Source organism: Roseomonas sp. HF4, assembly GCF_005222755.1.
Classification (GTDB): domain Bacteria; phylum Pseudomonadota; class Alphaproteobacteria; order Acetobacterales; family Acetobacteraceae; genus Neoroseomonas.
In genome coordinates this window covers 1-111896 of the sequence record NZ_STGD01000010.1, presented here as the reverse complement: position 1 = coordinate 111896, position 111896 = coordinate 1, and the positions used below count along the sequence as shown (strand labels likewise).

Annotated in this window: 111 protein-coding genes and 1 tRNA gene (1 of these 112 running past the window's edge); 72 read left to right on the top strand and 40 right to left on the bottom strand. The window is 69.6% G+C overall.

Going from position 1 to position 111896, the window contains the following annotated elements:
• The 7 genes from trpB to E8M80_RS15960 form a co-directional block, all read right to left on the bottom strand.
• A protein-coding gene (gene trpB / locus E8M80_RS15990) for a tryptophan synthase subunit beta (protein WP_137126707.1) crosses the window boundary here: on the bottom strand, positions 1-944 show its 5' portion. It extends 295 nt beyond the left edge of the window; the window shows 944 of its 1239 coding nt (coding positions 1-944); its start codon is at positions 942-944; its stop codon lies beyond the left edge, outside the window.
• A gap of 395 nt (positions 945-1339) precedes the next feature.
• Positions 1340-2308 carry a dienelactone hydrolase family protein gene (locus tag E8M80_RS15985; RefSeq protein WP_137126706.1) on the bottom strand — a complete coding sequence of 323 codons (969 nt, stop codon included), beginning with the start codon at positions 2306-2308 and terminating at the stop codon, positions 1340-1342.
• Between the two features lie 242 nt (positions 2309-2550).
• Entirely contained in the window at positions 2551-3591 is a 1041-nt protein-coding gene (locus E8M80_RS15980; RefSeq protein WP_137126705.1) for a 5-methyltetrahydropteroyltriglutamate--homocysteine methyltransferase, read from the bottom strand.
• A gap of 26 nt (positions 3592-3617) precedes the next feature.
• Positions 3618-4253: a TetR family transcriptional regulator gene (locus E8M80_RS15975; protein WP_137126704.1), complete on the bottom strand. Its 636-nt coding sequence runs from the start codon at positions 4251-4253 to the stop codon at positions 3618-3620.
• Complete coding sequence (locus tag E8M80_RS15970) at positions 4253-5278, bottom strand: NAD(P)-dependent oxidoreductase (protein WP_206035647.1); 1026 nt, start codon at positions 5276-5278, stop codon at positions 4253-4255. Before E8M80_RS15970 ends, E8M80_RS15975 begins: the two co-directional genes overlap by 1 nt.
• A gap of 58 nt (positions 5279-5336) precedes the next feature.
• Positions 5337-6662, bottom strand: coding sequence for a murein transglycosylase A (locus tag E8M80_RS15965; protein WP_240790069.1), 1326 nt, complete (start codon positions 6660-6662; stop codon positions 5337-5339).
• A gap of 81 nt (positions 6663-6743) precedes the next feature.
• Positions 6744-7409 carry a Tim44/TimA family putative adaptor protein gene (locus tag E8M80_RS15960; protein ID WP_137126703.1) on the bottom strand — a complete coding sequence of 222 codons (666 nt, stop codon included), beginning with the start codon at positions 7407-7409 and terminating at the stop codon, positions 6744-6746.
• A gap of 122 nt (positions 7410-7531) precedes the next feature.
• On the opposite strand from E8M80_RS15960, the gene E8M80_RS15955 reads away from it, so the two are divergent.
• The gene (locus E8M80_RS15955) at positions 7532-8089 is read left to right on the top strand and encodes a histidine phosphatase family protein (protein ID WP_137126702.1); all 558 of its coding nucleotides are present in this window, start codon (positions 7532-7534) and stop codon (positions 8087-8089) included.
• Between the two features lie 101 nt (positions 8090-8190).
• Here E8M80_RS15955 and E8M80_RS15950 read toward each other — a convergent pair whose 3' ends face one another.
• The 4 genes from E8M80_RS15950 to E8M80_RS15940 all read right to left on the bottom strand — a co-directional run bounded on the left by E8M80_RS15950 (position 8191) and on the right by E8M80_RS15940 (position 11913).
• A complete protein-coding gene (locus tag E8M80_RS15950; RefSeq protein WP_170979451.1) occupies positions 8191-9708 on the bottom strand; it encodes a glycosyltransferase family 39 protein in 1518 nt (505 codons plus the stop codon).
• Positions 9709-9859: 151 nt separating this feature from the next.
• Positions 9860-11254, bottom strand: a complete 1395-nt coding sequence (locus E8M80_RS15945; protein WP_170979450.1) for an amidase — start codon at positions 11252-11254, stop codon at positions 9860-9862.
• The gene (locus E8M80_RS26025) at positions 11251-11439 is read right to left on the bottom strand and encodes a hypothetical protein (RefSeq protein WP_170979449.1); all 189 of its coding nucleotides are present in this window, start codon (positions 11437-11439) and stop codon (positions 11251-11253) included. Before E8M80_RS26025 ends, E8M80_RS15945 begins: the two co-directional genes overlap by 4 nt.
• Positions 11440-11517: 78 nt before the next feature.
• Complete coding sequence (locus E8M80_RS15940; protein ID WP_137126699.1) at positions 11518-11913, bottom strand: hypothetical protein; 396 nt, start codon at positions 11911-11913, stop codon at positions 11518-11520.
• A 331-nt stretch (positions 11914-12244) separates the two neighbouring features.
• On the opposite strand from E8M80_RS15940, the gene E8M80_RS15935 reads away from it, so the two are divergent.
• Both E8M80_RS15935 and E8M80_RS15930 read left to right on the top strand, forming a co-directional pair.
• Positions 12245-13444, top strand: coding sequence for a CaiB/BaiF CoA-transferase family protein (locus E8M80_RS15935; RefSeq protein WP_240790068.1), 1200 nt, complete (start codon positions 12245-12247; stop codon positions 13442-13444).
• A gap of 17 nt (positions 13445-13461) precedes the next feature.
• Positions 13462-13989, top strand: a complete 528-nt coding sequence (locus tag E8M80_RS15930) for a biotin transporter BioY (RefSeq protein ID WP_137126697.1) — start codon at positions 13462-13464, stop codon at positions 13987-13989.
• Positions 13990-14046: 57 nt separating this feature from the next.
• On the opposite strand, the gene E8M80_RS15925 is transcribed toward E8M80_RS15930, so the two are convergent.
• Complete coding sequence (locus tag E8M80_RS15925; RefSeq protein WP_137126696.1) at positions 14047-15024, bottom strand: tripartite tricarboxylate transporter substrate binding protein; 978 nt, start codon at positions 15022-15024, stop codon at positions 14047-14049.
• Between the two features lie 132 nt (positions 15025-15156).
• Here E8M80_RS15925 and E8M80_RS15920 point away from each other — a divergent pair, with 132 nt between their 5' ends.
• Positions 15157-16398: an amidohydrolase family protein gene (locus E8M80_RS15920; RefSeq protein ID WP_137126695.1), complete on the top strand. Its 1242-nt coding sequence runs from the start codon at positions 15157-15159 to the stop codon at positions 16396-16398.
• A gap of 143 nt (positions 16399-16541) precedes the next feature.
• On the opposite strand, the gene E8M80_RS15915 is transcribed toward E8M80_RS15920, so the two are convergent.
• A complete protein-coding gene (locus tag E8M80_RS15915) occupies positions 16542-17396 on the bottom strand; it encodes a branched-chain amino acid aminotransferase (RefSeq protein ID WP_137126694.1) in 855 nt (284 codons plus the stop codon).
• A gap of 39 nt (positions 17397-17435) precedes the next feature.
• Entirely contained in the window at positions 17436-18155 is a 720-nt protein-coding gene (locus E8M80_RS15910) for a GntR family transcriptional regulator (RefSeq protein ID WP_170979448.1), read from the bottom strand.
• Positions 18156-18263: 108 nt separating this feature from the next.
• Here E8M80_RS15910 and E8M80_RS15905 point away from each other — a divergent pair, with 108 nt between their 5' ends.
• Positions 18264-18548 carry a UxaA family hydrolase gene (locus tag E8M80_RS15905; protein WP_137126692.1) on the top strand — a complete coding sequence of 95 codons (285 nt, stop codon included), beginning with the start codon at positions 18264-18266 and terminating at the stop codon, positions 18546-18548.
• A gap of 13 nt (positions 18549-18561) precedes the next feature.
• Complete coding sequence (locus E8M80_RS15900) at positions 18562-19737, top strand: UxaA family hydrolase (RefSeq protein WP_137126691.1); 1176 nt, start codon at positions 18562-18564, stop codon at positions 19735-19737.
• Positions 19738-19776: 39 nt separating this feature from the next.
• On the opposite strand, the gene E8M80_RS15895 is transcribed toward E8M80_RS15900, so the two are convergent.
• Positions 19777-20079, bottom strand: a complete 303-nt coding sequence (locus E8M80_RS15895; protein ID WP_137126690.1) for an antibiotic biosynthesis monooxygenase — start codon at positions 20077-20079, stop codon at positions 19777-19779.
• A gap of 142 nt (positions 20080-20221) precedes the next feature.
• On the opposite strand from E8M80_RS15895, the gene E8M80_RS15890 reads away from it, so the two are divergent.
• From E8M80_RS15890 to E8M80_RS15835, 12 genes are all read left to right on the top strand, one after another.
• A complete protein-coding gene (locus E8M80_RS15890) occupies positions 20222-21199 on the top strand; it encodes a tripartite tricarboxylate transporter substrate binding protein (RefSeq protein WP_170979447.1) in 978 nt (325 codons plus the stop codon).
• Positions 21199-22200 (top strand): Ldh family oxidoreductase, encoded by a 1002-nt coding sequence (locus E8M80_RS15885; RefSeq protein ID WP_137126688.1) that lies wholly within the window; start codon positions 21199-21201, stop codon positions 22198-22200. The genes E8M80_RS15890 and E8M80_RS15885 overlap by 1 nt, the downstream gene beginning before the upstream one ends.
• Entirely contained in the window at positions 22197-22931 is a 735-nt protein-coding gene (locus tag E8M80_RS15880) for an RNA methyltransferase (protein ID WP_137126687.1), read from the top strand. Before E8M80_RS15885 ends, E8M80_RS15880 begins: the two co-directional genes overlap by 4 nt.
• Positions 22932-23007: 76 nt before the next feature.
• Positions 23008-24102 carry an ABC transporter permease gene (locus E8M80_RS15875; RefSeq protein ID WP_137126686.1) on the top strand — a complete coding sequence of 365 codons (1095 nt, stop codon included), beginning with the start codon at positions 23008-23010 and terminating at the stop codon, positions 24100-24102.
• Positions 24102-24899 (top strand): ABC transporter ATP-binding protein, encoded by a 798-nt coding sequence (locus tag E8M80_RS15870; protein WP_137126685.1) that lies wholly within the window; start codon positions 24102-24104, stop codon positions 24897-24899. Before E8M80_RS15875 ends, E8M80_RS15870 begins: the two co-directional genes overlap by 1 nt.
• A gap of 1 nt (position 24900) precedes the next feature.
• On the top strand, positions 24901-25917 hold the full coding sequence (locus E8M80_RS15865) for an MlaD family protein (RefSeq protein WP_137126684.1): 1017 nt from the start codon (positions 24901-24903) through the stop codon (positions 25915-25917).
• Position 25918: 1 nt separating this feature from the next.
• Entirely contained in the window at positions 25919-26521 is a 603-nt protein-coding gene (locus E8M80_RS15860) for an ABC-type transport auxiliary lipoprotein family protein (protein ID WP_137126683.1), read from the top strand.
• A gap of 141 nt (positions 26522-26662) precedes the next feature.
• Complete coding sequence (locus E8M80_RS15855) at positions 26663-27337, top strand: hypothetical protein (protein WP_137126682.1); 675 nt, start codon at positions 26663-26665, stop codon at positions 27335-27337.
• Positions 27338-27441: 104 nt separating this feature from the next.
• Positions 27442-28359, top strand: coding sequence for an ABC transporter permease (locus tag E8M80_RS15850; RefSeq protein WP_137126681.1), 918 nt, complete (start codon positions 27442-27444; stop codon positions 28357-28359).
• Positions 28356-29225: an ABC transporter permease gene (locus E8M80_RS15845; protein ID WP_137126680.1), complete on the top strand. Its 870-nt coding sequence runs from the start codon at positions 28356-28358 to the stop codon at positions 29223-29225. Before E8M80_RS15850 ends, E8M80_RS15845 begins: the two co-directional genes overlap by 4 nt.
• The gene (locus E8M80_RS15840; RefSeq protein WP_137126679.1) at positions 29222-30199 is read left to right on the top strand and encodes an ABC transporter ATP-binding protein; all 978 of its coding nucleotides are present in this window, start codon (positions 29222-29224) and stop codon (positions 30197-30199) included. The genes E8M80_RS15845 and E8M80_RS15840 overlap by 4 nt, the downstream gene beginning before the upstream one ends.
• Entirely contained in the window at positions 30196-31161 is a 966-nt protein-coding gene (locus tag E8M80_RS15835; RefSeq protein WP_137126678.1) for an ABC transporter ATP-binding protein, read from the top strand. The genes E8M80_RS15840 and E8M80_RS15835 overlap by 4 nt, the downstream gene beginning before the upstream one ends.
• Positions 31162-31314: 153 nt before the next feature.
• Here E8M80_RS15835 and E8M80_RS15830 read toward each other — a convergent pair whose 3' ends face one another.
• From E8M80_RS15830 to E8M80_RS15820, 3 genes are all read right to left on the bottom strand, one after another.
• Positions 31315-32862, bottom strand: coding sequence for an ABC transporter substrate-binding protein (locus E8M80_RS15830; RefSeq protein WP_137126677.1), 1548 nt, complete (start codon positions 32860-32862; stop codon positions 31315-31317).
• A gap of 68 nt (positions 32863-32930) precedes the next feature.
• Positions 32931-35666, bottom strand: coding sequence for a formate dehydrogenase subunit alpha (gene fdhF, locus E8M80_RS15825; protein ID WP_137126676.1), 2736 nt, complete (start codon positions 35664-35666; stop codon positions 32931-32933).
• The gene (locus E8M80_RS15820) at positions 35663-37345 is read right to left on the bottom strand and encodes an NADH-ubiquinone oxidoreductase-F iron-sulfur binding region domain-containing protein (protein ID WP_206035646.1); all 1683 of its coding nucleotides are present in this window, start codon (positions 37343-37345) and stop codon (positions 35663-35665) included. The genes fdhF and E8M80_RS15820 overlap by 4 nt, the downstream gene beginning before the upstream one ends.
• Before the next feature lie 106 nt (positions 37346-37451).
• Here E8M80_RS15820 and E8M80_RS15815 point away from each other — a divergent pair.
• Positions 37452-37542, top strand: a tRNA-Ser gene (locus tag E8M80_RS15815).
• A 327-nt stretch (positions 37543-37869) separates the two neighbouring features.
• On the opposite strand, the gene E8M80_RS15810 is transcribed toward E8M80_RS15815, so the two are convergent.
• From E8M80_RS15810 to E8M80_RS15745, 13 genes are all read right to left on the bottom strand, one after another.
• The gene (locus tag E8M80_RS15810; RefSeq protein WP_137126674.1) at positions 37870-39933 is read right to left on the bottom strand and encodes a UvrD-helicase domain-containing protein; all 2064 of its coding nucleotides are present in this window, start codon (positions 39931-39933) and stop codon (positions 37870-37872) included.
• Positions 39934-39936: 3 nt separating this feature from the next.
• Positions 39937-41013 carry a hypothetical protein gene (locus E8M80_RS15805; protein WP_137126673.1) on the bottom strand — a complete coding sequence of 359 codons (1077 nt, stop codon included), beginning with the start codon at positions 41011-41013 and terminating at the stop codon, positions 39937-39939.
• The gene (locus E8M80_RS15800; RefSeq protein ID WP_370287455.1) at positions 41013-43535 is read right to left on the bottom strand and encodes a site-specific DNA-methyltransferase; all 2523 of its coding nucleotides are present in this window, start codon (positions 43533-43535) and stop codon (positions 41013-41015) included. The genes E8M80_RS15805 and E8M80_RS15800 overlap by 1 nt, the downstream gene beginning before the upstream one ends.
• A 418-nt stretch (positions 43536-43953) precedes the next feature.
• A complete protein-coding gene (gene dinD / locus E8M80_RS15795) occupies positions 43954-44796 on the bottom strand; it encodes a DNA damage-inducible protein D (protein ID WP_137126671.1) in 843 nt (280 codons plus the stop codon).
• 36 nt (positions 44797-44832) lie between these two features.
• Positions 44833-47874: a BPTD_3080 family restriction endonuclease gene (locus E8M80_RS15790; protein WP_137126670.1), complete on the bottom strand. Its 3042-nt coding sequence runs from the start codon at positions 47872-47874 to the stop codon at positions 44833-44835.
• Between the two features lie 213 nt (positions 47875-48087).
• Positions 48088-49506: a hypothetical protein gene (locus tag E8M80_RS15785; RefSeq protein WP_137126669.1), complete on the bottom strand. Its 1419-nt coding sequence runs from the start codon at positions 49504-49506 to the stop codon at positions 48088-48090.
• 415 nt (positions 49507-49921) lie between these two features.
• Positions 49922-53095 carry a helicase-related protein gene (locus E8M80_RS15780; protein WP_137126668.1) on the bottom strand — a complete coding sequence of 1058 codons (3174 nt, stop codon included), beginning with the start codon at positions 53093-53095 and terminating at the stop codon, positions 49922-49924.
• A gap of 106 nt (positions 53096-53201) precedes the next feature.
• Positions 53202-53507 (bottom strand): hypothetical protein, encoded by a 306-nt coding sequence (locus tag E8M80_RS15775; protein WP_370287453.1) that lies wholly within the window; start codon positions 53505-53507, stop codon positions 53202-53204.
• A gap of 68 nt (positions 53508-53575) precedes the next feature.
• Positions 53576-54928 (bottom strand): recombinase family protein, encoded by a 1353-nt coding sequence (locus E8M80_RS15770; protein ID WP_137126666.1) that lies wholly within the window; start codon positions 54926-54928, stop codon positions 53576-53578.
• A complete protein-coding gene (locus E8M80_RS15765; protein WP_137126665.1) occupies positions 54925-55431 on the bottom strand; it encodes a DUF2924 domain-containing protein in 507 nt (168 codons plus the stop codon). Before E8M80_RS15765 ends, E8M80_RS15770 begins: the two co-directional genes overlap by 4 nt.
• A 283-nt stretch (positions 55432-55714) precedes the next feature.
• Positions 55715-56386: a hypothetical protein gene (locus tag E8M80_RS15755; protein WP_137126663.1), complete on the bottom strand. Its 672-nt coding sequence runs from the start codon at positions 56384-56386 to the stop codon at positions 55715-55717.
• Between the two features lie 11 nt (positions 56387-56397).
• The gene (locus tag E8M80_RS15750; RefSeq protein WP_137126662.1) at positions 56398-56679 is read right to left on the bottom strand and encodes a helix-turn-helix domain-containing protein; all 282 of its coding nucleotides are present in this window, start codon (positions 56677-56679) and stop codon (positions 56398-56400) included.
• Positions 56679-57407, bottom strand: a complete 729-nt coding sequence (locus tag E8M80_RS15745) for an ImmA/IrrE family metallo-endopeptidase (protein ID WP_137126661.1) — start codon at positions 57405-57407, stop codon at positions 56679-56681. Before E8M80_RS15745 ends, E8M80_RS15750 begins: the two co-directional genes overlap by 1 nt.
• 294 nt (positions 57408-57701) lie before the next feature.
• On the opposite strand from E8M80_RS15745, the gene E8M80_RS15740 reads away from it, so the two are divergent.
• The 19 genes from E8M80_RS15740 (at position 57702) to E8M80_RS15655 (ending at position 72177) form a co-directional block, all read left to right on the top strand.
• Positions 57702-58286, top strand: a complete 585-nt coding sequence (locus E8M80_RS15740) for a sigma factor (protein WP_137126660.1) — start codon at positions 57702-57704, stop codon at positions 58284-58286.
• 65 nt (positions 58287-58351) lie between these two features.
• Positions 58352-58735 (top strand): hypothetical protein, encoded by a 384-nt coding sequence (locus E8M80_RS15735; protein WP_137126659.1) that lies wholly within the window; start codon positions 58352-58354, stop codon positions 58733-58735.
• A 26-nt stretch (positions 58736-58761) separates the two neighbouring features.
• Positions 58762-59160 (top strand): hypothetical protein, encoded by a 399-nt coding sequence (locus tag E8M80_RS15730; RefSeq protein ID WP_137126658.1) that lies wholly within the window; start codon positions 58762-58764, stop codon positions 59158-59160.
• Positions 59157-59285 carry a hypothetical protein gene (locus E8M80_RS26860; RefSeq protein WP_255467533.1) on the top strand — a complete coding sequence of 43 codons (129 nt, stop codon included), beginning with the start codon at positions 59157-59159 and terminating at the stop codon, positions 59283-59285. The genes E8M80_RS15730 and E8M80_RS26860 overlap by 4 nt, the downstream gene beginning before the upstream one ends.
• Positions 59286-59314: 29 nt before the next feature.
• The gene (locus E8M80_RS15725; RefSeq protein ID WP_137126657.1) at positions 59315-59791 is read left to right on the top strand and encodes a hypothetical protein; all 477 of its coding nucleotides are present in this window, start codon (positions 59315-59317) and stop codon (positions 59789-59791) included.
• On the top strand, positions 59791-59979 hold the full coding sequence (locus tag E8M80_RS15720; protein WP_137126656.1) for a hypothetical protein: 189 nt from the start codon (positions 59791-59793) through the stop codon (positions 59977-59979). The genes E8M80_RS15725 and E8M80_RS15720 overlap by 1 nt, the downstream gene beginning before the upstream one ends.
• On the top strand, positions 59979-60770 hold the full coding sequence (locus tag E8M80_RS15715) for an ATP-binding protein (RefSeq protein WP_137126655.1): 792 nt from the start codon (positions 59979-59981) through the stop codon (positions 60768-60770). The genes E8M80_RS15720 and E8M80_RS15715 overlap by 1 nt, the downstream gene beginning before the upstream one ends.
• A 3-nt stretch (positions 60771-60773) precedes the next feature.
• A complete protein-coding gene (locus tag E8M80_RS15710) occupies positions 60774-61313 on the top strand; it encodes a DUF669 domain-containing protein (protein WP_137126654.1) in 540 nt (179 codons plus the stop codon).
• 57 nt (positions 61314-61370) lie between these two features.
• On the top strand, positions 61371-62471 hold the full coding sequence (locus E8M80_RS15705; protein WP_137126653.1) for a PD-(D/E)XK nuclease family protein: 1101 nt from the start codon (positions 61371-61373) through the stop codon (positions 62469-62471).
• Positions 62468-64051, top strand: coding sequence for a DEAD/DEAH box helicase (locus E8M80_RS15700; RefSeq protein ID WP_137126652.1), 1584 nt, complete (start codon positions 62468-62470; stop codon positions 64049-64051). The genes E8M80_RS15705 and E8M80_RS15700 overlap by 4 nt, the downstream gene beginning before the upstream one ends.
• 125 nt (positions 64052-64176) lie before the next feature.
• Positions 64177-64401 carry a DUF6511 domain-containing protein gene (locus E8M80_RS15695; RefSeq protein WP_137126651.1) on the top strand — a complete coding sequence of 75 codons (225 nt, stop codon included), beginning with the start codon at positions 64177-64179 and terminating at the stop codon, positions 64399-64401.
• Positions 64398-64799 carry a hypothetical protein gene (locus E8M80_RS15690; protein ID WP_137126650.1) on the top strand — a complete coding sequence of 134 codons (402 nt, stop codon included), beginning with the start codon at positions 64398-64400 and terminating at the stop codon, positions 64797-64799. The genes E8M80_RS15695 and E8M80_RS15690 overlap by 4 nt, the downstream gene beginning before the upstream one ends.
• Entirely contained in the window at positions 64796-67114 is a 2319-nt protein-coding gene (locus E8M80_RS15685; protein WP_137126649.1) for a bifunctional DNA primase/polymerase, read from the top strand. The genes E8M80_RS15690 and E8M80_RS15685 overlap by 4 nt, the downstream gene beginning before the upstream one ends.
• A 210-nt stretch (positions 67115-67324) precedes the next feature.
• Complete coding sequence (locus E8M80_RS15680; protein ID WP_137126799.1) at positions 67325-67549, top strand: hypothetical protein; 225 nt, start codon at positions 67325-67327, stop codon at positions 67547-67549.
• A complete protein-coding gene (locus E8M80_RS15675) occupies positions 67539-68087 on the top strand; it encodes a DUF6456 domain-containing protein (RefSeq protein WP_137126648.1) in 549 nt (182 codons plus the stop codon). The genes E8M80_RS15680 and E8M80_RS15675 overlap by 11 nt, the downstream gene beginning before the upstream one ends.
• 287 nt (positions 68088-68374) lie before the next feature.
• Positions 68375-68719, top strand: a complete 345-nt coding sequence (locus E8M80_RS15670) for a hypothetical protein (RefSeq protein WP_137126647.1) — start codon at positions 68375-68377, stop codon at positions 68717-68719.
• Between the two features lie 82 nt (positions 68720-68801).
• Positions 68802-69113 (top strand): HU family DNA-binding protein, encoded by a 312-nt coding sequence (locus E8M80_RS15665; protein WP_137126646.1) that lies wholly within the window; start codon positions 68802-68804, stop codon positions 69111-69113.
• Between the two features lie 336 nt (positions 69114-69449).
• A complete protein-coding gene (locus tag E8M80_RS15660) occupies positions 69450-70919 on the top strand; it encodes a site-specific DNA-methyltransferase (protein ID WP_137126645.1) in 1470 nt (489 codons plus the stop codon).
• Positions 70909-72177, top strand: coding sequence for a site-specific DNA-methyltransferase (locus E8M80_RS15655; protein WP_137126644.1), 1269 nt, complete (start codon positions 70909-70911; stop codon positions 72175-72177). The genes E8M80_RS15660 and E8M80_RS15655 overlap by 11 nt, the downstream gene beginning before the upstream one ends.
• A gap of 8 nt (positions 72178-72185) precedes the next feature.
• Here E8M80_RS15655 and E8M80_RS15650 read toward each other — a convergent pair whose 3' ends face one another.
• Positions 72186-72515, bottom strand: coding sequence for a type II toxin-antitoxin system RelE/ParE family toxin (locus tag E8M80_RS15650; protein ID WP_137126643.1), 330 nt, complete (start codon positions 72513-72515; stop codon positions 72186-72188).
• On the bottom strand, positions 72512-72751 hold the full coding sequence (locus tag E8M80_RS15645; RefSeq protein ID WP_137126642.1) for a type II toxin-antitoxin system ParD family antitoxin: 240 nt from the start codon (positions 72749-72751) through the stop codon (positions 72512-72514). Before E8M80_RS15645 ends, E8M80_RS15650 begins: the two co-directional genes overlap by 4 nt.
• A 210-nt stretch (positions 72752-72961) precedes the next feature.
• On the opposite strand from E8M80_RS15645, the gene E8M80_RS15640 reads away from it, so the two are divergent.
• The 7 genes from E8M80_RS15640 to E8M80_RS15610 all read left to right on the top strand — a co-directional run bounded on the left by E8M80_RS15640 (position 72962) and on the right by E8M80_RS15610 (position 77845).
• The gene (locus E8M80_RS15640; protein ID WP_137126641.1) at positions 72962-73198 is read left to right on the top strand and encodes a hypothetical protein; all 237 of its coding nucleotides are present in this window, start codon (positions 72962-72964) and stop codon (positions 73196-73198) included.
• A gap of 95 nt (positions 73199-73293) precedes the next feature.
• The gene (locus E8M80_RS15635; RefSeq protein ID WP_240790067.1) at positions 73294-74106 is read left to right on the top strand and encodes a DUF3489 domain-containing protein; all 813 of its coding nucleotides are present in this window, start codon (positions 73294-73296) and stop codon (positions 74104-74106) included.
• Between the two features lie 90 nt (positions 74107-74196).
• A complete protein-coding gene (locus E8M80_RS15630) occupies positions 74197-74712 on the top strand; it encodes a hypothetical protein (protein ID WP_137126640.1) in 516 nt (171 codons plus the stop codon).
• Positions 74713-74737: 25 nt separating this feature from the next.
• A complete protein-coding gene (locus tag E8M80_RS15625) occupies positions 74738-76636 on the top strand; it encodes a phage terminase large subunit family protein (RefSeq protein WP_137126639.1) in 1899 nt (632 codons plus the stop codon).
• Between the two features lie 14 nt (positions 76637-76650).
• The gene (locus E8M80_RS15620) at positions 76651-77004 is read left to right on the top strand and encodes a hypothetical protein (protein ID WP_137126638.1); all 354 of its coding nucleotides are present in this window, start codon (positions 76651-76653) and stop codon (positions 77002-77004) included.
• Complete coding sequence (locus E8M80_RS15615; RefSeq protein ID WP_137126637.1) at positions 77001-77609, top strand: hypothetical protein; 609 nt, start codon at positions 77001-77003, stop codon at positions 77607-77609. The genes E8M80_RS15620 and E8M80_RS15615 overlap by 4 nt, the downstream gene beginning before the upstream one ends.
• Complete coding sequence (locus E8M80_RS15610; protein ID WP_137126636.1) at positions 77609-77845, top strand: phage head-tail joining protein; 237 nt, start codon at positions 77609-77611, stop codon at positions 77843-77845. Before E8M80_RS15615 ends, E8M80_RS15610 begins: the two co-directional genes overlap by 1 nt.
• Positions 77846-77883: 38 nt before the next feature.
• On the opposite strand, the gene E8M80_RS15605 is transcribed toward E8M80_RS15610, so the two are convergent.
• Complete coding sequence (locus tag E8M80_RS15605; protein ID WP_137126635.1) at positions 77884-78129, bottom strand: AbrB/MazE/SpoVT family DNA-binding domain-containing protein; 246 nt, start codon at positions 78127-78129, stop codon at positions 77884-77886.
• 80 nt (positions 78130-78209) lie between these two features.
• Here E8M80_RS15605 and E8M80_RS15600 point away from each other — a divergent pair, with 80 nt between their 5' ends.
• The 21 genes from E8M80_RS15600 (at position 78210) to E8M80_RS15505 (ending at position 101385) form a co-directional block, all read left to right on the top strand.
• Positions 78210-79685 carry a phage portal protein gene (locus tag E8M80_RS15600; RefSeq protein WP_240790066.1) on the top strand — a complete coding sequence of 492 codons (1476 nt, stop codon included), beginning with the start codon at positions 78210-78212 and terminating at the stop codon, positions 79683-79685.
• A gap of 2 nt (positions 79686-79687) precedes the next feature.
• On the top strand, positions 79688-81778 hold the full coding sequence (locus E8M80_RS15595) for a prohead protease/major capsid protein fusion protein (RefSeq protein WP_137126634.1): 2091 nt from the start codon (positions 79688-79690) through the stop codon (positions 81776-81778).
• A 72-nt stretch (positions 81779-81850) separates the two neighbouring features.
• A complete protein-coding gene (locus E8M80_RS15590) occupies positions 81851-82201 on the top strand; it encodes a DUF2190 family protein (RefSeq protein WP_109873289.1) in 351 nt (116 codons plus the stop codon).
• Positions 82201-82599, top strand: coding sequence for a M15 family metallopeptidase (locus E8M80_RS15585; RefSeq protein WP_137126633.1), 399 nt, complete (start codon positions 82201-82203; stop codon positions 82597-82599). Before E8M80_RS15590 ends, E8M80_RS15585 begins: the two co-directional genes overlap by 1 nt.
• Before the next feature lie 279 nt (positions 82600-82878).
• Positions 82879-83154 (top strand): hypothetical protein, encoded by a 276-nt coding sequence (locus E8M80_RS15580; RefSeq protein WP_137126632.1) that lies wholly within the window; start codon positions 82879-82881, stop codon positions 83152-83154.
• Complete coding sequence (locus tag E8M80_RS15575) at positions 83151-83459, top strand: hypothetical protein (protein WP_137126631.1); 309 nt, start codon at positions 83151-83153, stop codon at positions 83457-83459. The genes E8M80_RS15580 and E8M80_RS15575 overlap by 4 nt, the downstream gene beginning before the upstream one ends.
• 11 nt (positions 83460-83470) lie before the next feature.
• The gene (locus E8M80_RS15570; RefSeq protein WP_137126630.1) at positions 83471-83791 is read left to right on the top strand and encodes a phage holin family protein; all 321 of its coding nucleotides are present in this window, start codon (positions 83471-83473) and stop codon (positions 83789-83791) included.
• Complete coding sequence (locus E8M80_RS15565) at positions 83788-84516, top strand: DUF6441 family protein (protein ID WP_137126629.1); 729 nt, start codon at positions 83788-83790, stop codon at positions 84514-84516. Before E8M80_RS15570 ends, E8M80_RS15565 begins: the two co-directional genes overlap by 4 nt.
• A 2-nt stretch (positions 84517-84518) precedes the next feature.
• Positions 84519-84959, top strand: coding sequence for a hypothetical protein (locus E8M80_RS15560; protein WP_240790076.1), 441 nt, complete (start codon positions 84519-84521; stop codon positions 84957-84959).
• A gap of 34 nt (positions 84960-84993) precedes the next feature.
• The gene (locus E8M80_RS15555; protein WP_137126627.1) at positions 84994-85950 is read left to right on the top strand and encodes a phage tail tube protein; all 957 of its coding nucleotides are present in this window, start codon (positions 84994-84996) and stop codon (positions 85948-85950) included.
• A gap of 514 nt (positions 85951-86464) precedes the next feature.
• On the top strand, positions 86465-88963 hold the full coding sequence (locus E8M80_RS15550) for an ABC-three component system protein (protein ID WP_137126626.1): 2499 nt from the start codon (positions 86465-86467) through the stop codon (positions 88961-88963).
• Positions 88963-89664 carry an ABC-three component system middle component 1 gene (locus E8M80_RS15545; RefSeq protein WP_137126625.1) on the top strand — a complete coding sequence of 234 codons (702 nt, stop codon included), beginning with the start codon at positions 88963-88965 and terminating at the stop codon, positions 89662-89664. The genes E8M80_RS15550 and E8M80_RS15545 overlap by 1 nt, the downstream gene beginning before the upstream one ends.
• Positions 89661-92750: an AAA family ATPase gene (locus E8M80_RS15540; RefSeq protein ID WP_170979445.1), complete on the top strand. Its 3090-nt coding sequence runs from the start codon at positions 89661-89663 to the stop codon at positions 92748-92750. The genes E8M80_RS15545 and E8M80_RS15540 overlap by 4 nt, the downstream gene beginning before the upstream one ends.
• A 287-nt stretch (positions 92751-93037) precedes the next feature.
• Positions 93038-93415 (top strand): hypothetical protein, encoded by a 378-nt coding sequence (locus tag E8M80_RS15535; RefSeq protein ID WP_137126623.1) that lies wholly within the window; start codon positions 93038-93040, stop codon positions 93413-93415.
• A 164-nt stretch (positions 93416-93579) separates the two neighbouring features.
• Complete coding sequence (locus E8M80_RS26020; protein WP_170979444.1) at positions 93580-93729, top strand: hypothetical protein; 150 nt, start codon at positions 93580-93582, stop codon at positions 93727-93729.
• Between the two features lies 1 nt (position 93730).
• The gene (locus tag E8M80_RS15530; protein WP_137126622.1) at positions 93731-95905 is read left to right on the top strand and encodes a tape measure protein; all 2175 of its coding nucleotides are present in this window, start codon (positions 93731-93733) and stop codon (positions 95903-95905) included.
• A 15-nt stretch (positions 95906-95920) separates the two neighbouring features.
• Positions 95921-96610 (top strand): hypothetical protein, encoded by a 690-nt coding sequence (locus tag E8M80_RS15525; RefSeq protein ID WP_137126621.1) that lies wholly within the window; start codon positions 95921-95923, stop codon positions 96608-96610.
• The gene (locus E8M80_RS15520) at positions 96607-97185 is read left to right on the top strand and encodes a hypothetical protein (protein WP_137126620.1); all 579 of its coding nucleotides are present in this window, start codon (positions 96607-96609) and stop codon (positions 97183-97185) included. The genes E8M80_RS15525 and E8M80_RS15520 overlap by 4 nt, the downstream gene beginning before the upstream one ends.
• Positions 97185-97538 (top strand): DUF6950 family protein, encoded by a 354-nt coding sequence (locus tag E8M80_RS15515; protein ID WP_137126619.1) that lies wholly within the window; start codon positions 97185-97187, stop codon positions 97536-97538. Before E8M80_RS15520 ends, E8M80_RS15515 begins: the two co-directional genes overlap by 1 nt.
• Positions 97538-99544, top strand: coding sequence for a phage tail protein (locus tag E8M80_RS15510; RefSeq protein ID WP_137126618.1), 2007 nt, complete (start codon positions 97538-97540; stop codon positions 99542-99544). Before E8M80_RS15515 ends, E8M80_RS15510 begins: the two co-directional genes overlap by 1 nt.
• Positions 99545-99555: 11 nt before the next feature.
• Complete coding sequence (locus E8M80_RS15505) at positions 99556-101385, top strand: hypothetical protein (protein WP_137126617.1); 1830 nt, start codon at positions 99556-99558, stop codon at positions 101383-101385.
• 211 nt (positions 101386-101596) lie between these two features.
• Here E8M80_RS15505 and E8M80_RS15500 read toward each other — a convergent pair whose 3' ends face one another.
• Genes E8M80_RS15500 through E8M80_RS15490 form a run of 3 tightly spaced genes read right to left on the bottom strand, consistent with a single transcriptional unit; the run spans position 101597 to position 104950 of the window.
• Positions 101597-102496, bottom strand: coding sequence for a plasmid partitioning protein RepB C-terminal domain-containing protein (locus E8M80_RS15500; protein ID WP_137126616.1), 900 nt, complete (start codon positions 102494-102496; stop codon positions 101597-101599).
• 1 nt (position 102497) lies between these two features.
• Positions 102498-103388: a plasmid partitioning protein RepB C-terminal domain-containing protein gene (locus tag E8M80_RS15495; RefSeq protein ID WP_137126615.1), complete on the bottom strand. Its 891-nt coding sequence runs from the start codon at positions 103386-103388 to the stop codon at positions 102498-102500.
• Positions 103388-104950, bottom strand: a complete 1563-nt coding sequence (locus E8M80_RS15490; protein WP_255467534.1) for a recombinase family protein — start codon at positions 104948-104950, stop codon at positions 103388-103390. Before E8M80_RS15490 ends, E8M80_RS15495 begins: the two co-directional genes overlap by 1 nt.
• A 218-nt stretch (positions 104951-105168) precedes the next feature.
• Between E8M80_RS15490 and E8M80_RS15485 the strand changes: the two genes are divergently transcribed.
• From E8M80_RS15485 to E8M80_RS15460, 6 genes are all read left to right on the top strand, one after another.
• A complete protein-coding gene (locus E8M80_RS15485; RefSeq protein ID WP_137126613.1) occupies positions 105169-105459 on the top strand; it encodes a hypothetical protein in 291 nt (96 codons plus the stop codon).
• A 41-nt stretch (positions 105460-105500) separates the two neighbouring features.
• Entirely contained in the window at positions 105501-105872 is a 372-nt protein-coding gene (locus E8M80_RS15480; protein WP_137126612.1) for a type II toxin-antitoxin system RelE/ParE family toxin, read from the top strand.
• Positions 105873-105874: 2 nt separating this feature from the next.
• Positions 105875-106285, top strand: a complete 411-nt coding sequence (locus tag E8M80_RS15475; RefSeq protein ID WP_137126611.1) for a helix-turn-helix domain-containing protein — start codon at positions 105875-105877, stop codon at positions 106283-106285.
• Positions 106286-106737: 452 nt separating this feature from the next.
• Entirely contained in the window at positions 106738-107040 is a 303-nt protein-coding gene (locus E8M80_RS15470; protein ID WP_137126610.1) for a hypothetical protein, read from the top strand.
• A gap of 163 nt (positions 107041-107203) precedes the next feature.
• Positions 107204-107725, top strand: coding sequence for a very short patch repair endonuclease (locus E8M80_RS15465; protein ID WP_370287452.1), 522 nt, complete (start codon positions 107204-107206; stop codon positions 107723-107725).
• Positions 107718-108980 (top strand): DNA cytosine methyltransferase, encoded by a 1263-nt coding sequence (locus E8M80_RS15460; RefSeq protein WP_137126608.1) that lies wholly within the window; start codon positions 107718-107720, stop codon positions 108978-108980. Before E8M80_RS15465 ends, E8M80_RS15460 begins: the two co-directional genes overlap by 8 nt.
• Positions 108981-108982: 2 nt before the next feature.
• Here the strand turns inward: E8M80_RS15460 and E8M80_RS15455 are convergent, their stop codons facing one another.
• Genes E8M80_RS15455 through E8M80_RS15445 form a run of 3 tightly spaced genes read right to left on the bottom strand, consistent with a single transcriptional unit; the run spans position 108983 to position 111292 of the window.
• Entirely contained in the window at positions 108983-109576 is a 594-nt protein-coding gene (locus E8M80_RS15455; protein WP_137126607.1) for a hypothetical protein, read from the bottom strand.
• Positions 109509-110282, bottom strand: a complete 774-nt coding sequence (locus E8M80_RS15450; protein ID WP_137126606.1) for an Hsp70 family protein — start codon at positions 110280-110282, stop codon at positions 109509-109511. The genes E8M80_RS15455 and E8M80_RS15450 overlap by 68 nt, the downstream gene beginning before the upstream one ends.
• Positions 110258-111292, bottom strand: a complete 1035-nt coding sequence (locus E8M80_RS15445; RefSeq protein WP_137126605.1) for a hypothetical protein — start codon at positions 111290-111292, stop codon at positions 110258-110260. The genes E8M80_RS15450 and E8M80_RS15445 overlap by 25 nt, the downstream gene beginning before the upstream one ends.
• Positions 111293-111896: the final 604 nt, after the last annotated feature.

The window sequence follows — 111896 nt, the reverse complement described above, 5'->3', positions numbered from 1 at the left end:
GCCTCCAGGATCTGCCCGGCCTCGTCCTGCAGCAGGTAGGTGCGGTTGCCGTGCAGCACGCCGGGACGACCCTTGGTGAGGGACGCCGCGTGTTCATGGGTCTCGACGCCCTTTCCCGCGGCCTCGACGCCGTACATCGCGACCTGTTCGTCGTCGAGGAACGGATAGAACAGCCCCATCGCGTTGGACCCGCCGCCGATCGCGGCCACCAGCGCATCGGGCAGGCGGCCCTCGGCGGCCATCATCTGCCCGCGCGTCTCCTCCCCGATCACGGACTGGAAGTCGCGCACCATGGCCGGATAGGGGTGCGGGCCGGCCACCGTGCCGATGCAGTAGTAGGTGTCCTCGACATTCGCGACCCAATGGCGCAGCGCCTCGTTCATCGCGTCCTTCAGCGTGGCGGCGCCGGAGGTCACCGGCACCACCTCGGCGCCCAGCAGCTTCATGCGGAAGACATTGGGCTGCTGGCGCTCGACATCCGTCGCGCCCATGAAGACCGTGCAGGGCAGGTCGAACAGCGCGCAGGCGGTGGCGGTGGCGACACCGTGCTGGCCGGCGCCGGTCTCGGCGATGATGCGCGTCTTGCCCATCTTCTTCGCGAGCAGGATCTGCCCGAGCACCGCGTTGATCTTGTGCGCGCCGGTGTGGTTCAGCTCGTCGCGCTTGAAATAGACCTTGGCGCCCATGCCGGGCGCCGCGCCCTTGCGCAGGTGGGTGGTCAGGCGATCCGCATACCAGAGCGGGCTTGGCCGGCCGACGTAATGCGTCAGCAGGCGGCGCCACTCGGCCTGGAAGGCGGTGTCCGTCTTCGACGCCTCGTAGGCCTGCTCGACCTCGAGGATCAGCGGCATCAGCGTCTCGGCAACGAAACGTCCGCCGAACTGGCCGAAACGGCCGCGGGCATCGGGGCCCTGGCGGAAGGAATTGGGCAGGGGCTTGTTCAAAGGGGGTGCCTCGGCGTTCCCGGAAAGGGCGGGGTGTAACGGATATGCGGCAGGCGGGCCATAGCGCCAGGGGGAGGTAGGGTACATCGCGCGGAGGGGCGCCGCCCCTCCGGAGCACCCCGCCACGGGTTCCCATCGACGTTGCGCAGCAACGCCGATGGGAACCCGCGAAGGCCGAAGGGCTTTCGGAAACCGATACCGGGGCGACGGCATGGCGCGGTCACCGCAGGCGCCAGCAGAGGGGCTGGCGGCCGGCCGGGTACAACAGGTCGCGTAAGGGCCGGAAGACCGTGGCCGGCTGCGTCGCGACGGAATTCAGCGCCGCCCGCAGCAGCCGGTGGGCGGTTTCGGACAAATCCAGGTCGGGCCGATGGCGCGGCTCGGCCGGCCCGCCCTCACCGAACCCGCGCGTCGATCACATGCGTCTTCATGTGCCCCGCGACCTCGCCGACTGCGCGCCCGCGCAGCGCCGCATCCCCCTGGGTTTCCGTCCCGAGCGTCCGGCATGCCTGGCGCGACTGCAGATAGGCCTGCTGCGACGCCTCGGTCTGGTTGATGCGGAACAGCGAGGCGCCGGTCACCCCCGAGGCCCGTTCGCGCCACAGCCCGTCCGGCCCCTGCTGCCAGACGCAGCGGGTGATGTTCTCCCCCTGCGGGTCGGCGCGCACCGGCCCGGCCGGGTCGTCGAAGCCGTGCCGGGCGCCGCGGTACAGGTTGACCGTGACGTTGCCCCCCGCGGCGCGGAGGTAGGAGGCGAGGTCGTCGCAGGGTGCCCGGCCGGTGCGGTTGTCGCGCTCGGCCACCAGCATCAGGATCGGCGCGCGGTTGGTCGCGCGGTTGCCCAGGCGGTAGGCGCATTCCGGCGCCACTGCCGCGAAGGCCAGGAAGCGCGGCCCGTTCGCCGGGCGCTGCGCGATCAGCCACTGGTGCGCGGCCAGCAGCGCGCCGCCGCCGCCGCCTTCCCCGAAGCCGACCAGGCCCGCGCGACGGCGGTCGATTCGCGGATGTTCCGCCAGGGCTTCCAGCGCGCCATAGGCGTCGATCGCGAAGTCCATCGCCGTGATCCAGGCGCGTTCCGGCGGCGGGCGGGAGGTGTCGATGCTGCGCGACGCATAGTGGTCGAGCACCAGCACGGCGGCGCCCGAGCCCTTCAGCGCGTTGACGTAGTCGGTCAGATGCGGGTCGCGCTTGCCGCGCACGTCGTGGGAGAGGATGACGACCGGCACGCGCCCGGTGCCCTCCGGCAGCCAGAGCTCGGCCGCCATCGGCTGGTTGCCCGAGCCGACATAGGTGAACACGTCGGGCCTTGGGCCGCCGCCGCAGGCCGCGAGCAGGAAGGCCAGGAGCAGCGTCAGCGCGCGCATGGGTCGTTCCTCCGTCGGATCGCGCAACGCTGGGCCGCCGAGGTGGCGCGCGTCAACCCTCGGAGGGGGAACGGGCGGGGAAGCCGGGGGGAGAAGGGAACTTCTCCCCCCGAAACCCCCCACAACCTTCTTTGGCACCTGGCGCCCGACCTTCCCGGATCGGTGCCACGTGACAGAGAAGGGAGGGGGAGCGGGGGAGGTTCCCCTCCCCCGGCCCTTGCCGCCATCACGCCAACGCCGCGCTACGAGATCTGCCGCCGCACGATCGCCGCGCCGTCGGCCAGCGCCTTGAGCTTCGCGAAGGCGCGTTCGCGCGGCATGTACTTCATGCCGCAGTCGGGCGCCGCCACCAGGCGTTCGGCAGGCACGTGCTTCAGCCCGGCGCGGATGCGCGCCGCCACGACCTCCGGCGTCTCGACCTCCGTCGTGCCGAGGTCGAGCACCCCCAGCATGATCGTCTTGTTCGACAGGTCGCCCAGGATGCCGAGGTCGAGCTTCGGCTGCGCCGCCTCGACCGAGATCTGCGCCGCCGTGCTGTCCGCCAGCTGCGGCAGGAAGGAATAGCCGGACGGCTTGTCGCTCACGAGCGCGGCGTAGCCGAAGCAGAGATGCACGACCGTGGTGCCGCCCACGCCTTCCAGCGCGCGGTTGATCGCCTTCACGCCGTAGCGCTTCGCCTGGTCGGGCCGCGCCTGCAGCCAGGGCTCGTCGAGCTGGATCACGTCGGCGCCGGCGGCCTTGAGGTCGCGTGCCTCCTCGGCCACCACCGCCGCATAGGCCATGGCGAGCGCCTCGTCGTCGCCGTAGTGCTCGTCATGCGCCTGCATGGACAGGGTGAAGGGCCCGGGCAGGGTGATCTTCACCTGGCGGTCGGTGTTGGCGCGCAGGAACGCGACGTCGCGCACCTCGACCGGGTGGCGGCGGCGGATCGGGCCCACCACGCGCGGCACGGGCGTCGGCTTGCCCATGCGGCCGCTCACGATGGCGGGGTTGTCCACGTCGACGCCATCGAGCGCGAGGGCGAAGCGGTTGGAGTAGGATTCGCGCCGCATCTCGCCGTCGGTGATGATGTCGATGCCGGCGCGCTCCATGTCGCGGATCGCGATCAGCGTCGCGTCGTCCTGCGCCTCCTCCAGCGCGTCCTCGGCCACGCGCCAGATCTCCTTGAGGCGCACGCGCGGCACGACGTTGTTCTTCGTCAGGATGGCGTGGTCCACGAGCCAGTGCGGCTGCGGGTAGCTGCCGACCACCGTGGTCGGCAGGATCTTGGTCGTCTGGCTCATGCGCAGTGTCCTTCCCGGGGCGTGCTTCAGGGCCTCAGATAGCCGAGAACGACCTCGACGACATGTCCCTCCCGCGCCTCCAGCGCCGCCTCGGTGCCGAGGTCCTCGCCGAAGATGGTGGACAGCGTGTGCCGGTTCGCCACCCAGAAATGCCCGAGGCCGAGCATGGTGACGTAGAGCTGCAGCGGATCCACGTCGCGCCGGAACAGCCCCTCGGCCGCGCCGCGCCGCAGCACGGCGCGCAGGCTCTCGAGCAGCGGCGAGTAGAGCGCCGGCACCTCCGCGCTGCGCCGCAGGTAGGCGGCGCGGTGGATGTTCTCCTGGTTCAGCAGCGCGACGAATTCCGGATGCGCGGCGGTGTAGCGGAGGTTGAACCGCACGAGGCGCGTCATGGCCTCGACCGGCGGCAGGTGCTCGACGTCGAGCGCGTGCTCCTCGGCCCGCTTGGCGGCATAGGCGCGCTCCAGCACGGTCAGCCAGAGCTCCTCCTTCGAGCCGAAATGCGCGTAGAGCATCCGCTTGTTGGCGCCGGCGCGGGCCGCGATCTCGTCGACGCGCGCGCCGGCCAGGCCGGCCAGCGCGAATTCCGCCAGCGCCGCATCCAGGATGCGCTGCCGCGTCGCCGCCGCGCGGGGCGAGATCGGGCGCGGCGATCCTTCCATCAGAAGCGGCCGTCGCGCACTTCGAACTTGGTCGCGCGGCCGAGCGAGCGGCCGCCCTGCGCCACCCAGCCCGCCACCCAGTCCAGCATCCGTGCGAGCGGCACCGACGGGTAGCCGAATTCGGCGAAGGCGCGCGCCGCGTTGGACAGCAGCGCATCGGGCGCCTCCTCCCCGGCGAAGGCCACGTCGCGGCCGAAGCGGCGCGCGAAGTCCCGCGCCACCCAGCGCACGGACACCGTCTCCGGCCCCGTCACGTTCAGGATCGGGCAATCCGGCGAGGCCCGCGCCAGGGCGCGTAGCGTCCAGGCATTCGCGTCGCCCTGCCAGACGACATTCGCGTGGCCCATGGCGAGCGGCACCGGCGTGCCCGCCAGGACCTTGGAGGCGATGTCGTGCAGCACGCCGTAGCGCAGGTCGATCGCGTAGTTCAGCCGGATGCCGAAGCAGGGCGTCCCGCGCGTGGCGGCCGCGTGCTGGAACACGCGCTCCCGCCCGAGGCAGGAGGCGGCGTAGTCGCCGACCGGCGCGGGCGCCGTCGCCTCATCGGCGCCGCCCGAGCTCACCGGCACCAGCGGCAGCACGTTGCCTGTCGAGAAGAACACGATGCGGGACGCGGCGTAGCGTTCGGCCACCATGGCCGGCAGCAGCACGTTCATCGCCCAGGTCAGCGGCTCGTTCCCCGAGGAGCCGAACTTGCGCGCCGCCATGAAGACGACATTCGGCGCATCGGGCAGGCCAGCCAGCGCCGCGCGGTCGGTCAGGTCGGCCGCGATGCACTCGATGCCCCAGGATTCCATGCGCGCGCGGAGCCCTTCCTCCGACCAGCGCGCCACCGCGATCACGCGGCGGGCGGGGTCGGCGCGCTTCGCTTGGCGGCACAGCGTCGGGCCCATCTTTCCGGCGGCACCTAGCACCAGGATGTCGCCCGGCACGGCGGCAAGGTCGGTGACCAGCGCCGGGTCCGGGCGGGAGAGCACGTCTTCCAGCGTCTCCTCGTCGGCGATGATGTCGGGCCAGTCGTTCACGGCGGTTCCTCCGGCCGCGATCCTTGCGCCGCGGCGGGGCCCTGTCCATCAGGGCGGGTCAGTTCGCCTCGGCGGTCGTGACCTCGATCGGGCGGGGCAGCAGCACGAAGACCGCCGCCTCGTCGCGCATGCGTCCCGCGCGCTCCCCGGCCTCGGCGCCCCAGCCCCAGAAGAAATCGGTCCGGGCGGGGCCGCGGATGGCGCCGCCGGTGTCCTGCGCCACCACCAGGCGGCCGGCCCGCGGCGCGTCCCGCGGCGCCGCCGGGTCGCGCACCGTCACGAACATCGGCGCGCCGAGCGGAATATGCGCCCGGTCCACCGCGACGCTGCGCTGTGGCGTCAGCGGCACGCCCATGGCGCCGATCGGGCCCTGCTCGGGCGTCAGCTCCTCGACCTTCCGGAAAAAGACGAAGGACGGGTTGGCGCGCAGAAGCTCCGTCGCGCGCTCGTGGCCCGCCTCGGCGATCCAGGCGCGGATCGCCTGCATCGACATCCGTTCGCGCGGGATCTCGCCGCGCTCGATCAATAGCCGGCCGACCGGCACGTAGCCGCGCCCGTTCTGGCCGGCATAACCGACGCGCACCAGTTGCCCGTCCGGCAGCACCACGCGGCCGGAACCCTGGATGTGCAGGAAGAAGGCATCCGCCGGGTCGTCCACCCAGACCAGCTCGAGGCCGCGCCCGGCCAGCGCGCCGCCGTCGATCGCCGCACGGTCGTGGAAGGGCTCGAGCCGCCCCTCGACCATCATGCCGTAGCGCCGGCGGAGCGGGTTGCCGGGCGCGGGCTGTTCGACCAGTTCCGGCGGGCGCGCCAGCAGGGGCGTGCGGAAGACCTCGTCCGGTGCCGTCGCGCCGCGCAGGATCGGCTCGTAGTAGCCGGTCATGATGCCGGTGCCGGCGGCGAAGGGCTCGAAGCGCGCCTCGATGAACTCGCGCACCGCCATGTGCCGCGCCGCCATCCAGGCGGCCATGCGCCGCTGGTGCGCGACCCCCTGCCCAGGCCGGGGCGGCCTCGGCAGGCCGCGTTCCAGCGTGCGGAGCTCGAGGCAGATGGCCATCCAGGCGCCGGCGGTGCCGGCCCTGAGCGCCGCTTCCCCCTCGCCGCCGAGCGGCGCCTCGGGGCGCATCGGGCGCATGGCGCCGCAGCTCGCCTGCAGCGCGGGCAGGATCTCGGCATGGGCGTCGGAGGCCCAGCCGGGCAGGTCGGCGAATGCGGCGCGGCGCAGCGTGGGCGGGGCCGGCGCCGCGGGCGCGCCCTCGGCCGGCGGCTCGGGTTCAGTCGAGGGCCCGCCATGCTGCGCATCCGCCTGGCCCGCGGCCATGGCGCCGGTCAGCGCCAGGGCGACGGCAAGGCCGGCGCGACCCTGCGGCGTCATGGTGAACATCGGATAAACCATACCCCAGCCCGGCCGGCGCCGCGACTCTCCGGGGGCTGTTGGAGGGCCGCGGACGCCCCGACCCGGGGCTTAGGCGGGCCGGGTTCCCACGAGCTTCCAGGTGGGATCGGAAACCGCAAGATCGCGCTGGAACGTCCAGAGGTCCGTGATCTCGGTCACAGCCTCGGCGCCCGCGCTGATCGACCCGTCGCTCGCGATGGTCAGATTCACCTGGTCGGAGACGATGCGCACTGTCACGTCAGCGACGGTGCCGCGCAGATCGGCTTCCTCGATCGCCATGTCCTGGATCGAGCGCAATTCGGTGCGCTGCGTCTCGCCGGCCTGCTCGCGCGCCGCGATGGCGCCCTCGAAGCCGGCATAGGCATCGTCCGAGAGCAGGTCGCGCAGCGTCGCGCGGTCACCGCGGGCGAAGGCGTCCACGATCATCCGGAACGCGCCCTCGGCGCCGCCGAGGAAGGCGGTCGGGTCGAAGCTGCGGTCCACGCCCTGGATGCGCGCCAGCGCCTGGCCGGCGGGCGAGCGCGGGTCGGGGATGCCGCGCCGGACGGCGCCGGGGGCGGGGGGCGGCAGGGGATCGGCCTCCCGCGCTGCGGGCTGGCCGATGCCAGGCGCGGGCTCGGCCTGGGGCGGGCGCTCGAAGCCGGTGCGCTTTCCCAGCACGCTGCGCAGGCGCAGCACCAGGAAGGCCGCAACCATTGCAAACAGGATCAGGTCGATCGGCAGGCCGCCACTCATCGCATTCTCCTCGGCCCCCACACTTAGGGGTGCGCAGGGCCGCCCGCAACAGCGCGCGGTCCGGGTTGCGGGCAGGGCGCCGGCCCGCTACCCCCGGGCGTGACGACCGAGGAACCCGACCCATGATCCTGCTCCGCCACGGACAGAGCGAGTTCAACCTGCTCTTTACCCAGACGCGGCGGGACCCGGGCATCGTGGACCCGGCGCTGACGCAGCTCGGCCACCGCCAGGCCGAGGAGGCCGCCGAGGCGCTGGAGCGGGAGGCGATCCGCCGCATCGTCGTCTCCCCTTATAGGCGCGCGCTGCAGACGGCGCTGCCGGCCGCGCGGCGGCTCGGCCTGCCGCTGACCGTGGCACCCGTGGTGCGGGAACGCTACGCCTTCACCTGCGACATCGGCAGCCCGCGCACGGAACTCGCGATGGCCTTCCCGGAGGTGGACTTCACGCATCTCGAGGAGGTGTGGTGGCCGCCGGCGGAGGAGCCGGCCGACCAGGTGGAGGGCCGTGCCGCGCTGTTCCGCGCCGAGATGGCCGCGCTCGACGACTGGGCGCATACGCTGGTCGTCAGCCACTGGGGCTTCATCATGGCGCTGACCGGCCGGAGCGTCGCGAACGGCGAGGTTCTGCGCGTGGACCCGACGGCGCCGGGGCCGGCCGAGGTGTCCTGGAAGCACCCCTGAGGGCGAGCGGCCGGCCTGGCCTGGAACGGGTCAATACGCGGCGGGAGAGGTCCCCCCGACTTCATCGCCGCCCGCCCGGGTCGGGACAGGCTCCCACTTCGTCATTTCAGGCGCCAGATCTCGACCACGCCGCGCTCCTCCTGCACCACGGTCGCGAGGTCGTAGTTCTCGGCCAACGCCTCGTCGACCATGGCGGCGATGCGCGGGCGCACGCCCGCCCACCAGCCGCGGTCCACCACGATCACCTGCGGCGTGGATGCCAGGATGCGCGCGACCTCCGCATAGGGGTCGATGCCCGTGACCGACCAGTAGCGGCCGCTGAGCTGTGCCGGGAAGGCGTAGCGCGTCGCGAGGCCGGCATCGGCCAGCACATGGACGGTCGGGTGGTAGTTCACGACCCAGATCGGCTCCCCGGGGTCGATCTCGCGCCTGATGGCGTCGGCGACCTCGCGCACCGGATCGGGGCCGGTGAGCCCGATCGTGCCATACAGGCGCGGGATGGTGGAGGACCGCCAGGCATCGAGCGCGACGCCGCCCACCAGCAGTGCGAAGGCCGCGACCACGAGGCCGGGCCGCGCCGCGCGCGCCAGCCTGCGCGCCCCGAGCGCGGCCAGCAGCGACAGCGGTGGCAGCCACAGCAGGTAGTAGTGCTGGAAGTACATCCCCGGCATCACCACCGCCGCCGTCGCCGCCGCGAACCACGCAATGGCGAGGCGCCGCAGCAGCGCGACCGGCCCCTTCGTCACGCGCGGTCGGATCACCGCCGGCACGACCAGCACGAAGGCCCAGAGAAGGATCATCGCAACGATCAGCGTGTAGCGCGCCGCATCCAGCAGCCCGACCCGCGCGCCCGCGTAGCGCAGCGGCGCGAGGAAGGCGCCGTTGACGAATTCCGCCAGTTCCCCGCGCAGGAAGTAGGCGAAGCCGAACAACAGCGTCGGCGCGGCGCAGAGCGCGGCATAGGTCACGGCGAAGACCAGCGCCCGAGGCGTCGGCAGCAGGCCGCGCCACCAGGCGGGTCCCACCAGCAGCAGCCAGGCGAGCGAGCCCTCGAACACCGCGACCGGCTTGATCGCCAGCGCGAAGCCGATCATCGCGCCCATCGCCAGGATCTTCGCGAAGGGCGGCGCGACGCCGTCCTCCAACGCGCGGCGCGCGGCGCGCAGGCCGAGCGCCATGGACCAGGCCGTGAGCGGCGTGAACAGGATCTCGGTATTGGTCGCGAGCCCGCCGATCAGCGTGCTGTGCGCGAGATAGAGCAGCCCCGCCGCAAGCCCGAGCGCCGGCGGTGCGGTCGCGAAGCGCACGATGGCATGCAGCGCCCAGGCCGTGAGCCAGGCGCCCAGCACGCCGAGCAGGCGCGTGACCCAGATGTGCTCGCCGAGCAGCGCCATGGCGGCGGCAAAGAGCGCCGGCGCGCCGACCGGGTGCATGTCCCAGACGCCCGAGAGCGGCCAGTTGCCACGCAGCCATTCGCGCGCCTGCAGCATGTAGAGCCCTTCGTCGGTGTCGATCACCGCCGGGGCGAAGGAAAAGGCGCGCAGCAGGAACGCGGCCGCGAGCAGCAGCACAGGCACTGCGGCGCCGCGGAGCGCGCGGCGCAGGCGGGTCGAGGTCACGCGCGCGCGGCGAGGGGGGCGCCGTCCCCCTCGCCCCCCCGCCAAAGGCCGGAGGGCCTTTGGAAACCATGGGGTTCGGACGCCCGGTTCCGGTGCCCAGCGGCCTTTCGGCCTCTGGCGGGGCGGGTCCGGGGTGCGCGGCCCGGGCCGCTCACAGCGTCGGCCAGCGGTCCCGCCACCCGGCCGCCCGCTCGTAGCCCGCGGCGGCGCGGTAGATCGTCGCCTCATCGAAGAAGCGCCCGACCAGCTGCAGCGACAGCGGCACCCCGGCGTCCTGCGACAGGCCGCACATCAGCGTCAGGGCCGGGTGCCCGGTGACGTTGAAGGCGGTGCGCGCCTGGCGCGGATAGGTGAGCTCGACCGCCTCCGGATCGTCGATGCGGCAGGCGGGGTCCATGCTGCTCGCGGTCAGCAGCAGGTCGCAGCCGGCCAGCGCGGCCTCGACCGCGGCGACCAACTCGCGCCGGCGGCGCTGCGCCTGGACGTAGTCCTCGGCGCGGACGAACAGGCCCGGCAGCAGGCGCTTGCGCGTCAGCGCGGCGTAGCCCTCCGGCGCGTCGCGCAGCCAGCTGCCGTGGATGGCGGCGCTCTCGCCCATCAGGATGGCGCGGTTGACGCCGGCGAAGTCATTCAGGGACGGCAGCGTGACCGTCCTGACCTTCGCCCCTTCCTTCGCCATCAGCCGGGAAGCGGCATCGAGGGCGGCGGCGACTTCGGGCGTCGCGGGCTGGTCGGCCTCGTGGAAGTGGCGGACATAGCCGATGGTCAGGCCCTTCAGCCCCTTCCTGAGGCCGCGGCCGTATTTCCCCGCCTTGCGGTCGGCGCTGCCGGGGTCCTGCGGGTCATGCCCGGCGATGGCGCCGAGCAGCAGCGCGTTCGACGCCACGTCCTTCGTCATCGGCCCGACATGGTCCAGCGTGTAGGACAGCGGGAAGACGCCGCGGCGCGAGACCAGCCCGTAGGTCGCCTTCATGCCGACGATGCCGCAATGGCTGGCCGGGTGGCGGACCGAGCCGCCCGTGTCGGTGCCGAGCGCCGCCGGCAGCAGCCCCGCCCCGACCGCCGAGCCCGAGCCGGACGACGACCCGCCCGGATGATGCGCCGTGTTCCAGGGGTTGCGGGCCGGCGGGAAGGGCAGGTCGAAGGCCGGGCCGCCGATCGCGAATTCATGCGTCGCGAGCTTCGCGGGGAAGACCGCGCCGGCCGCGCGCAGGCGGGCCACCACGGCCGCGTCCTCGGTCTTCATGTTGTCGAGCAGGTGGCGCGAATGGCAGGTCGTGGGGTGGCCCGCGAGGTCGATGATGTCCTTGAGCCCGATCGGCAGCCCATCCATCGGGGACCGCGGGCCGGAGCGCGCGATGCGCCGTTCCGCCTTGCGCGCCTGGTCCCGCGCGTCGTCCCAAAGGGGGCGGATGGTGGTGTTGAGGCGCGGCTCCAGCGCCTCGGCGCGGGCGCGCAGCGCGTCGAGGTACTCGACCGGCGAAAGGCGGCGCTTCGCGATCGCGGCGGAGGCCTCCGCGAGGGTCATCTCGTGGGGCGCGGTCATCGGCCGGCGGCCTTCGGCGCGGGCACGACGAAGGCGGGCATCGGCTCGGCCACCTCGTCCGCCGGGCGGGGGAAGGCGCTGGCGAGGCGTCGCGCATGGGCGATGGCGTCCGCGACCTCGGCGCTGCGCCCGCGCCATGCCTCCCCGAGACCCGCGGCGCGGGCCAGCGCTTCATCCTCGGTCATGGCGTCGAATTCCCCTGCTTGCGCGACACGGCCAAGCCTGCCGCAAAAGCCGCGGCGGCGAAAGTTGCACCCGGCCGGTCAGGCGGCGGCGCTGGCGGGGGCGAGCGCCTGCAGGAGGCGCGGGCTCTCGGACGCCCAGGCGGCGGCGAGGTCGTCCGACCACTCGACCGCCAGCATGTCCCGGACGGTGCGCAGCAGCGCCTCGAGCCCCGCCGCGGGCGGCGCGCCTAGCAGCAGGTCCTGCGGGGCGCCGGCGGCGGGCGGCGGCTGCTTTCCGACGGCGCCGCCGATGGCTGCGTCGATGCGCGCGACCAGGGCGCGGCGCATCTCGGGCATCCGCTCGGGCGCGAGGCGGGCGCGGGCGGCGGGCGCGACCTCGAGGAGATGGTCGTAGAACAGGTTCGCCGCCCGGTCCGCCATCGGGCCGAGGCGTTTCCAGCTGCGCGCGACGAGGCCCGATGGGCTTGCCGCCATGGAGGCTCCTCCGTCGGTATCATTGGGATGGGGGCCGTCAGCCTAGCCATCACGGCCGCGTGATGCACGAAAAACGCGCGGCGGCAGGGCAGCGCCGATGGCCGGGATCGCCGTCGGGCGACGCGGGGGATGGAAAGGTGGGGCGGGACCCCGGGGCCCCGCCCCGAGTGTGCCGCCCGGCGCGCCGGGCGGGGACGCGGAAGGGAGGATCCGCGCCACACGGGAGACCGGGCGCCGCGGCACCCTGGGGTTGAATCTAGGGCTCGAACCTTGCCGGGCGCTTTACCGCGCGCGATTTCCCGCCGCCGCGTTCCGGCGTATGGGACGGCGCATGACGCAGGCACCCAACCTCCCCCTGGCCGGGCTCAGGATCGTCGAGCTTGGCCACTATATCGCCGCGCCCTTCGCGACGCGGCTGCTGGCCGACCTCGGCGCCGAGGTGGTGAAGGTGGAGCCGCCCGGCGGTGACCCGGTGCGGGGCTGGGGCAGCAGCGTCGAGGGCAACGCCGTCTGGTTCAGCGTGCATGGGCGGAACAAGCTGAGCGTCACGCTCGACCTCAAGAAGCCGGAGGACCGCGACCGGCTGGTGGCGCTGCTCAAGCGCGCCGATGCGCTGGTCGAGAATTTCCGCGCCGGCTACCTCGAGCGCATCGGGCTCGGCCCGGACGTGCTGCACGCGGCTAACCCGCGCCTCGTGATCGGGCGCATCTCGGGCTACGGGCAGGACGGCCCCTATCGCGACAAGCCGGCCTTTGGCGCGATCGGGGAGGCGATGGGCGGCCTGCGCCACCTGACCGCCAATCCCGGCCAGACGGAGTATCCGCCGCCGCGCTGCGGCGTTTCCATCAGCGACGACCTCGCGGGCATGTACTGCGCCATGGCGGTCGTCGCCGCCTGCTGGCAGGTGAAGGGCGACCCGGCGGCGAAGGGGCGCGTGGTGGACGTCGACCTGGTCAGCAGCGTGTTCTCCCTGATGGAGGGCATGCTGCCGGAATACGGTCTGTTCGGCTGGGTTCGGCAGCCGCAGGGCGCCGCGATCAAGACCGCGGCGCCGACCAACACCTACCCCTGCGCGGACGGCAGGTGGCTCTGCGTCGCGGGCAATTCCGACCTGATCTTCAAGCGGCTGATGGCCGCGATCGGCCGGCCGGGGATGGCGGCCGACCCGCGCTTCGCGACCAATGGCGGGCGCTGCGCGAACGTGGCCGAACTCGACGCCGCCATCGCAGACTGGACGCGCACGAAGCCGGCGGCCGAGGCCGAGGCGGTGCTGGAGGCGGCCGAGGTGCCCTGTTCGCGCCTGTTCGACATGGCCGATTGCGCGACAGATCCGCATTTCCGCGATCGCGGCTGGGTGATGGAGGTGCCGGACCCGCTGCTCGGCGACGTGCTGCACCCGGCCGCGCCCTTCCGCTTCGACGGCGTGGCGCCGCGGGAGATGGTGCGCTGGACCGGCCCGGCCGCCGGCGCGCACAACGATATGGTGTTCGAGGCGGTGGCGCGGGGCGAAACCCGGCCGCTCGCCCCCTGAGGATGGAGAGGCACGACATGACGGTCAGGCAGTTCACTGCGGCGCGCGGCATCGCGGCGGCGCGGTTCTGGGGCATGGGCCTGCTCGGCTCGGCGGTGCTGGCAGCCTCGGCACAGGTGGCCGTGCCGATGTGGCCGGTGCCCGCCACGCTGCAGACGCTGGCGGTGCTGCTGCTGGGCGCCCTGGGCGGATCGCGGCTCGGCGTCACGAGCGTCGCCCTCTATCTCGCCGAGGGCGCCATGGGGCTGCCGGTCTTCGCCAACGGCACCGGCGGGATCGCCGTCCTTGCAGGCCCGACGGCCGGCTACCTGCTGGGTTTCCTGGGCGCGGCCTGGATCGCCGGCCGGGCGGGGCAGGGTGCGCTGCGGCAGGCGGCGGTGCTCGGCATCGCGCACCTGGTGATCTTCGTGCCCGGCGTCGCCTGGCTCGGCGGCTTCGTGGGCTGGGAGAGGGCGATCCTGGCGGGCTTCGTGCTGTTCCTGCCGGGAACGGCGGTGAAGACGGCGCTCGCCTTCGCGGTGCTGCGCGCGGCCGCGCGGCGCTGACCGCCGCGCGCACGAAGGACGCCTCCTTCGTGGGCGCGGCATGCGAAGCGCCGGCGCTCAGTCGACGCTGATGTTGCCGGCGCGGATCACCTCCCGCCAGCGGTCGAGTTCGCTGCGCACCAGCGCGGTGTAGCCGGCGGCATCGAGCGTGCCGGGGCGGATGCCGATGGTGGCGAAGCGCGCGCGCACGGGCTCGGCCGCCATCGCCGCCGCGATCTCCCTCTCCCAGCGCGCCGCGACCTCGGGCGGGATGCCTGCGGGGGCCGAGAAGCCGAACCAGTTGGTCGATGTGACGGCGGGGAAGCCGGCCTCGGCGAAGGTGGGCACGTCGGGGAGAGCGGGGGACCGCTCGGCCTCGCTAGTCGCGAGCGGGCGCATGCGGCCGCCGCGGATGTTGCCCATTGCGGTCGGCAGGCTCTCCATGATCGCCGGGATCTGCCCGCCCATCACGTCGGTCATGGCGGGGGCGGAGCCGCGATAGGGCACGTGGGTCAGCTCGACCCCCGCGGCGCGCGACAGCAGCTGCCCGATCAGGTGGTTCATCGTGCCGTTGCCGCCCGAGCCGTAGGTGACCTCCCCCGGCCGCGCACGCGCCATCGCCACGAGGTCGGCGACGCTGGTCGCCGCGACGTTGGGATTGACCGCGAGCACCGAGGGGAAGGTGCCGACCGAATGGATGTGCGTGAAGTCGGCCAGTGGATCGTAGGGCACCGTGCGGTAAAGCACCGGCCCGATGCCATGCGAGGCGGCGGAGGAGATCATCACGATGTGCAGGTCGCCGCGCGCCTTGGCGACCAGGTCCGCGCCCAGCATGCCGCCGGCGCCCGGCCGGTTCTCGATCACGATCGGCTGGCCGAGCCGGTTGCCGAACCATTCGCCCAGCGTGCGGGAGAGGATGTCGGCGGCGCCGCCGGGCGGGAAGTTCACGATCCAGCGGATCGGCCGCGCCGGCCAGGCCTGTGCACGGGCGAGGCGCGGCGCAGCAATGAGTGACGCTGCGGTGAGCAGCGCGCGGCGGGTGGATATGGCGGTCATGGTGTCTCCGACAGGGCTTGGGGGCGCGACGCGACGTCGCGCGGGGTACGATGGCACGCAGGATGCAAGGTACGCGCCATCGACGCGCCCCGGCCAACATGGTTCGATGCGCCAGCTGCTGCCGGAGGGGCCATGGACTTCGATCTGATCCTGCGCGAGGTGCGCCTGCCCGAGGCGAAGCCGGATGCGCCGCCGGTCGATGTCGGCGTGGCGGGCGGGCGTATCGCCGCCATCGCGCGCGACCTGCCCGGCACGGCGCGGGAGGAGGCCGAGGGCGGCGGCCGGCTGGTCTGCTCGGGCTTCGTCGAGACGCACATCCACCTCGACAAATCCTGCATCCTGGCGCGCTGCGCCTGCGAGGCGTCCCGCCACCCGCATCGCGCCATGGAACGCGTCTCCGACGTCAAGCACACCTTCGCGGTCGAGGACGTCACCGAGCGCGCGTCCCGCACGCTGGAGAACTGCATCCTGCACGGCGCGACGCGCATGCGCACGCATGTCGAGGTCGACCCCAGGGTCGGGCTGCGCGGACTCGAGGGCGTGAAGGCGCTGGTCGAGCGATACGCCTGGGCGATCGACCTCGAGATCTGCGTCATGCCGCAGGAGGGGCTGACCAACAATCCTGGCACGGACGAGCTGATGGTGGCGGCGCTGCGCAACGGCGCGACCGTGGTCGGTGCCGCACCCAACTACGACACCGACCGCGCCGCGCAGATCCGCCGCGTATTCGAGATGGCGCGCGAATTCGACGTCGACATCGACATGCATCTCGACAGCGGCGTCTCGGCCGATGACCTCGACACGCTGCTCGTCTGCGACCTGACGGAGCAATACGGCTGGGGTGGGCGCGTCGCGGTCGGGCATGTCACGAAGCTGGCCGCCGCCGCGCCACCGCGGCTGGAGGAGGCGGCACGCCGCATGGCCGGCGCCGGCGTGGCGCTGACGGTCCTGACCGCGACCGACCTCTACCTCGGCGGCCGGCACATGGACCGCGACGTGCCGCGCAACGTGGTGGACGCGAATGCGCTGGCCGAGCGCGGCGTGCTGTGCTCGGTCGCGTCGAACAACATCCTCAACCCCTTCACCCCGTTCGGCGACGGGCAGTTGCTGCGCCAGGCGAACATGCAGGCGATCGTGACGCATCGCGGGTCGGACCCCGAGGTGCGCGCGGTGTGGGACATGACGACGAAGGACGCGGCGCGGCTGATGCGGTTGCCGGACTACGGCGTGGCGGTCGGCAACCCGGCCGACCTGGTGGTGCTGGATGCGGAGACGCCGGAGATGGCGCTGCGCACCGTGGCGCCCGTGCTGATGGCGTACAAGCGCGGGAAGCGGACGGTGACGCGGCAGCGCGCGGTGCTGCACCGGGGCTGAAAAGGCGGGGGGATAAGGGAACTTCTCTCCCCGGACCCCCCTCAACCTTCCTTGGCATTTGGGACCGAACCTCCCAGGACGGACCCCAGATGCAAAAAAAGGAGGGGGCGCGGGGGAGGTTCCCCTCCCCCGCATCGTCCACCTCAGACCAGCTTCTCGCCCGCTTCCATCCAGCGCCAGTACATGTCCCGCGCCTGCGTCGTGAAGCGGCCGATCTGCATGTCACGCCCGTTGTAGCGCGTGCAGGGCTGCACCTTGGCATAGTTGCCGGTCGAGAAGATCTCGTCCGCCGTCTCGAGCTCGCCCGGCTTCACCGTACGTTCCTGCACCGCCACGCCGGCATCGGCGAACAGCGCCAGCACGCGCTGGCGCGTGATGCCGTTGAGGAAGGTGTGGTTGACCGCAGGCGTGATCACCTGGCCGTCCTTGGCGAACCACAGGTTGGCCGAGGCGAATTCCGCCACGTGGCCGAGCGCGTCGCACATCACCGCATTGTCGGCGCCCTGCGCGGCGGCGAAGGCCGAGGCGCGCGCACCGTTCGGATAGAGGCAGGACGCCTTCGCATCGGTAGGCGCCATGTCCGGCGCCGGGCGGCGGAACGGTGCCATGACGGCCGAGAAGCCCGCCCATTTCGGGATCGGCGCGTCGTAGACCGACAGGATGAAGTCCGTGCTGTCCGGGTCCGGTCGCGCGGCGCCGAGGCCCTTGCGGATGAAGAACATCGGCCGGACATAGAGCTCGGCCTCGGGCCCCATGCGGCGGATGCCCTCGCGGCAGAGCGCCTCGATCTCCTCGGCGGTGCGGGTCGGCTTCATCAGCATCGACCGGGCGGAGGCCACGCAGCGCGCGGCATGGCGGCCGAGGTCGGGCGCATGGCCGCGGATGGCGCGCGCGCCGTCGAAGATCACCGAGCCCAGCCAGAAGGCGTGGTCCATGGGGCCGACGATCTTCGGCTCCTCGGTCGTCCAGGTGCCATCGTACCAGAAGACGCCGGCCATGCTCTCTCTCCCGCGGGTCAGGGCCCGATCTGTGCCACGTCAGGCCAGGGTGTTGAAGTATTCATGCTCCCGCGTGTCCGCATGGGAGATGCGCAATTCCACCGGGCGGTCGCCGATCGCGTAGGCGACGCGCAGGATGCGCAGCACCGGCGCACCCGGCGCCAGGTCGAAGGCAGTGGCGGCCTCGGCCGGCGCGGGCACCGCCTTCAGCCTTTCGTCCGTGCGGATCACGGAATGCCCGAACCGCTTCTGATAGAGGCCGTAGACCGTGCCGTCCCGCCCCGCGAAGCCGGCGCGATCGAGCCCGGGGAACAGCGCGCGCGGCAGCCAGAGCTCGTCGAGCGCGACCGCGCGCCCGCCGATCCGCTGCAGGTTCCGCGCGAAGATCATCGGCGCCCGGGCCGCGATGCCGAGATGCGGCGCGATCCAGGCAGGGCAGGGAAGGCCGGCGCGGAAGTCCAGCAGCTCGGTCTCGGGCGGCAGGCGGGCGCCGTCCTCGGGGCGGATGTGGAAAAAGTAGAAGGCGGTGCGGTCCGGCCCGTCATGCGGCAGGCGCGCCATGGCATCGTGGTCGGGCACGAAGGTGCCGCGGCCCTGCCGGCGCACCAGGGCACGCGCGGCCACCAGCTCGTCCACCGCGCGGCGCACGGTGCCGATGGCGCAGCCGAAGCGGGCGGCGAGCTTCGCCTCGGAGGGGAGGGGCGTCCCGGCCGGGTATTCGCCGGCGGCCAGCGCCGCCTCCAGCGAATCCCGGATCATGCGCCAGAGGGGCGGTTCCGCGTTCACACAGTCATCTAACTCATCTAGTTGACTGCCGGTCAAGCGCGGCGTAGCGTCCCGCCACCCAAACGGAGAGGGGAGGAAGCGATGACGATCCATTTCGTCGTCCACGACGAAGGCGACAGCGTCGGCGTGGTCGTGGTCGAGAACCTGAAGGCCGGCACCAAGCTGACCGGCTGGATCATGGACCAGGACAAGCTGATCGAGTTCGACGCCAAGAACGACATCCCGATCGGTCACAAGCTCGCGATCAAGGCGATCGGCAACGGCGACACGATCATGAAGTACGGCGTGGACATCGGTAAGGCGGTCAAGGACATCGGCGCAGGCGAGCACCTGCACGTGCACAACGTCAAGACGAAGCGCTGGTAAGGGAGAAGCGATCATGGGCATCGACCTCAAGAACGCGACCTTCGAAGGCTGGCGCCGCGACAACGGCCGCATGGGCGTGCGCAACCACGTCCTGATCCTGCCGGTGGACGACATCTCCAACGCCGCGGCCGAGGGCGTGGCGCGCAACATCCAGGGCACGCTCGCCATCCCGCACGCCTATGGGCGGCTGCAGTTCGGCGCGGACCTCGACCTGCATTTCCGCACCATCATCGGCACGGGCTGCAACCCGAACGTCGCCGCGGTGGTGGTGATCGGGATCGAACTCGGCTGGGCCGGCAAGGTGGCGGAAGGCATCGCCAAGACCGGCAAGCCGGTCGAGTTCTTCGCCATCGAGCAGAACGGCGACATCAACACCATCGCCGCCGCCTCGCGCGCCGCCTATCGCATGGTGAAGTACGCGACGGCGCTCAAGAAGACGCGCGCGCCGATGGTCGACCTCTGGGTCAGCACCAAGTGCGGCGAGAGCGACACCACCTCGGGCCTCGCGTCCTGCCCCACCGTCGGCAACTCCTTCGACAAGCTCTGGGCGAATGGCAACACGTTGGTCTTCGGCGAGACGACGGAACTCACCGGCGGCGAGCATCTGGTGGCTGCCCGGTGCAAGACGCCCGAGATCCGCGCCGAATTCATGCGGATGTTCGACCGCTACCAGGCCATCGTCGAGGCGAACAAGACCTCCGACCTGTCCGACAGCCAGCCCACCAAGGGCAACATCGAGGGTGGCCTGACCACCATCGAGGAGAAGGCGCTCGGCAACATCCAGAAGATCGGCAAGAAGTGCACGGTGGACGGCGTGCTCGACAAGGCCGAGGAGCCGACGCATCCGGGGCTGTGGTTCATGGATTCGTCCTCCGCGGCGGCCGAGATGGTCACGCTCTGCGCGGCCTCGGGCTTCGCGGTGCACACCTTCCCGACCGGCCAGGGCAACGTCATCGGCAACCCGATCGTGCCGGTGATCAAGCTGACGGCGAACCCGCGGACGATGCGCACCATGTCCGAGCATGTCGATGTCGACGTGACCGGCATCCTGCAGCGCAAGATGAACATGGACGATGCCGGCGAGGCGCTGCTCGACTGCATCGTCCGCACCGCGGACGGCCAGCACACGGCGGCCGAGATCCTCGGCCACCGCGAATTCAGCCTGACGCGGCTGTACGAGAGCGCGTGACGCGCCGGGGCCGGTGGTCTCACGCCGCCGGCCCCATCGTCACTGCGCCGCGGTGTCGAACACCACCGCGCCCGAGGCCGGGTCGGTGACACCGAGCCCGCCGCCCAAATCCTCGAGCGTGTCGCGGAAGCTGTCGAGCACCGCGATCATCTGCGGCCGCGCCGCGGCCATCTTCTCCATGTCGGCCCAGAGGCCGACGAAGCAGAAGACGCGATCCCCCGTGCGCACCAGCATGGCGCGCTGGAAGCCCGGCCAGTCGGTGCTCGCCTTGCGGTGCGCCTCGACGAAGGCTTCCTCCGCGCCGTGCTTCACGCGGAAGCGGACGATGTTGCAAGCGGACATGGCGTGGCCTCCCTGCTGCCGCCGCACCGATCCTACTCCGGGAACCCGGCGGAGCGTCGCGGAAACGCGGCGCGCGCGTCTCGCCATCCGTTGCGGCCATGGGCTAGCATCGCCGCAACGACATTCACGGGAGGAACCTTGCATGATGTTCAACCGCCGCAACCTGCTAGCGGCAGCGCCCGCCGCGGCGCTGCTGCCCGCCGCTTCCCGCGCGCAGGCCGCCTTCCCGAGCCAGAACGTCCGCTACATCGTGCCTTTCCCGCCCGGCGGGCTGACCGACATCATGGCCCGCCTGGTCGGCGCGAAGCTGTCCGAGATCTGGGGCAAGCCGGTGGTGATCGAGAACCGCCCCGGCGGGTCGGCACAGATCGGCGCCGATGCGGCGGTCAAGAGCCCGCCCGACGGCCACACGCTGCTCGCCATCACCATGACGCACACGGTGAACGCGACGCTCATCCCGAACCCGCCCTTCGACTTCCGCCGCGATCTCACGACGATCTCGGTGCTCGGCTCGCTGCCGCTGGTCGTGGTCGTGAACGCCGAGAAGAACCCGGCGCGCGACTTCGCCGCCTTCGTGCAGCAGGCGCGCACGCGCCAGCTCAACGGCGGGTCCTCGGGCAACGGCTCGCCGCCGCATCTCGGGCTTGAGCTGTTCCGCCGCGCGACCGGCGCGGGCGACCGCATCGCGCACGTGCCCTATCGCGGCGGCGCGCCGGTCATCACCGACCTCGTCGCCGGCAACATCGACTTCGTGGTGGCGAACCTGCCGGAATGCATCGGCCAGGTGCGCGCGGGGATGCTGCGGCCGCTGGCCATCACCTCGGCCGCGCGGCACGCGCTGCTGCCCGATGTGCCGACCGTGAAGGAGCTCGGCCAGCCCGGGCTCGAGATGACGAACTGGACGGCGGTGATGGCGCACAGCGCTGTGCCGGCGCCGGTGCTCGCGCAGCTCGAGCGCGACACGTTGCGCGCCATCCGCGACCCCGGCGTGACCCGCCGCGCGGAGGAAGGCGGCTTCACGGTGGAAGGCTGGGATCGCGCGCGCTCGCTCGCGCATGTCACGGCCGAGACGGAACGCTGGGCGCGGTTGATCCAGGAAGCCGGGCTCAGGGTGGATTGATGCGCCTCACGCTCACCGAGGCCGAGGCGCTGGCGCGGGCCGCGCTCGCCGCCGCCGGCGCCTCGGCCGACATGGCCGCGGCGACGGCGCGCGCGCTGGCGGCGGCGGAGGCCGCGGGCCAGGCCGGCCATGGCCTCTCCCGCGTGCCGCAATACGCGGCCTTCCTGAAGAACGGCCGCGCCGACGGCGCCGCCCTGCCGCGCATCGTCAACGAACGCGGCGGCGCGGTGCTGGTCGATGCGCGCCACGGCCTCGCCTATCCGGCGCTGGCACTGGCGGAACACGAAGCGGCCTGGCGCGCGCGGGCGCATGGCGTGGCCTTCGCGGGCATCACCAATTCGCACCATTCCGGCGCCATGGGCCTGCCGGTCGCGCGGCTGGCGGCGCAGGGGCTGGTCGCGCTCGCCTTCACCAATTCGCCGGCGGCGATGCCGGTGCCGGGCGGCGCGCGGCCGCTGATGGGCACCAACCCCGTCGCCGCCGCCTTCCCCCGCCGCGACGCGGCGCCGCTCGTGATCGACATGGCGCTGTCCGAGGTCGCGCGCGGCAAGATCATGGTGGCCGCCAAGGAAGGCCGGCCGATCCCGGAAGGCTGGGCGCTCGATGCCGAGGGCCGGCCGACCACCGATGCCAAGGCGGCGCTCTCCGGAGCCATGCTCGCCATGGGCGGCACCAAGGGCGCGCTGCTGGCGATGGTCGTGGAACTGCTCTGCTGCGCGCTGACCGGCGCCGCCTTCGGCTTCGAGGCCGACAGCTTCTTCGAGGAGGAGGGCAACCGCCCGCGCCTCGGCCAGGCGCTGCTGGTGGTGGACCCCGGCGCGCTGGCGGGTGCCGACGCCTTCGCGCGGCGCATCGAGGATTTCGTCGCCGCCATGGTGGCCGAGGAGGGCGTGCGCCTGCCCGGCAGCCGCCGCGACGCACTGACGACGACTGCGATGGCGGCGGGCGTCGAGATTCCGGACGCGCTGCACCAGCGCCTGGTGGCGCTCGGCGCCGCGTGACGCGGCCGCCCGACCTCGACCGGCATTGCGGCCCGGCCGCCGTCGCGGCCGTCTTCGCCCGGCGCGCCCCCGATGTCATGCGCCTGTTCCACACGCCGGAGCGGCGGCGGGAGGCCGGGCCGCACTGCGCCGTGCTGGCACGGCTGCGCCGGCCTTATCGCGAGGTCGCGGCCGCCGATCTCGCGCGCATCGCCGGCACGCAGCACCATGGCGGGATCGTCGCGCTGGCCCTGCCGCGCAGCGTGCCCGCGCTCGACCCGCGGGCGCTGCCCGCCGCCTTCGGCGCGGCGCGCGTGACGCCGGTGCTGGACGGCATCGGCAATCCGCACAACCTCGGCGCCATCGCGCGCTCTGCCGCCTTCTTCGGCTGTCGAGCCATGCTGCTGTCCGGCGATCCGCGCCAGGCGGGGCTGTCGGATGCGGCGTTCCGCACCTCGGAAGGCGGGCTCGAGGCGCTGGAGCTGTTCCATGTGCGCGACCTGCCGGTGGCGATTGGCGCCATGGCGCCCGCCATGCTGACGGTGGCCGCGGTGGCGCGCGGCGGCGTGCCGCCCGGGGCGGTGCCCCGCCGGGCGCCCGTCGCGCTCGTGCTCGGCAACGAGGAGACGGGGCTCGGCGCCGCCACCGTCGCCGCCTGCGCCATGCGCGTGACGCTGCCGGCGGCCGGGCCGGTCGAGAGCCTGAACGTCTCGGTGGCCGCGGCGGTGCTGATCCACGCGCTCGGCGGCTGACGCCGCGGGGCAGTATGTGCTTGCGATCTTCTCCGCGATGAGGCCACAAGCCGGCATGGATGGGAGCCCGGGTGCGATGACGGCCGAGGTCGCGGTGAGCGACGAAGCCGGGGGCAAGGTGCTTCGCGCGAGTGGACGGCTGGACGTGGCCGCGGCCGCGCGAGCCTGGACCGCCACGATTCGCGCGGCCGCGGACGCGCCGGTCGTGGTGCTCGACCTCTCCGACCTCGAGGCGCTCGATTCGGCGGGGGCGGTCCTGTTGCTGACCGCGGCGCCGGACGCGAAGGTCGAGGGCGCGGCCCCGCAGATCGCGCCGGTCCTGGAGCGGACCCGGGCCGCGCTCGCCGCCGCCCCGCCCGCCCCGCCGGTGTCGCGGCGCTTCCTGCCGATCACGGCGGTCGGGCGTGCCACGGTGCAACGCCTGCGCGGCGCGCTCGCGCGGGTCGCGTTCCTGGGCGAATCCGTGGTCATCGTCCTGCGGACGCTGCGTCATCCGCGGCTGCTGCGCTGGGCCGACCTGATGCGCCACCTCGATGAGGTCGGGACGCGCGCCTTCGGGCTCACGGCGCTACTCGGCTTCCTGATCGGCGTCATCCTCGCCTTCCAGTCGGCCATCCCGCTGCGCCGCTTCGGCGCCGAGATCTTCGTGCCCAACCTCGTCGGCATCGCGCTGCTCCGCGAACTCGGGCCGCTGCTGGCCGGCGTGGTGCTGGCGGGGCGGACCGGCTCGGCCTTCGCCGCCGAGCTCGGCACCATGACGGTGAACGAGGAGGTCGACGCGCTCCGCGTCATGGGCATCGACCCGGCCTCCATGCTGGTGCTGCCGCGCCTGATCGCGGCAACGCTCGCGATGCCGGTGCTCGCCATGCTGATGAGCCTGGCGGGACTTGCCGGCATGACCGTGATCATGGCGGGCTTCGGCTTTCCCTGGGCGGCGGTCTCGGTGCAGCTGCAGCAGTGGCTGACGTTGCAGGACCTGGCGGGCGGCCTGTTCAAGGCCGGGTGCTTCGGCGCGGTCATCGCGGGCATCGGCTGCCGCGCGGGGCTGACGGCCGGGCGCGGCCCGCGCGCGGTGGGCGATGCCGCGACGGCCGCCGTGGTCGGCGGCATCGTCGCAATCGTCGTGATGGATGGCATCTTTGCCGTGCTGTTCTACCGGCTCGGCATCTGATGGCGCCCGACAGCGGCACGGCGGCGCCCGCGGCGGGTGCGGGGACCTCGGCCGAACCGGTGATCCGGGTCGAGGACGTCGCGGTCCGCTTCGGCGCCCGGACGATCTTCAAGGGCGTCACCTTCGAGGTCCGGCGCGGTGAGATCTTCGTGATCCTCGGCGGCTCGGGTTGCGGCAAATCCACGCTGCTCAAGACGCTGATCGGCCTCGTGCCGATGGCCGCCGGCCGGGCCTGGCTGCTGGGCGAGGAGCTGGCGGCCACGAAGGGCGCCGACCGCAGGGCGCTCTTGCGGCGGCTTGGCGTGATGTGGCAATCGGGCGCCCTGTTCGGGAGCATGACCCTGGCGCAGAACGTGGAGCTGCCGCTGGAGGAACATACCGACCTGCCCCGGCCGGCCCGCGAAGCCCTGGCGCGATCGAAGCTCGGTCTCGTGGGGCTCGGCGACGCGGCCGGCCGCCTGCCGGCCGAGATCTCGGGCGGCATGGCGAAGCGGGCGGGGATCGCGCGCGCCATGGCGCTCGACCCGCCGCTGCTGTTCCTCGACGAGCCCTCGGCCGGGCTCGACCCCATCACCTCGGCCGGGCTCGACGCACTGATCAAGGACATCGCACGTGACACGGGAGCGACCTTCGTCGTGGTGACGCACGAACTGCAGTCGATCCTCGCGATCGGCGACCGTTGCATCATGCTCGACAAGGACGCGCAGGGCATGATCGCCGAGGGCGACCCGCGCAGGCTGCGGGAGGATAGCGACAACCGGACCGTCCGCGCCTTCTTCCGGCGGGAGGCGATCTGACATGCCGCAGGCCGGACGCAGCCTCTATCTCCGCGTGGGCGTTCTGGTGCTTGCGGGCCTCGGCCTGGCGTTCGGCTTCGTGCTGTACTTCACGGCCGGCCGGCTGGGCGGGCAGCAGCAGATCTTCGAGACCTACATCCGCGAATCCGTGGCCGGCCTCGATGTTGGCGCGCCCGTGCGCTTCCGCGGCGTGCCGGTCGGGCGCGTGACGGAGCTCGGCCTCGTCTCGGTCGTCTACGGCGCGACGGCGCAGGGCCCCGACGACACGACGGCGCGGCTCGTGCTGCTGCGCTTCGCGGTCGATCCCGAACGCTACGGCCGCACCTCGGTCGAGACCGCGGTCGCGGCGGGGCTGCGCGTGCGCATCGCGTCGTCCGGCGTGACCGGCCTTGCCTATCTCGAGATCGACTTCACCGACCCCGAGCGCGCGCCGCCGATCGAGGTGCCCTGGACGCCGACCTTCCAGGTCATTCCCTCGGTCCCCTCCACCATCACGCAGGTCACGAGCGCGGCCGAGCGGCTGATGACGCAGCTCGCGGGCCTCGACATCGAGGCGCTGATCGAGGCCGCGACCGGCATGATGAACGACGTCCGCGGCCAGCTGCGCGGGCAGGGCGACCTGTCCGTCGCGCTGCGCGAGGCCTCGGCCACCATGGTCGCGCTGCGGGAGGCGGTGAACGACATCCGCGGCGCGGCGCGCACAGTCGGCGCGGCGGGCGAGGCGGCGCAGGCGCTGCTCGGGTCGGAGGAGGTGGCCGGTGCCGCGGGCAATGTCGGCCAGGCGGCGGCCGACCTGCGCGTGGCGATCGCGCGCCTGCCGGCCGTGCTGCAATCCCTGGAACTGGCGCTGCGCACCGTGCGCGGCACCACCGCGGACGCGCAGGCGGATCTGGGCCCGCTGCTGCGCGACCTGCGCGCGACCGTCTCGAGCCTGCGCGACACCGCCGAGGCGCTGCGCCGCAGCCCGTCCCAGTCCCTGTTCGGCGCGCCGCCACCACCGCCCCGGGAGCGCCGATGACATGATGGACCGCCGCCTTCTCCTCGCGCTGCCGCTGCTGGCCGGCTGTTCCGTGCTGCCCGACCGGCCCTATGTCGAGACGCGGCGCTTTCCGCTCGAGCCGCGGCGGGACGCGGCGCCGCGCAGCGGGCGGGGCCGGCGCACGCTGCTGGTGCGCACGATCCGCGCCGGCGCGGGGCTGGACGTGCGCAGCCTCCGCACCATCCGACCCGACGGGACCGAGTTCCTGGACTTCTACGCCGAATGGGCGGCGCCGCCGGCCGAGGCGGCGGAGCAGGCGCTGCGCCGCTGGCTGCTCGATTCGCGGCTGTTCGCGGCGATCCTGGCGCCGGGCTCGCGCGTCACGCCCGACTTCGTGCTGGAGGGCGATCTCACGGGCCTCGCGGCCGTCCAGGGCGAAGGCCGGGCGCGGGCCGAGATGACGCTGCTGCTGGTCGACGAACGCAACGGCAGCCGGCTGGTCGGGCAGCTGGTCAGCAGCGGCACGGCGCCGCTCGCCGCCGGCACCGCCGAGCCGACGCCCGAGCAGGCGGCGGCGGCGATGACGGCGGCGCTCGGCAATGCGCTCGCCTCGCTCGAACAGGCGCTGGCCCGCTTCGCCTGACGCGGCGGCCCCTCTGAAGCGATTCGCACCGGGATCACACCTCGGCACCTTGGGTGGTTGGCGCGGCGCCGCCCACTCGGCTAGCCTCACGGGCGGAACGGACGGGCGCCCTGCCCGGCACTTGCGAGGAGGAGCGACCCCATGCTGATGCGACGCGTGGCGACCGCCGCCGCTGCGGCTTTCATGGCGTTCGGCGGCTTCGCCGCCGGCGCGCTCGCCCAGACAGGCGACCCGTCCTTCAACCTGGTCAACCGCAGTTCCCGGGTGATCTACGAGGCCTACGCGTCGCCCACCACGGACAATACCTGGGGGCAGGACCGGCTTGGCCAGAATGTCGTGCCGGCCGGGCGGTCCTTCGTGGTTCGCCTGCCGCAGGGCCAGTGCCTCTATGACGTGCGCGTGGTCTACGACCAGCAGGGCGGCCCGGCCGAGGAACGGCGCAACATCAACCTCTGCAACGTCCGCGACCTCACCTTCGACGGCAGCCGCGCGCAGCAGGGCGGGCCGCAGCAGGGCGCGCCGCAGCAGCAGGCGCGGCCGCCGCAGGGCGGGCCGACGGGCAACCCGTCCTTCAACCTGGTGAACCAGGGCCAGCGGACGGTGATGCAGGTCTTCGCCTCGCTCACCACCGACAACAACTGGGGCCCCGACCGGCTCGGCGCCGACACCGTGGCGCCCGGCGCGGTCTTCCCGGTGCGCCTGCCCGAGGGCCCCTGCATGTACGACATCCGCTTCGTCTACGACGGCGGCCAGCCGCAGGAACGGCGGAACGTGAACCTCTGCGAGGTCGTGAACGTGACGCTGCCGCTGCAATAGGCGGCGCTTCGGCGCAGACCGGATGGGGCGGCACCGCGGGGGCCGCCCCTTTTCGCGTCCGGGCCTTGCCGCGGCGCACCATGCCTGCCTAGGCTTCCCACGACATGCTGCGCTTCTTCCTCCGACGCTTCGCGGTCGCGGTCCTCGTCGCGCTGACGGTCCTGACGCTCGCCTTCCTGCTCACGCGCATCTCAGGCGACCTCGCCATCTCGATCGCGGGGCCGAACGCGACGCAGCAGGACATCGAGACGATCCGGGAGGCCTACGGCCTCAACCGCCCGCTGCACGTGCAGTACCTCGACTGGCTCGGCCGCGCCGTGCAGGGCGATTTCGGCGAGAGCTACTTCTTCCGCGACCGCGTCGCCAACCTGATCGCGGCGCGCATGCCGGTGACGCTGACGCTCGGGCTTGTCGGGCTCGCGATCGCGCTGGTCGTCTCGCTGCCGCTCGGCATCCTGGCAGCGGTGCGGGAAGGGACCTGGGTGGACCGGGCGGTCACGATGGTGGCGCTGGTCGGCCAGGCCATGCCGTCCTTCTGGCTCGGCCTCGTGCTGATGGTCGTGTTCGGGCTGCAGCTGGCGTGGCTGCCGATCTCGGGCACCGGGTCCTGGGAGCATTTCGTCATGCCGGGCGTGGTGCTGGCCTTCTCGGCCATCCCGTCGCTCACGCGCCTCACGCGGTCGGGCATGATCGAGGCGCTGGCGTCGGACTACATCCGCACGGCGCGCGCCAAGGGGCTGTCGCGCCTGTCGATCCTGGTCAAGCATGGCTTCCGCAACGCCGCCATCCCGGTCGTGTCCATCGCGGCGGTGCAGCTTGGCTTCATGCTCGGGGGCTCGATCGTGATCGAGACGGTCTTCGCCCTGCACGGCGTCGGCTACCTGGCGTGGGAGAGCATCAGCAAGAACGACTTCCCCGTCGTGCAGGCGGTCGTGCTGGTCCTCGCGCTGCTCTATATCGCGCTGACGCTGCTGGCAGACCTGCTGAATGCCGTGCTCGACCCGCGGCTGCGCACGTCATGACCACCATCGCGACCACGGCGGGGGGCGGGCGGCGGACGCTGCTCGGCAACTGGGGCTTCCTGGTCGGCGCGGGCATCGTCGGCTTCTGCGCCATCGTCGCGCTGCTGGCGCCCTGGATCGTGCCCTACGACCCCTTCGCGATCGACCTCGAGCGTCGGCTGGTGCCGCCGTCCTTCATGGAAGGGGGCGATCCGCGCAACTTCCTCGGCACGGACCAGCTAGGGCGGGACTATTTCTCGCGCCTGATCTACGGGGCGCGCATCTCGATGGTGATCGGGGTGCTGACCGTCATCACCTCGGGCGTCATCGGCATCACGCTGGGCGTGCTGGGCGGATTCTACGGCGGCAAGATCGACGACGCGGTGGTCTTCGCCATCACCACCCGCCTGTCGATCCCGGCGGTGCTGGTGGCGCTGGCCGTTGCCGCGCTGCGCGGGTCTTCCTTCATGCTGGTGGTGCTGGTGCTGGGGCTGCTGCTGTGGGACCGCTTCGCGGTGGTCGCGCGGTCCACCACCATGCAGATCCGCAACCTCGACTACGTCGCCGCCGCCTGGTGCGCCGGCGTCTCCCGCTGGTGGGTGCTGACGCGCGAGGTACTGCCCAACATCGCGACGCATCTCGCGGTCGTCGCGACGCTCGAGATGGCGCTGGCGATCCTGCTGGAGGCCGCGCTGTCCTTCCTTGGCCTCGGCGTGCCGGCGCCGCTGCCGTCCTGGGGGCTGATGATCTCGGAAGCCAAGGAATACATGTTCTTCACGCCCTGGGTCATCATCATCCCCGGCGCGGCGCTGTTCGTGCTGGTGCTTGGCGTGAACCTGCTGGGCGACGCGCTGCGCGACATGATGGGCACCGACCTCAGCCGATGAGCGCGCTGCTGGAGATCGAAGGGCTGCGCGTGACGATCGGCAGCACGGCCGCCGTGCGCGGCGCCTCCCTCACGGTCAACAAGGGCGAGACGCATTGCCTGGTGGGCGAGAGCGGCTGCGGCAAGTCCATCACCGCGCTGTCCGTCATGGGGCTGCTGCCCAAGGGGTCCCGTCGCGAGACGACGGCACTGCGCTTCGCAGGCCAGGAGATCGGCCGCTTCGGCGAACGCGACATGTCGCGCCTGCGCGGCGACCGCATGGCGATGATCTTCCAGGAGCCGATGACGAGCCTGAACCCGGCCTATACCGTCGGATCGCAGATGACCGAGGTGCTGCGCCGGCACCGCGGCACGCCGCGCGCGCAGGCGGTCGACCGCGCGGCCGAACTGCTGGCGCGCGTCGGCATCACCGCGCCCGGGCTGCGGCTCGGCCAGTTCCCGCATCAATTGTCGGGCGGGCTGCGCCAGCGCGTGATGATCGCCATGGCGCTGATGTGCGACCCCGAACTGCTGATCGCGGACGAGCCGACCACGGCGCTCGACGTGACGGTGCAGGCGCAGATCCTGCGGTTGCTGGCTGGGCTGCAGAAGGACCTCGGCCTCGGCATCCTGCTCATCACGCACGACCTCGGCATCGTGGCGCGCGTCGCCGACCGCGTCTCGGTCATGTATGCGGGGGAGGTGGTCGAGAGCGCGCCGACCGCCGCATTGTTCACCGCGCCCGACCACCCCTACACGCGCGGCCTCCTGAGTTGCGTGCCGGTGCCGGGCAAGGTGAAGCGCGACGAGCCGCTGGGCAGCATCCCTGGCGTGGTGCCCCGCATCCAGCCGGGCTTCGCCGGATGCGGCTTCCGCGACCGCTGCGCCATGGCGACGCCCGCCTGCGCCGGCACCATTCCGCGCCGTGACGCGGGCGGCGGGCATGAGGTGCTCTGCGTCCTCGAACCCCGCTGGGGCGGGGCGGCGGCGGCATGAGCGGGACCGCGGCGATCGAGGTGCGCGGCCTGAAGCGCGAGTTCCGCGTCCGCCAGGGGCTTTTCGCCCCGCCCAAGCGCGTGATCGCGGTGGACGACGTCTCCTTCGCCGTGCCTGCGGGCAGCGTGCTCGGCGTGGTGGGGGAAAGCGGCTGCGGGAAATCGACGCTGGCGCGGCTGATCCTCGGCCTGCTGCCGCCCACCGCCGGCGACGTGCTGGTGGACGGGCAGCGGCTGTCGGGCATGGACCGGCGTGCCCGTGCGCGGCTCATCCAGCCGGTGTTCCAGGACCCCTTCGCTTCGCTGAACCCGAAGCGACGCGTGCGCGACATCGTCGCCATGCCGCTGATCGCGCAGGGCAACATCGCCGGCGCGGATGTCGACCGCCGCGTGGCCGAGGCGCTGGAGCGCGTCGGCCTGTCGAAGGACCAGGGCGTGCGCTTCCCGGCGCAGCTCTCGGGCGGGCAGCGCCAGCGCGTGGCCATCGCGCGCGCCCTCGTGCTGCGCCCGCGCATCGTGGTCTGCGACGAACCCACCAGCGCGCTCGACGTGTCGGTGCAGGCGCAGATCCTGAACCTGCTGGCGGAGCTGCGCCGCGATCTCGGCCTGACCTACCTGTTCATCAGCCACAACCTGGCGGTGGTCGAGCACATCGCGAGCGAGGTGGCGGTGATGTATCTCGGCCGCATCGTCGAGCGCGCCGAGAGCGAGACGCTGTTCGCCACGCCGCGCCATCCGTACACGAAGGCGCTGCTCGCTTCGGTGCTGACGCCGGAGCCGGGGCTCGGCGTGCCGGATGTCGGGCTGGGGGATGCGATGCCGGACCCGGCGAACATCCCGCCGGGCTGCCGCTTCCACCCGCGCTGCCCGGTGGCGGTGGCGAAGTGCTCGGTCGCGGCGCCGCCCACGCTTCGCGATGCCGTGGGCCTCGCAGAATGCCACCTGGTCGAGCGGGCGGCCTGAGGCCGGGCGGATGCCGCAGGTCGGGGGAGGGGAACCTCCCCCGAGCCCCCTCCCTTCTTTGTCCTTTGGCGCAGGTCCCGGGAGGTCGGGCGCCAAGTGACAAAGAAGGTTGAGGGGGGTTTTGGGGGGAGAAGTTCCCTTCCCCCCCCACCCTCACTTCCACTTCGCGAGGTAGAAGCGCGGCAGCTCGTCCGGGAAGGTCGGGAATTCGAGCTGCTTCTGGAAGCCGAAGACCGAGACGTAGGTGTGCAGCGGCAGCCAGTAGGCCTGCTCGGTCGCGCGCTTGATCGCGGCATCGTAGGCCGTCTTGCGCGCTTCCTCGTCTGCCGTCGAGCCGCCCTCGTTGATCAGCCGCGTCATCTCCGCATCGCGCGCGTAGTCGTCGCCGCCGCCCGCGAAGTAGTTCGGCATGATCGCCGAGACGTCGTTGATCGAGTAGGACCCCCAGGAGCCCATCTGCATCGCCAGCTCGCCGCGCTGCGAGCGCTGGATCTGCGCCGCCACCTGCATGAGGTTGAGGTTGGCGCGGATGCCGACGGCGCGCAGGTAGTTCTGCACCGCCTCCGACCACTGCCGCGGCTGGACATAGGAGGTCAGCTCGATGTCGAAGCCATTCGGGTAGCCCGCCTGTGCCAGCAACTCGCGCGCCTTGGCCGGGTTGTAGTCGTAGGTCATGGCGGCCGAGCCGTTGCAGCCGAATTGGGACGGAAAGCAGGGCGCGTCCGGCACGCGGGACCCGCCGCCGACCAGGCGCTCGGCGATCGCCTTGCGGTCGATGGCGTGCCAGACGGCGCGCCGCGCCTCGAGCTTCGTCATCGGGTTGCCGGCGCCGCTGCGCCCGGCGGCATCCAGGTTGAGGAAGCCGACGCGCATCGATTCCTGCCGCGTCGCCTGCAGGTAGGGCAGGCGGTTCACGTTGGCGATCTGGTCCGGGTTCATGTTCCAGATCCAGTCGACGCGCTGGCCGAGCAACTCGGTCAGCTCCGTCGCCGCGTCGCCGATGTAGCGCGCGGTCAGCTTGCGGATCGCCGGCCGGCCCTTCGGCCCGCCCTGGTAATAATCGTCGAAGCGTTCGAACTCGACGCCGCTCGACACGTCCACCTTCGTGAAGCGATAGGGGCCGGTGCCGATCGGCGCGCGGGAGAAGCCCTCAGCGCCCACGCGTTCCCGATACGCCTTCGGCCAGATCGGCATGACCAGGGCGGCGTATTCCAGCGCCGCCGGCGTCGGCCGCTTCATCGTCAGGCGCACCGTCCAGTCGCCGGTCTTCTCCGCGCCCTGGATCCAGGCGTAGTTGGACGGCGTTGCGACGCGGCTGTTCGGGTCGGCCACGGTGTTGATCGTGTAGACCACGTCATCCGGCCCGAAGGCGCTGCCGTCGTGGAACTTCACGCCCTGGCGCAGCGTGAAGTCGAGCGTCGTCGGGTTCACCCAGCGCCATTCGGTCGCGAGCGCGGGGACGATGCGGAAGGTGGCCGGGTCGCGGTGCACCAGCCCGTCGAAGGCCTGATGGCCGATGATGAGCCCGGTGCGCTGGCTGTTGAAGTACGGGTCCACGTTGGGCACCGCGTCGCGGAAGGCGATGCGCAGCGTGTCGGCGCTGCGCTGCGCCGCCGCCGGGCGGACGAGGATTCCGGGGAGTGCGAGCGCGCCCGTCGCCGCCGCGATGCCCTGGCCGAGGAGCCTGCGCCTGATGGTCATGTCGGTGTCTCCCGTTCTGTGGGTTGAAGCCTAGGGACGGCGCGGCCCCGCCGGCAAGCCTCGGCTGTTCACGCCGGCTCGACGCGGGCCGCGCAGAGCTTGAATCCTGGGATTTTGCCCTCGGGGTCCAGGTGCGGGTCGGTTAGCAGGTTCGCCGCCGCCTCGCGGAAGGCGAAGGGCAGGAAGACGAGGCCCGAGGGCAGGTCGGGGTCGGCGCGCGCCGCGCATTCCAGCGCGCCCCGTCGCGTGGTCACGCGCACGCGCGCGCCCGGCGCCAGGCCGAGGCGGCGCAGCTCCTGCGGCGCGAGGGAGACGCTGGCCGAAGGCTCCAGCGCATCGAGCACGCCCGCGCGCCGCGTCATGGTGCCGGTGTGCCAGTGCTCGAGCTCGCGCCCGGTGGTCAGGATGAAGGGGAAGGCGGCGTCCGGCACCTCGGCTGCGTCGCCGGGGCCGGCGGGCACCAGGCGCGCGCGGCCGTCCGGTGTCGGGAAGTGGTCGGCGAACACGATCTCCTGTCCCGGCGCATCCGGCGACGGGCAGGGATAGGTGACGGCGCCCTCGCGACCCAGCCGCTCCCAGGTGATGTTGGCAAGGCTCGGCATGGCAGCGGCCATCTCGGCGAAGACCTCGCGCGGATGCGCGTAGCGCCAGGGCAGGCCGAGGCGGCGCGCGAGATCGACGATGATCGCGAGGTCCTGCCGCGCCTCCCCCGGCGGCGCCGTCGCGACGCGGCCCATCTGCACGGTGCGGTTGCTGTTGGTGACGGTGCCGTCCTTCTCCGGCCAGGCGGAGGCCGGCAGGATCACGTCGGCCAGTGCCGCGGTCTCGGTCAGGAACAGGTCCTGCACCACCAAGTGGTCGAGCCGGGCCAGCGCCGCGCGCGCATGGGCCAGGTCGGGGTCCGACATGGCCGGGTTCTCGCCCATCACATACATGCCGCGGATGTCACCGCGTTCAGCGGCGTCCAGGATCTCGACCACGGTCAGGCCCGGGCGCGGATCGAGGGCGGCGCCCCAGAGCGCCTCCATCGCCGCGAGGGCCGTGGCGTCGTCCACGCGATGGTAGTCGGGCAGCATCATCGGGATCAGCCCCGCATCGGACGCGCCCTGCACGTTGTTCTGGCCGCGCAGCGGATGCAGCCCGGCGCCGCGCTTCCCGACATGGCCGCAGACCAACGCCAGTGCGATCAGCGCGCGCGCATTCTCGGTGCCGTGCACCGATTGCGAGATGCCCATGCCCCAGAGCGTCAGCGCGGCCGGAGATTGTGCATAGCGCCGCGCAACGCGGCGGATCTGCCCCGCCGGCACGCCGCAGCGCGTCTCCACCGCCTCGGGCGCGTAGGATGCGACATGCGCGCGCAGCCGCTCCAGCCCCTCGACGCGCGCGGCGACGAAGGCGGCATCGTGCAGGTTCTCCCCCAGGATCACGTGCAGCATGGCGTTGAGCAGCGCGACATCCTCCCCGGGCGCGAAGCGCAGCACCTCGGTGGCGTGGCGGTCGAGGTCGCTGCCGCGCGGGTCGGCGATGACCAGCGTGGCGCCGCGCGCCGCCGCCTGCTTGATGAAGGTGGCGGCGACGGGGTGGTTCTCGGTCGGGCGTGCGCCGATCAGGAAGATCACGTCGGCATCGGCGACCGCCGTGAAGGGCGCGGTGACGGCGCCGCTGCCGATGCCCTCCAGCAGCGCGGTGACCGAGGCCGCGTGGCAGAGCCGCGTGCAGTGGTCGACATTGTTCGTGCCGAAGCCGGTGCGGACCAGCTTCTGGAACAGGTACGCCTCCTCGTTCGAGCCCTTGGCGCTGCCGAAGCCTGCCAGCGCGTCCGGCCCCACGCCGTCGCGGATGCCGAGAAGCCCCTGCGCGGCGCGGCCCATCGCCTCCTCCCACGACGCCGCGCGGAACTTGCTTCGCGCGCGGGCGGGGTCGAGGCAGTCGGCGGGGTCCTTCGCCGCGCCGTCGATCCGGACCAGCGGTTGTGTGAGGCGGTCGGGATGCGCCAGGTAGTCGAAGCCGAAGCGGCCCTTGACGCAGAGCCGGCCGCGATTGGCCGGGCCGTCGCGGCCGACCACCTCCTCGATGCGGTTGCCGCGCACGCGGAAGCCCACCTGGCAGCCGACGCCGCAATAGGGGCAGACGCTCGCGACCTCCTCCGCCGCTTCCGCCGCGCGATGGCCGTGCGCGTCGAGCACCGATTTCGGCAGCAGCGCGCCCGTCGGGCAAGCCTGCACGCATTCCCCGCAGCCGACGCAGGAGGAAGCGCCCATCGGGTCCATCAGGTCGAAGGCGACCGTGACCGCCGCGCCGCGATGCGCGAGCCCGATCACGTCATTGTGTTGCACCTCCCGGCAGGCGCGTTCGCAGAGGCCGCAGACGATGCAGGCATCGAGCGCAACGGCCATGGCGGGATGCGAGAGGTCCGGTGGCGGCCGGGCATCGGCCGCGAAGCGGGACCGCGTGACGCCGAGCCGCGCCGCCCAGCGCGCGAAGGGCGCCGTCGCGTCGCGACCCTCCGGCCCCGGCATGTCGGCCAGCAGGAGTTCGAACACCATGCGTCGCGCGCTCTCGGCGCGCGGCGTCGCGGTGCGCACCACCATGCCGTCACGTGGCGTGCGGATGCAGGACGCGGCGAGCGTGCGCTCGCCCTCCACCTCCACCAGGCAGGCGCGGCAATTGCCGTCGGGGCGGTAGCCGGGTTCCGGGCGATGGCAGAGATGCGGGATCGCCACGCCTTCGCGCTGCGCGACCGTCCAGATCGTCTCCTCCGGACCGGCCTCGACCGCGCGCCCGTCTAGAAGGAAGCGCGTCATGGCGCGGCCTCCTCCGGGAAGTGGCGCAGCAGGGAAAGCACGGGGTTCATCGCCGCCTGGCCAAGGCCGCAGATCGAGCCGTCGGCCATGGCCTGCGAAAGCTCCGCCAGCAGCGCGCGGTCCCAGCGCGGCGCATCGAGCAGGTGCACCGCCTTCTGCGTGCCGACGCGGCACGGCGTGCACTGGCCGCAGGATTCGTCGCGGAAGAAGCGCAGCAGGTTGCGCGCCGCCTCGGCCAGGTCGTCCTGGTCGGACAGCACGATCACGGCACCGGATCCGACAAAGCAGCCGTGGGTCTCCAGCGTGCCGAAGCCGAGCGGCAGGTCGGCCATGGACGCGGGCAGGATGCCGCCGGAGGCACCGCCCGGCAGGTAGGCGGCGAGGCGATGGTCGCCCGGCATGCCGCCGCCGAAGTCCTCGATCAGGTCGCGTGCTGTGATGCCGATCGGCGCGCGGTAGACGCCCGGCCGCCGCACGCGGCCCGAGAGGCTGAACAGGCGCTCGCCCGCCTGACCGTTGCGGCCCGCGGCGGCATAGGCTTCGGGCGCGGCCAGCACCTCCGGGAGCCACCACAGCGTCTCGACGTTGTGGATCAGCGTGGGGCGGCCGAAGAGACCGCGCTCCCCCGGGAAGGGGGGCTTGTGGCGTGGATAGCCGCGGCGGCCCTCCAGGCTTTCCAGCAGCGCCGTCTCCTCCCCGCAGACATAGGCGCCGGCGCCGCGGCGGAGGTGGATTGGCCGGCGCGCGACGCCGTCGGCGTCGAGCGCGGCGAGCGCCTGGACCAGCAGGCGCCGGGCCTCGGGGTATTCGTCGCGGAGGTAGATCCAGCAGGCCTCGGCGTCGATCGCCTCGGCCGCGAGGAGCATCCCTTCGAGGAAACGCCAGGGCTCGCGGTCCAGGATCCAGCGGTCCTTGAAGGTGCCGGGCTCGCCCTCGTCGGCATTGACCACCAGGTGGCGCGGGGCGGGTGCGGCCATCACGGCGCGCCACTTCCGCGCGACAGGGAAGCCGGCGCCGCCCATGCCGCGGAGGCCAGACGCGTCGAGGGCAGCGAGCATCGCGTCCCGGTTCAGGTGACCTTCCCGCAGCGCGGCGAGCCGGTGGAAGGGCGGCGGCCGTCGCGGCGGCGCGGAGGGCGGCAGCGGGACACCCTGCGCGAAGGCGGCGACGACGCGCGCGGACGTGGCAGACGGAAGATGCGCCTGCGCCGGGCCGCTGGCGGCGGCGCAGCAGGGCGCCGTGTCGCAGCCGCCCATGCAGGGCGCGGCCAGGATGCGCGCGGCGCCGGGCGGGGTGGCGCGCAGTGTCGCCAACAGTGCCTCGCCGCCGGCCAGGACGCAGGGCAGGCCTTCGCAGACACGGATGGTCACGGGCGGCGGCGGCGGCCCGTCCGCCGGGAGCGCGTCGAAATGATGGTAGAAGGTGGCAGTCTCGAAGGCCTCGACGGGCGCGAGGCCGAGCAGGTCGGCAAGTGCCACGAGGTGATCCGGCCGCAGGGCGCCGTGGCGGTCCTGCAGCGCGTGGAGGTGCTCGATCAGCAGGTCGCGCCGCAGCGGCAGGTCGCCGAGGGTGGCGGCGACGGCGTCGCGTGCGGCAGGGGCGACGGTCCTGCCGCGAGGTCCCGGCCGGGGCGCCCGCGCCCTTCGCGCCGCCTCCGTTGCCGGCGGTTCTGCTGCCATGCGGGGCATACTCGGCCCCATGGCGCGGGATGGCAACGGTGGGGCAGATCGGGTGGCGCCGCTTGCTTGCGTCCGGGTCCGGCCGTGACTATGGTCCGCCGCCCGTGGACAGGTGGCCGAGCGGTCGAAGGCGCGCGCCTGGAAAGTGCGTATACGTCAAAAGCGTATCGTGGGTTCGAATCCCACCCTGTCCGCCAGTTCCCATACGAGCCATGCTCTCCGCCTGATCGGACGCCCCGCTGAGTGGCAGGTTTCCTGGGGTTTTTGGGCCAGACCTGTTGACTGGCCCGGCGCGGAGACGGCCGAAAATCGCTCTCCGGAGGCCATTTCTCTCCGGACCTGCTGACTTGGCCGATTTAGTACGGACCCCAAAAATCTAGGTCAAAGGCCGGTTTCAGCGCGGTCGGCACCTGCTGCGGTTCGAACCCCACTTGCCCGAAATCCGTACTTCGCGCGCGAACCAGAGGTACGGGCCTCACGAAGCAGAACAGATCCTCGGCCACTTCGCGCTGCCACGCCCCCCATCAATCCGCCATGTCGCGCAGGAATTCCGACTCGGGCTGCACACCCGAGACCCAAAGATGATCCCGCGCCCGGGTACATGCGACGTACAGCAGATGCCGTTCCGTCTCGTAGACTTCCTGCAGGTCCCCCTCGTCGGTGACGGCCTCAACGCGTTCCTGCAAAGGCAGCACCTCATCGTCGCAAGCCATGACCGCGACGGCTCTGAACTCGAGGCCCTTCGCCAGGTGCATTGGGCTGATGCAGACCGCGCCGGGTACCGTCTCGACCTTCTCGTCGAACTCCGTCGCCTTGGCACCGGCGGCCTTCGCCGCCGCTCGGGCCCTTGGAAGCTCGGCGGCCGAGCGCACAAGAAGTCCAATTTCCTCGGGCGCGCACCCGTCGCGCAGCCTGTCCGCGACCCAAGCGCCGACGGCCTTGCTCTCTGCAACGTCATCCGGGAACAGCCGGACGGCCGGCTCGGGCCCATCGAAGAGCGACACGGTCCCGCGCCGCCCCTCCTTCAGCCCATCAACGTCAGAAACGCTGCCGGGCAGCAGCCGGTCGGCCTGGGTTCTGATCTGGTGAGAGGTCCGGTAGTTGATCCTGAGGCTGATGGATCGCCCGCGCACATCGATCCCGAGGGCCTTCCACGAGAAAGGTTGCTGGAAGATCCGCTGCCCAAGGTCGCCGGTGAAGAACAAGCCGTCCGGCCTGTCACCCGCCATCGCCGCCAAGAACCGCGCCTCGGGCATGCCCAGGTCCTGGGCCTCATCGACCACGACATGGTCGTAAGCAGGCGCTTTGCCGGCCCGGGCCCGCTCTGCCAGGCGCGCGAAGACCTCGGCCCAGGTCACCAGCTTCTGCGCCGAGAGCCCCGACTGGACGGCAGCAAATACGTTCCAGAGCGCCTGACGTTGTTTTTCGCCGAGGCGCGTCTTCCGCCCCAGGCGCGGCGCATCGCGATACGCCTCCCACGACCGCGTCTGCTGCGCGTCCACGACCTCATTCCACTCGGCGATCAGGAACGGCTGTGGGGCGGCGACGCCGGACTCCTGGCTCGCCTTGCGGAGCAACCCCTGGACGATGGCGGCGGAAGCGATGTTGGGCTGCCCGAACGCCTCAGTGTAGAGATCGTAGGCTGCGCCGGTCATCGGCTGGACCGCGATGCGCGCCGCCACTGCCGGCTCTCCGCCGACAAGGCTTTCCAAGCGGCCCGCCAACGCGCGTGCCAGTGGCTTGGAAAAGGTGGCAAGCAGGACACGGGCCTTAGGGTTGCTTCGGGCCAGATAGGCGGCGCGATGCAGCGCGACGATCGTCTTGCCCGTTCCGGCAGAGCCGGTCACGCGGGCCGGCCCTGCGTAGCGCCGCTCCACCACCTCCCGCTGTGAGGGATGCAGGAACACGGCCCAGCGATCCCACGGGTAGTCGAAGGCCCGCCGCAACTCCTCCACGTCATGCAGCACCCGGAACCGACGCTGTGCGTCCGGGTGCGCAAATGGGTCGGCGCTGACAGGGGCGGGCTGCGGCGCCGGTGGCTTCTCGCCCACCGCCAACCGCAACAGGGCTTCCTGTGCTTCCTGCGGCAGGTGGCCCAGCACGTTGAACAGCGTGTCCTCGGTGAGCGCACGGACGTCCTCGACCCACTCCTCGGGGACGCCCATGGCCATGAGCTCGAGCTTGCGCAGCGAGGCGAAGAGCTTCGGACCGACGGACGCGGCTGCCGTCGCGGGAGTGACGGGGGGCAACTCCTCGACTCGCTCCCGGATCTCCACCAGCTGCATGGCGCCGGTCGTCGGGTGGCGTTCGATCTTTCGCCGCTCAGCCCAGCGATAGGCTTTGTCGTGATGATCCACATAGGCCAGCAGCAGGCTCGACCCGGTGCGATGCACGATCAGGCGGATGTCGGCATTGACGCGAACCGACCAGAAATTCGGATCCTTCGCCCGATCCACCTTATGGAACGATAGCCCCGGCGCCGAGGCATCCATCTGCAGATCGAACGCGGTGGTCTTCACCGCCTTCTGCTCGGCCGCGGTGAGTTTCGCGAGACTGGCGGTGAAGCTGTCGGCGATGCGGAATTCCATCGATCAGGCTCCATCATGCCCTGAGGCCGCGGGACCAAAGCCGCACTTCCCGTATGCCGTGAGGAGCCGGATCGTGTCGTAGCCATCGATAATCGCGAAACGCCTTGGATTGCCCATCTGCTGTGCGAACGCCCGCATCATCGTGCGAACGGCCGAAGTGACCTCGTGGCAATGCTGAAGGACAAGGAGCTCGGCCGGCTCTGTGAAGAGCCTCTGGATTTGATCGCCATTGCTTCCGAGCTCAGCCATCGTCATCGGCCTGAAATTCGCGGGCCCCTTCAGCAGGAAGGCGGTGGATGCCCGATTCCCGTCGATCGTAACCCTGCTGCTGAAAAGGTCTGACGACTCGCCGCCCCAGTCTTTCGGGACGTTAGGCTCACCCAGAATATCGGCGATCGCTTCCTTGATCTGCCGCTCCGGAACGGCCCTCAGACTGTCGAGAGCGGCCCGCGTGCGTTCGAGAGGAACCTCGGAAACACGCGCAAATGAGTCGATCTGATCGATGTGGATTTCGAGATGGCTCGACCAGGCGCCGGAGCTCAAGATCTGCCCGCGAAGTTGGTTCTCAACCACATCGGCAAACAGGTACGGGATCGCCCGAATGCCTCCGTTCGCAACGTCCTGAATCACGCCCAGAAAGAACTTTCGCTTCTGCCCTGATAGCTCACCCCATGCTGACACCGACGTCAGGTGTTCTGGATAGTAGTCGCAGGTGACCTTCCCATTCGGCATCCAAGGATCGAGCTTGGAATAGGCGACTGGGACCGGTGCGGACCGTCCACTTTGCCGAGCCGCGTCGTACTTGTTCAGGCCCTTGAAGCCAAAGAGCCCGAGATGGGTGAAAGCCCTTCCGGCGTCGGCGGCACCCGTCGTGAGAAGCACGCCGAGGGGTGAGGGCTTGGCGGCCTGCATCCAGTCGATGGCGGCGTCCTTCAAGTCCCGCAGGCGCCGAAGCCGGTCCAGGTGAGGGTCGCGAGACGGTGACCCACCACCGCCGCAGTCGAGGGCCCCTGGCCCCACCAGTTCCATGATACGGCGGTCATTCAGGTACCAGCAGGTGAGGTCGTAGGGGACCGCCATCAGGCCACCGCGAACACCTTCATCACCTCATCCCCGAGGTGATTGATCACCTTCACCGCGATCCGCCCTTTCGCCGGCTTCGGGAAGGGGTAGGAGACGTCGCTGTTCAGGCTGCTCCACGCCGCCTCGTCGACCTCGGCCTTCAGCGTGGTCTTCAGCGCCTTGTAAGGGTCGTTCGCTCCGAGGAAGTAGGCGTGGCGGACGAAGAAGCTTTCCTCGTTGTAGTCGGTGTCGATCATCCAGAGGGCGATCTTGTCCGTGCCCTCGCTTTCGACCTCGCCGGTCTGCGGCTTGAACACGTCCACGCCCTTGATGCGCACCCGCAGCTGCCCGTCCTTCTGCGGCTCGATCTTGATGTCGGGCTCGCCGAAGATGACGAAGAGGTTCCCCTTGCCCGTCGCCTTCAGATCCTGCGCCATGTGCAGGTCCGGGTTCATGCGGGCGCGCAGCACGCGCACCCGCCCGAGCCGGTCGAACTCGGCCGAGTGGGCGTCATAGGCAAAGGCGCAGGCGATCAGTGCATCGAAGCCGGCATCGGCTGCCTCGCGCGCTGCTGCCACCAGGTCCGGGCGGGTCAGCGTGCCGAATTCGGGGCCGATCAGGATGCCCGCGCGGCGTTCCTGCTCGCCTTCCATGTATCGCCCTTCGGCGCAGATCAGTGCGCCGGGCCAGCCGACCAGGCTGGTGAAGCGGATATGGTCCGCCTTGTCGGCCTGCTGCACGCCGGCGCTACGCAGGTTCTCGATAATCATGGCGGCGAAGTCGCGCTTGATCGCCGCCTGCCCCTCCGCCATGCCCTTCACGCCCTTGGGGCGCTGCGGGTCCACCAGCTCGTCGTTCCAGTCCACGGTCAGCGCGCGGTGGGGCGAGAGGCTCTCCACCGTGAAGGGGCCCGCGACGCGGATGCGCCCGCGGTCCTCATAGGGCTTGTCGTAGAGGTATTCGACATCGGCCTTGGCGGCGATCGAGGCGTCGATCTCCTTCTGCCGGGCGATGCGCGCCTTCCACCATTCGGCATGCAGGCGCGTGGGCTCGGCCGACCAGGGATCGCGCGGCGCCTCCGGCAGGGCGGCAAGGGTGTAGCTGCGGCCGAGCTGCTTGTTGAGCTTCTGTAGCAGCACAGCGGCCTCGGTGGGCTTGTCCTGGACGAGGCGAAGTTCTTCCCAGGTCTTGGCCGCCTCGGCGTGCCAGGGGTCCCCGGCCTCGCGCGGGATCTGCCATTCTTCCCAGGACTTTCCGAGCGCGGCATTGAGCGCGGCGCGAAGCGGCTCCAGCACCGTCTGCGCCTGCTCCCAGACCACGTCGATCTCGGCGTTGCTGGCGATGGATTTCAGCGTGATGTGGGGCACGCGCTCATAGACAAAGCCGAGGCGCAGCCGGCCAGCGGTGGGCGCGGTCTTCGGCGCGGTGCGGGTGACCTCGGCTTCCTTGCGCTGGCCCTCGGGACTGTCGGCCAGGAGGTAGTAGGGGTAGCGCGCGCCCATGAGGCGCGAGCGGGCGAGCGCCAGCGAAACGCGCGAGGTGTCGATGGTGATCCAGCGGCGGCCCCACTGCTCGGCGACATAGGCGGTGGTCCCCGAGCCGCAGGTGGGGTCCAAAACGAGATCGCCTGGATCAGTCACCATCAGAACGCAGCGTTCAATGACTACAGGCGTAGTCTCTACAACGTAGCGCTTCTGATCACCAAAGCCACCAGACTGCGTATCTTCCCATATATTGTTCAGTTTCTTCGGAACTTCGTCCCATCGCAGATCCCATGCGATATCGCTCCCGATTTGAAGCATTCTGTCCGCACGAATTACACGATACATACCCAAAGTGCTGGTGGACCAATGCCGCTTTTCTTTCGGGGGGTATGCTACACCCCGGAAATGAATCGTTTCGTCATTCTTCGATGGCCCTTGCCCAGTGATAGGTCCATATCGGAAAATTACACTTCCCTTGGGCAAACTAACCTGCCGAAGACGCTCCTCTTTGGTCATGCGGCGTCGAATTCCGTCGGGCAGAAGAATATTTACATAGTAATCTTCGTCTATTGGTGGCAAAATCTGCTGTGCATGCAGCTGGCGAAATTTTGCCTTTCGACGATCTTTCGAATACCAGACAACATAATCGACCGATGAGCCCACAAAATCATCACTGTGTGACCCTGTTTTTCTTATAATGAGATTGGTGATAAAATTTGCGGGGCCGAATATTTCGTCAAGAATTGATCGAATGAGGTGCAGATTTTCTTCGCCAATCTGCACGAAGATGCTGCCGCTCTCGTGCAACAGGTCGCGCGCCACCGTCAGCCGGTCCCGCAGATAGGTCAGATAGGAGTGGATCCCGTCGCGCCAGGTGTCGCGGAAGGCACGCACCTGCTCCGGCTCCCGCGTCACATGGCTGCGGTCGCCGTCCTTCACGTCGCGGCTGGTGGTGCTCCATTGGAAATTGCTGTTGAACTTGATGCCGTAGGGCGGGTCGAAATAGATGCACTGCACCTGCCCGCGCAGCCCCTCGCGTTCCGCCAGCGATGCCATCACGCTCAGGCTGTCGCCCAAGATCATGCGGTTCGACCAGTGCTGGTCGTGCTGATAGAACTCGGTCGCGGCCTCCGCGTCCTTCAGTCCGTTGAAGTCAGCGAAGAGGTCCGGCATCGCCGCCGCCGCCGGCTTCGCCTTGCTGCGCCGCTTGATGTCCTCGATCAGCGCCTGCGGGTGCACCTTCTCCTGGATGTAGAGCGGCGGCGCCTGCACGATCAGGTCCGACCAGTCCTGCTCATCCTTGCCGCGCCAGACGAGCTGCGGGTCGAGGTCGCGGTTCCGCCGTTCATAGGCGAGCCGGATGGGCGACTTGTCCTCCGCCCGCATCACCGTCTCCAGCTCCGCGGTCGGGATGTTGCGGCGCGTGGCGTCGTGCTTGAGCGATGTGATTTCCAGGGGCTGCTTGGCCATCGGGTCAGTCGTCCAGCCGCTTGGGCTTGCTTTGCGTCTTTCGCTCATCAGAGGCGAGGCGCCGCTCGACCTTCCTGATGTCCTCTGCGGGCGGAAGCGCCTCGGGGCGAATGCCGCGACCCAGCAGGGTGTTGCGCACAGCCTGATTGTTGGTCGTGTGTTCGGCCGCGATCCGCGCTTCGCTCGCCATGCCATGGGCGCGGGCGTTGAAGATGGTGATCTCGGTGGCGAAGTCCTTCGCCTTCAGGATGATGGTGGGCGCGAAATCCGCCAGCGGCCGGCTGTCCGGCACCTTCCATTGCGCCTTCATCGCCTGGGTAGACCGGCCGAACAGCGCCTGGTCGCCCTTGCTGCGGATCAGGGCGAAATCCTGATTGCCGCCGGTCTGCTCATAGATCACGCGGGACAGGTCCTTCTCGGTGCTCGTCAGCTTGCGGCGCGCTGTCAGGCGTTCGGCTTCCAGGATCCGCTGCTCGATCAGTTCGGCGCGGCGCGTCTGGATCGCGAAGTAGGATTGCGCGAAGGCGATTTCCGGTTTGCTCGGGTCGCCATTCTGCGCCACCAAGTAGCAGGCGAAGCGGGTGAGCATGACGTCGTCGATCTCGCGCTGCGCGCCGGACCCGAGTTCGACCATTTTGCTGACCTCAGCAAAATGGTCCGCCGGGTCGTGCTCCGAGACCTCACAGGCCGTCCGCGCCTTGCCCAGGACGTTCTGGAAATTGACCCAGTTCGCGTAGCCGAGCAGCACCTGGAGGTCCCGTGCCAGCCAATACTCCACGCCGGAGTCGGTCTGCTGCGCATGGCCTTCGAATGTTTCAGTCAGCTGCAGGATGACTTGGCGGTCCAAAGGTAATCTCCGGGGGCAGGAAAGTCGTTCAGGGTATCAGACCAGCACCGATTCGGCCGTGAAGGCGGCGAGCAGCGAGGCGAACTCGTCCTCCATCTCATAGACCGCGGTGAACTCGGCGAACGCCCAGCGGCCATGGCTGCCGAGGTTGTTGACGCCCGGCACCCAGAAGGCGCGCATCGTGTTCGCCTTTTCCTTCGCATCCTCGCCGCGATACCCCTTCACCTCGACGATCAGGTTCAGCGGGTCCTCGCGCCCGTCATCCACGCGCAGGATGAAGTCCGGGCGGTAGTGGCGGGACTGCGTGCCGAGCAGGTACGGCACCTCGAAGCCGAGGCCCTGGTTCTTCGCATAGGCCAGGACGCGCGGGTGGTTCTCGGCCACGCGGCAGAACTCGGCTTCCCAATCGCTGTCGCAGACGACCCAGTTGATGTGGCTGCGGTCGGGGCGTGCTTCCCACCGCGTCGCCTTGGAGGTGGTGAAGTTCACGAAGCGGGTCGAGCCAGTGGGGTTGTAGGGGTCCAGGATCGCCAGCACCGGCTTCTCGCCGACGAGGGACTCGGTGATGGCGTCCTTGATCTTGTTGGCCGCCATCTCCGCCAGCTCCATGTAGAGGAGCTGCGCGGGGAACGTACCACCGATGCAGCGAAGGTAGCCGCCATCGATCCATTGCCGGACGATGCGCTTCATCTGCCCGAAGAGATGCAGCTTCGGCTCCTCGCCCGTCTCGCGGTAGGTGCGGTAGAGCAGGTGCCGCGTCAGGTGGAACAGCACCGTGGAGTCCCGCACCTCGTCCAGATGGTCGAGCGTGAGGTCCGCGGCTTCTCCGATGATGCCCTGGTTGCGCGTGCGGGTAGCGCCGACCAGTTCCGGCGTCAGCTCCAGCACATGGTCGGGCTTGAACTGTGCCTCCAGGCGCTGCTCGGGCAGTTCGACGCGGTAGCCCTCGACCCGAGGGAAGGTGATCTCCAGCGCATCACGGTCCGGTCGCACGGCATGGACGCGCACCGTCTCCCGTGGCGGAGCCGGGGGCGCCACGACCGGCTTCGCGGTGAAGTCGAAGGGAATGCCGAGGATGTCGGCGTATTCGACGTTGAACAGGTCCTGGTCATTCAGCTCGTAGGACTGGCGCCGAAGGGCGCGGCCGACAACCTGCTCGCACAGAAGCTGCGTGCCGAAGGCGCGCACACCGAGGATGTGCGTGACGGTGTTCGCGTCCCACCCTTCCGTCAGCATGGAGACGGACACCACGCAGCGGACCTGCTCGCCCAGGCGGCCAGGCTTGCCGACGGTGTTCATGACCTCGCGCAGCAGGGTGGCGTCGTCGATCGTCTCACCGGCGCGGATGTCACCGCTGCGCTCGACCATCTCCTTGCGGAATCGCTCGATCTCATCCGCGGCCATGGCGCGGAAGTCCTTGTCCAGCGCTTCGCCGGATTCGAGCTGCGCGCTATCCACGAGGATGGTGTTGGGTCGGGCGAGGCGATTCCCATACTCGTCGTAGTTGCGGAACAGCTCGAGCGCACCCTGCTGGAAGCTCGCGCCGCCCTCGGCATCGCTTAGCTCGTAGCCGGAGATGTAGCGGTAGATCAGCTCCGACGTCGCCGTGTTGTTGCAGACGATGATGAACACGGGCGGGATCCGGATGCCCTTCTCCTGCCAAAGATCGTAGGTCTGCTTGTAATGGCCGTAGAGCGCCTGCAGCGCCGTGATGAGGTAGGTTGGCAGCTTCTGCGGATCGGCGGCCTGGCCGGTGCCGCGGCCCTTCTTCGGCATCGCCTTGCCGATGTGGTCCCAGAGATTCCGGAACACCGGCATGGTGCCGTCATTCACATTCGAAGAGACGGGCACGCGCGGCAGCTTCACGATGCCGCATTCGATCGCGTCCATCAGCGAGAAGTCCGACATCGTCCACGGGAACAGCGTGCCTTCGGCATAGCCGGAGCCGCGCAGGAAGAAGGGTGTCGCGGAGAGGTCGTAGACATTGGCGAGGCCGAGCTTCCGCTTGACGGCTTCCAGGCCGCTGATCCACAGGCGCGCGGCCTCGTTGTTCTCTTTCGCCTCTTCCTTCTCGTCGCCCTTCAGATCGTCATCTTCGTCCGACACGCGCTCTCGGTAGCAGTGGTGCGCTTCGTCGTTCAGCACGACGATGTTCTTGAAGCCCATGAGGTCGGGCATCACGCGTTGGAGCATCTGCCCTTCGGTTTCGAGCGTCTGGAGCTTCTCCTCGCGCCAGCCTTCCAGCGCCGAGCGCGTGCCCTTTGCGACGTCGATGCGCTCGCGCAGCTTGAAGGCGTGGTAGTTGGTGATGACGATTTTGGCGCGTGCGATGTCGCCAAGCATGTCCTGCGGGACGATCTCGCGTTCCCGGAAGTAGCTGTCGGGATCGTTGGGCTGCAGGACGCGCAGGCGATCCCGGATGGTGATGCCCGGCGCGACGATCAGGAAGCCGCGCGAGAAGGTCTTGCTGTTCGGCTGGCGGACCGCGTTGACCGTCTGCCACGCGATGAGCATGGCCATGACGGTGGTTTTGCCCGCCCCCGTCGCGAGCTTCAGCGCGATGCGCATCAGTTCGGGGTTGGCCTGCGCGTTGGCGCGCTTCAGGTGGTCAAGGAACTTGCCGTATCGGGAGTTCGGCTTCGACGCGACCTCGGCAAGCCAGATCGCCGTCTCGACCGCCTCAACCTGGCAGAAGAAGGGGCGTACACCCTGGAACTGGTGGTGACGCCAGTGCTGGAGCAGGCGCGCGGTCTCTGGGGTGACGCCCCACTGGTCGGGGTTCGGCAAGTTCCGCCAGGTTTCGACGTAGCCGCGGACCTCGTTGATGATCGGGGTCGGGTTATACTCCTGCGTCGCGGAGGAAAGACCTTCGGCGTCTTCGAATAGAAATTGCGACTGGTCTTTGCCCTTGCTGCCCTTCCTACGCTTTGGCTTCGGAACCGGTGTGATCAGGTCCGACCGTCGGCGGGTCTCGACGATCCGGGAGGTTGGTTGCCCATCCGAGTCGAGTTCCCAGTGACGTGCCGGAGGCGCATAGGGCGAATTGAGGATTGGGCGGCTGAAGAACTCCGAATCCATGCCCCGCGCGGCCCCTAGGTTGCTTGTAGTACATCTTTCCCGGAACCAGTGGTTCGATCAAGCATGGCGAGCAACTTAGTGGCGAATTTAGCGGCGCGTAATCAACAGAGCCGCTTGCCTTCGGGCTCGTGGGACCACGTCCACCGGAAATGGCTCAATCAACCCCCGCAGGGTGGGGCTTCCGGCTGTTGGCTGATCGGGGCCGCCTCCACGTCAGGCCTGCTCCTTGCCAACAAACCGCCCGTCGTCGTCTCGCCGCCGGCGTCGCTCGACGTCCTCGATTTCGTCTGGTAGCGCCACCTCAGGCATGTCTACCGCTGGCAGGCTCAAGCCGACCGCTACGGCCAGGCGATGCACCTCTGTGGCGTTGCACAGCGCATGATCAAGATTTTCCGGAGGCGGCAGCCGCATCAGGCGGACGCCGCCGCCGTCCTGGCTGTGACGCCGCAGCCAGGCGTCGAGGCTGCCAGTGCTGGCCTGATGCACAGCCGACCGGATGCCGCCGCCCACAAAGAATACAGGCAGACCCTGCACCCACCGTTCGCTCTTCGGGTCTCGGTTCCGCTTGGTTCCCCAGATCACACTGCGTTGCCGGCGGTCGAGATCCCAGCGGAAATAGTTCGCCAGCGTCGGATCGTCCGCACAACCTTGCCAGACCTCGGCCCCGAGCATTGCCACCTCCGCCGCGAAGATGGGGCAGCGCGCCGCACCGTCGCGTCCCTTGAAAAGGTTGAAGGTGCAGCAGTCCACCGTGCCGCCCCCTACGTCGACGATGGCGTAAAGCCCGTCATCCAGCATGGTGGAGTTGGCGAAGCCGGACACAGCCGCCGCGATCTCGGGGACAAGCGCTGCTTGCGCGCGCTCAAGCTGCTCTGTCTCAGAACCCACCACCGCAGCCAAAGCTGCACGCGTAGCGGCGAGAGTTACAGCTACGGGTTGGTCGGCCAGCGAGAGTGCGGCGGCGATACACCGCTGGTAGCGATTGCGGAGACCACCATTGTTCAGTGAGGCGGCGGGAAAGCCGAAATTGTAAGACCAAGTGATTCGGCCCCGCTGCATAAGCATGGCCCGTTCGGTCGCCAGCCAGCCCCGCGCTTGCCTGACCTGTAGCGCTAGGAACGCGCAGGCCGCTTCTTCTGCGTTCGCCCGTGCCGCCACGGTCCCCATGACCGGGGCAGGCGGGTTCGACATCAAGCCTGCCTTCAAGGCGCAAGAAACAGCAGCGCCCGGCAGGGGCGAAAGAGAGAACGGACCATCAGACGCGAGCCAAAGCCGCGATGCCCAAAGATAGGGGTGTTCCTCCGCCTGTGCGAAGGGCGGCACAGGGACAGCGTAAACGGGTGAGCCCGCCTCGTAGGGCAAGCGCGCGGCGATCTTCGTGCTGCTGGTACCGAAGTCCACGCCCAAGACGATCTCGATCCCACGCCGGGTGGAAGCCGCTGGCGAGACAGGGGTCGCACCATTTGCGAGGCGCTTGTTGAGTTCGACAACATCATCAGAAGTCGCGCGGCATGCCGAGGCTAGCTCGCGCGCGCGCTGCTCGATCTCCGCTGGTAATGCCTCGATCTTCGCGGCGAGCCTGCGCGCCTCAGCTTCCTTCTCGCGATCGCTCGGTGGACGCGGCGGAGCCATAGCGCTGGCCGGGATCGCCTGGCCCCTGAGCGAGGGCGTGGACGGTCCCGCCGCCTGTGGACGCTTTGCATTTGCGCCGCCGGCAGTCGTCGCTGCCTTCGGTATCCCCGGATGAACGCTGCCGCTACTGCCCGCCGGCCGAGCATGCCGGGCCTCAGCGACGGGCGATCGAGGGAATACAGTTTGGGGAGCGATCTGGGGTGTCGGCGCTGGGTGCCCCCCCGGCGAATCCTTGGTCGTAGACGAATTAGGTTGTCTTCCGCGCGAGTTCGCCAACTCAGGCTGTTGCGGCGCCCTGGGAGCCGAAGGCTCATCGGACCTGAAGAACCGCCCGATCCATCGCAAAAGCCCCGACATCTGGCTCAGCCCGCCGACTGTGTCGCACAACTGGCGACCGCTGTGGCGTCACTGGCGCTCATCGCACAACCTCGACAATCGCCACTGCCAGTTGCTCAGCCTGCGCGGTCTGCATTCGTCCACGCTCAATCTCGGCACGCCGGATCGTCGCGCGCTCTTCCAAACGCTTAAGCTTCCCCTCATTGGCTGCCAGGATACCGGTGAGGCGGCGGGCGCGTGAGCTTCCGCTGTTGATCTCCCGCCGTTGACCATCAATGAGGGCCATGAGCCGCCCACGTTCCGCGCCGAGACGTTGTTCCAGTGTGCGCAACTGAATGGCTGCACGGTCGTCTTGTTCGGCCTTGCGCGTCGCCTTCTCCTGCAGGAAGCGCTCGGTCAGCCGTTCAAGGAGGTCGGACTCGCAGCGGTCTGCGAGGGCGGTGGTGTCGAGAAGGGCGTCAGCTTCGCTCCACAGCGTGCCGGCTTCTGCTGCAATTAGCAGGAGCCTCTCGGCATCGTCGTCCGCCAACGCAGTCCCGTCCGATAGAGCGAAGCCGCCATATACGATGCGCTCCTGCTCGACCTGACCACCGAAGCGGCAGAGCATTGCGAGGATTGTGTAGCGGCCGGGGGAGATCTGGGCCACAGCGCCAACTCGCTCCGAGCTGATCCGCGCGGCGACCGCTGGTCGTAGCTTCGGAGCATCGGTCTCCGCGACCCGGGCTGCGACGAAGCGGACCAGAGGGTGTGTCTGTGTGATTGTCTCCACAGCACGAACGCGCCGCTGGCCTGCAATCGGGCGTCCGAAGCGGCACACAAGCGATCCGGTCTCACGCTCGACTCTGCCACCTGTCGGCAGGCGGCTTGCCTGCAGCCAGTCCACGTAGGCGGCGCGAGCCTCAGAGGTTAGCCGAATCTCGTAGGTATCCTCGCGGTCGAGGTCGCGGATAGCGCTTCCAGGGTACAAGGCCGCAAGCGCGTCACTCAGGTAGCGTGCCAGGTCGCGAGCACCGATCCAGCGATGCATCTCATGCGCCGTATGAATCGAGCGGAGGACGTGATCGCCGTGGGCGATTAGCGCCGCTGCCTCGCCTTCCAACTCCTCTTCGAGCTTGAGGCGATTCTCAATCGCCTGGCTCGTCTGGTCGATCCGCTGCGATATTTGTTCGGGTGTTAGCGCCCCCGTGAGCAGCTCTGGGGTTAGCTTTGCGATCTCCTCACCAAGCACGGCCTCGAAGCCGCCAAGGGCGCGTTCACAGATGCCCAATCGCTCGTAGAGGCGGCGGTAAATTTCGTCGTCGATGGTGCCGCGGTGCATGAGGTTGATGACTGTCACAGCGTCGGCCGCTTGACCTAGTCGGTCAACACGGCCGATCCGCTGTTCCACACGCATCGGATTCCAGGGTAGGTCGTAGTTGATTACCGTGCGGCAAAATTGGAGATCAATGCCTTCGCTTCCCACCTCGGAAGACAGCAGAACCCTCAGCTCACGATTGGACTCGAACCGCGAGATGGCAGCGTCCCGCTCCGTCGTGCCGCCATGGATGGTCTCACAGTGGATGCCGGCTTGCTCCAGGCGACGCGCCAGGTAGCGGAGCGTCGGGCGGAATGTCGAGAATACAACGGCCTTTTCCTCGGGATCCGACGCGAAGAACTCGCGCAGGACCTCGAGGAAGGTGGCAAACTTCGTATCGTGCCGCTCCAGTTCCCTTCCAGGCGGCAGGCTGGCGCAGATGCGAGCGAGGCGTTCTACAAGAGGTTTGAGGCCGATCTCTGACGTTGTGTCGACGTCGCTCTCTGCAGCGATGTCCTCATCCTCGGCCTCGGCGTCTACGATGTGTCGCCGCCAGTGGTCGACAGCCGCGGGCAGGCAAGAAGCGAGAAGTCTTTGCGGTGTGGCGAGCAGGAAGCCAGCAGGGACGTCGCGTCGCCAAGCATGCTGCTGCACCTCGGCCGTGATTGCGTCGTAAGCTTCCCGCTCTAGCGGCGACATCTCGGCCCGGTGCGCGCTCACACGCCGGACAACACGAAGCTCCTGGACATCACGGCGCCGCGTGCGGTTCACAGTGTTCGCAAGCAGGTTCGCCCCTTCGAGACGCCCGGCAAGGCGAGCACGCTCAGCCAGTGGAATTGGGTCGGGCAGTCGGTCCAGATCGCTGAGGAGAGTTGCAATTTGCTGCGTCCCTGCAAGCAGCCGGTGCCGCGCGGCCTCTGACACCAGCGCGCGGATTTCACCGGACGGTCGTCCGCGGAGTGCTGCTTCCCTTGCCTCGATCAGCGGTCGGTTGGCGTCCAAGATCTCGTCAAGCGCGGTCGGGTGTCGGAAGGTCTCCGGGTCGATCAGTGCTAGAAGTGAAAAAAGGTCGCGGCTCTTGAGGTGGATCGGCGTCGCCGACAAGAACACATGGTGCTGTGCTAGCGGTCGGAGCAGCCGGCCGAGCAAATTGCTCTGGGTGTCAGGGTTTCGGAGATGATGGGCCTCATCCACGACAAGCATGTCGAACACCGGTTCGTCGTCTGCGCGGTCGCGCATGAACCTGGCAAGCTCAGCGGAGGCGCGCCCAAACATTGGGTCGGTCTCGTCTTCCCATCGTGCTGGCGGCTTAAGACCTTGCAGACTGCACACGGCGACGAAGCCTCGGGACCAGCGGTCGCGATCGCGCAAGAGAGCAAGAAGTTCGGCAGCAGATAACACGCGGGCATCGAGCCCAAATTTGCCGGAAAGCTCGGCTTCCCACTTACTGCACAGGACTTTTGGACAAACAATGAGTGCCCGTCGATAGTCAAAGCGCGCGCGTAACTCTGTCCAGATGAGTCCTGCTTCGATCGTTTTTCCTAAGCCAACCTCGTCAGCAATGAGAAGGCTGCCGGTTGGCGACGACAACATCTTCAACACCGGCTTAAATTGGTGTGCATGGAAGTCCGTGTTCGTCGACTCCATGCTGTAAATGACGTCTGCGAGGCGACCAGCCAGCCGGATGTGTGCGAGGACTTGCCGAAGCCGCGCCGGCTCGCTGAACCTACCTGAGCGCAAGAACTCTATAGGCTCCTCGCTCGCTGTCGGCAGAGGTTCGAGTTGGTCGAGCGGGACAGTACTCACCCCGGATGGAAACTGAACCCTGCCGAAGGAGCGGCCTGCACGAACAACGACATCCTGGAACGCGCCAAAGCGCTGGGGATCGCCAATGAGCCGCACGAGCATTCCTCGCACGAACACGTCGCTGTTCACATGAGATCCTGTCGTATCCGGCATGACGCTATGATCGCCAGAAACACCGCGACTCTGCAACTATCCGGTTACTTGCGCCTCTTCTGGATGGCAGCCTGAACTTTGGAAGCGGACACGGTGCCCTTCGTTATCATGTCCGCACGTTCCCGGCCTGCCCTTCCCAATCCACCGGGAACGGCTGCATCAGCGCCGGCAGCGTCGTCCCTTCAGGCTGCCGCCCATCCAGAATCGCCTCGACGATGTCCGGCGCCAGCAGCGTCAGCCGCAACACCCGCGAGACGTAGGACGAGTTGATCTTCTCTGCCGCGGCGAGCTCATTGATGGTGGCGAACCGCCCCGACTCCAGCATCCGCCGCCACCGGAACGCCCGCGCCACTGCCTTGATGAGCGTAATGTCCTGGCGCTGCTCAAGCGCCAGCACGCCGGGCGTGACCATCGCTTTCCGCCCGCCCCGTGGCTTCACCCGAAGTGGGACGATTACGGTGAGGGTGTGCGCTGCCCCACTCATGCTGCGACCCTCCCGGCCTCGGGTGCCTGGGCGGCAAGGTCCCGCACAAGGCTGCCAAGCCCGTCCAGCCGCAGCCGGACCGCGGCGCCCTCGGCCCGGACGTCGACGCGGTCCACCAGCAACCGCACGATGCGCGCCCGCTCGGCGGGGAAAAGCTCGTCCCACAGCGGCTCGATCTGCTCCAGTGCCAGCAGCACCTCCTGCTCGGTGACGCCCGGCGATGTCGTGCGCGCGGTGCGCCAGGTGCCGACCACCATCTCCGGCTGCCGCAGCAGCGCGCGGACCTGCGCAACCACCGCCGCCTCGATCTCGCCCGCCGGGACCCGCGGGATCGCCGGCCGCTCCGTCGCGCCGCCCTTCAGCACCGCCTGGCTGACATAGTAGCGGTACATCTGCCCGCCCCGGCCGCGGCTGTGGCTCGGCGACATGGCGCGACCGTCGCTGTCGTAGATCAGCCCGCGCAGCAGCGGCGCGGTCGTGTTCCGCGACCGGTTAACCCGCACCCGCGGGCTGACCTGCAGGACGGCGTGCACCGCGCCCCACTGCGCCTGGCTCACGATCGCATCGTGCTCGCCGGGATAGGCCGTGCCCTTGTGCACTGCCTCGCCCAAGTACACGCGGTTGCTGAGGATCCGATAGACGTCGCTCTTCGTCAGCGGCCGGCCCCGCTTCGTCGTGGCGCCCTCAGCGCGCAGCACCTGGACCAGCTTCGTGCACGACTCCGTCTCGACGAACCCCTGGAAGATCCGCCGCACCAGCGTGGCCTCGGCGTCGTTCACCAGCAGCTTACGCTCACGCACGTCGTATCCGAGGGGGACGAACCCACCCATCCACATGCCCCGCTTGCGCGACGCCGCCACCTTGTCGCGGATGCGCTCACCGATGACCTCTCTTTCAAATTGCGCAAAGCTGAGCAGGATATTCAGCGTCAGCCGGCCCATGCTGGTCGTCGTGTTGAACGACTGCGTGACCGAGACGAAGGTCACGCTGTTCGCGTCGAACACCTCGACGAGCTTGGTGAAGTCAACCAGCGAGCGGCTCAAGCGATCGATCTTGTAGACCACCACCACATCCACCAGCCCCTCCTGGATGTCGGCGACCAGGCGTTTCAGGGCGGGGCGCTCGAGGGTGCCGCCGGAGATGCCGCCATCATCGTAGCGCTCGCGCACCAGCACCCAGCCCTCGGCGCGCTGAGACGCGATATAGGATTCACACGCCTCCCGCTGGGCATCGAGGGAGTTGAACTCCATGTCGAGCCCTTCCTCGCTCGACTTCCGGGTGTAGACCGCGCAGCGCAGCTTCCGCACGGTCGCCGGCATCGCGCCGGCCGGCTTCGCGTCGCGCTTCATGCCGCGCTCCGGCTCGGGCGCAGCCCGAAGAACACGCGCCCGTTCCAGCGCGTGCCGGTGATGGCGCGGGCGATGGCCGAGAGCGATTGGTAGGGGCGGCCCTGGTACTCGTAGCCAGCGCGCGTCACTGTAACGACGTGCTCGACGCCCTGGTACTCGCGGATCAGCTGCGTCCCGGCGATCGGCTTTTCGTCGCCGCGCATGCGGCGGACAGTGACCTTACCGCCATCAAGCTGCTCACCGAGCGCCTCGAGGCGGGCCAGCGTCTCGGGCTTCAGGCCGCCGTAGGCCAGCTCCTGGATCCGGTAGGCGAGCCGGCTCTCCAGGAAGCGCCGGTTGTAGGGCGGCGGCTCGGTGCCGAAGAGCTCCCGCCACTGCTGCTTCAGCGCCGGCGTGGCGGCGGTCTTCAGGGAGGCAAGCCGGCCGAGCACGTCGGCGGGCGGGATGGCGGGGGCGGCGAACGCCGGCGGGGTGGCGGGCTTGGGCTTCGTGGCGCGCGTCATGCGTCTCTCCGGGTGGTCCGGTTCGCATGCAGGCGCTGGGCGGCCGGGAAGTGTAGCAACCGCTCTCCCCGGTCCGCCGCACCCCGCGCCGCTTCCTCGGCAGCGCGGCTGCGGAGCCGCAGCAGGCCGCGGGCGAGAAGATCGCAGACCTCGCGTAGGTGGGGCGGGAGGTGGTGATTGGTCGGGTTCGGCAGGGGCATCGCGATCCAACACGCATGGTCCTGCCTGTTATGTACGGATTTGGGGTGGTGCCGTTCTCACGGCACCACGCGAAGCACCCCGATCACGCCGCCTTCCGCTTTGCCTCCGACCCGAAGATGGCCCAGACATCGCGCAGCCGACGCTTCATCGTGCTCTCGTCGGGCACCCTGCCGCCCTTCTCAGCAAACCAGCCCTGCACGTGCCGGATCAGAGCGCCAAAGGAGTCGGGCACGCCCTCGAAGTAGATCAGCCGACACGCCTCGAGCCGAGCCGCATCCCAGTCATAAATCGGCTGCGAGCCGCGTCCTCCGGCCTTCGGGCCAAGCGCGATGTTATGCAGCGCTTCCTCGGTGGCCGCGTAGCGCGCGAGTTCCTCGTGGCGCACACCGACCTCGTCACGGATGACCGTGTAGCCGCGATCCTCTTCGCTCGTGCTGACCAGGCGCCGATAGAAACCCGGCTCGGCGGCCAGCCAGAAAATCGTCTGCGATCCATGCCGCAGAACGAACCACGCATCGTCCGGCTTCAGGTCGACGAGGCCCTGAACACGACGGCGGTCATCAGGGAACGGCGCGGCATCGCCATCAAGCGCGACCTCGTGGTGCCCGTCCTCAACCAGCAAGCCAGCCACCGCGGTGCAGAGCTGGATCTTTCTCTCGGATACCAACACCGACATGTCGAGCAGCGACAGCCCGAGCCGCTGGCACACTTCGTCGATCTGATAGAAGACCTTCTTCTTCGGCGGATTTGCCATCGCGACCTCCGTCAGCCCGCACGCATGCTGCGCAGGCGCCGATAGGCCAGCACGACGCGACCCATGTCCTTGCGCATGTCGGGCGGCAGGCGCTCTGCCTCGACAAACAGCGCGTCGAGCGGAATGCCAAGGATCGCCGCGGCGCGCTGGACCACCTCGTCGCTCGGTGGCTTGTCGAGATTGCGCTCGATCCGAGACCAGTAGCCGGGGGAGATCCCCATCCGCTCGGCCAGATCGTTGAGCCCTATCGCGAGTTCCGTGCGCCGGGCGCGCACCACATCGCCGAACGCCATCACGCGTCTCCTTCCACCAGGCCGTAGCGAGACAGGCGCACGGCGATGAACCGCTCCGACACACCGAAATCGCCGGCCAGCGCCGCCAGCACGCCGGCGAGAACATCGGGCGGATTGCCGGCTGCGACGATCGGACTGGCCGGCCGGCCCTGGTGCGGCCCGCGGCAAAGCCGCAGCCCTTCGCTGCGCGCATAGGCCAGCAACCGCGTGTGCAGCGGCACTGGCGGCACCAGCAGGGCGCCCATGAATTCATTGGCGCGCGCTTCAGCGCCACGACCCTGGCGTTCGAGCGCCCGCGGGGAACTGGCCACCGCGTGATAGCGCTGGTCTCCCCTGGCCAGCGCGGCCGGCACGTCGAACAGCAGATGGCCAAGCTCATGCGCCGCCGTGCTCAGCGCCAGGTCAGGGCGATTGGCTGTCATCGGTCCATTGACCGCGATGTAGGCCCAGCCCGGTTCGTGCGCATCGATGTCGCAGAGGCCGAGCACCGTGTGGCCGAACTCGTCGCGCAGCGCGCGGCCCAGTTCCCAGGACACGGACAGGCGCTGCTCGTTCACCTCGACCGCGCGACAGGCATCGATCAGTGCCGGAAGGGTGAGCGCAAGGCTGTCAGGCTCGCGTGGGATCTGGCGCCGGACCTGGGCGGCGACAGTACGAATGGCTGGGGCAGCTGCGTCCTGGCGCGGGCTGAGCGCAGCGGCTGCGGGATAGGCGATCGCGATGGACATAGGAACCAGGTCCCTGGTTTAGAGATGATTGGGCAACAGTAAGTTCACTGTATGTTCCTGCCCACAGGAGAGTCCAGCGCTCTCGGCGAGAGGGGGTGCGGTGGTCGCGGGCACCCTGCACCCCCTGGTGCGTAAGTGATTGACGGTGAGTGCTAGTGCATTGATTCGTTATGGGGTGCGGGGATCAGTGGAAGTGTTCAGCGCACCCCTGCGCACCCCCTTGCCCTAGCCGCACCCCCTACCGCGGCGCTGATCTCGGCTCATCGCAATCAACCGAGCCGGAAGGGCCGTGGGATGAGAGAGAAACAGAAGTCGCAGGCGAATCTTCCTGAAAAATGGGACGAACGTCAGGTCCGCGTGGCTCTGGCGGCGGCTCGCTGCCACGCCGCGCGTTTCGCCCGGCAGCGTCGCCTGCCCCGGGAGGACCGGGAGGACCTGACCCAGGACATCCTGCTGGTCATCCTTGAGGCGGGCCAGCGCTACGACGTCACGCGGGCGTCCTGGACCACCTTCGTCGCCGTGCTCGCGCGGCGTGCGGTCATCGATCGCGCGCGGCAGCCATCGCCGCCGGCGTGCGTGTCCCTCGATAGCGAGTTCGCTGCTGACATCCGCAGTTCCCTCGTGGTGCCGCAGGCAGATTCCGACATCGGCATCGCATTCGGGCGCGTCGGCGAGGATCTGCCGCCGGCACCGCGAGCGCTGTTGCGGCGGATCATCCTGCACCGTGATGTCGCAGCGGCGCGCGACGCCGGTGCTGTCTCTCCCGCCACCTTCTATCGCGAGCTCCACGACCTGCGCTGCTGGCTTCGCGCGCTCGGTGTCCGCCCTGCGGCAGCGGCATCCGTGCGTGCGACGGCGCCGATGCAATCGGGGCCGTGAGAAGGATTTCGCGCACATCCGTAAATAACAAAGTGAGCACCACGCGTCGAAGGGAGCCCCACACGATGCGCTTCACATCCCCCGAATTGCTGTCGAGCGAGATCCTGCTGGGCATCGAGGATCTGCTTGACGTCGTGCTGACCGAGAATGGGCTGTGCGACCGCTACGCCGATGCGTCGCCCGGCGATGCCATCGTCTATCACATCGGCCTGCTCGCCCGCGATCGCGACAAGGTCGCCTCCGAGCTGCCGCCAGAGCGCCGCGAGGATCTCGAAGCCGTCGCGCGGCGCGTCTGGGCGATGGCGGAAGCCGGCCTCGGTCATCCCGTGCAGCGCCGCGTCGCCGAAGGGCGCTGCGCCTATCTGCTGGTCGTCCGGCCTCGGCCGCTGAGTGCCCGCAGCGCGGCCGGCTACGTGCTGGCCGACCTGCTTGGCCGGGAGGCCGCGTGATGGGAAAACCCTCCCGCGATAAGGGATTGCGCCGCGAGCGCGCCATCGTCGAGCTGCACGTCAAGTGCGGCATCCGGGCCGAGCGCGTGCCGCTCTCCGGCGCCCTGCGCTATCGCGGCAACGGCGCCGACGTGGATCTCTACGTCCGCGGACCAGAGCCGCTCAAGGCGGAGGTCAAGGCGCGCGGCGAGGGCAGCGGCTTCCGCACACTGGAGCGCTGGCTCGGCAGTAACGACGTGCTGTTTCTCATTCGCGATCGCGCGACGCCCCTGGTGGTTGTGCCGCTGCATGTCTGGATGGAGATCATCCGCCTCAGCGCCGCGCAGGCGAACCCAGATGGCGATCGCGATCGTGCCCGCCGCGCGCGCCTGGCCGAGGAAGGCCCGCGGGCGCCGGCCGACGCGATCGCAGAGGTGACGCCGTGAGCCCACGCAACACCGTCCGCCCGCGCGCCGTCGGCGAAGCCCTCCGCGACCTGACCAGTGGCGCGCTGCTGGCTGGCGGCTTCGTCGCGCTCTGCTGGTTCGCCGGCTTGGTGACCATCCGATGAGCATCACCCCCTCAACCAACAGGACCACTATGACCAATCGAACGACTCTGGCGGAGCTGCGCGAGATGGACGCTGCGGCGGCGGCTTGGCTGCCCGTCGATCATCTGGCGCTGCTGCTGGAAGAGGTCGGGGCGCTGAAGGCCGACGCCAAGCACCTCGCTGACCTGCTGCATGACGCGCTGCATGCCCGGTATGGCGCCCCCGCGGCGGCGGCCCGTCGCGCCGAGGGCAAGGACACCGGCCGTGTCCGCATCGCGGATGACGCCTTCGAGGTCGTCGCCGACCTCCCGAAGAAAGCGTCGTGGGACCAGCCGAAGCTGGCCGCGGCGGTCGCCACCATCGTGTCCTGGGGCGAGGACCCCGCGGACTACGTCACCACCGAGATCCGAGTGCCGGAGAGCCGCTTCACGGCCTGGCCGCCGCGCATCCGTGCGGTGTTCGAGCCGGCGCGCACCGTCGCCACCGGCCGCCCCTCCTACACCCTCGAACAGAAGGACGCCGCGTGATGGCGCACGAGCTCCGCATCCAGGTCGTCATCCCGCTGCAGGGCGATGCCGTCGCCCGGGCGAAGGACGTCGCCGCCTTCGAGCCGACGCTCGACAGCTTCACCGAGGTCGTCGCGCGCGCCGGCGGCGACATCAAGGTCGACGTCATCAAGGCCAAGCCTCGTGCGGCAAAGCAGGAGGCGCACTGATGGCGATCTCCCTCGCATCCCTGCGCAGTAGCACCAGCCTCTCACCGCCGCGCCTGCTGCTCTACGGCGTGGCCGGTGTCGGCAAGACAGAGTTCGCCGCCGCGTCGCCTCGGCCCGTCATCCTGCAGACCGAGGATGGCCTCGGCCGGATCGAGGCGACCACCTTCGGGCTGCTGCGCAGCTTCGATGAGATCATGGAGGCTTTGGGCGCGCTCTACTCCGAGCCGCACGACTTCGAGACCCTGGTGGTGGACAGCCTCGATTGGCTGGAACCGCTAGTCTGGCAGCACACGGCGCGGACCCACAACCAGCCGGACATCGAGTCCTTCGGCTACGGCAAGGGCTATCTCGCCGCGTTGGATACCTGGCGCAGCTTCCTCGACGGCGTGAACGCGCTGCGCGACGAGCGCGGCATGGGCGTGATCCTCATTGCCCACGCCGAAATCAAGCGTTTCGACAGCCCCGAGACGGAACCCTACGACCGGTACCAGCCGAAGCTCCATCGCAGCGCCTCCGCGCTGGTGCAGGAGCATGTCGATGCCGTGCTCTTCGCGAACTATCGCGTCAGCACGCTGAAGTCGGACGTCGGCTTCAACAAGAAGGTGGTCCGCGGCGTCAGCGGCGGCGACCGCCTGCTGCACACCGCCGAGCGGCCGGCCTTCCTCGCGAAGAACCGCTTCGGGCTGGCCGAGACGCTGCCGCTGTCCTGGCCCGAGCTCGCCGCCGGCATCCCCTTCTACGCGACGCCGCCCAGCGCCGCGCCCGCCTCCACCACCGAAGCCCGGAGCTGACCCATGGCATCCCTCAATGGAACCTTTGACGCGACCGAAGTCGCCCCCGCCGTCCCGCTCGAGGTGCTGCCGCCCGGCAAATACCTCGCGCATCTGATCGAGAGCGAGATGCTGCCGACCAAGGCCGGCGACGGACAGTTGCTCAAGCTGGTGTTCGAGGTGCTGGAAGGCCCCTCCGCGCGCCGGAAGATCTTCGACCAGCTGAACCTGGTGAACCGCAACGAGCAGACGGTGGAGATCGCGCAGCGCACGCTGTCCGCCATCTGCCACGCGGTGGGCCAGGTGCATGTCAGCGACAGCGAACAGCTGCACTTCAAGCCGCTGATCGTGACGCTGAAGGTCGAGCCGGCCGGTCCCGACAAATACGGCGTGCACCGCGAGGCGCGGAACAAGGTGGCTGGCTACTCGGCGGCCAATGCCGGCGCGGCCACTGGCACCGCCCCGCGCCCTGCCAGCCCGGGGCCCCGCCCCCCCGCTGCGGCATCTCCGCCGGCCGCCCGGACCGGTGCCGCGGCCACCCCGCCCTGGCGCCGCAATGCCTGATCACCAGCCGGCAGGCTGCCCGCCGCCGGCCTCCCTCCCTCGAACCAGGATCAGGTCATGGCTGCCCTTCCTCCGCCCGCGTCCCCCACCGTCACCGCCATCTACGCGGCCTATGAGGCGGCGGCGGATAGCGGCTATCGCGCGCATCTCGGCGCCTCGCTGATCGGCACCGAGTGCGAGCGCGCCATCTGGTACGCCTTCCGCTGGGCCACGCGCGCCCGGCATGCTGGCCGGCTGCTGCGGCTTTTCGACACCGGCAATTTGGCCGAGGCCCGGTTCGTCGCCGACCTGCGCCGCATCGGCGTCACCGTCCTGGACCTGGATCCCGCGACGGGGCGCCAGTGGAACCTGCGCGATGCCTCCGGCCACTTCGGCGGCAGCATGGACGCTGTGGCGATCGGCCTGCCCGAGGCGCCGGCGACCTGGCACGTCTGCGAGTTCAAGACCCACAGCACCAAGTCCTTCGCCAAGCTGAAGGCCGAGGGCGTCGCCGCCTCCAAGCCGCTGCACTGGGCACAGATGCAGGCCTACATGCATCTCGCCGGCCTCGACCGGGCCTTCTACCTGGCGGTCTGCAAAGATACGGACGAGCTCTACCAGGAGCGCATCCGTCACGATGCCGAGGCGGGGCTGCGCATCCTGGCCAAAGCCGAACGCATCATCGGGGCGGCCAGGCCGCCGGCCCGCATCAGCCAGGATCCCGCGTGGTGGCAGTGCCGCTTCTGCGACCACCACGCCGTCTGCCACGCCGGTGCAGCACCGGCGCGGCATTGCCGGTCCTGCCTGCATGCCTCGCCGGTTCAGGGTGGTGACTGGCACTGCGCCCGGCACGGCGCCCCGCTGGACCGGCGCGACCAGGAGGCTGGCTGCGCGGCGCATCTCTATCTGCCGGACTTCGTGGCCGCCGAGCAGGTCGACGCCGGGGAGGATTGGGTCAGCTATCGTCTGCCGGACGGCACCGAATGGCGTGACGGCGTGCCCGCCGCGGCGCGGCCGGACATTGTCTCGCACCTGCCATGCCGGATCTGTCGCGCCACGATCTATCGGGTCGGGCCCGGCAAGGGGCCGCACATCGCCGAGCTGATCTGCAGCGCCTGCGAGACGGGCGGGCGCTGGCTCAGCAAGGTCGACGCCGTGGCGATGGGAGTGGCGGCATGACCCTCTCCCTCCGCCCGTACCAGCGCGCCGCCATCGAGGCGCTCTACGACTACTTCTCGGCCAGCAGCGGCAATCCGCTGGTCGTGATGCCGACCGGCACGGGCAAGAGCCTGTGCATCGCCGGTTTCACACGCGAGGCGATCGCCGCCTATGGCGACACCCGCGTGCTGATCCTCACCCACGTGAAGGAGCTCATCCAGCAGAACTTCATGGCGCTGCTGCGCGCCTGGCCGGAGGCGCCGGCCGGCATCTACTCCGCCGGGCTGTCGCGCCGCGACATCCATGCGCAGATCCTGTTCGCCGGCATCCAGTCCATCCACCGCCATGCGCGGCAGGTGCAGCGCTGCGACCTGGTGCTTATCGATGAGGCGCATCTGCTCGGCCGCGGCGACAGCGGCATGTACCGCTCCTTCCTCGCACAGCTGAACGAGATCAACGCGGGCCTGCTGAAGGTCGTGGGCTTCACCGCCACGCCATACCGGCTCGACAGCGGCATGCTGCACGAGGGGAAGGATCGCCTCTTCACGGACATCGCCTTCCAGGTGCCGGTGCTGGAAATGATCCAGCAGGGCTATCTCTGCCCTGTTGTCCCGAAGCAGACGGAGACGCAGCTCGACGTCGGCAGCGTCGGCACCCGCGGTGGCGAATTCATTGCCAAGGATCTCGAGGCGGCGGTGGATCGCGACGAGGTCACGCGCGCCGCTGTGGCCGAGATCGTCCAGCACGGCGAAGGCCGCGGCTCCTGGCTGGTCTTCTGCTCCGGCGTGGCCCATGCGCGCCATGTCCGCGATGCCATCCGCGAGCACGGCATCTCCGCCGAGACCGTGACCGGCGACACGCCAGGCCCGGAACGGGACGGCATCCTGGCGGCGTTCAAGGCGGGGCGGCTGCGCTGCGTCACTAACGCCAATGTCCTGACCACCGGCTTCGACGCACCGGGGGTGGACCTGATCGCGCTCCTCCGCCCCACGAAGAGCGTGGGGCTCTACGTGCAGATGGTGGGCCGCGGCACGCGCCTCGCCGAAGGCAAGGACGACTGCCTGGTTCTGGACTTCGCCGGCAACACGGCGCGGCACGGCCCGATCGACACAGTGGATGGGCGCAAGAAGGAACCCGCCGGCGACGGCGAGGCGCCGATCAAGGTCTGCCCGGAATGCCAGACCATCAACCATGCCAGCGCGCGGCACTGCATCGAGTGTGATCACGAGTTCCCGCCGCCGGTCGTGAAGGTGGCGCCGCAGGCGGCGTCGAACGCGCTGCTCTCGACGCAGATCCATGCGGCCTGGTGCGACGTCACCGGCATCACCTATGCCCGGCACGACAAGCCCGGCAAGCCGGCGTCGCTGCGGGTGACCTACGAATGCGGCCTCGCGCGGCACAGTGAATGGGTCTGCTTCGAGCACACCGGCTTCCCGCGCGACAAGGCCGTGGGTTGGTGGCGGCGCCGCGCCGGCAATCTTCCGCCTCCTTCGACGGTCGACGAGGCGCTGGAACAGCTCGACCAGTTGCGCCGCCCCATCGCGATCCAGGTGCGGCCGGCCGGCCAGTACACCGAGATCGCCGCGGCGAGGTTCGTGTGAGATGCGCCGCCTGTCGTCTCCGCACCGCTCGCGGCTTTGGCTGGTTCGATCCGCGCGTGCGGACCAGCGAACCGCTGCCGGCCTGTTCCATGCGCTGCATGAACGCTCTCTGCCGGAGGTGGGGCGTGGTTGATCCCGACGAGCACGAGATTGCCGCAATCGCGGCGGCCAGCCCCATGGCGGGCGAGTACCTGGAGAGCATCGGCAAGACCGATCTCGCGGCGCTGACCGAGGCCGAGTGGCTGACGCTGCTGGAGGTGATCATCACCGCCTACCAGGACGAGCTCGCGCGCCTGCTGGATCAGGGTCGCCATCCGGCGCCACCGCTCGCCGCGGGTGGCCGCCCATGAGCGGCGTTACCTCCGCCCGAGAGGTCGCGCGCCGGCTCGGCATCTCGCACACCGCGGTCCAGAAGGCTGAACGCGCTGGGCGGATCGCGCGGGAACCGAGTGGCGCCTGGGACATCGACAAGGTCCGGGCCGGGCTCGCGACCAAGAGCGCTCCGGCGCCGCGCAAGCCGTATCGTCCACGCGCCAAGCAGCCGCCTTGGGCCAGGGCTGCGCACCACCTTGGCGAGCTTGCGTCGGACATTCGCGGTCCGGCACGCGGGATCCACGCCGAGCTGGAGCGGGCGCGCCAGGCGCTCGAACGCGCCGCCCGCCAGATGGCCGCGCTCTATCCCGAAATTCTGCGCCTGGAGCGCGCGTGCGACGCCGCCATTGCCGCGCAGGAAGGAGGCAGCGAGTGACGGATGCCCCCTCCTTTATGGCCGATTACGGCGAGCGCCTGGTCGATAACGGCTATTCGGTCATCCCGATCATGCCGGGCACCAAGGTGCCGGGGCGCTTCACGGGCGGGGAGTGGTCGCCCTATCCCGACTGGGCGCGTCACTGCGACCGGCCGACGAAGTCCTTCGAGGTGGACATCTGGCGCCGCTGGCCCGGCTGCGGCGTCGGCATCGCCACCGGCGCCGTTGTGGGCATCGACATCGATATCGTGGACGGCGCGCTGGCCATCCAGATCGCCGAGCTCGCCACCTCCATGCTGGGCGACACCCCCTGCCTGCGCATCGGCCGCGCCCCGAAGCGGCTGCTCGTCTATCGCGCGGCCACCCCCTTCGCCGGCCGCAAGCGCCATCCCCTGGAGCTGCTGGCGCGCGGCCAGCAATTCGTCGCCTATGCGGTGCACCCCGACACCGGCCGCCCCTATGACTGGCCGGTGGACAGCCTGGTGGAGCTGCCGCTCTCGCGCCTCCCTGTGGTGGACGAAGCGGGATGTGCCGCCTTCCTCGACGCTGCCTGGCGGCTCGTGCCCGACGAGGTCCGGGTCAACTCGATCCTGGCGGACGCACCGACCAGCAGCTGGCGTGGCCCGAGTGACCCGAAGGGCACGCGGGACGCCATCGCGGCGGCGCTGGCCTGGCTGCCGAATGACGACCTGCCCGGCAACGAGTGGATCACCGTCGGCGCCGCCATCAAGGCCGCGATCGGCGAGGAAGGGCGCGACCTCTGGCTCGACTGGTCACGGCGGTCCGGGAAATCAGGGCAGTCGGGTCGATCCGACACCCCCGAGCGGCGCTGGGCGTCGCTGCGACCGCACAGCGTTGGCGCGGGGAAGATCTATTGGCTGGCCGAGCAGCGCGGCTGGGTGCCGGATCCCGCGCTGACGCTGAACGGCACGGCGGCGGAGCAGGCGGCACAGCCGCATCCTGCGGCGGGGCTTCTGGCGAAGGTCGCGGTCGCGCCGCTGCCTATCGCTCCGCCGCCGAAGCCCTATCGCGTCCCGCCCGAGCTGCTGCAGGTGGATGGCGCGCTGCGCCTGTTCGTGGACTACGCCACGGCCAGCGCCGTCAGCCCGCAGCCGTTCCTCTCGCTCGGCGCCGCCATCTGCCTGGTCGGCGCCATTGCTGGCCGCCGGTATCGCACGCCCACCGATCTGCGCAGCAACGTCTACGCCATCGGCATCGCCGACAGCGGCGGCGGCAAGGACCACGCCCGGCGCTGCGCGAAGCGAGCGATCTACGCCGCAGGCCTGGACCGATACCTCGGCGGCGAGGATCTCGCCTCCTCGGCCGGGCTGCTCACGTCCCTGCAGCGTCATCCAGCCCGCTTGTTCCAGGTCGATGAATTCGGTCAGTTCCTTAAGCTGGTCCTGAACCAGCGCGCGCCGGCGCATAAGGCCGCGATTTGGTCGGAGCTGACGAAGCTCTACACCTCGGCGGCCGAGCCCTACATCGGCGCCGAATACGCCGACCAGAAGGCGCGGCCGCGCGTCACCATCGAGCAGCCCTGCGCCTGCATCTGGGGCGTCACCGTTCCGGGCCCGCTGTGGACGGCGCTGGAAGGTGGCGCGCTGGCGGACGGCTCCATCGCGCGCTTCCTGGTCTTCCTGACGGACGACGACTACCCCGAGCGCAACGAGGCCCCGGCGCCGATGGACCCGCCGGCGGCGCTGGTGTCGGCATTGCAGGCGATCGCGCGCGGCGTGCCCGGCCACAGCCATGGCGGGAACATCGCCGATGCCATGGAATCCTCGGCGCCGATCCACGCCTACACGGTGCCGCTGACCCCGGACGGCGAGGCGGCCATGGCTCGCGTCCGCCGCGAAGCCACCGACCTCCTGCGGTCGCACCGTGGCACCTACGCCACGGCGCTCTTCGGCCGATACGCCGAGAACGCGGCGAAGCTGGCGATGATCGCCGCGGTCAGTCGTGATCCCGCCCGGCCCATCACGGAGGCCCGCGACGTCACCTGGGCCTCGGCGCTGGTCGAGCACTGCATCGGCACGCTGCTGCGCGAAGCCGAGCGTCTTGTCGCCGACACGCCAGCGCATTCCCGCATCAAGAAGGTCCTCGAGGTCATCCGCAAGGCCGGCCGGATCAGTCGCAGCGCCTTTGTCCGGAAGACGCAGTTCCTCTCAAAGGCGGAGCGGGAGGACGCCATCGCCACGCTGCTCGACAGCAAGCAGATCGCGATCGAGGTCACGCAGAACGCCTCCGGCCCCGGCACCAGCTGGATCATCGCCACCGAACCACAGGAGGGCTTGAAGAGTGATGCTGCATGACGCGCGCAAACCCGCGGAAAACGGGACTCTTCAACAATTCAACTTCTCACGCGGGCGTATGCAGACGTTCGGGCGGGGGCGCGGGGGAGAGAGACCCATTGAAGAGTTTGAAGAATTGAATAGTTATATTGATCAGATACTTAGGCCTCTCCCACCCCCTCGACTCTTCACCACCCTTCAAGAACGCGGTCAGGGGAGGCAGGCGTGAGCATGCCTGGCGCGCCCTTGCCGCCCCGCTCGTCCCTCGACCGCGGAAGCCGCAGCGCAACCACCACGCCCGAGATGGAGACCCTGCGTCGCCAGGTCTGGCAGCAGCAGGGTGTCGTCTCGCTGCACCTCGAGGACATCACCGATCCCTGGCTGCGCCAGGCAATTCAGAACGAAGCCGTGCGGCGCTGGGGCCCGCGGCAGCAGGAGAACACCCATGGCCGGTAAGCGGAAGGCAAAGGCCTCGAAGCGGAACGAGGCCCTCGGGCCGTCGAAGTGGCGGATGCAGCATGGCGGGTTCTCGGAGCCGATCCGTGAGGCCGATCCCGAGACTGGCCTGCCGGTCGTGCACCGTCGCACGGTCGACACCCTCGGCCAGATGCTGGCCAACGGCACCATCACGCAGGAGATGCACGATGCCGGTGCCGTGTTCCGCCGGCAGTTCCGCGTCGCGGCGCTGGATCAGCTGCGCGCCATGCCGCTGATGCGCATTCCAGGCGGCTCCGGTGATTCCCTCTCCGATCGCCAGATCGCTGCCCGGGAGCAGGTCGCGCGCGCAGTCATGGCGCTGGGCGGCTTCGAAAGCGCCGCCGGCTCCTGCGTCTGGCACGTGGTCGGGCTGGAATGCTCCGTGCGTGAATGGGCGCTGCGTCAGGGCTGGGGCGGGCGGAGCGTTGGGCATGCGCAGGCCCAGGGCATGTTGGTGGCGGCGCTCGGCGTGCTGGCGGTGGTATACGGCCTCGTGCCGCGGCAGCGGGCCGCCTAACCGGTCACTCCATGCCGAGCACGAAGGCGGCGGCCTCGCCGATCAGCGTGAATGGCAGGGCCGGATGATGGGCCAGGATGGCGTCGTGCACCGCCTTGCTCGTGTGTCGACCCTGGTGAAGGGATCAGGAGGTCGCCGCGCAGCCCGCGCGGCGGCCAGCGTCGAGACGCTCAGCCACGGCGGAGGAAGGCGGGGCGGCTCGCCATCGGGCATGCGGACGCATATCGCCCCTATGAGAACAATACAAGAACATGATAGAGAGGCCGTGCTCACGAAGGAGGACGGTCATGGCAGCACGGCAGCGGGCGGCGATGCGCCCTCTCGATGCGGCGCTGGTGCGTTTGCAGACCATGGCGGCGCGCGGAGTTCAGCCGACCCGTATGGCGCGGGAAGTCGAGATCATCGTCGGCGAATGGCTTGGTGAGGCGGATGCCGATCCGGCTGACGTCAGAACTCGGCTCGACGAGCTGCACGAGCAGCTGGCCTGCGGTGTCGTCGATGCCGAGGAGCAGGTGTCCTATGTCGATCCCGACGAAGCAGCCGCGGTGAAGCAGGCCGGCGTCACCTTGGCGGCGTTGGTCGCGACGCGGGATGCGGTGGAGCGCGCACGCAACGCGCTGTCGGGGGCGTAGCCAGCACGGCGCTGCCGCGATCGCTGCTGACAGGCTTTCTTGGCTTCGCTATGGCACGCGCTCTGCAACGGAGATCCAGTCTGTGTCGAAGAAGTTCCTGACCGACGTCATCGCAAATTCCACCGACTTGTCCGGCGTCGCGGCGACCAAGCTGGCTGGCGACATCATCGAGGCGATCAAGGGTGAGATCGTCGCGAGCGGCCGTTTCACGATCCCCGACTTCGGCGCCTTCGTCGTGCGCGAGACGCCGAAGCGCACGGCGCTGAATCCGCGCACGGGTGAGAAGGTGCCCGTGAAGGCGGGTGCGACGGTGAAGTTCAAGGCGAGCCCGGCCCTGAAGACGGCGGCGCTGGGCGGCCTCAAGAAGGCCAAGCGCAAGGCTGCGAAGGGCTGAGACAGCGCGCGACGGCCGCTCCGCGCTGTTACAATTCACCCGCTGGCGAAGCGGAATCCGCATCTCGTAGACTCTCCCCACGATGATGAATTGCGGGTGCAGCCTTCTGCACCGCGGCTCGCCAGCCACAGCGTCGCTCAATCGAGACAGTGGCTCACGAGCCGCAGGGTCCTTCCTGGGCCAGGCGTATGCGGGGGGCGGAAGCGCGCAACATCGCTAGCGCCAGGCCGGAAATATGGTTTGCGGTTTGCAGCCTTTCCGCGCGGCTTCAGATCGTTAGCTGCAAACCAAGGCCGGGCCTCTGCCCTGCAAACCACCTGCAAACCGGATGGCATCATGACGCTCCCCTGGATGGCAGCGAAGATCCTGCTGCGCCCGGTGGCGGAGCTGCGCCCGCATGCCGGCAACGCCCGCGTGCACAGCGCCGCGCAGCTGGAGCAGATCAAAGCCAGCATGCTGGCCTTTGGCTTCACGAACCCGCTGCTGGTGGATGAGGACGGCGTGCTGATCGCCGGCCACGGCCGGCTCGAGGCCGCAACGGCGCTCGGCATGGCGAAGGTGCCGGTGATCGTGCTGCGGCACCTGTCCGCGGCGCAGAAGGAGGCGCTGCGGCTCGCTGACAACCGCATCGCGGAGAATGCGACTTGGGACCAGGCGCTGCTGCGGGAGGCGCTCGCCGCGGTGCAGGCGGCGCAGGACATCGACCTCGGCGCGCTCGGCTTCTCGGCGGATGAGCTCGCGGACATCCTCGCGGCGGCTGGAGATGCCGTGTCTGACGGCGACGCGCCCGAGGCCCTGTCCGCGGATCCCGCCGAGGGGGGCGGCGCGACTGGCGCGGCGGCAGCGGAGGATGCGCCGGCGGAAGACCCCGCCGATGCTGATCCGGAGGCGCCGCGCCACGCCGTCACCCGCCCCGGCGATCTCTGGCTGCTCGGCGAGCATCGTTTGCTCTGCGGCGACAGCACTGACGCCGCGTCGGTGGCGCGCGTGATGGGCGACGACCGTGCGGCGCTGTTGTTCACCTCTCCGCCCTATGGGAACCAGCGGGACTACACCACCGGCGGCGTCACGGATTGGGACGCTCTGATGCAGGGTGTGTTCCAGCATCTCGACGCAGCTATGCGGCCGGATGGCCAGGTGTTGGTGAACCTCGGCCTGATCCATCGCGACAATGAATGGCAGCCCTATTGGTCTGGGTGGCTCGACTGGATGCGCGCCCGCGGCTGGCGCCGCTTCGGCCTCTACACCTGGGACCAGGGACCTGGCCTGCCCGGCGACTGGAACGGTCGCCTCGCACCCGCCTTCGAGCTGGTCTTCCACTTCAACCGCCAGGCCCGGCAGGCGAACAAGATCGTGCCCTGCAAATGGGCCGGCACGCCGAACAAGGGCAGCGGCCTGCGCGCCGCTGACGGCACCATCTCGGAATACCAGCACGCCGGGCTGCCGGTGCAGGACTTCCGCATCCCCGACAACGTGCTGCGCCTGACCCGCCACAAGGGCCGCGGCATCGAGACCGAGCACCCCGCGGTGTTCCCGGTCGTGCTGCCGGAATTCCTCATGCGCACTTACACGGACGAGGGCGCGGTCGTGTTCGAGCCCTTCGGCGGCAGCGGCACCACCATTCTCGCTGGCCAGCGGACCGGACGCGCTGTCCGCGCGATCGAGCTGGCGCCAGCCTATGTCGATCTGGCGGTGGCACGGTGGCGCATGCTGCAGCCCGACCTGCCCGCGACGCTGGCGGATGACGGGCGCGATTACGATGCCGTTGCCGCAGCGCGCACGGAGGTCACCGCCAATGCAGCCTGATCTCGTGGTCTCCACCCTGCCGGTCGTGGCGCTGGTCCCCTATACCGAGAACGCGCGCACGCATTCGCCGACTCAGGTGACGCAGATCGCAGCCTCCATCGCCGAGTTCGGCTTCGTGAACCCGGTGCTGGTCGATGCCGAAGGCGTGCTGATCGCCGGCCACGGCCGCGTTATGGCCGCGAAGCACCTCGGGCTCGCCTCCGTGCCAGTGCTGCGGCTCGGCCATCTCTCTCCCGCGCAGGCGCGTGCTCTGCGGCTCGCGGACAATCAGATCGCGCTGAACTCCGGATGGGACGAGGCGCTGCTCGCGGCAGAGATCGCGCGCATCCGCGACGAGGCGGTGGTCGACCTGGACGTGCTCGGCTTCTCCGGGATGGAGTTGGACCGGCTGCTGGCAGCCGCCGATGCCGGCCTTGCGGATGATGCCGACGAGGCGCCGCCACTGCCGGTCACTCCCGTCACGCGCACCGGCGACCTCTGGTGCTGCGGCGAGCACCGCCTGCTCTGCGGCGACGCAACGAAGCTGGGCGACGTGCAGCGCGCCCTCGGCGCCGGCCATCTCGCCGACATGGGCTTCGTTGATCCACCCTACAATGTGGCCTACGAGGGCGGCACTGCGGCGCGCATGACCATCGCCAACGACGCGCTCTGCGGCGGCTTTCCCGAGTTCCTGCGGCCCGCGCTGGCCAACCTGCTCTCGGTCACCAAGGGCGCCTGCTACGTCTGCATGTCTTCCTCCGAATGGCCGACGCTGCATCGCGTCTGGCAGGAGGCGGGCGGCAAATGGTCCAGCACCATCATTTGGGCGAAGAACACCTTCGCGCTCGGTCGCGCCGACTACCACCAGCAGTTCGAGGCCATGCTGTACGGCTGGCGCCAGGGCAGCCAGCATTATTGGTGCGGCGCCCGCGACCAGGGAAATGTCTGGCACTTCGACAAGCCGGCGCGCAACGACCTGCACCCGACGATGAAGCCGGTGGCGCTGGTCGAGCGCGCCATCCGCAACAGCAGCAAGCCGCGCGACACGGTGCTGGACTGCTTCGGCGGCTCGGGCACCACCATGATCGCGGCGGAGCGCATCGGGCGGCGCGCCGTCCTGCTGGAGATCGACCCCGCCTATACCGATGTCATCGTGCGGCGCTGGCAGGAGACAACCGGCGAGGCCGCCGTGCTTGAGGGTGATGATCGCATCTTTGCCGATGTCGCCGCCGCACGCGACGACAACGCCAGGCCATACTGTGGTCCTGGATCAGGGTAGACCAGGAGCTACAGCCCTTCGGGCTCCTGCATCCAGGCAGGAATGTCGCGCTGCGCATGCAGCACACGCCAGACGTCGAGGTGGTCCTCCCGCTCGACGTAGAACACCAGATACGGGTAGCGCCGCAGCGGCCAGGCACGGAGCCCTTCCAGCCGCAACTCGAAGGCATAGCGCGGCGAGCCCACCGCCGGATGCTGCGCGATCCGCCGGAAGGCCTGCTCCAACGCGTCAATGAAGGCCAGCGCGACCGGCTCGCCGGCTTCCGCCACGTAGTGAGCGATGGCCTGGTCGATCTCGCGCTGTGCCGCCTCTCGCGGAATGACCGGCTTGGCGGTCACGCCTGCGTTTGTCGGCGGACGCGGCGGCGCAGCGTGTTGAAGTAGGCGTCATCCGCCGGCGCTGCCGGAGCAGATGCCGCGCCGTCCAGCAGCAGGCCTCGCAGGCGCTCACGCTCCTGATCCTTGCGGATCAGCTCGCGGACGTACTCGCTGCTGGTGCTGTACCCACGCGCGGCGACCTGCTCATCCACGAAGGATTTCAGCCCGTCCGGCAGGGAGACATTCATGGTGCCCATGGGCCAGACGATACCTGGGTTTGGCAAAAATTGGCAAGAATGATGCACGCCGGGGGGCGCTCCAGGCCGGCGCCCGGCATGATCATGATGTGATCGAGGCCGCCGAAACATAGCAATTCTGCGCCTCTGCATCTTGCTTGGCTCGTGCGCGGCACAGCGCGAATGGTCCGTCACACGCAGGGGATGCCCTGCACCACGACGGAGACGACCATGACCGACCGAAAAGCCCGCGCCGCCCGCAACCAGGAACGCAGCCTGGCCGCCTTCCTGGCGAAGAAGGCCGAATTCGATGCCCTCCTCGCGGAACTCACCCAGGCCAGCGCGGACCATTTCGGCGCGGACCCCGAGACGGTGCTTTGGGGCGAAGCGGCCTGGCTTTCGGATGCAACATCGAAGCTAAAGGACATCGCGGATCAGCATTTCCGCCGCGGCGAATACGAAACCTGAAGCGGGCCACTCCCGCACCGCCCCGACCGGCAGCGCCGGCGGGGCTCCCGGCAGTAGGGGCCGATGACCGGCACCCAGAACCGGAGACCACCACGATGACCAAGCTTTCCGACAGCCAGCGCGTGATCCTGAGCGCCGCCGCGCAGCACGAGATGGGCCTCGCCCGCGCGCCGAAGACCCTGCCGGCCGCGGCCCGCAACGCGGTTTTCCGCAGCCTGATCAAGAACAACCTGCTCACCGAGATCAACGCGCCGCGGAAGCATGTCGGCCTGGGCTGGCGGCAGGACGACGACGGCACCTGGATCGTGGCGCGCATCACCGACGAGGGGCTGCGCGCCATCGGCATCGACCCGAACGAGGGCGACGCAGGGGCCGGCGAGCCCGACTGCTCGGGCATCGAGGGCAGCGTGGCCGACACGGCGCCCACGGGCGCGGACGACGCCGCCGAGGGGGATGCCCCCGCGGAGGAAGCCGAACCCGCCCAGGGCGCGCCCACACCCGCCCCGCGCGCCAGCCTGCGCGATGCCGCTGCGGCGGTTCTGGCCGCCTGGGACGCCAGCCCGGCGCAGGACGCGACCGACAACCCGATCAGCCGCGCCATCGAAGTCCTCCGCGCCGCCCTCGCCGGCAAGCCTGCCCGCGTCGCGCGCGAGCCCGGCGCCCCGCGGAAGCCGCGCGAAGGCACGAAGCAGGAGCAGGTCCTCGCCCTGCTCCGCCGCGAGGAGGGCGCCACCATCGCGCAGATCTGCGAGGCCACAGGCTGGCAGGGTCACACGGTCCGCGGCTTCTTCGCGGGCCTGAAGAAGCGCCAGGGGATCGAAGTGCAGGTGCTGGAGCGCGTCCGCCAGGTCGGCCCGAACAGGGAGGGCGCCCGCGGCTCCTACACAGTTTACCACCTGCCGGTCTGACACCCAGGCTGGACGCGTCGAGGGCCCGCCGCCGGAGGGTAGCGGGCCCTTACCTGTTGTGAGCATCACGCGCGGCGGGAGGTCGCCGCCATGCCGGAACTGACCGCCTCGACGCGCGAGGCCGCGCGGCGCCTCGGCGTCAGCGACACCGCCATCCACAAGGCCGAACGGGCTGGCCGCATCGCCAGAGAGCCGGACGGCCAGTGGGACATCGATAAGACTCGCCGCCGACTGGTGGAGACAGCCGATCCCGCCCGCTCGCCGCCGGCCGGCAGCGCTGGCGCCGAGGGCACGCCCTTTGCCCGGCTCAAGGTGGCGCAGCTCGCGCTGAAGGTTGAGGCGCAGCGCCTCTCGCTGGATGAGACCAAGCGTCGCCTGCTCGACGTCACCGAGGCTAACGCCGCGCTGGACGAGATCGGCAGCACGATGCGCGACGCGCTGCTGAACTGGCCCGCCCGCGTGTCGGGCCTGATCGCCGCCGAGATCAGCGTCGACCCGCATCTGCTGCAGACCATCCTGCAGAGCCACATCAACGACCTGCTGACGGAGGCGGCCGATCGCTTCGATCCATCAGGCCTCGGAGGGGACCGGCCTTCGCAGCCGTGAGCATGTGCGCCGCCGCGTCGGCGCCATGCTCCGCCCGCCGCCGCAGCTCACCGTCTCGGAATGGGCCGAGCGGCATCGCATGCTCGGCAGCCGGGCGTCGGCCGAGCCAGGGCCATGGCGCACCAGCCGCACGCCCTATCTGAAGGACGTGATGGACGCGCTGTCGGCGGTGCATCCCGCTCGGCGCGTCGTCTTCATGAAGGGCGCGCAGGTCGGCGCCACGGAAAGCGGAAACAACTGGCTGGGTTATATCATGCACCACGTGCCGGCGCCCGCGCTGGCCGTGCAGCCGACCGTGGAACTGGCCAAGCGCTTCTCGCGCCAGCGCATCGACCCGCTGCTGGAGGAAACACCGGCGCTGCGGGAGCGGGTCGCCCCGGCCCGGGCGCGCGACAGCGGCAACACCATGCTGTCGAAGGAATTTCCCGGCGGGATCCTGGTGCTGACGGGTGCGAACAGCGCGGTCGGGCTGCGCTCGATGACGGCGCGGTTCCTGTTCCTTGATGAGGTGGACGCCTATCCGGGCGACGTCGCCGGCGAGGGCGACCCCATTGCCTTGGCCGAGGCGCGCGCTCGCACCTTTGGCTGGCGTCGCAAGGCCTTCCTGGTCAGCACGCCCACCATCGCCGGCCGCAGCCGTATCGAGCGGGAGTACCTGGCGTCCGACCAGCGCCGGTTCTTCGTGCCGTGCCCCGAATGCGGCGAGATGCAGTGGCTGCGCTTCGAGCGGCTGCTCTGGGAGAGGGGCGCGCCGGAGACGGCGCGGTATCACTGCTCGGCCTGCGACTACCCGATGCAGGAGCACGACAAGACCGCCATGCTCGGCGGCGGGGAATGGCGCGCGACGGCCGAGGGCCAGGATCCGCACACGATCGGCTTCCACATCTCGGCGCTCTACTCGCCGGTGGGCTGGCTGTCCTGGGCGCAGATCGCTCGGGATTGGGAGGCAGCGCAGGGCAAGCCCGAGGACATCAAGACTTTTCGGAACACCGTGCTGGGCGAGACCTGGCAGGAGCAGGGTGAGGCGCCGGATTGGGAGCGGCTCGTCGAGCGCCGCGAGGATTTCGCCATGGGCGTCGTGCCTGCGGGCGCGCTGGTGCTGACCGCCGGCGTGGACGTGCAGGATGATCGCCTGGAATGCGACGTCTGGGGCTGGGCCGAGGGGTTTTCGTCGTGGCTGGTCGATCACGTCGTCATCCAGGGCAGCCCGCGGGAGCGGGAACCCTGGGACGAGTTGGCCCGCCTCCTCGGCCGCGACTGGCCGCGCCACGGGGGCGGCGCCATGCGCATCGCCCGCCTCTGCGTCGACACCGGCGGCCGCGACACCGCCGCCGTCTATGGCCATCTGCGCCGGCTGCGCGATCCGCGCATCGCGCCGACCAAGGGCGTCGATGGCTGGAACCGGGCGCAGCCGGTGCAGGGCCCGACGCCGGTGGATGCGCTGGTCGATGGTCGGAAGCTCCGGCGGGGCCTGAAGCTCTGGACGGTCTCGGTCTCGACCTGGAAGGCCGACCTGTACCGCCGGCTCTGGCTCGGCCGCGGCGACGCCGAGGAATTCCCGCCCGGCTGGGTGCATCTGCCGCGGGGCATCGAGGCGGAGTGGGTCAAGCAGCTGGTCGCCGAGCAGCTGCGCACCACCAAGGATCGTCGCGGCTTCGCCCGGCAGGAATGGGCGAAGCTCAGGGAACGGAACGAAGCGCTGGACTGCGCCGTGCTGGCCCGCGCGGCGCTCTGGCTGCTCGGCGCCGACCGCTATGGCGAGCGGTTTTGGGCGCAGCTGCGCGAGCAGGTCGCCAACGCCCCGCTCCAACCGAGCGAGCTTCCCATCGGCGGGCATGTCGCTCCGCCACCGCCACCGCCGGCCGCGTCCGACGCCCATCGTCCGCGTGGCTGGCTCGCGCCGCACCATGGCTGGCTGCGCTGAACCTGGAGATCTCCATGACCGCAATCGTGCCCGTGCGCACCAGCATCGCCGCCGGCCAGGCGCTGAGCGGACCCGTCGCCAGCGTCGGCTACGGCGTCTGCCTGCTGCTGCTGCCGGCCGCCTGGACCGACGCGCCACTCACCCTGCAGGGCTCGCTCGACGAGGGCGAGCCTGCTGCCTGGGCTGACCTCTACGACCATCTCGGCAACGAGGTGGTGCTGACCGTCGCCGCCGGCCGGGCACTCACCCTGCCGCCCACGCTTCTGCTCGGCTGGCGCTGGCTCAGGCTGCGCTCCGGCCTCGCCGCCGCGCCAGTGAACCAGACCGCGGAGCGGCTGCTCGTCCTCGGTATCCGGCCGCTCGCATGACCGCGCTGTTCCAGCACTACCTGCCGCCAGCGCCGGCGATGCTGCCCTACGTCTCGGGGCGGTTCTACGCCTCGCAGCATGCACGTGCGGTGGGCGGCGCCGTCGCGATGCCGGCGAACCGACTGTATTGCGTGCCCTACGTGCTGGCGCGTCCCGGGCTGTTCTCGGCCATGGCTGTGAGCGTGACGACTGGCGCCGCCGGCCTGCTGCGCATGGCCTTGACTGCCGACGATGGCACTGGGCATCCGGGGCGCCTCATCGAAGAGCCGGTCGCAGACGCCGACACCACTTCCGCCGGCAACGCGCTCTGCCCCTTCGTGCAGCCGCGCTGGATCCCGGCCGGCACCTGGTGGCTACTGTTCTGCTTTTCCGGCGCGCCATCGGTGCGTGGCACCAGCACCCAGGCCTTCAGCGGCGGGAACACGCTGCTGCTCGGCTCGGCCGCGGCGGATGGCGGCGCCGGTGGCGGCACCACCGGCAGCGAGAATGGCTTCTTCGCGGCGCTGACCTATCAGGCCGGCGTGCCGATCATGCCGAACCCGCCAAGCGGGCTGTCCTATCTGGTCAACGCGGCGGCGCCGCTGCCGACGCTGCGGGCGGCCTGATGGATCCGACTGTCCTCGCCTGGGCGTTGGCGCAGCCAGCGGGCAGTCGCGCCGCCACTCTCGCGGCGGCCTACACCGGCGGCACCACGCGCGTCACCTTCGATGGGCGCACCGTGGAGTATCGCGGCCTCGACGAACTCGGCCAGGCGCTTGCGGCGCTGCATGGCGCGGAGAACAGCGCGGCGCGCCGACCTTCTGTTACGCTCGCACGGTTTGGGCGCGGCGTTCTGCGGTGAGCGAGTCTGGCAAGACGTTGGTGTCGACGACGGCGGCCTCACCCATCGCCTCGCATCAGCGCCATGATCTCCTCGGTGGTCATGCCGGCGCTTGCGCGGCCTCGCAGCTTGGCAAAGCGGCTTGGTGGGCGCGTCGCAGGCCCCTCGTTGCTCACCTTGCTGAGAACCACCCGCCCGTCTTCGGCGACTTCGAACCTGACCAAGCTGCCTGGAGCGACGCCGAGCAGGTCGCGGACCTCCTTGGGGATGGTGACCTGACCTTTGGTCGTGACCGTCGTGGCCATGGGGCACTCCTCCAGTACCAAATCGATCGGCAGTCCTTACCAGGGACATGGCACGCCCGGCTTCCAGCGGAGAGTATGGGATGATCGAGCGCCTGCGCGCAGCCTGGCAGGTGCTGCGCGGCTATGCCGCTGCGCAGGAGCAGCGAGCCTCTGCCTGGGCGCCCTCGGGTGGCAGCGCCAATGCCGAGGTCGGCCTGGCCGCGGCGACGGTCGCCCGCCGCGCGCGCGATGCCGTCCGCAACGATCCCTATGCCAGCCGCATCGTCGATCTGTGGACCGGCAATGCGGTCGGCGCGGGCATCACCACGCGATGGCCCGACGATGCGCACGGCCGCGCCTGGCAGCGCTGGGCGGAGAGCACCGCCTGTGACGCCGAGGGACGGCTCGACCTCTACGGCCTGCAGGCGCTGGTGATGCGGGCGGTGGTCGAGAGCGGCGAGTGCTTCGTGCGCTTCCTGATGGTGGCGCCATCGCCCACCAACCCGATCGGCCTCCGCCTGCAGGTGTTGGAGGCAGACCACCTCGACACGGCACGGAACGGGATGGTGGAGGGCGCCGCGACCATCCAGGGCATCGCGCTCGGCGAGGCCGGTGCGCCGATCGGCTACTGGCTGCACCGCGTCCACCCCGGCACCGCCGGGATCCTGCCGGGCGCGACCTGGCAGAACAGCGAGCGCATGCCGGCCAGCGACGTGCTGCACGTCTATCGCAAGCGCCGGCCCGGCCAGTTGCGCGACGTCTCCTGGCTCGCCCCGGTGCTGCTGCGGCTGCGCGACCTCGGCGATTACGAGGCCGCGCTGCTGATGAAGGCCAAGATCGAGGCCTGCCTCGCCGCGGTGGTGTCGGAGGAGGGCGACGAGGCCCTGACCGGCGCCGCCGCAGGATTGCTCCGCGACGCCCAGGGCCGCGCCGTCGAGAGCTTTGAGCCCGGCATGATCCTGTATCGCCGCGGCATGGGCTCGGTGGAGGTGGTGAACCCCTCGGGTGGCGGCAGCCACGCCGCCTTCGCCCGCCGCGCGCTCGAGGCCGCCGCCGTCGGCGCCGGGCTCACCTACGACCAGGTCTCCGGTGACCTGACGCAGGCGAACTACTCCTCGCTGCGTGCCGGCAAGATCGAGTTCCGGCGCCTCTGCGAGCAGGTGCAATACGGCATGTTGATCCCGATGCTGGTGCGCCCCATCGCGGAGCGCTTCCACGCGCAGGGGGCGCTGCTCGGGCTTTGGGGGATGGAGATGCCGGACGGCGTCAGCCACGTGCCCCCGGCGCACGAGATGATCGATCCGGTCAAGGACACCGCCGCCCTGATCGCCCAGGTGCGCGCCGGCTTCGTGCCGCAGCCCGAGGCCGCTGGTGCCTTCGGCTACGATTTCCGCGCGGCGGTGGAGATGATCCGCGAGGCCAACGCCCTGCTCGACGAGGCCGGCATTTCCCTCGACACCGATCCGCGCCGGGTCGCGAAGTCCGGCGCGGCGCAGGATGCCGCACAGATGGCCGCGGTCGAGATTGCTGCCACCGGCGCCGCGGCGCCACCCCGCGAGATCCCAGCACAGGGCTGACCATGACCGAACCGACCGAACCGGGCGGCAGCAATGCCGCGCCGGAGCCTGCTGCTGCGCCCATCATGGCGCAGCGCGCGATCACCGCGCCGGCCACCGTCGACCGTGCCGCGCGCACCGTCGATGTGGTGTGGTCGACTGGCGCGCGCGCCCGCAATTTCGTCCCCGCCCTCGGCCTCATCACCGAGGAGCTGGAGATGTCGCCGAACGCGGTGCGGATGGAGGCACTGCGCTCTGGCCGCGCCCCGGTGCTCGACACCCATCGCCGCGGGGGTGCGCGCGACGTGCTCGGCCGCGTCACCGCCGCCCGGCTCGATCGTGGCCGCGGCTACGCCACGCTGCAGTTCAGCACGGCCGCCGATGTCGAGCCGATCTGGCAGCGCATCGCCGACGGAACGCTGCGCGCGGTGAGCGTCGGCTATCGCGTGCACCGCTACGAGCCGCGGCCCGATGCGGCATCGGGCGAGACCGTCCACCGCGCGGTGGATTGGGAGCCCTTCGAGATCTCCGTCGTGCCGGTTCCCGTGGACCGCGACGCCGCTGTCCGGGCGCAGGGGGAGCAGGGCCTCCCCGCGCCCGCGATCGAGCCCGCCCTGCCTGATGAGGATCCACCCATGCCCGAGACGACGCCGGAGACCCCGGCTGCTGCCCCGTCGGCGCCGCCCTCCGCCGCGCCGTCCACCACCCCGCCCCAGGAGCCGACTGTGACCACGACGCCCGAGCCGACCCGCGCCGCACCCGCACCGGCCGTGCCGGCGCCTGATCTCGACGCGGTCCGCGCCGAGGCCCAGCGTGCCGAGCGCGAGCGCATCGCCGGCATCGACGTCGCGGTGGAGGCCGCCCGCGCCCTGCTGCCGGCGGACCGCATCACCCCGGTCCGTGCCGACGCCATCGCCCAGGGCTGGACCGGCGACCAGGCCCGCCGCGCCCTGTTCGACGCCCTCGTCGCGCAGGGCCCGCGTCCGTCCATTCCGGCGCGCGCCGAGAACGGCCCCGGCCACGATGATCCGGCGCAGATCCTCGATGCCATGGCCGAGGCGCTCGCCGCCCGTGCCATGCCCGGCTACCAGCCCCAGGGGGCGAATGGTCGCTCCGGCCGGCACGCCGAGTTCATGGGCTGGCGCCCCTCCGATATGATCGGCGAGTTGCTGCGCGCCCGAGGCGAGCGGAGCGTGCCCCGCAATCCCACGCTCCTCGCCGAGCGCGCCTTCCACACGACCAGCGACTTCCCGCTGCTGCTCGCGGCCGCGGCCAACAAGATGCTGCTCGCCGCCTATCAGCCGGCGCAGCCGACCTACCGCCAGATCTTCCTCCGGCGCGACTTCCGCGACTTCAAGCCGCACCGGCACCTGCGCATCGGCGACTTCCCGACCCTGCTGCCGCTCGCCGAGAACGGCGAGATCCAGGTCGGCACCATGTCCGAGAGCCAGGAGATCGTCCTGCTGCAGACCTTCGCGCGGCGCATCCGCGTCACGCGACCGATGCTGGTCAACGACGACCTCGGCGCCTTCACCGACTTCGCCGCGGCGATCGGCCGCCGCGTCGCCGAGTTCGAGAACGCCACCGCCTACAACCTGCTGAACAGCGCCAATGGCGACGGCCCCACGCTGACCACCGGCAGCGCGGCGGTGTTCGCCACCGGCGCCGCGCGGGCCAACAAGGCCAGCACCGGCACGGTGCTCGACACATCGACGATCGGCGCCGGCCGCACCGCCATCATGAAGCAGCGCACGCTGGACGGTCTGCCGATCTCCATGGGCCAGACCATGCGGCTGCTCGTCGGGCCGAACCTCGAGCTTGCCGCGCGGCAGGCAACGGTGGTCGTGCAGGCGAGCGAGATCGGCAAGGCGAACGTCTTTGCTGGCTTCGTGCAGCCGGTGATCGAGCCGCTGATCGGGGCGAACCGCTGGTACCTGTTCTCCGACCCGGTCGCCGCACCCGTCTACGTCTACGGCTACCTGAACGGCGCCGAGGGACCGCAGGTCACCACCGGCCCGGTGCAGGGCGCGGACGGTGTCGAGGTCAGCGTGATCTTCGACTTCGGGGTCGGCGCCATCGACTGGCGCGGCGCTTGGTTCAATCCGGGCACCTGATCCTTCCCACCACCGCAGCAGCTTCGTCGAGGGCGCCCCACCGGGCGCCCTCGGGTTTCAGGAGACCCTTCCATGCGCAACTGCATCCGTCCCGACGCGCGCTCCATCCCGATGGTAGTGCCCTATGCCGGCGGGATCCTCTCCGGCCAGGGCATGCTCGTCGGCGCCTTCTTCGGGGTGGCGGCGTCCGACGCCGCCCAGAACGCCAGCGTCGACTGCGAGACCCGCGGCGAGTTCGAACTGACCAAGGAGCCCTCGCTTGCCATCAGCCAAGGCGCGCGGGTGTTCTGGGACAACACCAACCGCCGCATCACCACCACCGCGACCGGCAACTTTCAGGTCGGGCTCTGCACCGTCGCGGCGCTGGCGGCCGATGCCACGGTGCGCGTGATGCTGGCCCGCGTGCCGGCCTCGGGGGCGTGATGGCCGCGCTGCTGCCGCGCGACCGCGCGCGCCTCGAGGGCGTGCACCGCGACCTGGTGCGCGTCGTCGAGCGGGCCCGCCTGGCGGTGCCCTTCATCGTGACGGAGGGGCTGCGCACGCGCGAGCGCCAGGCCCGGCTGGTCGCGATCGGAGCCTCGCGCACCATGAACAGCCGGCATCTCACCGGCCATGCGGTCGATCTGGCCTACTGGCTCGACGACGGCGACGGCGCGGTGGAGCAGGGCGAGGTCCGCTGGGACTGGCCGCTCTACGAGCAGATCGGCGCGGCAATGAAGGCCGCGGCGAAGGAGCTCAGCGTCCCGATCGTCTGGGGTGGCGACTGGACCTCCTTCCGGGACGGCCCGCACTTCGAACTCGACCGCAAGGCGTATCCGTGACCGGCGCCGCGATCCTTGCGCTGCTCGGCCGGCACGCCGTGCCGATCGGTCTGGCAGCAGCCGTCGCCATGACGGCGCTGACCGCCTGGCACTTCCGATCGCAGCGCGACGCGGCGCGCCTCGACGCCACGATGGCCAGCCGCACCGCCGAGGCGAATGCGGCGGCGCTGACCCGCGCCACCGCCGAGCACGCGCGCCACATTGCCGCGCTGACCGGCGAGGCCGAGCGCGCCCGCGCCCAAGCCGCGCGCCTCGGTGCCAACCTGGAGGCCCTCCGCCGTGACCCGAGCCACGCTGCCGGCGCTGCCCCTGTGCTGCGCGATGCTGTCGACCGCCTGCGCGCCGGCCGCGCCGCCGGAGATCCGGCTGCTGCCGCTGCGTCTCCCTGGCGCGCTGCTGGTCTGCGCGGAGGCGCCGGGGCTACCAGCCACCGACCACCTGACCCAGGGGCAGGTGGCGGAGCTGCTGCTCGCCTATGACGCCGCCCATGCCGACTGCGCCGGGCGGCTCGCGGCAGTCCGGCGGCTGAACCCCGCCGACGGGGACGAGCAGTGAACGCCTTCGCCGATGCGATGGCGGCCCTGGTCGCCGATCCGAACCTGGGCGCCGAGGCAGTCTATCGGCAGGGCGGTACTGGCCCGGCAGTTCCGGTCCGTGTTCTCCGGTCGTCCCCCGACCGTGTTGCGGACGCCTTCGGTACCGAAATCCTGTCGGCCACCGACATCCTCTCCGTCGCCACCGCTGTCCTGCCCGAACTCGCCGTCGGCGACAGCTTCGCCCTCGGCGCCGACCTGCTCACCGTCACCCACGCCGAGCGCGACGCCTCCGGCACCGCCTGGCGCGTGCTCTGCCAGCGATAGGAGTCCCCGCCATGCCACAGAACGCCCTCACCCTGCTGGAGATGCTGCGCGACCTGCTGCTTGGCGCCGTAGCCGGCCTCGCCGGCGGCTTCGTCCGCTGGAACAACCCCGAACGCCGGCGCTTTGGCTGGTGCCTCGCCTGGGAGGTGCCCTCCGCCGCCCTGGTCGGCAGCGCCGGCTATGCCCTCGGGGGCTTCCTCGAGTTCAACGAATACGGCCGGTTCCTCTTTGCCTTCGTGTTCGGCTACCTCGGCCAGGCGGCGCTGCACGACCTTGCGGTCGCCATCATCCGCCACCGCACCGGCCTGCCGCCGGGCGACGGCACACCGTGAGGCTCGGCGCCCGCATCGTCGGCGACCTGCGCCAGCTGCTCGCGGCGGAGGTCCGGGCCGGCGAGCGCGCCGCGATGACGGCAATCCGCGCCGAGACCGAGCAGGTCAAAGCGGAACTGCGCCGGCAGGTCACCAGCAGCTTCGGCGGCGATGCGCGGGGGATCGCCAATGCCTGGCGGTCTCAGGTGTTTCCCCGCGCGGGGCTGTCGCTCCGCCCCGCCGGCCTTGTCTGGACCAAGGTGCCGAACGTCATCGACGCCTTCGAGCGCGGTGCACTGATCCGGGCGAAAGGCGGACGGAAGTTTCTGGCGATCCCGACCGGCTTCAATGCGGCGCGAGGACGCCGCGGCCGTGGCGAGAAGGGGCTGCGGGTCACCCCGGCGCAGATGGTCGCCTCCGGCCAGGGCTTCCTGCGGCCGTTTCAGTCAGGGCGAGGCTTTGTGTGGTGCCTGCCGCTGCGACAGGGCGAGCAGACCGGACGGCGGCGCCGCACCCGCCTGGTCGCCGGCGGCCTCGCCGAGATCGGCACCGGCAACCGCAAGGGCCGCGAGGCCTGGGCGCGCGGCATGCTCGCCCGAGGCATGGTGCCGATGTTCCTGTTGCTGCCGCAGGTGAAACTGGCCAAACGGCTGGACGTGAAGGGTGCCGCCGAGCGCGGCTTGCGCCGGCTGCCGGGGCGCTTCGTGGCAGCCTGGGAGCGTGAGAGCGGGAGGGCGGCACCGTGAGCATGCGCGAGGCCGCGATCGCGGCGCTGCATGGCCGGCTGGCCACATCCTTGGCCGGCAGGAATCCGCCCCCCCTGGTCCTGCGCGGCGAGACCGTGCCGCAGCGCCTGCCGCCGGGCGGGCTGGTGGTCCTGCGTGACGGCGAGACGGTGGAGGAGACCGCGATCCTGTCGCCGCTTGCCTGGGCCATCGAGCACCGCGCCGAGGTCGAGGTCACCGTCCCCGGTGCGACGCCAGCAGCAAGGAATGCGCAGCTGGACGCCCTGCTGGTGGCGATCGCCGCCGCGATCACCGCCGACCGCAGCCTCGGCGGCGCGGTGGAATGGGCGCAGCCCGGCGCGCCCGACTTCGAGGATGTCGAGTTCGAGGGCGCCGCCGCCGCGCGCGCCGCCTCGGTCCCCGTCGCCCTGTTCTTCACCGTCGCCGGCTCGCCGCTGGCCTGACGCTTCCCCCTCCCGCTAATCCCGGAGATCTCCGATGCCCCGTGCCATCGGCGCCAATTGCCGTCTGCTCGTGATCCCCGAGGCCACCTATGGCACCGCGCCCGCGGGCGACTGGCTGCGCCTGCCGTTCCTGTCCTGCGATCTCGGTGCCGAGCAGCCGCTGCTGGATGCCGATGTCATTGGCGTCGGCAGCAGCCGCGATCCCGCCGCACCCTTCCTCGATACGGTCACCGTGCAGGGCCAGGCGGTGGTGCCGGTCGACCTGGTCAACATCGGCCACTGGCTGCGCCTGCTGCTCGGCCCGCCGACCACCACCGGGACCAGCCCGAACTTCATCCACAGCTTCGGCTCGGGCGCCGCCGCGCTGCCGTCCAACAGCGTCGAGATCGGCTATCCGGACGTGCCGAACTACGACCTTTGCACCGGCGTGCGCGCCGACACGCTGGAGATCGACTTCTCGCCGACCGGCCCCGCCACCGCCACCTTCGGGCTGATGGGGCAGGGCTCGACGCCCAGCGCGAGCAGCAGCGGCGGCACGCCGACCAGTGCCGCCTACACCGCCTTCAACAAGGCGCAGGGCGCGATCAGCCGGAACGGCTCTGCCCTCGCGCAGGTGACCGGGGCGCGGCTGACCTACGCCAACGGCATGGAGATGGTGCGCACCATCCGCGCCGACCGGAAGGTGGAGGGCGTGGATCCCGGCATCGCGCGTGCCACCGGCCAGATCACCGCGCGCTTCGCCGACATCACGCTGCTGACCCAGGCGCAGACCAACGCATCGGCGGAGTTGGCCTTCGGCTACACGATCGACGCGAACCGCAGCCTGACCTTCACGCTGCACGAGGTCTACCTGGCGCTGGCCAAGACGCCGGTCGAAGGGCCGGGTGGGGTCGAGGCCAGCTTCGAGTTCCGCGCAGCCTACAACGCGACGGCGGCGCGGATGATGACGGTGGCGCTCAGGAATCAGCAAGGCGGGGCCGAGTTCGCGTAGATGCTGAGTCCAGTCGAAGCCGCCAGCGCAAGGTCCGCTTCGCGCCCAAGACCACGATTCAGGCACTGCAGGAATCGTACAAAGAGCCCCCGCTCGTTCGAACGGCCGATTGAACGCTCGGCGTCACAGCATCTGCATCCGCCGGCAAGGCTTTCAGTGTGCCGCGCAACCGAAGGACCAAGTTGAGCAAGGGATAGTTCACTCAAGTTAGAGTCTGCGCCCAGACGACACGGGGGAGGCAATATCCAATCGCGCAATGCCGGCAATACACGTTGCGGCGTGCGTTCAACCCGGTAACAATCAGCCCCCTGCGAGGAGGTTGTCGATGGCGCGGGGGATGTATCGAGCAATCTGCTGCTCAACGAAAAGGCCTGGCGCCGATGCGGCGCAGGCTGTGACTAGTAAACCATAGAATTATGAGTATCGTGCTGGCCAGCGGTGTCTGTCCGGGCGCCGGCGTGGGCACCGGCGCCGGGTGCCTACGTGGCGCCGTCGGTCGGATTGGGCGCGCGGCGTGTTAAGCCCCGCAGATATCATTGCCGGGGCGCGCATTGCGGCACATCCGGGCGTGTATGTGCTCGGCTTCTACGATACGCGTATCACCTTCTATTCGCAGCAGGTCCGCGCGCTCGAGTTGGCCCACGCGCTTGGGCACGAGCACCTTCTGCCTGGAAATGCCCGCGTCGCGGTGATCGGCGGTGGTGCCGCCGGCATCACCCTGGCCGCCGGGCTGGCCTTGCAAGGCGGGACGAACGTGCATCTTTTCGAGAAGGCGCATCACCTGCTGCCGCTGCAAGGCGATTCGCAGCGGCGTCGTCTCGATCCGCACATCTATGATTGGCCCAATCCCGATGCAGATCACGAGCGCGCAGAACTCCCGGTGCTCGACTGGCGCTCGGGCTCAGCCAAAGACGTGCGCGATGCGGTGCTGCGTGAGTTCGACGAAGTCCGCTCGGCAACCGAAGACCGTCTCACGGTGCGCGAGCGACACCGGGTCACTGCTGTCACTCCCCAAGCCGGCCGCTTTATGGTGGCTTTCGAGCGCGAGGCCGTCGGCGGCGGCCGTGAGAACGCGAGCCAGGAGTTCGACATCGTCGTGCTCGCGATCGGCTTCGGGATCGAAAATCGCTTCGCGCTTCCTGGAACCGAAACGGCCAGCTACTGGCGCGATGCGGGGGTACCAGGCGCAGAAATCGACGGCAATGCGCGTCCGGCGTTCCTCGTCAGTGGCAACGGCGATGGCGGCTTGATTGATCTCATCGCCGCCGCCAGCGCGACATTTCGGCACGACGACATCGTTCGCGGCATCGCGCAACGTCCCGGTGTGCAAGCTTTGCGCAACTCATTGTTGGCGATCGATGCCCAAGCACTCGACGCCGAAGCGATAGGGCTGGGGTTCGATTTCATCGCGGCCTATGACGATGCCATCGGTGACCAGGTCGAAGCTCTCGGATTAGTCGACCAAATGCGGGAGCAACTGCGCGACGGCGTCCAACTCTTCTTCCAGACGCGCGAGCCGGAGCTTCTGTCGGTCAAGACCGCGCGGCTGAACCGCCTGGCGGTCTATCTGCTCACCAAGGCGTGCGGACGGCAGGGAGCGGAATCCTTCACACATATCGTCTGCGATGAAGTGCACCAAATCGCATCTGAGCACGGCGACGCGGAAGGGTCACGGCGCTTCAAGTGCGGCGCGACGACGGTCGTCGCCGATTGGGTAATCGCCCGGCGGGGCCCCGGGCGCGACTCCATTCGCCAGCCCTTTGCCCACCTGCTCGCCGGTTATGACGCCGAGCACGCAGCATGGGTGCGGGCTTTTCCTGCCGACAGCATCGCGCCCAAACTCAATCCAGCGACCCATGACCATTTCAAGCGGCTAGCCGCGCAGGCGAAACTGCCACCGCCGCGCTATCATATCGGCGCGCTACTCGCCGCGATGCCGCGTAGCGCCAAGCTATGGCTGACCGGCGGCGATGCCCGGTGGAGCGGGGACGTCGCGCTTGCGGACATCGCCACGCTATGGACCGACGACACGTCCCTGCTCGAGCTCACGATCATCGACGCGCCCGACCAAATGGGCACCGGTCTCGCGTATGCCGTCGCGCGCCTGGCGATCCATGCGCTGCGGGTCGACCTGCTCGTCGACGTAGCACGCTGGCGTCCCTTGCTAGTCGCGCTATCGAGCGAGGCGCCCAGCGCGGGCGGGCTACGGCCGCCGTTGCTCAGGGCGCTGGGCGGCCATCCTTCCATCCTCAACCCAGCGACGATGCCGCCAATTGAAATGGCTACGACGATCAATCGGGTGCTCGATAATTGGCTGCTCGAGGCGGTGGATCGCCATCTGACGCGCTATATCCGGCTGGGCGAGGATCCCGGCCACACCGTGTCGTTCGTCGCCGCCGCCGATCTCCGGCGGCAGATGGAGGCGATCTGGCAGAATTGGATTCAGCGGTTTCGGGCCGAGCCTGCCCTGCTGGCCCGCTTTCTCGGACTCGCCGTCTGCGCAAAGGACGATGCGGGTGCCGCCGGCGAGGCCTCGGTGCTGGCCGGACGCCTGCTGGTTACGCCGTTGATCCGGGCCTGCGCCGTGGCTCTGGCCGTCGCGACCGCCTGGCAGGTTACCGCGCCGCGCGGTGCTCACCCGGGCAATCTTGGTCGGGATGCCAACGGAACCGAGCGGACGGGTCATACCTGCGCGGCAGCCCTGATTGACAGCGAGGAAATGGCACTGGTCGCGCTACGTCACGCCTGGACGACTGAATTCGTCCTTCTGCCAATGCAGTCGGTCCCGATGGCGTTGATAGCGGGCGCCAACAGCTCGCTCGGCAAGACCGGTGATGGCATACCGCTCCTCGACCAACCCGGCACGAGTGGAAAATTGATGGTGACGGTCGATGCGCAGTTTCGGGCAGCGGCCCAAACCAGCGCAGGCGCGCTGGCTGCCTTTCTTCTCGGCATTGAGGAGGACCATTTCGCCCGGTTGAAAGCTGCAACCCAATCCGCGGGAGCTCCGTAATGAGCGAGACTGCGTCAGCGTCGCCCGCCCAAGATGCTCTCGAGGCAGGCGAACGTCTGCTCTGCCGCCGCGCGGCCGAACTCGGCCTTACGGTCGAATCCAAGCCCACCTATGCCGGCCAGACCTTTGCCGGCGGGACCGACACAACGTCGGCTCGGCTCGAATCGCGCGATCTGCCCCATCACGTCCATGGGCTGCAGATCGGCCGATATGCAGTGCTGCTGACGCTGTTGCCTGAGTCGCCCAACGAGGAGGGTATGAGCGATGTCATGCGGCGTGTGCGCAACCAGTGCGTCGTTGCGCGGTCCTATCTGAGCCCACCAGCAGCGCTCGACCTGCACGTCATCCTGCTGGGCCCGCGGAGCAGCGAAGGCGTCGACCGTTGGCGCGCGCTGGCGCTCATCGCCGAACGCGATGAACGCGTGGCGCGGAAGCTTGTCTGGCTGCGACCGCTCGATGCAAGCGCCGACGAGCAGAGCTTTGCCGACTTTGTGAAGCGCAGCTTCCTTGCTCGGCCGTGGATCACCGACGCCATCTTCTCTATGGCGCCGCTTGACAATGTGAGCCGCGCCGCGGCGTACGGCGACGTTCCGCGCGACACGGCCGGAGAATGGATCCGCTTGGTGAGCGAACCCGACATCGATCCCGATCTCCTGGTCGAGGAATTGGTGGCCTCCTGGCAGCGGCGGAGCGCGCGATGAACGAAATCTTCCTTCGCGAGGTCCATGTCCACGACTTCCGGACGTTCGGTGAATTCAGGCTACCGATGCCGCCGGGGCCCGGGCTCACTCTGCTCGTCGGGACCAATGGTCTGGGCAAGAGCAGCTTCTTCGATGGGATAGAATGGTGCCTGACCGGCAGGATCCGGCGCTTCCAGGATTTTGTTGGCCGCCTCAAGGAAAGCGACTACCTCACGCGGCGCGATGCCAAGCCGGGGACACATCGGGTCAGCCTGACGTTCTCGGGTCGGGGAGAGCCGCTGACACGCGCGCTTGGCGAAGAGCCCGCCGCCAGCGCCTTACTCGGCTTGCTCAAGGATCCCAACTGGACCGAAATCAAGGACATTGGCGCCTATCTAGGCTTTACCCATTTCCTGGGGCAAGCCTCGCAGCAGCGCTTCACAAGCCGTGACCAAGCCGATCAATGGCAGGCGCTCAAAGGGCCAAGCGGTATCGACCGACTCGAGTCGATCCGGACCGCTTTGCGCGGTCGGACGACCATCAATGCGTTTCGGAGGCGGGTCGAACGAGAAGAGGGCGAGGTCAACATTGCAGCGCGGGCGCTCGAGGAATGGCGGGGATATGCCGCCAAGCTGATAAATCTCCGCACGCGCGGCGCGGCGGCCGGAGCAGAGTCGGAGGCCACGCTTGACGCACGGCTTGCCGCCATCGAACGGGTGCTGCCGGAGAGCGACAATGCGCCGCAAGGCTTTGCCGAGCGACTGTCGCGCGTCCGCCTGGCAATGGAGGCTGAGCAGCGGCAAGTTGCGCGGGACCGCGCCGCGCTCGACGGCCTCCATGCTATCGTCGCGCGTTTCGGGGAAGCATCCGCGCTGACAGATGCCGATGGCGGGCGCGCGGCGGCCGCCGATGCCGCCGTCGCGACCGCGAGCGGGCAGCTGAGCGAGGCGATGCTCGCGACGAACCAGGCGGAACAAGCTGCGGCGGCACAGACCGAGGTAGTTGCCCGCGCCGAATCTGATCTCGGCGAGCAAGTCCGTGTTCGTACAGCGATCACCGAGTTCGCTGTGCTCGATGCCGAGCTGCACAGCGCGCAAGCGACTGAAGCGGCCCTCAAAGCCGAGCGCGACACCTGCCACCAGGACGTCACGACCGCGCAGGATGTCCTCACCCGCGCGCACGAGGCACAAGCGACGCTGAGCAGACTAGACAACGAGCAGGCGACGCTTCAGCTCTGGTCCGCGCATGCCGTGGCCTTGCAGGCGCAGGAGGTCGCGGCGCTCAATCAACGAACTGCGGCCGCCGAGGCTGGCGCCGCCGCCGATCGCGCGCGCGGCCAATTGCCCGATCTCGAGCGCAGTGTGGAAGACGCGCGCGAGGCCGAAGCCGCTGCCCGTGACAGGCTGGCGGCGCGTCGACGCGATGCGTCGCAGCTCGCGGAGCTGCTGTCCGGTCTGGCGGCGCATATTGGACACGACGACACCTGTTGCCCTGTCTGCGCGAGCAGCTTCCCCCCGGGTGAGCTCCAGACGCGCGCGCGTAACGCACTCGCCGCCCAGGACGTCCAGCTTGCCGACGACGTGCGCACGCTAGACGCCCTACGCGCTCGCGCGACGGCGACAGCCCAAGCTCTCGCGGAAGCGCAAGCTGCGATTTCCGCGGCGGTTGCGGCGGCGACCGCTGCGCGGGCAGCCGAAGCGGCGACGGCGGCCGAGCGCGGTGCCATCGCCGAAGGGCTCGGCCTGAGCGCCGATAGTGATTTCGGACCACTAATTGCGAACCGGCTGGCCGAGGCAGCGCAAGCACGCGCCGCCCATATCCGCGATGCGGGTGGCAGTCCCTCCGACGTCAGCGCAGCCCAAGCGCGCCTCGACGCGTTGACCGCGGCGCTGGGGTCGCTCGACGTGCGCCTTGCGTCTGCAACGCAGCGCCGCACGCGATGCGAGACGGGATTGCGTGCGATCGAGGACAGCCTTGTCGCGCTCGCTAAGCCGTGGAGCATTGAGGCTGCTGACGCCGCCGTCGTGGCGCAGGGCAAGCTGCTCGAAGCGGCGCGCGCTAGCCTTCAGGATCTGATCCTGAAGCGCGCGGCAGCGGCCAATGCAGAAACGGCGGCACGCGAGCGGCTGGCCGCGACCGAGGCCGAGCGCGACCGTATGACCGCAGCGATCCGCAGTGCCGAGGCCGCACGTTTGGCTGCGGTCACGGCGTGGCAGCAGGCCGGCATGACTGTGGTTCCCTCGTCGAAAGCGATCGACGCTTTAGCAGCCGCGCTGGGCGATCGAGCAACGGCGACGTCCGCGCACCTTGAAGAAATCAATGCGCTTTCGCGAAGCTACGAAGCCTGGCTGGCGCAGGACGAGCTGCGCTCGCTGCGCGCCTTGATGGACGAGCAGGGTGGAGAAGGGGCCGCGGACAAGCCCGTCATCCGCGAACAGGAGCTCCAGCGGCAGCTGCAGGTGGCGCGCACGGCGCTGCAGCTCACTAACGCCACTCGCGACGCGGTGATCGCGTATGGCGAGCACCTCAAGTCCGAGGCCGAAAGCTTTTCGACCCAGTTCCTGTTGCCGCTCAACGATCTGATAGACGCGTTCAACCGCGCGCTGCTGAGCACCCCGGGCGAGACGGTGCAGTTCAATGCCGAGCATACCGTCGAGCGCACTGCGCTCGCGATGCAGCTGCGCTACGCAGACCCGATTGAAAATGCGATGTACAAGACAGGTTTGCCACCGCAGCTCGTATTGAGCGAGGGGCAGATGGCGGCAAACGGCTTCAGCATTCTCTGCGCCGCCAGCACTGCCTATCGCTGGTCGCGCTGGCGCGCCTTGCTGCTCGACGACCCATTGCAGCACAACGATATCATCCATGCCGCGGCCTTCGTCGATGTGATGCGAAGTCTTGTCGAGCTCGAAGGCTATCAGCTGATCATGTCGAGCCATAAGCGCGACGAAGGTGAGTTCATTGCACGCAAGTTTGATGCGGCAGGGCTACCGTGTACCGTCGTCGAGCTGATCGGCGCGTCGAAGGATGGTGTGCGGGTCGAGCCGCCGCGTTACAATGCGGCGGCGCGGCGCCTCATGACGGAGCCGACTGCGCGGCTGGCGTGAGGCCGAATTGTACGGCGAACTGGCACTGCGTGCGGTCCGAGGCATCACCCCGATACAAATCAGGGCTCCGTGAGGCCCTCGGGATTTGGTTGTACGCCGTAGCTATGAACGCGATTGGGCAGCGAGCTGCACTGCCTTTTGTTCCGCAAAGTAGACCAGCCGTGTTCGGCGAAGAGCTGGCTCCGAGTGCCGACCGTCCACCGCTGCTAACGAGATGGATGGATCCCGCTTCGGGGCGCTAGGCCGACGCGGGTCCTGCGTCGAAATTCCTTCCTCTGGAGACCCTGATGCTCACCCTCGACCTCCCGGTCGAGCCGTACTGGCTCGACCTGCCGCGCGGCGTCCGCGTCGAGATCCGTCCCGTGACAACCGCCGTGATGGCCGCGGCGCAGGCCGCCGCCGCGCGCCGCTTGGCGGCGATCCGGATCGCCGATCCGGACCTCGACCCCGATATGTCGCGCGGCCTGTCCTTCGCCTTCCTGGTCAAGGCGCTCGCGCGGCACGCCGTCACCGCCTGGGACGGCGTCGGCGACGCCGCCGGTAAGCCCCTGCCGCTCTCGCCTGAGGCGGCCGAGCGCCTGATGGATTTCGACGACATCGCCGCTGCGTTCTGGGACCGCGCCACCGCGCCGGTCGCCACGGTGGCCGCTGAGGGAAACGGCTGAGGGCCCGCGCCGCCTGGCATTTCGGCCGCGGGCCCGAATACTGCCGCGGCTGCGCGGCGCTTGCACGCGACTGCGGTGCTGCCTGCCCCTACGCCGCGCATTCTCCTCTCAGTCTCGAAGGCCACGCCTGTTGGTCCGCCTGCACGGCCTGCGCGGAGGCGAGCATGGCCGGCCTGACCCTCGACACCGCCGGCGCGCTGGCCGCGGCGCGAAACCTCGGCGCCACCGGCTGGGCCGCCGCCGAACTGCTGCTCGCCATCCGCATCGGCATGGCCGAGGGCGCCGCCACACATCGCGAGGGGGAGACGTGCTGACATGGCCGACGCCACCCGCCGCGTCTCGGTCCGCCTGTCGCTGGACGATGCCGCCCGGGTCAAGGCCGGGCTGCGCGAGGTCGGCGAGACCGGCCAGCGCTCCCTCGACCAGATCAAGGGCGGCGCCGAGCGTGCCTCCCGCTCGCTCGATCTGCTGGACGTCGCCACGCGCGGCATCCAGCTCGCCGGCGTGGCGGTGGCCGCGCGCGCCCTGGTCCAGGCCGGTGACGCGCTCACCCAGAGCCTCTCCCGCCTGCAGAACGCCACCGGCTCGGTCGAACGCGCGGGGCAGGTCTACGAGGCGCTGTACCGCAACGCGCTCTCCACCGGCGTCGCAGTCTCCGAGAGCGTCGACGCCTTCCAGCGGTTTTCGATCGCCGCCCGCGAGATCGGCGCCACCTCCGACCAGGTGGTGCGCCTGGTCGGCGGCCTGCAGCGCGTCGCCATCGTCTCCGGCGCGTCGACACAGGAGATCTCCTCCGCCACGCTCCAGCTGGCCCAGGCGCTCGCCTCCGGCGTGCTGCAGGGCGACGAGCTGCGCTCCATCCTGGAGGCCATGCCGCTGCTGGCCGAGGGGCTCGCCAAGGAACTCGGCGTCTCGATCGGCGAGCTGCGCAAGCTCGGCTCCGAGGGCAAGCTCACCGCCGAGCGGGTGTTTCCGGCGCTACTGCGCGCCACCGAACGGCTCGGCGCCGAGCTCGACCGCGCGCCGCTCTCGCTCGGCCGCGCCTTCGGGCAGCTGACGGCGGCGACCGAGAATTTTCTGGGCCAACTCGACCGCGCCATCGGCCTGTCCAACGCGCTGGCGCGGGCGCTCTCCGCCGCCGCCCGCGCGGTGGACGGCGTCCGCCAAGGCGCCGGCCTGCTCAGCGAGGAGGAACGCTTCGCCGGCATGCGCCGCCAGGCCGAGGCGCTGGCCGCGCAGATCACCCGGCTGGAAAGCCAGCAGGACGGCCGCGCCAGCCTCACCGCGCCGGTCCGCCGCGGCAGCATCCGTCCCGGCCTGGTCGGCGCCGCCGAGCAGCAGGCCGGGGTGGATCGTGCCGCCCGGCTGGAGGAGCTGCGCCGGCAATACACGGAGCTCCAGGCCGAGATCACCCGCGGCGAGCAGGCCGCCGGCGAGCGCCAGCGAACGGAGCAGGAGACCGCCGCTGCTGCCGCGGCTGATGCCCGCCGGCGCCGCGCCACGCAGGACGTGCAGGACCTTACCCGCGACCTCGACGACCGCTTCCGGATCAACCGGGAATACGAGGAGCGCGTCCGCCGGCTGCGCGAGGCCGAGGCCGCCGGTGGCGTCACCGCCGCCGAGCGTACTCGCCTCGAGACCCTGGCGCTCCAGGAGCGCGACGAGGCACTGCGCCGGCTGGAGCCCCGTGTCGCTGCCGTCCGCCGTGCCAGCACCGAGGGCGCGCGCGAGGCGCGCGAGGCCGAGCGGGAGCTCAACGAGCTGCTGCGCGAGCGCGAGCGGCTGATCCAGCAGAACGAGACCGCCTATGAGCGATACCAGCGCCGCCTCGCCAATCTCTCCACCCTGGTGGAGCGGGCGGAACGGGCCGGCCGGGCGGTGCCCGACGAGACCATCCAGCGCGAGGCAGTCGCGGCGATGGAGGAGCTGGAACGCGCCGAGCGCCGCGTTGAGGAGGGCGCCTCGCGCACTTCCGACACCGTCCGCGAGCTGGGCCTGACCTTCTCCAGCGCCTTCGAGGACGCGATCGTCAAAGGTGAGAAGTTCTCCTCCGTGCTGGAGGGCCTGCTGCAGGACATCACCCGCATCCTCGCGCGCAAGGTCATCACCGAGCCGCTCGGCAACGCCGTCTCCGCTGGGCTGTCGGGGATCTCCTTCGACAGCCTGTTCACGGATGTCGGCTCCTGGCTGGGCGGGCTGTTCCGCGCCGAGGGCGGGCCGGTCGCCGCCGGCCAGCCGTATGTCGTTGGCGAGCGTGGGCCGGAATGGTTCGTCCCCCGTCAGGCGGGCACCGTGCTGCCGAACGGCGTGGTGCCGGGCGCGGGCGGCCCAACGATCCACACCAGCATCACCATCGATGCGCGCGGCGCCGATGCCGGCGTCGAGGCGCGGCTGCGACTGCTCGCCGGGCAGATCGCCCGGCAGGCATCGGCGATGACGCTGGATGCCATCCGCCGCGGCGGGGCGGCCTACGACACGGTGCGGGGATAGCGGGGAGGGCGAACCATGACCGAATACGCCTGGCCCGCCACGCTGCGGCCGTCGCGGCTGAGCTTCTACCTCCAGCACAACACGCTGCGCTTCGTCTCGCCGGTGAGCCGCGCCACCCAGGTGCTGCGCCGCGACGGGGCGCGGTGGATCGCCGAGGCCAGCTTCGATCCGCTCAACCGCATGCAGGCCGGCGTGCTGGAGGGGCTGCTGGCGGCGCTCGCCGGCTCCGCCAACACCGTGCGCATCTGGGACTGGCGACGGGAGTACCGCACCGGCGATCCGCGCAGCCAGGGCGAGGTGCCCTCGGGGCCGTATTCCTTCTCGGACGCCACCATCTTCACCGACGGTACGGGGCTGGTGGTGGGCTCGGGCACGCCGTCGCTGGCCGCCGGTGCGGCGCGCGGGGCGCTGTCGCTCGCGACCCAGGGCTGGTGGCCGAACGCCGTGGCGGTCGGGGCGGGGGATCATATCGGCCTCGCCGGCCGGCTCTACATGGCGACCGAGACCATCGTGGCCTCCGGCACCGGCACCGCCACCATCCCGATCGCCCCGCCGCTGCGCGCTGCGGCCCCGCTCGCCGAGCCGCTGGTGCTGACGACGCCGACCGTCGCCATGCGCCTCGCCTCCGATGACGAGGGGATAAACCCCACCCGGCCGGGGCGCTTCACCGCGATCACCATCCGCCTGGAGGAGGTGCTGCCATGACGGACGGCATCACCGCCACGCCGCGGCTGTCGCCCCAGGCCGCGGCCGCCGCCACCGCGCCGGTCGCCACGCCGGTGGTGCTGGTGGAACTCGACTTTGCCTCCGGCCCCATCCGCGCCTGGACCGGTCTCGGGCCGCTGCATTGGGCCGGGGTGACCTATGAGGGCATGGGCACCATCGGCGCCGTCTCCGACATCGAGGAGACCGCCGAGCTGCGCGCCGTGCGCATCACCCTGACCCTCTCGCCGGTGCCGCAGGAGGTGGTGGACATCGCGCTGGCCGAGCAGTCCTTCCGTCTCCGCCCAGCGCGGCTGTGGGGTGCGCTGCTCGATGCCGAGGGGGCCTTCGTCGCCGATCCGTTCCCGCTCTGGGCCGGGCTGATGGACACCATGCAGGTGGTGGACGGCGCCGAGCCGCGAATCTCGCTCACCTGCGAGAGCCGGCTCGTCGACCTCGAGCGCGCCGAGGTGCGGCGCTACACCGATGCCGACCAGCAGGCCGAGTATCCGGGCGACCGCTTCTTCGAGTTCGTCCCCGCCCTGCAGGAGGCGGAGATCCGGCTGCCCGCCAGCTGATGGCCCGGCTTCCCGATTGGCACGCGCGGCTGGCAGCCCTGCTGGCCGCGGCAGAGACGCGTCCGTTCGACGCGCATCGCTGGAACTGCGGGCGCTTCGCCCTCGCCTCTGTCGAGGCATGCACCGGCGCAAAGGCGCGCATCCGAATGCACCCCTCGCTCGAGGCCACCGCGGACAGCGCCGGCTTCCCGCGCATCCCGTCGGCCTTCGCGCGGCCGGGGGATGTCGTCCTCGCCGGGGAGCCGCGGCGCCTCGGCGTGGTGGTCGATGGCGGACGCGCCGCCTTCGTCGGGCCGCGCGGGTTGATCCGCGCCCCGCTTACCGCCTGCACCATTGCCTGGAGGATCGCCTGATGCCGGCTGCGGTGCCGCTCATCGCCGTCGCTGCCGCCGGCGTGGCCTCGGCGGCCGTCGGTGGTGGGATCATCGGCGCCGTGGTTGGCGCCGGCGCGGCCTTCATCGTCTCCGCCATCGGCCAGTCGGTCTTTCCGCAGAAGCAGAAAAAGCAGGCCAGCCTCAGCCCGCAGGCGGCAGCGATCGCTGGCTTCGACGCAGGCCAGCCGGGCGCCGGCCGCACCCAGGCCTTCCGCCAGCCGGTCACCGAGCACCAGCTCGTCCTCGGCCGCTGCAAGGTCTCCGGCCCCATCGTCTTCCTCCACTCCGCCACCGACGATGAGGGCCGCGCCGATGGCTACTTCTATTCCGTCGTCGTGCTCGCCGCACACCGTGTCCGTGCCATCGGCGAGGTGTTCCTCGGCGACAAGGTCGAGAGCGACGGCTCGCTCGCCGGGCTGGTGCGCATCGACCGCCATCTCGGCGACCCCGACCAGGCCGCCGATGCCAACCTGATCGCCGAGACCGCCGGCCAGTGGACCGTCGAGCATCGCGGCCGCGGCCGGGCCTATGTCGCCGTCCGCCTCAAGCTCACCGCCGAGGCCTTCCCCGCCGGCCCGCCCAACATCGCCGCCATCGTCGAAGGCGCCGACACCATCCTCGACCCGCGCACCGGCGCGGTGGGCTGGTCGGACAATCCCGCCCTGCTGCTCGCCTGGTACCTCACCGCACCCTTCGGCTGGCGGGCTGCCTGGGCCGATATCGACATCCCGGCGCTGATGGCTGCGGCGAATGTCTGCGACGAACTGGTCGGCACCCGGGCCGGAATCTATGAGCGCCGCTACACCGCCAACGGCGTGCTGTCCCTCGCCGAGGGCAAGATCGCCATCACCCGCAAGCTCGCCGCCGCCATGGCCGGCGCGCTGGTGGTCTCGGGCGGGCGGTTCTTCATCCATGCCGGCGCGCCGGCCTTGCCGGCCGCCACCCTGACCTCGGACGACCTGCGCGGCGACGTCACCATCCAGGGTGCGCGGCCGCGGCGGGACCTCTTCAACGGGGTGCGCGCCGTCTATGTCGAGCCGGCCGCCAACTGGCAGCCCACCGATGCCCCACCGCTGCTGGCGAGCAACTACGTCGCCCAGGATGGCGGCGAGATGATCTACCGCGACCTCGAATTTCCGCTCACCACCTCGGTCGCCACCGTGCAGCGGCTGATGAAGGTCGAGCTGGAGCGCAATCGCCGCCAGCGCACCGTGGCCTTTCCCGCCAACCTCTCGGCCCTGCGCCTGCGGCCCTGGGAGGCGGCGACGGTCGCCCTCGACCGCCTCACCCCCTTCCCGGCACGGGTCACCGCCTGGTCGCTCGCCGCCGAGGGGGGTGTCGATCTTACCCTGGAGGAGGAGGACGCCGCGGTGTGGGACTGGAACCCGGCGGTCGATGAGCGCGCGACAGGGAGCAATCCTGCGGTGGTGCTGCCGAACCCCGGCGTCATCGCCGCACCCGCCAGCATCACGGTGGAGACGCCGCAGGCGACGGCCTTTGCCGTGCTCTCGCTGTCCTGGGCGGCGGTCGGCTCCTCGCACCTCGCCGGCTACCAGGTGGAGTTCGTGCCGGCCTCGGTGGCGGCTTGGCAGGGCTACGGTGGGTCGCTCGGTGCCACGGCGGCGGCCATCCCCACCGCCGAGCCGACCGGCTTCCGGGTGCGCGCCGTGGCGCGCAGCGGGGCGGTGTCGGGCTGGCGGCAGGCCCTCGTCCCGGCCGCGGTGGCGGCGCCGACAGCGACGGGGATTGCCGGCGGCATCCGCCTCGCCGGCGGGTTCCCGCCCGATGCCGTCCGGCTGCAGGTGTTCGAGGCCAGTTCCAGCAGCCTCGCCGCGGCGGTCAAGCTGCCCGAGGAGCCGACCATCCTCTTCTGGGACCGCGCCGGCCTCAGCGCCGGCGACACGCGCTGGTACTGGCTGCGCGCGGTTTCGGCCGAGGGCAACGTCTCGGCCCTGGCAGGGCCGGTGACAGCGACCGCGCTGTAGGGAAATCCGCCATGCCCGCCCGCATCGATGACCTGCTGGTGCTCGACACCGCGGTCAGCAAGACCGACTTGGCCAAGTACCTGCGCGACCGCGAGACCGTGCTGCCCTCCGACTTCGGCGGATTGGGCGACGGCGTCGCCGACGATCGCGCCGCCATCCAGGCGGCCTTCGACCGCGCCGCGGCGGACCAGAAGTTCGCGGTCATCCCGCCCGGCACCTGGAACGTCTCCGCCGGCGTCACCCTCGGCGGCGGCGCCCGCGGGCTGATCATGCACGGTATCATCCGCTACACCGGCACGGCGCCGGCGACCGTGCTGACCCTCGGCGATGGTGGCACCGTTCGAAACGGCGAGAAGCACTACGCCGGGTTGCAGGTCATCCGGCAGAGCCAGTCCGACTGGCTCGACGAAGCCGACATCGGCATCCTGGTCCGCAACATCGACGCCTCGGTGGTCGAGCTCCGCCTGGTCTCGGGCTTCACCATCGGCATGCGGACGCTGGGCGACGGCCGCGGCGTCGAGGACAGCACCTTCCATCTCGGCCGCATCCTCAACAACCGCATCGGCCTCGACATCCACTGCGCCACCGCGACCGCCTGGAACACCTCGATCCGCTACTATGGCGGGCACTTCGCGGTGGCGACCGGGATCAACCCCACCATCGACCGCTTCGGGATCCGGCTGTCCAACGCGCCCGGCGCCTATTCCAACCACAACCGGCACGTCTTCGACGCGCCGAACTTCGAGCTGCGGCAGCTTGATCCGAACGTCGCCATCCCTTTCCTCAACGAGACCAGTGGCTCGGCGATCATTGGCCGCGCGCTGCGCATGGAGGCCTGCTCGCCCATTGTCGCTCGGCATACCGCCGCGGCGCAGGACTGCGAATACGAGGTTGCGTGGAGCAACACCTACCAGGTCGGCATCGACTACACGGCGACGGCCACGCGCTGCGGCAACACCGTGCTCAATCGCCATCGCGCGCCGGCGTCGCGGCACCTGCGGCTGCTCGGCTCCGTGCCGAATGTCCGGGCCGGGGCGTTCCGGCACAGCGCCACCGAGATCGGCGTCGAGGGGCTGGGGGTGGTCGCGACCTCCACCACCGCCGCCACGACGCTTGTCGGGCTGTCCTTCAACGGGCTGGACGACATCATGCCGACCGGGCGCGGGCTGCTGCTCGCCGCACAGCGGGGGCTGGCCTTTGTGGTGGAGTGCGGGCAGGCGAAGGAGTTCGCCCTCATCCATTCCCTCGTCGGCGGGGCGGATGGCGGGCGGATCTTCGTGCGGTGCTTCGATGCGGCGATGAATGTGCGGGAGAATGTCGCCGGCGACGCGCTGGCCTCGATCACCACGCTGCTGTGGAACATCCCGTCCAAGGCCTGGACCGGCGGCGCTGCCATGGCGGACGCCTCGCTGAACAAGCGGATGACGGTGCGGCTCGGGCCCGGCGTTGCCTTCGCGCAGATCGGCATCGTCGGCTTCGACGGGCAGATCGAGCTCGAGGCGCTGCGGCTCTACGGGCTGCCGGAGGCTGCGCCGGCACTGCTCTGCGGCACGCCTGCCCTGCCGGCAGGGCAGCGGGAGTTCGCGGCGGAGGTAGTTTGGGACCTGCCGTCACTGGCACCTGGTGTGACCAGCCTGCTCGACGTCACCGTCGCTGGTGCGCGACAGGGGGATCTCGCCGAGGCGGCGCTGGCCTCGTCGACGCGCTTCATCGAACTCGACGTTGCGGCCTGGTCCAACAACACCGTGCGCGTCATGGCCCGCAACATCTCGCCCAGCGCCACCTTCGATCTCGGCGCGGCGACGCTGTCGGTGCAGGTGACCAAGCGGCGCGTGCCGTGAGTGGGCTGGCGGGTGCGGCTCCATCGCCTCCGCACCCGCCTCCAACCATGCGGCCGGCCCTATGACGGCCGGCCTGGCGGGCACCAGCGGGTTCGCCGCCATTCCCACCACCGCCCTCGATCCGCCCCACCGTGCGGCGTCTCCGGCGGTCCCCGCGCTTTCGGGTCCGGGTCCCCATTGCAGCGGACCGGATCGTCCGGCCGCGCCGCGGCTACGCGACAGCCGTTTGGCCATCCACCAGCTTGCGGAACTCAGTGAGCATCTCCGGCTGGTGCTGCTGGAGCCAGCGCTCGACCCGCGCATTCGCAACGAGCTTGGTCAGATAGGTCCGCGCAAGCACCATCCGCAGATGGTCCGGACCGTAGGATTGCTCCGCGACCTTGATCTCCCGGTCGAGCCGCGCCGTCTCGCGCTCCATCAAAACCACCTGCTCGCGGGTCAGGGCCTTCGGCGCCTTCGGCTTGCCGTCCTGCACCAGCTGGTCTTCCGGTGTCGCGACCAGCAGCGCCTGGACGTAGCCCTTCGAGTAGCGGTTCATGCCCACCATCATCTCGGCAGCTTCCATCTGTCGCAGCGGCATCATGCGCCGCAGAATGGAGAACACGCTCAGCGAGATCGGCTTGTCCTTCAGGATCTCGACGGCCTCCGGACAGATGCCTTGAAGGGCGCGCTTCTTTTGGCGCAGCGTGCTGATGTCGATGTTGAGTGCACGGGCCAAGCGCTCTTCAGGAACGTTCCGGTCGACCGCCTGCAAGATCATGCGGTGCTCCTGCACCGCGGCGAGGCGGCTGATGCGCTTATTGTAGGTGAATGCCTCGTCGTCAGTCGCGACGAGGCAGAGGACATCGACAGCGCCCCGATCGCGCAAGATCTCGACCCGGAGATGCCCATCAAGCAGTAGGTAGGCGTCCGGCTCCGACGGATGGCGCACCACGATCGGCGGCTCGATCAGGCCCACCTCGGCCACGGAGGCAGCGATCTGCGCATACTTCGTCGATCTCCGCGTCTTGCCGGAGACCGGGCGCAGCGGGCGGATCCGTTCCAGAGGAACCTGGATGCTGGTGGCCTCGAACGCACTCTTGATGCGCGGCGGCTTGTGCTCGGCGACCATCTCATGCCTCCCCGGGCGCGGGACCAACGCGTTCGGCAAGTTTGGCCGGCATCGTATAGAGGCCTTCGGCGCGCAGCAGATTCACGAAGCCCTCATCGGCTCGAAGGGCCCGCAGCGCCTCCACCACGAACAACAGCATGCCCCGCGTGTTCGTCGCATCGCGCACGATCATGCGCTTCTTATCCACGTCCTGCCGATAGGTCCGCAGCAGGGAGTCCACCGAGAGCGGCCGCAGCCGGCGGCGCTCATTGGCCTTCACCCGCGGGCCCTGGCTGCGGCGCACCTCGATCAGACGCTTCGCGGACATCAGGTTGTGACCGCGCAGCAGCTTCTTCTCATAGGCTTCGTGCAGCACACGCTGCACGTTCGCGTCCTCTGCCTCCGCGATCTCAACTGCGACACTGACGGGCATCTGTCCGGCTTCCACCGCCCTCAGGAGGCGCGTCTCGCCGCCCGTGAGAAGCCGAAGAACGCCACGGACGTACTCCAGCGAGAGCCCAGTCTTACGGGCGATCTCGGGATCCGAATGGCCGCGCCGCCGCATGCCGTCGATATCGTGCAGCAGATCGATGGCTTGGTGCTGACGCCGGGCCACATTCTCGACCAGGCTCATCACGAGGCAGTCCTCGGTTTCGGCGTCCACCACCACGGCCGGGATCTCCACCTGGCCGAGTTCCCGGAAGGCTTCCAGGCGTCCCTGACCACAGATGAGGTCGTACCGGAGGCCCAGAGGACCGTGTCGCATGGCGACGGTGATGGGGCGCTTCAGGCCGACAGCAGCAATGCTGTCGAGCATCTCCCGGAACACCTTCCTGTTGCGGGCACGCGGATTGATCACGTCGATCAGCGCGATCGGGACAGATTGCACCTTCGCAGCGGCAGGGACAGGCATCAGGCAGCCTCCATGATGCTGACGCGCCGCGCCAGGTCGGCGAGAGCGTCCAGGGTGTCGAAGCGGAAGGCCTCGAGCAGAAGGTCGTTCGTCTCTCCGATGCGCAGCCGATCCAGCGTCGTATCGCGACGAGGCAGGAGGTAGTAGTCGCGGATACTCGCATTGCCGGGTGCCATGCGGACCGCGACGGTGATGTCCGGTGCGAGGCCCGTATCGAGGCGGATGTGCCATCGCACCGTTCCCGAAGGCGTCTCCTGGCAGCGCGCGAGAACGATGGATACCGTGAACTCGCCATTCACGGTCAGAAGGTCTGTGGCCGGATCCTGCTCGACGGCTCCTCCGACATCCCGGATCCCCGCCATTGCCTGAGCGACGATCTCCGGATGGAGCCTGCGCAAGGCACGGTTGACCTCGACATACCGGTAGTCACGGTCCGGCGAGAAGCCGACGAGCTGGTATGCGCGCAGGAGGCTGCCGAAGCGGGTTCGGTAGGCCGAACTGGAGGGAGCTCCGTCCACCTCGTCGATGACGAGACCGGAGAGGTAGCCGCGATTTGCGAGGATGGTCCGCAGGACCTCGAGCATCTCCTCATCCGTGAGGCGTCTCGATCGCTCCCGTATGATGATCTGCGCCGCCTCGAACAGCATCCGGTCGACAAGAGGCTCGAAGGCCCCGTCCCGCCGGATCCACATGTCCCGGCGATTGCGTACCCGCGCGCCCTGCAGCTTGCACGAGATGCGGTTCCAGACGTTGTCGCCGACATACTTCTCGTTGATGAGGACCTGGTGGACGGTACCGCGCGTCCATGGCCGCCCCAAGTCCGTGCTGATGCCCTGAGTGTTCAGCAACGCGGCGATCTCATTCTCGCTGCGCCCCTCCTCGACGAAGCTGCGGTAGATCCAACGGACCGCGTCCACTTCCTGAGATGGCCCAGGCACGAGGATCACGCGGTCCGTCTGAAGGCTCTTGTGCTCACCGCGGGCCAGCGGTGCCTTGCGGTTCCCGGCACCATCCAGGAGATGGCGGCGCAATCCGAACCCGGCTGGACCGCCCTGGCGGAACCCAAGCTCGATCAGCCGACCCTGCCCGGCAAAGACACGGACGGAGAGCAGGCGGCTACCCTCGCCCGCGAGGGCGCGCTTGACGCCCTTGACGATCGTGGCAACCGGACTGCCGTCATTCTCGAAGCCGTCAATGCAATATTCAACCTGAATGCCGGCCTTGCGGCACTGGTACTCGTAGAAGGCGCTCTCGTCGGCGTCCTGGAAGCGTCCCCAACGGCTGACGTCGTAGACCAGGATAAGGTCGAAATCCGCCCGCCCGGCTCGAACATCGTCGATCAGGCTCTTGAGGCCGGATCGGCCAGCGAGGCTCAAGCCGCTCTTGCCGTGGTCGGCATAGGTGCGGACGATCTCGATGCCGCGTTCTTCCGCATATTTTCGGATTGCTGCCGACTGGTTCTCTGTGGAGTAGCGCTGGTGGTCGGTCGACATCCGGACGTATTCGGCCGCACGCCGCCGGACGCCTTCTGAATCACCTGTGCTTGCCGTGGACGACCTCACACGCAGGCTCCCTGTCGCGAGCGCCGGCAGGCCGGCGGTCACCCTTCCAGCCGTGGTGCAAGGAACCAGCGAAGCCGCGGTGATGTCGCACCCTGCGCCGACTTTAGCGCAGGGACTTCAGCCACATGGGGACGGAGAAGGGCGGAACTCCGCCCGAATTGGGCGGAAAACTGCCCCATTCGCAGAATGACGTGGACGCACAGCCTCGGCATGCGTCAATGCTGACCGACGCGCTGCGTCGGGAGGCTCGCCGGGAACGAGGTGCCGTGAAGCGGCTGATGCGGTGGAGCGGCGCCAGCGAGGGTGCGGTCAAGGCTTGGCTTCGGGGCGACAACCAGCCACGGGCGGATCATCTCATTGCCTTGATGGCGCACTCGGATCAGATCCTGGACGCCGTTCTGGCCGCAGCCGGCCGCACGTCCACAATCCCGGTCGCGGAGCTCATCGTGGTACGTCGTCTCGTTGGTGAAGCCTCGAGCAGGCTGGATGCTCTCGTCATCGGGCTTTAGAATATGCGCTTGAAATTGTAGAACCTGGAGGGCATATTTCGGTGGCCCCATGGGCGATTGAGTTTCACGATGAGTTCGAGCCTGAATTCGACGCTTGGACAGAGGCTGTGCGGGAAGAGCTCCTGGCACATGCCTTGTTGCTCGCGGAGTTTGGGCCCCAGCTGTCTCGGCCTCACGCGGATACGCTTAACGGGTCGACCTACTCGAACATGAAGGAACTCCGCTTCAGGGCTGCGGATGGCGTGTGGCGCGTTGCTTATGCGTTCGATCCGGACAGGAAGGCGATCCTGCTAGTCGGCGGAAGCAAATCGGGCGTGTCCGAGAAGAGGTTCTACAAGAGCCTCATTGAACGGGCCGACGCGCGGTACGCAATGCATCTGAAGGGCCGGAGGGCGAGGAGCAAGGAGCGGTAGCGATGGGTAAGACCCTAGAAGCCAAGTTGGCGGAACTCGCCCCCGAGTCGCGCGCGCGCGTGGAGAGCCGAGCGGCCGAATTGATCGCTGAGGAGGCCTCTCTTCGCGATCTGCGGAAGGCAATGTCGAAGACGCAGACCCAGGTTGCTCGAAAGCTCAAGATTGGTCAGGTAGCTGTCTCTCGGTTGGAGCAGAGGGCCGATCTTATGCTCTCGACTCTCAGGGGCTATCTGAACGCCATGGGCGCCGAGCTCGAGGTCCGGGCGGTGTTCAAGGGCCGCCCACCTGTTCGACTGGTCGGCTTCGATCAGATTGCGCCGAAGGCAACGAAGCGTGCGCCTGCGCGGAAGGCCCCCTCGGGTTCCACCGCACGGCCGCGGGCGCGGTCAACGCGAACGTCAGCGAGCGCCTGAGATACACACCGCTCTCCAGGCAACAGGTCGGCGAGGGTTCGAATCCGGGCGCACTTCCTCCGCCAGTTACCATGCGAGCCGTGCTCTCCGCCTGACCGAGCGCGTCGCTGAGTGGCAGGTTTCCTGGGGTTTTCGGGGCAGACCTGTTGACTGGCTAGGTGCCGGGACAGTCAAAAATCGCTCTCCGGAGGCCGTTTTTCTCCGGACCTCCTGACTTGGCCGTTTTAGTACGGAACTCGAAAACCTAGGTAAAAGGCTGGTTTCAGCGCGGTCGGCACTTGCCCTGGTTCGAACCCCACTTGCCCGAAACCCGTACCTAGAGAGCGAACACTTTAGTACGGCACAATGCCCAACTTTGTCCCAACCCGCCCCCGGTTACCCTTGCTTCTAGAGATATTCAGCGCCTTTGTAGGCCTATGGATCACGCAATGCCCCAAGGCCCGGAGCGCAGGATGACGACGGAGGAAACTCAATCTCGCGGTGAGCGGCGCTGGATCGTCCTCGGCGAGGACGGGCGGCATGTAACGTTGGGGCGCCATTCCGACCCCTCGCCCGATGAAATCGCTCAGGCCGAGGCCGGCTTGGCAGCCCAAGGTCTCGCGGGATGGCTGGCGGTCATGGAAGGCGCATACTACCAGCCCGGCAAACCTTCCTTGATGGTGGTGCGGCCTCTATGCAGTCCCGAACGGCCCTTTGCCGAGGCGGCGGATGCATTCCAGGCCGCAAGGAAGGCGAAATTAGATGGCATGCAGTAGATCGAACAGCGCTCTCTTGCGTCACGGGTGCATGTGAGCATGGCGGACAGGCTCAATCCTGAATCGCGCAGCCAATTCATGTCGTTCATCCGCGGCAAGAACACGAGGTCTGATTTGGCACCTCGCTGCATGTTACATGTTAAGGCATACCACTTCCGACTGAATGGCCAAAACCATCACAGTGCTCCGGGGGGGGGCGGGTCTCCGAGCTACTACGCAGATCTCTTCGCTACGCGCGTGCCACGCGATGTCTGACCAGGGCGAGACGAGGACAGCCCGCAGCGGGCTGATGTCCCGCATCGGATCGAAAGATACCAAGCCCGAGGTAGTGGTCCGAAAGGGGCTGCATGCCCGAGGGGAGCGGTTCCGCCTGCACAGGAAAGACCTGCCAGGGAAGCCGGACGTCGTACTGCCACGCCACAGGACGGCCGTCTTCGTCCATGGGTGCTTCTGGCACGGCTGTCCGGACTGCGACCGGGGGCAGCGGCGGCCGAAGAGCAATACCGCGTTCTGGAATGCGAAGCTGGCCGCGAACCAAACCAGAGACGCGAGGGATGTAGCGGACCTGCAGAACTTGGGCTGGCGTGTCGAGACGATCTGGGAATGCGCTACACGTGACCCGAGTCGTCTCAACATCATTCTCGACCGACTCGTCCGGTCGTGGGACTCTCCTTCTCATGAATAGTGTCCATCGATCCGCGCCGGTTACCGTCGTCGACTTCTTCTCATGTGGAGGCGGCACGACCGCTGGATTTGCTCGCCGAGGCGGCTTCGAGATCAAAGCCGCTGTCGACCTCGAGGTAGCGAAGCCCAGCTCCGGCAAGGGGTCGTCCGAATGCAACCTGACCTTCCATGCCAACCACGGCATAGCTCCTCTGAATCGGGACATGATGACCCTGACCCCTGAGGAGTTCCGCTCCGAGACGGGAATCCAGAAGGGAGGGGTGGGGGTGATGATTTCGTGCGCGCCATGCACCCACCTGTCTCGTGCGAACCCGATGAACCACCTGGTCGACAAGGAGGAGAACACGCTCATCGGGAGGAGCGGAGACTTCGCTGTTGACCTGCTGCCCGACCTATTCTTCATGGAGAACGCCCGCGAACTGATCACGGGCAATTATCGCCATCACCATGAGGCGCTTGTCGCCCGGCTACGCCAAGCTGGCTTCGACGTGCGATCCGACGTCCACTTCCTGTCCCAGTTCGGCCTGCCGCAGATCCGCGAGCGCGCTCTAGTGGTGGCATCCCGCATCGGCCCGGCACGCACCCTGGAAGACCTGTGGCAGGGTTGGGCCGTAAATCCCGACGCGGTGACCGTCCGGACTGCGCTGGCGCGGCTTGCCGATTGGAAGGCAGAGCACCCGGACGACCCGGACGGGGATGCCTACCCTGGGATGAACGCCCTCACGCTGGAGCGCCTGGCGGCAACTCCCCAGGACGGGGGCGGCTGGGCGGACGTCGGGCACGATCCCAAAACGCGGCACCTGCTTACCCCGGACTGCCTTCGGCGGTGGGAAGCGAAGGATTTCGGGTCGCACCCGGACGTGTATGGACGCATGTGGCTTGACCGGCCGGCGCCCACGATCAAGAGGGAGTGCGCCCACGTCGGGAACGGGCGGTACTCGCACCCTGAGCAGGACCGGCTACTCACCGTGCGAGAGATGGCGACCCTTCAGGGGTTCCCCTTTGACTATCGCTTCCCAGCCAAGTCCGTGTCGAATCGTTATCGGCACATTGGTGACGCGGTGCCCCCTATCATCTCCTGGCAGATGTCTGCCCTGGCGAACTGGATGCGGACCGCCGTGAAGCCGGAGGTAGAGGAGTGGGTTATGCCCAAGACCTGCCTTCGCATCAGCGACATCGTTCGCTCCTCGGGCGTGCATGCGTCGCCGCGGCCGTCCCGCGCCAAGGAAGTGGCACAGCTCCGGCTGTCGATCTGAGCTTACAGTGTCCGCCGCAGGCTCCACCACGCATGTAGCGGGCAGTGGTTCACGTCGAGGTTCGTGATCGTCAGCTTGTCGTCGCTGCCGTCTAGGCGAAACCTGAAGGCGCTGATGTTCCCGGCCCTGACCTCCGCACTCGTGGTGCGCGTCCTGGTCAGAGGCGAAAAATCCCTGGCGGTCAGATCTCCGATCGCGAGGAGAAGATGCTTCGGGATTTCCCGTAGGTCATACCGAACATTCCCGGCATGCACGGGATCAACATAAGCGCGGAGAATGAATATTTGATCATAGTTCTCAAAATGTGGGAGCACCATCGCCGAGATATAACGAGGGATGTCCGCCAGTTCTGTTATTTGCTTGATCCAGGCTGCCTCCATTAGTTTGGAGATGGTGATCTGGTTCTGCCGCAGTCCGGCAGAAGCCTCAGTTTTCAGGGACAGCGTGTTGCCATCGATCGTGAGGTCGGCCCCTCTCACCGTCATACTGTTGGCAGGGACTACCCTCGAGCCTGCTATTCGGAAGGCCTCAGCCAGGATGTGCTCGAAGTTCTCCTTCTTCATGACCTGGTCGCTGTAGGCGTGGTGGGCGGTCATGCGCTGCAGCATGGCGAGAACGTGCCAAGTTGCGCAGCCGCTCGTCGAAGACGTCGCCCCCGATCTCGTTGTCGCCAATGCTCTTGATCTGAAAGATCTGACCGCCAAGCACGCGGCAAAGGGTCAGATCGAGAGTGCCGCCGCCCCAGTCGAAGACCAGGAGGACGCGACCTTCGAGTTCGGCCAATTCGCGGCGGAAGTGGGGCCGACCACGAAGGTGGGCGTAGAGCGCTGCGACCGGCTCATGGACAAACTGTACGACCCCGATGCCGGCCTTACGCGCAGCTGCACGCAGCTCCCGCCGCTGTGGACCCTCAAAGTCGACCGGGATCGTCATCACCGCGCGGTCCATCTCGTAGGGCTCGCCGCCGGCGCGTGGTTTGCGGGCGTCATCGCGGAGGAAGGCGAGAACCTTGGCGATGGCATCGGACGGCGCGATCTCGCGGCCGTCGAGATAGATAGGTCCCTCCCGCCGGAGACTCATTTTCGGTGACCGCAACAGCCCCTGCGGCGCTGCACCCTCGGCGCTGTCGAGGTGATCGCGGGCTGAGCGGCCAACCACCACTTCGCCGCCGCGGTACCACACCACCGAAGGATGCGGCCGGCGATCGGCTCGGTCCACAAGGGATATCACCGTCTCGCCTTGGATCAGCGATACGAGGCTGTTGGTCGTGCCGAAGTCTAACCCGAAGACTCGTCCAGCCACTCGATTTCCTCCTTGATCACCCCACGCCCGGACTGGATGCGGTGCTTAGCCACCTTGAGCGCCGGCGGCTCGATCTCCAGCGCGTCGGCCGCATCGGCCAGCAGCGTGTCGATGCGGCCGGCGAGGAGGGTCCGCATGCGCGCCAGCAGCTCGGCCGTCCCGTGTGCGCCGATCTGCCGGTTGTCCGCCATGGCCTGAGTGAGCCGCCCCACCTCCGCCTCCAGAGTCTCAGCGCGCGCCTCGACCGCTACCAGCTTCTCGCGCAGTTCGCGCACTCGATCGCGCTCAACGGCAAGCGCCGTGTCGAGTGCACTGGACCGATCCTGGGCTTCGGCCCGCGCGCGCTCAGCCCCCAAGATCCGGTCGAGTGCGGCGGCCTGCACAAGAGACAGGTCGCGCAGCTGGGCAATGCCGGCCTCCTGAATCCGACCGCGGAGGTCCGCGGGAGCGATGCGCGTGTCCGCTTCCGGCTCGCGGAGGGGCGCGAACAGAAGAGCCAGCATCTCACCCGCGCTGAAGTCGGGCTTGGCGTCGGTAATGCGTCGAATTGCGAGCCGTAGGAGGTTTTCGGCGGCCGAGCGTACTGTGCGGTCCTTGTCCCGCAGCCCTGGTGCTAGCCCAAGGGCAATCCGCCCAACCTGCTCGTGCGCGGGCGACTGCGGGTCAATGGAAACACCCTTGAGCCGGTCAGCAAGTAGGTGGCGTGTAACGTCGCCGAGCCAGCGTCGCAGGGCCGGTGGCGGGTTGGCGGCTCCCGTGAGCGCGAGGGTCTTGCGAAGATCGGGGTCTCGCGCTCCGAGCTGCTGGAGCGCTTCCTCCGTATCAGCTGCGGTGAAACCGCCTGCCGCGCGCACGGCCTTCGCCCACTCCGCCACCTTGGGAGTTGGCTCACCATAGTACGCCGCGAGCGTCGGCTTTGGCGGGGGAGGCGTAGCCATATCCTGCGGGCTGGGTGTCTTCTGGGCGTCGGCTGCGGCAGCCTCCCCTCGCGAATCAGTCTCATCGGCCATTAGTTGTCCTCTCGCGCTCGGCGGAGGCCCAGGTGCCGAATGGGTAGGTCGCCGACAAGAGCCCAAGAGGCTCGGCAGCAGCTTCTGGCGAACTACGAAGGGCTGCTTCTGCCCAAAGCGCCAGCGCCTTTTCACGGTCGGGTGCGTCGAGCGCCCCCGAGCTAGCGACCTGGCGACACTCGTCTTCCAACACGGGCGACCACGCTGGACGTTCGCGGAGCCGCCGCCAGAGGTCGAGAACTCGGGAAACCCCATCGTCGAGCGGGCATACGCCTACTGTCGCACCGCTTGCCGCAGCGGCTATCCCGCTGATTGCCGATGCCCCCCCAGCGAGTGCCGCGAGGCTTCGGGAAGCACCATCGAGCGGACCAAAGCCCGTGGTGACCGGGCTTACGAAGTTGTTCAGCGCAAACCGAACAGTGGCGCAAACGATGTCCGCTAGCGGGCGCCTATAGGGCTCAAGGCCATCAAGCGCCGCGACGTACTGAAGTTGCCCCGGTTCTGTGGACGGTCTGCGGGCAGTGGTCAGTCCTTCATGAGCATCTTCCTTGCTTCGAATTCGATGGGCGAGAGGTAGCCGAGGGACGAATGGCGCCTGGTCGGG

Excerpts from the sequence above, each read along its gene's own strand:
- E8M80_RS15830 (WP_137126677.1), bottom strand. The coding sequence starts at position 32,862 with ATGACCATCAGGCGCAGGCTCCTCGGCCAGGGCATCGCGGCGGCGACG.
- E8M80_RS15945 (WP_170979450.1), bottom strand. The coding sequence starts at position 11,254 with ATGACCGCGCCCCACGAGATGACCCTCGCGGAGGCCTCCGCCGCGATC.
- E8M80_RS15445 (WP_137126605.1), bottom strand. The coding sequence starts at position 111,292 with ATGGCCGATGAGACTGATTCGCGAGGGGAGGCTGCCGCAGCCGACGCC.
- E8M80_RS15940 (WP_137126699.1), bottom strand. The coding sequence starts at position 11,913 with ATGGCGGCAAGCCCATCGGGCCTCGTCGCGCGCAGCTGGAAACGCCTC.
- E8M80_RS15560 (WP_240790076.1), top strand. The coding sequence starts at position 84,519 with ATGCGCGAGGCCGCGATCGCGGCGCTGCATGGCCGGCTGGCCACATCC.
- E8M80_RS15520 (WP_137126620.1), top strand. The coding sequence starts at position 96,607 with ATGACGGACGGCATCACCGCCACGCCGCGGCTGTCGCCCCAGGCCGCG.
- E8M80_RS15605 (WP_137126635.1), bottom strand. The coding sequence starts at position 78,129 with ATGGCCACGACGGTCACGACCAAAGGTCAGGTCACCATCCCCAAGGAG.
- E8M80_RS15470 (WP_137126610.1), top strand. The coding sequence starts at position 106,738 with ATGACGACGGAGGAAACTCAATCTCGCGGTGAGCGGCGCTGGATCGTC.
- E8M80_RS15895 (WP_137126690.1), bottom strand. The coding sequence starts at position 20,079 with ATGTCCGCTTGCAACATCGTCCGCTTCCGCGTGAAGCACGGCGCGGAG.
- E8M80_RS15555 (WP_137126627.1), top strand. The coding sequence starts at position 84,994 with ATGCCCCGTGCCATCGGCGCCAATTGCCGTCTGCTCGTGATCCCCGAG.
- E8M80_RS15595 (WP_137126634.1), top strand. The coding sequence starts at position 79,688 with ATGACCGAACCGACCGAACCGGGCGGCAGCAATGCCGCGCCGGAGCCT.
- E8M80_RS15855 (WP_137126682.1), top strand. The coding sequence starts at position 26,663 with ATGCTGATGCGACGCGTGGCGACCGCCGCCGCTGCGGCTTTCATGGCG.
- E8M80_RS15965 (WP_240790069.1), bottom strand. The coding sequence starts at position 6,662 with ATGTTCACCATGACGCCGCAGGGTCGCGCCGGCCTTGCCGTCGCCCTG.
- E8M80_RS15515 (WP_137126619.1), top strand. The coding sequence starts at position 97,185 with ATGGCCCGGCTTCCCGATTGGCACGCGCGGCTGGCAGCCCTGCTGGCC.
- E8M80_RS15770 (WP_137126666.1), bottom strand. The coding sequence starts at position 54,928 with ATGAAGCGCGACGCGAAGCCGGCCGGCGCGATGCCGGCGACCGTGCGG.
- E8M80_RS15535 (WP_137126623.1), top strand. The coding sequence starts at position 93,038 with ATGCTCACCCTCGACCTCCCGGTCGAGCCGTACTGGCTCGACCTGCCG.
- E8M80_RS15680 (WP_137126799.1), top strand. The coding sequence starts at position 67,325 with ATGCCTGGCGCGCCCTTGCCGCCCCGCTCGTCCCTCGACCGCGGAAGC.
- E8M80_RS15475 (WP_137126611.1), top strand. The coding sequence starts at position 105,875 with ATGGGTAAGACCCTAGAAGCCAAGTTGGCGGAACTCGCCCCCGAGTCG.
- E8M80_RS15670 (WP_137126647.1), top strand. The coding sequence starts at position 68,375 with ATGGCAGCACGGCAGCGGGCGGCGATGCGCCCTCTCGATGCGGCGCTG.
- E8M80_RS15495 (WP_137126615.1), bottom strand. The coding sequence starts at position 103,388 with ATGCCTGTCCCTGCCGCTGCGAAGGTGCAATCTGTCCCGATCGCGCTG.
- E8M80_RS15845 (WP_137126680.1), top strand. The coding sequence starts at position 28,356 with ATGACCACCATCGCGACCACGGCGGGGGGCGGGCGGCGGACGCTGCTC.
- E8M80_RS15675 (WP_137126648.1), top strand. The coding sequence starts at position 67,539 with ATGGCCGGTAAGCGGAAGGCAAAGGCCTCGAAGCGGAACGAGGCCCTC.
- E8M80_RS15890 (WP_170979447.1), top strand. The coding sequence starts at position 20,222 with ATGATGTTCAACCGCCGCAACCTGCTAGCGGCAGCGCCCGCCGCGGCG.
- E8M80_RS15935 (WP_240790068.1), top strand. The coding sequence starts at position 12,245 with ATGACGCAGGCACCCAACCTCCCCCTGGCCGGGCTCAGGATCGTCGAG.
- E8M80_RS15645 (WP_137126642.1), bottom strand. The coding sequence starts at position 72,751 with ATGGGCACCATGAATGTCTCCCTGCCGGACGGGCTGAAATCCTTCGTG.
- E8M80_RS15765 (WP_137126665.1), bottom strand. The coding sequence starts at position 55,431 with ATGACGCGCGCCACGAAGCCCAAGCCCGCCACCCCGCCGGCGTTCGCC.
- E8M80_RS15850 (WP_137126681.1), top strand. The coding sequence starts at position 27,442 with ATGCTGCGCTTCTTCCTCCGACGCTTCGCGGTCGCGGTCCTCGTCGCG.
- E8M80_RS15870 (WP_137126685.1), top strand. The coding sequence starts at position 24,102 with ATGGCGCCCGACAGCGGCACGGCGGCGCCCGCGGCGGGTGCGGGGACC.
- E8M80_RS15775 (WP_370287453.1), bottom strand. The coding sequence starts at position 53,507 with ATGGTCACGCCCGGCGTGCTGGCGCTTGAGCAGCGCCAGGACATTACG.
- E8M80_RS15485 (WP_137126613.1), top strand. The coding sequence starts at position 105,169 with ATGCTGACCGACGCGCTGCGTCGGGAGGCTCGCCGGGAACGAGGTGCC.
- E8M80_RS15835 (WP_137126678.1), top strand. The coding sequence starts at position 30,196 with ATGAGCGGGACCGCGGCGATCGAGGTGCGCGGCCTGAAGCGCGAGTTC.
- E8M80_RS15920 (WP_137126695.1), top strand. The coding sequence starts at position 15,157 with ATGGACTTCGATCTGATCCTGCGCGAGGTGCGCCTGCCCGAGGCGAAG.
- E8M80_RS15975 (WP_137126704.1), bottom strand. The coding sequence starts at position 4,253 with ATGGAAGGATCGCCGCGCCCGATCTCGCCCCGCGCGGCGGCGACGCGG.
- E8M80_RS15885 (WP_137126688.1), top strand. The coding sequence starts at position 21,199 with ATGCGCCTCACGCTCACCGAGGCCGAGGCGCTGGCGCGGGCCGCGCTC.
- E8M80_RS15530 (WP_137126622.1), top strand. The coding sequence starts at position 93,731 with ATGGCCGACGCCACCCGCCGCGTCTCGGTCCGCCTGTCGCTGGACGAT.
- E8M80_RS15985 (WP_137126706.1), bottom strand. The coding sequence starts at position 2,308 with ATGCGCGCGCTGACGCTGCTCCTGGCCTTCCTGCTCGCGGCCTGCGGC.
- E8M80_RS15500 (WP_137126616.1), bottom strand. The coding sequence starts at position 102,496 with ATGGTCGCCGAGCACAAGCCGCCGCGCATCAAGAGTGCGTTCGAGGCC.
- E8M80_RS15840 (WP_137126679.1), top strand. The coding sequence starts at position 29,222 with ATGAGCGCGCTGCTGGAGATCGAAGGGCTGCGCGTGACGATCGGCAGC.
- E8M80_RS15545 (WP_137126625.1), top strand. The coding sequence starts at position 88,963 with ATGAGCGAGACTGCGTCAGCGTCGCCCGCCCAAGATGCTCTCGAGGCA.
- E8M80_RS15630 (WP_137126640.1), top strand. The coding sequence starts at position 74,197 with ATGCCGGAACTGACCGCCTCGACGCGCGAGGCCGCGCGGCGCCTCGGC.
- E8M80_RS15505 (WP_137126617.1), top strand. The coding sequence starts at position 99,556 with ATGCCCGCCCGCATCGATGACCTGCTGGTGCTCGACACCGCGGTCAGC.
- E8M80_RS15790 (WP_137126670.1), bottom strand. The coding sequence starts at position 47,874 with ATGGATTCGGAGTTCTTCAGCCGCCCAATCCTCAATTCGCCCTATGCG.
- E8M80_RS15690 (WP_137126650.1), top strand. The coding sequence starts at position 64,398 with ATGAGCGGCGTTACCTCCGCCCGAGAGGTCGCGCGCCGGCTCGGCATC.
- E8M80_RS15540 (WP_170979445.1), top strand. The coding sequence starts at position 89,661 with ATGAACGAAATCTTCCTTCGCGAGGTCCATGTCCACGACTTCCGGACG.
- E8M80_RS15600 (WP_240790066.1), top strand. The coding sequence starts at position 78,210 with ATGATCGAGCGCCTGCGCGCAGCCTGGCAGGTGCTGCGCGGCTATGCC.
- E8M80_RS15780 (WP_137126668.1), bottom strand. The coding sequence starts at position 53,095 with ATGCCGGATACGACAGGATCTCATGTGAACAGCGACGTGTTCGTGCGA.
- E8M80_RS15860 (WP_137126683.1), top strand. The coding sequence starts at position 25,919 with ATGATGGACCGCCGCCTTCTCCTCGCGCTGCCGCTGCTGGCCGGCTGT.
- E8M80_RS15455 (WP_137126607.1), bottom strand. The coding sequence starts at position 109,576 with ATGACCGCCCACCACGCCTACAGCGACCAGGTCATGAAGAAGGAGAAC.
- E8M80_RS15570 (WP_137126630.1), top strand. The coding sequence starts at position 83,471 with ATGCCACAGAACGCCCTCACCCTGCTGGAGATGCTGCGCGACCTGCTG.
- E8M80_RS15710 (WP_137126654.1), top strand. The coding sequence starts at position 60,774 with ATGGCATCCCTCAATGGAACCTTTGACGCGACCGAAGTCGCCCCCGCC.
- E8M80_RS15905 (WP_137126692.1), top strand. The coding sequence starts at position 18,264 with ATGACGATCCATTTCGTCGTCCACGACGAAGGCGACAGCGTCGGCGTG.
- E8M80_RS15900 (WP_137126691.1), top strand. The coding sequence starts at position 18,562 with ATGGGCATCGACCTCAAGAACGCGACCTTCGAAGGCTGGCGCCGCGAC.
- E8M80_RS15510 (WP_137126618.1), top strand. The coding sequence starts at position 97,538 with ATGCCGGCTGCGGTGCCGCTCATCGCCGTCGCTGCCGCCGGCGTGGCC.
- E8M80_RS15610 (WP_137126636.1), top strand. The coding sequence starts at position 77,609 with ATGGATCCGACTGTCCTCGCCTGGGCGTTGGCGCAGCCAGCGGGCAGT.
- E8M80_RS15700 (WP_137126652.1), top strand. The coding sequence starts at position 62,468 with ATGACCCTCTCCCTCCGCCCGTACCAGCGCGCCGCCATCGAGGCGCTC.
- E8M80_RS15755 (WP_137126663.1), bottom strand. The coding sequence starts at position 56,386 with ATGGCAAATCCGCCGAAGAAGAAGGTCTTCTATCAGATCGACGAAGTG.
- E8M80_RS15585 (WP_137126633.1), top strand. The coding sequence starts at position 82,201 with ATGGCCGCGCTGCTGCCGCGCGACCGCGCGCGCCTCGAGGGCGTGCAC.
- E8M80_RS15720 (WP_137126656.1), top strand. The coding sequence starts at position 59,791 with ATGGCGCACGAGCTCCGCATCCAGGTCGTCATCCCGCTGCAGGGCGAT.
- E8M80_RS15655 (WP_137126644.1), top strand. The coding sequence starts at position 70,909 with ATGCAGCCTGATCTCGTGGTCTCCACCCTGCCGGTCGTGGCGCTGGTC.
- E8M80_RS15735 (WP_137126659.1), top strand. The coding sequence starts at position 58,352 with ATGCGCTTCACATCCCCCGAATTGCTGTCGAGCGAGATCCTGCTGGGC.
- E8M80_RS15955 (WP_137126702.1), top strand. The coding sequence starts at position 7,532 with ATGATCCTGCTCCGCCACGGACAGAGCGAGTTCAACCTGCTCTTTACC.
- E8M80_RS15915 (WP_137126694.1), bottom strand. The coding sequence starts at position 17,396 with ATGGCCGGCGTCTTCTGGTACGATGGCACCTGGACGACCGAGGAGCCG.
- E8M80_RS15960 (WP_137126703.1), bottom strand. The coding sequence starts at position 7,409 with ATGAGTGGCGGCCTGCCGATCGACCTGATCCTGTTTGCAATGGTTGCG.
- E8M80_RS15660 (WP_137126645.1), top strand. The coding sequence starts at position 69,450 with ATGACGCTCCCCTGGATGGCAGCGAAGATCCTGCTGCGCCCGGTGGCG.
- E8M80_RS15800 (WP_370287455.1), bottom strand. The coding sequence starts at position 43,535 with ATGGCATCGCTGGCGGAACGCGAGGGGCTGCGCGGGCAGGTGCAGTGC.
- E8M80_RS15875 (WP_137126686.1), top strand. The coding sequence starts at position 23,008 with ATGACGGCCGAGGTCGCGGTGAGCGACGAAGCCGGGGGCAAGGTGCTT.
- E8M80_RS15635 (WP_240790067.1), top strand. The coding sequence starts at position 73,294 with ATGACCAAGCTTTCCGACAGCCAGCGCGTGATCCTGAGCGCCGCCGCG.
- E8M80_RS15740 (WP_137126660.1), top strand. The coding sequence starts at position 57,702 with ATGAGAGAGAAACAGAAGTCGCAGGCGAATCTTCCTGAAAAATGGGAC.
- E8M80_RS15930 (WP_137126697.1), top strand. The coding sequence starts at position 13,462 with ATGACGGTCAGGCAGTTCACTGCGGCGCGCGGCATCGCGGCGGCGCGG.
- E8M80_RS15625 (WP_137126639.1), top strand. The coding sequence starts at position 74,738 with ATGCTCCGCCCGCCGCCGCAGCTCACCGTCTCGGAATGGGCCGAGCGG.
- E8M80_RS15620 (WP_137126638.1), top strand. The coding sequence starts at position 76,651 with ATGACCGCAATCGTGCCCGTGCGCACCAGCATCGCCGCCGGCCAGGCG.
- E8M80_RS15810 (WP_137126674.1), bottom strand. The coding sequence starts at position 39,933 with ATGGAATTCCGCATCGCCGACAGCTTCACCGCCAGTCTCGCGAAACTC.
- E8M80_RS15745 (WP_137126661.1), bottom strand. The coding sequence starts at position 57,407 with ATGTCCATCGCGATCGCCTATCCCGCAGCCGCTGCGCTCAGCCCGCGC.
- E8M80_RS15615 (WP_137126637.1), top strand. The coding sequence starts at position 77,001 with ATGACCGCGCTGTTCCAGCACTACCTGCCGCCAGCGCCGGCGATGCTG.
- E8M80_RS15750 (WP_137126662.1), bottom strand. The coding sequence starts at position 56,679 with ATGGCGTTCGGCGATGTGGTGCGCGCCCGGCGCACGGAACTCGCGATA.
- E8M80_RS15980 (WP_137126705.1), bottom strand. The coding sequence starts at position 3,591 with ATGAGCCAGACGACCAAGATCCTGCCGACCACGGTGGTCGGCAGCTAC.
- E8M80_RS15715 (WP_137126655.1), top strand. The coding sequence starts at position 59,979 with ATGGCGATCTCCCTCGCATCCCTGCGCAGTAGCACCAGCCTCTCACCG.
- E8M80_RS15820 (WP_206035646.1), bottom strand. The coding sequence starts at position 37,345 with ATGGCAGCAGAACCGCCGGCAACGGAGGCGGCGCGAAGGGCGCGGGCG.
- E8M80_RS15925 (WP_137126696.1), bottom strand. The coding sequence starts at position 15,024 with ATGACCGCCATATCCACCCGCCGCGCGCTGCTCACCGCAGCGTCACTC.
- fdhF (WP_137126676.1), bottom strand. The coding sequence starts at position 35,666 with ATGACGCGCTTCCTTCTAGACGGGCGCGCGGTCGAGGCCGGTCCGGAG.
- E8M80_RS15785 (WP_137126669.1), bottom strand. The coding sequence starts at position 49,506 with ATGGCTCCGCCGCGTCCACCGAGCGATCGCGAGAAGGAAGCTGAGGCG.
- E8M80_RS26025 (WP_170979449.1), bottom strand. The coding sequence starts at position 11,439 with ATGACCGAGGATGAAGCGCTGGCCCGCGCCGCGGGTCTCGGGGAGGCA.
- E8M80_RS15640 (WP_137126641.1), top strand. The coding sequence starts at position 72,962 with ATGACCGACCGAAAAGCCCGCGCCGCCCGCAACCAGGAACGCAGCCTG.
- E8M80_RS26020 (WP_170979444.1), top strand. The coding sequence starts at position 93,580 with ATGGCCGGCCTGACCCTCGACACCGCCGGCGCGCTGGCCGCGGCGCGA.
- E8M80_RS15725 (WP_137126657.1), top strand. The coding sequence starts at position 59,315 with ATGACCAATCGAACGACTCTGGCGGAGCTGCGCGAGATGGACGCTGCG.
- E8M80_RS15705 (WP_137126653.1), top strand. The coding sequence starts at position 61,371 with ATGGCTGCCCTTCCTCCGCCCGCGTCCCCCACCGTCACCGCCATCTAC.
- E8M80_RS15805 (WP_137126673.1), bottom strand. The coding sequence starts at position 41,013 with ATGGCGGTCCCCTACGACCTCACCTGCTGGTACCTGAATGACCGCCGT.
- E8M80_RS15460 (WP_137126608.1), top strand. The coding sequence starts at position 107,718 with ATGAATAGTGTCCATCGATCCGCGCCGGTTACCGTCGTCGACTTCTTC.
- E8M80_RS15465 (WP_370287452.1), top strand. The coding sequence starts at position 107,204 with ATGGCCAAAACCATCACAGTGCTCCGGGGGGGGGCGGGTCTCCGAGCT.
- E8M80_RS15525 (WP_137126621.1), top strand. The coding sequence starts at position 95,921 with ATGACCGAATACGCCTGGCCCGCCACGCTGCGGCCGTCGCGGCTGAGC.
- E8M80_RS15590 (WP_109873289.1), top strand. The coding sequence starts at position 81,851 with ATGCGCAACTGCATCCGTCCCGACGCGCGCTCCATCCCGATGGTAGTG.
- E8M80_RS15910 (WP_170979448.1), bottom strand. The coding sequence starts at position 18,155 with ATGATCCGGGATTCGCTGGAGGCGGCGCTGGCCGCCGGCGAATACCCG.
- E8M80_RS15865 (WP_137126684.1), top strand. The coding sequence starts at position 24,901 with ATGCCGCAGGCCGGACGCAGCCTCTATCTCCGCGTGGGCGTTCTGGTG.